The organism is Janthinobacterium sp. UMAB-56, from assembly GCF_900095265.1.
GTDB lineage: Bacteria > Pseudomonadota > Gammaproteobacteria > Burkholderiales > Burkholderiaceae_D > Janthinobacterium.
Map to the genome: position 1 here is coordinate 18321 of NZ_LT607656.1, position 115343 is coordinate 133663.

The 115343-nt window shown below is 61.8% G+C and carries 104 protein-coding genes, 2 pseudogenes and 1 riboswitch (1 of these 107 only partly in view); of the genes and pseudogenes, 64 read left to right on the forward strand and 42 right to left on the reverse strand.

What is annotated here, in order from left to right; translation table 11 throughout:
* Positions 1-363, reverse strand: a 363-nt coding sequence (locus tag K0F85_RS28760) for a sulfite exporter TauE/SafE family protein (protein WP_257572746.1), incomplete at its 3' end; no start/stop codon positions are given.
* Positions 364-488: 125 nt separating this feature from the next.
* On the opposite strand from K0F85_RS28760, the gene K0F85_RS12940 reads away from it, so the two are divergent.
* From K0F85_RS12940 to K0F85_RS12960, 5 genes are all read left to right on the forward strand, one after another.
* Positions 489-1382, forward strand: a complete 894-nt coding sequence (locus K0F85_RS12940; RefSeq protein ID WP_219116426.1) for a LysR substrate-binding domain-containing protein — start codon at positions 489-491, stop codon at positions 1380-1382.
* Between the two features lie 21 nt (positions 1383-1403).
* Positions 1404-2270, forward strand: a complete 867-nt coding sequence (locus K0F85_RS12945; protein ID WP_219116427.1) for an alpha/beta fold hydrolase — start codon at positions 1404-1406, stop codon at positions 2268-2270.
* Positions 2271-2365: 95 nt separating this feature from the next.
* Positions 2366-2557, forward strand: coding sequence for a YqaE/Pmp3 family membrane protein (locus K0F85_RS12950; protein ID WP_152253502.1), 192 nt, complete (start codon positions 2366-2368; stop codon positions 2555-2557).
* Positions 2558-2622: 65 nt separating this feature from the next.
* Positions 2623-3087, forward strand: a complete 465-nt coding sequence (locus K0F85_RS12955) for a carboxypeptidase regulatory-like domain-containing protein (RefSeq protein WP_219116428.1) — start codon at positions 2623-2625, stop codon at positions 3085-3087.
* A 32-nt stretch (positions 3088-3119) separates the two neighbouring features.
* Positions 3120-3401 (forward strand): hypothetical protein, encoded by a 282-nt coding sequence (locus tag K0F85_RS12960; RefSeq protein WP_219116429.1) that lies wholly within the window; start codon positions 3120-3122, stop codon positions 3399-3401.
* 21 nt (positions 3402-3422) lie between these two features.
* Here K0F85_RS12960 and K0F85_RS12965 read toward each other — a convergent pair whose 3' ends face one another.
* The 6 genes from K0F85_RS12965 to gatC all read right to left on the reverse strand — a co-directional run bounded on the left by K0F85_RS12965 (position 3423) and on the right by gatC (position 9854).
* Positions 3423-4460 (reverse strand): oxidoreductase, encoded by a 1038-nt coding sequence (locus tag K0F85_RS12965; protein ID WP_219116430.1) that lies wholly within the window; start codon positions 4458-4460, stop codon positions 3423-3425.
* A 97-nt stretch (positions 4461-4557) separates the two neighbouring features.
* The gene (locus tag K0F85_RS12970) at positions 4558-5805 is read right to left on the reverse strand and encodes a M56 family metallopeptidase (protein ID WP_219116431.1); all 1248 of its coding nucleotides are present in this window, start codon (positions 5803-5805) and stop codon (positions 4558-4560) included.
* Positions 5802-6185, reverse strand: coding sequence for a BlaI/MecI/CopY family transcriptional regulator (locus K0F85_RS12975; protein ID WP_219116432.1), 384 nt, complete (start codon positions 6183-6185; stop codon positions 5802-5804). Before K0F85_RS12975 ends, K0F85_RS12970 begins: the two co-directional genes overlap by 4 nt.
* A gap of 191 nt (positions 6186-6376) precedes the next feature.
* A complete protein-coding gene (gene gatB, locus K0F85_RS12980) occupies positions 6377-7852 on the reverse strand; it encodes an Asp-tRNA(Asn)/Glu-tRNA(Gln) amidotransferase subunit GatB (protein ID WP_257572768.1) in 1476 nt (491 codons plus the stop codon).
* 36 nt (positions 7853-7888) lie between these two features.
* On the reverse strand, positions 7889-9373 hold the full coding sequence (gatA, locus tag K0F85_RS12985) for an Asp-tRNA(Asn)/Glu-tRNA(Gln) amidotransferase subunit GatA (protein WP_219116434.1): 1485 nt from the start codon (positions 9371-9373) through the stop codon (positions 7889-7891).
* A 178-nt stretch (positions 9374-9551) separates the two neighbouring features.
* The gene (gene gatC / locus K0F85_RS12990; RefSeq protein ID WP_219116435.1) at positions 9552-9854 is read right to left on the reverse strand and encodes an Asp-tRNA(Asn)/Glu-tRNA(Gln) amidotransferase subunit GatC; all 303 of its coding nucleotides are present in this window, start codon (positions 9852-9854) and stop codon (positions 9552-9554) included.
* A 351-nt stretch (positions 9855-10205) separates the two neighbouring features.
* On the opposite strand from gatC, the gene K0F85_RS12995 reads away from it, so the two are divergent.
* The 6 genes from K0F85_RS12995 (at position 10206) to K0F85_RS13020 (ending at position 17123) form a co-directional block, all read left to right on the forward strand.
* Positions 10206-11249, forward strand: a complete 1044-nt coding sequence (locus K0F85_RS12995) for a rod shape-determining protein (protein WP_010393186.1) — start codon at positions 10206-10208, stop codon at positions 11247-11249.
* A 109-nt stretch (positions 11250-11358) separates the two neighbouring features.
* Positions 11359-12411, forward strand: coding sequence for a rod shape-determining protein MreC (gene mreC, locus K0F85_RS13000; RefSeq protein WP_219116436.1), 1053 nt, complete (start codon positions 11359-11361; stop codon positions 12409-12411).
* Complete coding sequence (gene mreD / locus K0F85_RS13005; protein ID WP_219116437.1) at positions 12408-12920, forward strand: rod shape-determining protein MreD; 513 nt, start codon at positions 12408-12410, stop codon at positions 12918-12920. Before mreC ends, mreD begins: the two co-directional genes overlap by 4 nt.
* Positions 12921-12932: 12 nt before the next feature.
* Positions 12933-14900, forward strand: a complete 1968-nt coding sequence (gene mrdA / locus K0F85_RS13010) for a penicillin-binding protein 2 (RefSeq protein WP_219116438.1) — start codon at positions 12933-12935, stop codon at positions 14898-14900.
* A gap of 73 nt (positions 14901-14973) precedes the next feature.
* Positions 14974-16089: a rod shape-determining protein RodA gene (rodA, locus tag K0F85_RS13015; protein ID WP_099379982.1), complete on the forward strand. Its 1116-nt coding sequence runs from the start codon at positions 14974-14976 to the stop codon at positions 16087-16089.
* Positions 16089-17123 carry a septal ring lytic transglycosylase RlpA family protein gene (locus K0F85_RS13020; protein WP_219116439.1) on the forward strand — a complete coding sequence of 345 codons (1035 nt, stop codon included), beginning with the start codon at positions 16089-16091 and terminating at the stop codon, positions 17121-17123. The genes rodA and K0F85_RS13020 overlap by 1 nt, the downstream gene beginning before the upstream one ends.
* 10 nt (positions 17124-17133) lie before the next feature.
* On the opposite strand, the gene K0F85_RS13025 is transcribed toward K0F85_RS13020, so the two are convergent.
* From K0F85_RS13025 to argS, 7 genes are read right to left on the reverse strand one after another with little or no spacing between them, the layout of a single operon-like run.
* Positions 17134-17832: an SPOR domain-containing protein gene (locus K0F85_RS13025; RefSeq protein ID WP_219116440.1), complete on the reverse strand. Its 699-nt coding sequence runs from the start codon at positions 17830-17832 to the stop codon at positions 17134-17136.
* Complete coding sequence (locus tag K0F85_RS13030) at positions 17826-18584, reverse strand: type III pantothenate kinase (protein WP_219116441.1); 759 nt, start codon at positions 18582-18584, stop codon at positions 17826-17828. Before K0F85_RS13030 ends, K0F85_RS13025 begins: the two co-directional genes overlap by 7 nt.
* 4 nt (positions 18585-18588) lie before the next feature.
* The gene (locus tag K0F85_RS13035) at positions 18589-19386 is read right to left on the reverse strand and encodes a biotin--[acetyl-CoA-carboxylase] ligase (RefSeq protein WP_219116442.1); all 798 of its coding nucleotides are present in this window, start codon (positions 19384-19386) and stop codon (positions 18589-18591) included.
* Between the two features lie 15 nt (positions 19387-19401).
* On the reverse strand, positions 19402-20184 hold the full coding sequence (locus K0F85_RS13040; protein ID WP_219116443.1) for an SDR family oxidoreductase: 783 nt from the start codon (positions 20182-20184) through the stop codon (positions 19402-19404).
* Positions 20185-20221: 37 nt separating this feature from the next.
* Positions 20222-20893, reverse strand: a complete 672-nt coding sequence (locus K0F85_RS13045) for a thiol:disulfide interchange protein DsbA/DsbL (RefSeq protein ID WP_219116444.1) — start codon at positions 20891-20893, stop codon at positions 20222-20224.
* Positions 20894-20902: 9 nt separating this feature from the next.
* Complete coding sequence (locus K0F85_RS13050) at positions 20903-21598, reverse strand: SPOR domain-containing protein (RefSeq protein ID WP_219116445.1); 696 nt, start codon at positions 21596-21598, stop codon at positions 20903-20905.
* A gap of 20 nt (positions 21599-21618) precedes the next feature.
* Positions 21619-23328, reverse strand: a complete 1710-nt coding sequence (gene argS, locus K0F85_RS13055) for an arginine--tRNA ligase (protein ID WP_219116446.1) — start codon at positions 23326-23328, stop codon at positions 21619-21621.
* A gap of 376 nt (positions 23329-23704) precedes the next feature.
* Between argS and rsmB the strand changes: the two genes are divergently transcribed.
* The 8 genes from rsmB to K0F85_RS13095 all read left to right on the forward strand — a co-directional run bounded on the left by rsmB (position 23705) and on the right by K0F85_RS13095 (position 32053).
* The gene (rsmB, locus tag K0F85_RS13060) at positions 23705-25126 is read left to right on the forward strand and encodes a 16S rRNA (cytosine(967)-C(5))-methyltransferase RsmB (RefSeq protein ID WP_219116447.1); all 1422 of its coding nucleotides are present in this window, start codon (positions 23705-23707) and stop codon (positions 25124-25126) included.
* 97 nt (positions 25127-25223) lie between these two features.
* Positions 25224-25733: a DUF4390 domain-containing protein gene (locus tag K0F85_RS13065; protein WP_257572747.1), complete on the forward strand. Its 510-nt coding sequence runs from the start codon at positions 25224-25226 to the stop codon at positions 25731-25733.
* Complete coding sequence (locus K0F85_RS13070) at positions 25733-28030, forward strand: PAS domain-containing sensor histidine kinase (protein WP_219116448.1); 2298 nt, start codon at positions 25733-25735, stop codon at positions 28028-28030. The genes K0F85_RS13065 and K0F85_RS13070 overlap by 1 nt, the downstream gene beginning before the upstream one ends.
* 98 nt (positions 28031-28128) lie before the next feature.
* Positions 28129-28848: a response regulator gene (locus tag K0F85_RS13075; RefSeq protein ID WP_219116449.1), complete on the forward strand. Its 720-nt coding sequence runs from the start codon at positions 28129-28131 to the stop codon at positions 28846-28848.
* Positions 28845-29246 (forward strand): GTPase, encoded by a 402-nt coding sequence (locus K0F85_RS13080; RefSeq protein ID WP_219116450.1) that lies wholly within the window; start codon positions 28845-28847, stop codon positions 29244-29246. The genes K0F85_RS13075 and K0F85_RS13080 overlap by 4 nt, the downstream gene beginning before the upstream one ends.
* Positions 29247-29413: 167 nt before the next feature.
* The gene (locus tag K0F85_RS13085; protein WP_219116451.1) at positions 29414-29671 is read left to right on the forward strand and encodes a DUF3567 domain-containing protein; all 258 of its coding nucleotides are present in this window, start codon (positions 29414-29416) and stop codon (positions 29669-29671) included.
* A 184-nt stretch (positions 29672-29855) separates the two neighbouring features.
* Complete coding sequence (locus K0F85_RS13090) at positions 29856-30635, forward strand: class II glutamine amidotransferase (RefSeq protein ID WP_219116452.1); 780 nt, start codon at positions 29856-29858, stop codon at positions 30633-30635.
* A 137-nt stretch (positions 30636-30772) separates the two neighbouring features.
* Entirely contained in the window at positions 30773-32053 is a 1281-nt protein-coding gene (locus tag K0F85_RS13095; protein WP_219116453.1) for an EAL and HDOD domain-containing protein, read from the forward strand.
* 112 nt (positions 32054-32165) lie between these two features.
* Here K0F85_RS13095 and K0F85_RS13100 read toward each other — a convergent pair whose 3' ends face one another.
* Both K0F85_RS13100 and metH read right to left on the reverse strand, forming a co-directional pair.
* Positions 32166-32537, reverse strand: a complete 372-nt coding sequence (locus K0F85_RS13100) for an SPW repeat protein (RefSeq protein WP_219116454.1) — start codon at positions 32535-32537, stop codon at positions 32166-32168.
* A gap of 114 nt (positions 32538-32651) precedes the next feature.
* Positions 32652-36446, reverse strand: a complete 3795-nt coding sequence (metH, locus tag K0F85_RS13105) for a methionine synthase (RefSeq protein WP_219116455.1) — start codon at positions 36444-36446, stop codon at positions 32652-32654.
* Positions 36447-37086: 640 nt separating this feature from the next.
* Here metH and K0F85_RS13110 point away from each other — a divergent pair.
* Entirely contained in the window at positions 37087-39561 is a 2475-nt protein-coding gene (locus tag K0F85_RS13110) for an IPT/TIG domain-containing protein (protein ID WP_219116456.1), read from the forward strand.
* Between the two features lie 275 nt (positions 39562-39836).
* On the opposite strand, the gene K0F85_RS13115 is transcribed toward K0F85_RS13110, so the two are convergent.
* The 3 genes from K0F85_RS13115 to def all read right to left on the reverse strand — a co-directional run bounded on the left by K0F85_RS13115 (position 39837) and on the right by def (position 41932).
* Positions 39837-40271 carry a LysR substrate-binding domain-containing protein gene (locus K0F85_RS13115; protein ID WP_257572748.1) on the reverse strand — a complete coding sequence of 145 codons (435 nt, stop codon included), beginning with the start codon at positions 40269-40271 and terminating at the stop codon, positions 39837-39839.
* Positions 40272-40326: 55 nt separating this feature from the next.
* Complete coding sequence (fmt, locus tag K0F85_RS13120) at positions 40327-41283, reverse strand: methionyl-tRNA formyltransferase (protein WP_219116457.1); 957 nt, start codon at positions 41281-41283, stop codon at positions 40327-40329.
* A 106-nt stretch (positions 41284-41389) separates the two neighbouring features.
* Positions 41390-41932 carry a peptide deformylase gene (gene def, locus K0F85_RS13125; RefSeq protein ID WP_219116458.1) on the reverse strand — a complete coding sequence of 181 codons (543 nt, stop codon included), beginning with the start codon at positions 41930-41932 and terminating at the stop codon, positions 41390-41392.
* Between the two features lie 307 nt (positions 41933-42239).
* On the opposite strand from def, the gene dprA reads away from it, so the two are divergent.
* The 3 genes from dprA (at position 42240) to K0F85_RS13140 (ending at position 46874) form a co-directional block, all read left to right on the forward strand.
* On the forward strand, positions 42240-43343 hold the full coding sequence (gene dprA, locus K0F85_RS13130) for a DNA-processing protein DprA (RefSeq protein ID WP_219116459.1): 1104 nt from the start codon (positions 42240-42242) through the stop codon (positions 43341-43343).
* A 94-nt stretch (positions 43344-43437) separates the two neighbouring features.
* A complete protein-coding gene (locus K0F85_RS13135; protein ID WP_219116460.1) occupies positions 43438-43902 on the forward strand; it encodes a DUF494 family protein in 465 nt (154 codons plus the stop codon).
* Positions 43903-44195: 293 nt separating this feature from the next.
* Entirely contained in the window at positions 44196-46874 is a 2679-nt protein-coding gene (locus K0F85_RS13140) for a DNA topoisomerase III (protein WP_219116461.1), read from the forward strand.
* 79 nt (positions 46875-46953) lie between these two features.
* Here the strand turns inward: K0F85_RS13140 and K0F85_RS13145 are convergent, their stop codons facing one another.
* From K0F85_RS13145 to K0F85_RS13155, 3 genes are all read right to left on the reverse strand, one after another.
* Complete coding sequence (locus K0F85_RS13145; RefSeq protein ID WP_219116462.1) at positions 46954-47691, reverse strand: hypothetical protein; 738 nt, start codon at positions 47689-47691, stop codon at positions 46954-46956.
* 73 nt (positions 47692-47764) lie between these two features.
* The gene (locus K0F85_RS13150) at positions 47765-49189 is read right to left on the reverse strand and encodes an alkaline phosphatase (RefSeq protein ID WP_219116463.1); all 1425 of its coding nucleotides are present in this window, start codon (positions 49187-49189) and stop codon (positions 47765-47767) included.
* Positions 49190-49218: 29 nt separating this feature from the next.
* A complete protein-coding gene (locus K0F85_RS13155) occupies positions 49219-50670 on the reverse strand; it encodes an alkaline phosphatase (protein WP_219116464.1) in 1452 nt (483 codons plus the stop codon).
* A 294-nt stretch (positions 50671-50964) separates the two neighbouring features.
* Between K0F85_RS13155 and K0F85_RS13160 the strand changes: the two genes are divergently transcribed.
* The 4 genes from K0F85_RS13160 to K0F85_RS13175 all read left to right on the forward strand — a co-directional run bounded on the left by K0F85_RS13160 (position 50965) and on the right by K0F85_RS13175 (position 54634).
* Entirely contained in the window at positions 50965-51834 is an 870-nt protein-coding gene (locus tag K0F85_RS13160) for an MBL fold metallo-hydrolase (RefSeq protein ID WP_219116465.1), read from the forward strand.
* Between the two features lie 20 nt (positions 51835-51854).
* Positions 51855-52511 (forward strand): DsbA family protein, encoded by a 657-nt coding sequence (locus tag K0F85_RS13165; protein ID WP_219116466.1) that lies wholly within the window; start codon positions 51855-51857, stop codon positions 52509-52511.
* A 93-nt stretch (positions 52512-52604) separates the two neighbouring features.
* Positions 52605-54068 carry a catalase gene (locus K0F85_RS13170; protein WP_219116467.1) on the forward strand — a complete coding sequence of 488 codons (1464 nt, stop codon included), beginning with the start codon at positions 52605-52607 and terminating at the stop codon, positions 54066-54068.
* A 170-nt stretch (positions 54069-54238) separates the two neighbouring features.
* A complete protein-coding gene (locus K0F85_RS13175; protein WP_219116468.1) occupies positions 54239-54634 on the forward strand; it encodes a hypothetical protein in 396 nt (131 codons plus the stop codon).
* A 37-nt stretch (positions 54635-54671) separates the two neighbouring features.
* On the opposite strand, the gene K0F85_RS13180 is transcribed toward K0F85_RS13175, so the two are convergent.
* From K0F85_RS13180 to K0F85_RS13195, 4 genes are all read right to left on the reverse strand, one after another.
* Positions 54672-58250: a M1 family aminopeptidase gene (locus K0F85_RS13180; protein ID WP_219116469.1), complete on the reverse strand. Its 3579-nt coding sequence runs from the start codon at positions 58248-58250 to the stop codon at positions 54672-54674.
* Between the two features lie 10 nt (positions 58251-58260).
* Positions 58261-59154: an ABC transporter ATP-binding protein gene (locus K0F85_RS13185; protein ID WP_219116470.1), complete on the reverse strand. Its 894-nt coding sequence runs from the start codon at positions 59152-59154 to the stop codon at positions 58261-58263.
* A gap of 203 nt (positions 59155-59357) precedes the next feature.
* A complete protein-coding gene (locus tag K0F85_RS13190; protein WP_219116471.1) occupies positions 59358-60554 on the reverse strand; it encodes an ABC transporter permease in 1197 nt (398 codons plus the stop codon).
* 3 nt (positions 60555-60557) lie between these two features.
* Complete coding sequence (locus tag K0F85_RS13195) at positions 60558-61337, reverse strand: ATP-binding cassette domain-containing protein (RefSeq protein WP_219116472.1); 780 nt, start codon at positions 61335-61337, stop codon at positions 60558-60560.
* A gap of 148 nt (positions 61338-61485) precedes the next feature.
* Here K0F85_RS13195 and K0F85_RS13200 point away from each other — a divergent pair, with 148 nt between their 5' ends.
* Positions 61486-61917 carry a hypothetical protein gene (locus K0F85_RS13200; RefSeq protein ID WP_219116473.1) on the forward strand — a complete coding sequence of 144 codons (432 nt, stop codon included), beginning with the start codon at positions 61486-61488 and terminating at the stop codon, positions 61915-61917.
* A gap of 85 nt (positions 61918-62002) precedes the next feature.
* Positions 62003-62647 carry a 2-polyprenyl-3-methyl-6-methoxy-1,4-benzoquinone monooxygenase gene (gene coq7, locus K0F85_RS13205; protein ID WP_219116474.1) on the forward strand — a complete coding sequence of 215 codons (645 nt, stop codon included), beginning with the start codon at positions 62003-62005 and terminating at the stop codon, positions 62645-62647.
* Between the two features lie 61 nt (positions 62648-62708).
* Here the strand turns inward: coq7 and K0F85_RS13210 are convergent, their stop codons facing one another.
* Positions 62709-63131: an OsmC family protein gene (locus K0F85_RS13210; RefSeq protein WP_219116475.1), complete on the reverse strand. Its 423-nt coding sequence runs from the start codon at positions 63129-63131 to the stop codon at positions 62709-62711.
* A gap of 225 nt (positions 63132-63356) precedes the next feature.
* Here K0F85_RS13210 and rplM point away from each other — a divergent pair, with 225 nt between their 5' ends.
* The 5 genes from rplM (at position 63357) to erpA (ending at position 66336) form a co-directional block, all read left to right on the forward strand.
* Positions 63357-63785: a 50S ribosomal protein L13 gene (gene rplM, locus K0F85_RS13215; protein WP_010393282.1), complete on the forward strand. Its 429-nt coding sequence runs from the start codon at positions 63357-63359 to the stop codon at positions 63783-63785.
* A 9-nt stretch (positions 63786-63794) separates the two neighbouring features.
* Complete coding sequence (rpsI, locus tag K0F85_RS13220) at positions 63795-64187, forward strand: 30S ribosomal protein S9 (protein ID WP_010393285.1); 393 nt, start codon at positions 63795-63797, stop codon at positions 64185-64187.
* Positions 64188-64357: 170 nt separating this feature from the next.
* Positions 64358-65395 carry an N-acetyl-gamma-glutamyl-phosphate reductase gene (argC, locus tag K0F85_RS13225; protein ID WP_219116476.1) on the forward strand — a complete coding sequence of 346 codons (1038 nt, stop codon included), beginning with the start codon at positions 64358-64360 and terminating at the stop codon, positions 65393-65395.
* Between the two features lie 90 nt (positions 65396-65485).
* The gene (locus tag K0F85_RS13230; protein WP_071079490.1) at positions 65486-65875 is read left to right on the forward strand and encodes a polymer-forming cytoskeletal protein; all 390 of its coding nucleotides are present in this window, start codon (positions 65486-65488) and stop codon (positions 65873-65875) included.
* Between the two features lie 98 nt (positions 65876-65973).
* Positions 65974-66336, forward strand: coding sequence for an iron-sulfur cluster insertion protein ErpA (gene erpA / locus K0F85_RS13235; protein WP_029496047.1), 363 nt, complete (start codon positions 65974-65976; stop codon positions 66334-66336).
* A 168-nt stretch (positions 66337-66504) separates the two neighbouring features.
* Here erpA and K0F85_RS13240 read toward each other — a convergent pair whose 3' ends face one another.
* Positions 66505-67596 (reverse strand): anhydro-N-acetylmuramic acid kinase, encoded by a 1092-nt coding sequence (locus K0F85_RS13240; RefSeq protein ID WP_219116477.1) that lies wholly within the window; start codon positions 67594-67596, stop codon positions 66505-66507.
* A 154-nt stretch (positions 67597-67750) separates the two neighbouring features.
* Entirely contained in the window at positions 67751-69118 is a 1368-nt protein-coding gene (locus tag K0F85_RS13245) for a M23 family metallopeptidase (RefSeq protein ID WP_219116478.1), read from the reverse strand.
* A 154-nt stretch (positions 69119-69272) separates the two neighbouring features.
* On the opposite strand from K0F85_RS13245, the gene tyrS reads away from it, so the two are divergent.
* From tyrS to K0F85_RS13300, 11 genes are all read left to right on the forward strand, one after another.
* Positions 69273-70538 (forward strand): tyrosine--tRNA ligase, encoded by a 1266-nt coding sequence (tyrS, locus tag K0F85_RS13250; RefSeq protein WP_219116479.1) that lies wholly within the window; start codon positions 69273-69275, stop codon positions 70536-70538.
* A complete protein-coding gene (gene dtd / locus K0F85_RS13255) occupies positions 70535-70981 on the forward strand; it encodes a D-aminoacyl-tRNA deacylase (protein WP_219116480.1) in 447 nt (148 codons plus the stop codon). The genes tyrS and dtd overlap by 4 nt, the downstream gene beginning before the upstream one ends.
* Positions 70982-71020: 39 nt before the next feature.
* Positions 71021-71659 (forward strand): YbhB/YbcL family Raf kinase inhibitor-like protein, encoded by a 639-nt coding sequence (locus K0F85_RS13260; RefSeq protein ID WP_219116481.1) that lies wholly within the window; start codon positions 71021-71023, stop codon positions 71657-71659.
* A gap of 3 nt (positions 71660-71662) precedes the next feature.
* Positions 71663-72307 (forward strand): histidine phosphatase family protein, encoded by a 645-nt coding sequence (locus K0F85_RS13265; protein WP_219116482.1) that lies wholly within the window; start codon positions 71663-71665, stop codon positions 72305-72307.
* A gap of 107 nt (positions 72308-72414) precedes the next feature.
* Positions 72415-73455 carry a tRNA dihydrouridine synthase DusB gene (dusB, locus tag K0F85_RS13270; protein WP_219116483.1) on the forward strand — a complete coding sequence of 347 codons (1041 nt, stop codon included), beginning with the start codon at positions 72415-72417 and terminating at the stop codon, positions 73453-73455.
* Between the two features lie 168 nt (positions 73456-73623).
* Entirely contained in the window at positions 73624-73857 is a 234-nt protein-coding gene (locus tag K0F85_RS13275; protein ID WP_008445162.1) for a helix-turn-helix domain-containing protein, read from the forward strand.
* 96 nt (positions 73858-73953) lie between these two features.
* Entirely contained in the window at positions 73954-75540 is a 1587-nt protein-coding gene (gene purH, locus K0F85_RS13280; protein ID WP_219116484.1) for a bifunctional phosphoribosylaminoimidazolecarboxamide formyltransferase/IMP cyclohydrolase, read from the forward strand.
* 100 nt (positions 75541-75640) lie between these two features.
* Positions 75641-76180, forward strand: a complete 540-nt coding sequence (gene ruvC / locus K0F85_RS13285; RefSeq protein ID WP_219116485.1) for a crossover junction endodeoxyribonuclease RuvC — start codon at positions 75641-75643, stop codon at positions 76178-76180.
* A 42-nt stretch (positions 76181-76222) separates the two neighbouring features.
* The gene (ruvA, locus tag K0F85_RS13290) at positions 76223-76801 is read left to right on the forward strand and encodes a Holliday junction branch migration protein RuvA (RefSeq protein ID WP_219116486.1); all 579 of its coding nucleotides are present in this window, start codon (positions 76223-76225) and stop codon (positions 76799-76801) included.
* 6 nt (positions 76802-76807) lie between these two features.
* On the forward strand, positions 76808-77863 hold the full coding sequence (ruvB, locus tag K0F85_RS13295; protein WP_219116487.1) for a Holliday junction branch migration DNA helicase RuvB: 1056 nt from the start codon (positions 76808-76810) through the stop codon (positions 77861-77863).
* A gap of 35 nt (positions 77864-77898) precedes the next feature.
* Positions 77899-78375, forward strand: coding sequence for a YaiI/YqxD family protein (locus tag K0F85_RS13300; RefSeq protein WP_219116618.1), 477 nt, complete (start codon positions 77899-77901; stop codon positions 78373-78375).
* 42 nt (positions 78376-78417) lie between these two features.
* Here K0F85_RS13300 and K0F85_RS13305 read toward each other — a convergent pair whose 3' ends face one another.
* The 4 genes from K0F85_RS13305 to K0F85_RS13320 all read right to left on the reverse strand — a co-directional run bounded on the left by K0F85_RS13305 (position 78418) and on the right by K0F85_RS13320 (position 84767).
* On the reverse strand, positions 78418-79557 hold the full coding sequence (locus K0F85_RS13305) for an OmpA family protein (protein ID WP_219116488.1): 1140 nt from the start codon (positions 79555-79557) through the stop codon (positions 78418-78420).
* 13 nt (positions 79558-79570) lie between these two features.
* On the reverse strand, positions 79571-81088 hold the full coding sequence (locus K0F85_RS13310; protein ID WP_219116489.1) for an ice-binding family protein: 1518 nt from the start codon (positions 81086-81088) through the stop codon (positions 79571-79573).
* Positions 81089-81365: 277 nt separating this feature from the next.
* A complete protein-coding gene (locus K0F85_RS13315) occupies positions 81366-81794 on the reverse strand; it encodes a DUF2147 domain-containing protein (RefSeq protein WP_374198701.1) in 429 nt (142 codons plus the stop codon).
* Between the two features lie 153 nt (positions 81795-81947).
* Positions 81948-84767, reverse strand: coding sequence for a valine--tRNA ligase (locus tag K0F85_RS13320; RefSeq protein WP_219116491.1), 2820 nt, complete (start codon positions 84765-84767; stop codon positions 81948-81950).
* A 492-nt stretch (positions 84768-85259) separates the two neighbouring features.
* On the opposite strand from K0F85_RS13320, the gene K0F85_RS13325 reads away from it, so the two are divergent.
* Entirely contained in the window at positions 85260-86324 is a 1065-nt protein-coding gene (locus K0F85_RS13325; protein WP_219116492.1) for a porin, read from the forward strand.
* Here K0F85_RS13325 and K0F85_RS13330 read toward each other — a convergent pair.
* Entirely contained in the window at positions 86321-88366 is a 2046-nt protein-coding gene (locus tag K0F85_RS13330) for a bifunctional diguanylate cyclase/phosphodiesterase (protein ID WP_219116493.1), read from the reverse strand. The two genes, K0F85_RS13325 and K0F85_RS13330, sit on opposite strands and share 4 nt — an antisense overlap.
* Before the next feature lie 237 nt (positions 88367-88603).
* Here K0F85_RS13330 and K0F85_RS13335 point away from each other — a divergent pair, with 237 nt between their 5' ends.
* The 12 genes from K0F85_RS13335 to K0F85_RS13390 all read left to right on the forward strand — a co-directional run bounded on the left by K0F85_RS13335 (position 88604) and on the right by K0F85_RS13390 (position 100363).
* Positions 88604-89344 (forward strand): Crp/Fnr family transcriptional regulator, encoded by a 741-nt coding sequence (locus K0F85_RS13335; protein ID WP_219116494.1) that lies wholly within the window; start codon positions 88604-88606, stop codon positions 89342-89344.
* 45 nt (positions 89345-89389) lie between these two features.
* Complete coding sequence (locus K0F85_RS13340; protein WP_219116495.1) at positions 89390-91633, forward strand: PAS domain-containing hybrid sensor histidine kinase/response regulator; 2244 nt, start codon at positions 89390-89392, stop codon at positions 91631-91633.
* Positions 91634-91661: 28 nt separating this feature from the next.
* The gene (locus K0F85_RS13345; RefSeq protein WP_219116496.1) at positions 91662-92468 is read left to right on the forward strand and encodes a response regulator; all 807 of its coding nucleotides are present in this window, start codon (positions 91662-91664) and stop codon (positions 92466-92468) included.
* Between the two features lie 39 nt (positions 92469-92507).
* The gene (locus tag K0F85_RS13350; protein ID WP_219116497.1) at positions 92508-92765 is read left to right on the forward strand and encodes a hypothetical protein; all 258 of its coding nucleotides are present in this window, start codon (positions 92508-92510) and stop codon (positions 92763-92765) included.
* Between the two features lie 84 nt (positions 92766-92849).
* Positions 92850-92965, forward strand: a riboswitch (TPP riboswitch).
* 79 nt (positions 92966-93044) lie between these two features.
* Complete coding sequence (gene thiC / locus K0F85_RS13355; RefSeq protein ID WP_219116498.1) at positions 93045-94958, forward strand: phosphomethylpyrimidine synthase ThiC; 1914 nt, start codon at positions 93045-93047, stop codon at positions 94956-94958.
* 20 nt (positions 94959-94978) lie between these two features.
* Positions 94979-95182, forward strand: coding sequence for a sulfur carrier protein ThiS (gene thiS / locus K0F85_RS13360; protein WP_071079564.1), 204 nt, complete (start codon positions 94979-94981; stop codon positions 95180-95182).
* 15 nt (positions 95183-95197) lie between these two features.
* On the forward strand, positions 95198-95992 hold the full coding sequence (locus K0F85_RS13365) for a thiazole synthase (protein WP_219116499.1): 795 nt from the start codon (positions 95198-95200) through the stop codon (positions 95990-95992).
* A complete protein-coding gene (locus K0F85_RS13370; protein WP_257572750.1) occupies positions 95989-96756 on the forward strand; it encodes a hydroxymethylpyrimidine/phosphomethylpyrimidine kinase in 768 nt (255 codons plus the stop codon). The genes K0F85_RS13365 and K0F85_RS13370 overlap by 4 nt, the downstream gene beginning before the upstream one ends.
* 10 nt (positions 96757-96766) lie before the next feature.
* Positions 96767-97390 (forward strand): thiamine phosphate synthase, encoded by a 624-nt coding sequence (gene thiE / locus K0F85_RS13375; RefSeq protein WP_219116500.1) that lies wholly within the window; start codon positions 96767-96769, stop codon positions 97388-97390.
* Between the two features lie 78 nt (positions 97391-97468).
* Complete coding sequence (locus K0F85_RS13380) at positions 97469-98101, forward strand: ANTAR domain-containing response regulator (protein ID WP_219116501.1); 633 nt, start codon at positions 97469-97471, stop codon at positions 98099-98101.
* A 112-nt stretch (positions 98102-98213) separates the two neighbouring features.
* A complete protein-coding gene (locus K0F85_RS13385; RefSeq protein ID WP_100875565.1) occupies positions 98214-99320 on the forward strand; it encodes an S-(hydroxymethyl)glutathione dehydrogenase/class III alcohol dehydrogenase in 1107 nt (368 codons plus the stop codon).
* A gap of 188 nt (positions 99321-99508) precedes the next feature.
* The gene (locus K0F85_RS13390) at positions 99509-100363 is read left to right on the forward strand and encodes a hypothetical protein (protein WP_219116502.1); all 855 of its coding nucleotides are present in this window, start codon (positions 99509-99511) and stop codon (positions 100361-100363) included.
* Here the strand turns inward: K0F85_RS13390 and K0F85_RS13395 are convergent.
* The gene (locus K0F85_RS13395; protein WP_219116503.1) at positions 100360-100638 is read right to left on the reverse strand and encodes a hypothetical protein; all 279 of its coding nucleotides are present in this window, start codon (positions 100636-100638) and stop codon (positions 100360-100362) included. The two genes, K0F85_RS13390 and K0F85_RS13395, sit on opposite strands and share 4 nt — an antisense overlap.
* Positions 100639-100747: 109 nt before the next feature.
* Here K0F85_RS13395 and K0F85_RS13400 point away from each other — a divergent pair, with 109 nt between their 5' ends.
* Complete coding sequence (locus K0F85_RS13400; protein WP_219116504.1) at positions 100748-103057, forward strand: UvrD-helicase domain-containing protein; 2310 nt, start codon at positions 100748-100750, stop codon at positions 103055-103057.
* Positions 103058-103152: 95 nt separating this feature from the next.
* On the opposite strand, the gene K0F85_RS13405 is transcribed toward K0F85_RS13400, so the two are convergent.
* The 3 genes from K0F85_RS13405 to K0F85_RS13415 all read right to left on the reverse strand — a co-directional run bounded on the left by K0F85_RS13405 (position 103153) and on the right by K0F85_RS13415 (position 105376).
* A complete protein-coding gene (locus tag K0F85_RS13405; RefSeq protein WP_219116505.1) occupies positions 103153-103938 on the reverse strand; it encodes a BPSS1780 family membrane protein in 786 nt (261 codons plus the stop codon).
* A gap of 2 nt (positions 103939-103940) precedes the next feature.
* Positions 103941-104897: a homoserine kinase gene (locus K0F85_RS13410; RefSeq protein ID WP_219116506.1), complete on the reverse strand. Its 957-nt coding sequence runs from the start codon at positions 104895-104897 to the stop codon at positions 103941-103943.
* Positions 104898-104980: 83 nt separating this feature from the next.
* A complete protein-coding gene (locus tag K0F85_RS13415) occupies positions 104981-105376 on the reverse strand; it encodes a hypothetical protein (RefSeq protein WP_219116507.1) in 396 nt (131 codons plus the stop codon).
* Positions 105377-105675: 299 nt separating this feature from the next.
* Between K0F85_RS13415 and polA the strand changes: the two genes are divergently transcribed.
* Entirely contained in the window at positions 105676-108438 is a 2763-nt protein-coding gene (gene polA, locus K0F85_RS13420; protein ID WP_219116508.1) for a DNA polymerase I, read from the forward strand.
* 31 nt (positions 108439-108469) lie between these two features.
* Positions 108470-109354, forward strand: a complete 885-nt coding sequence (locus tag K0F85_RS13425; RefSeq protein WP_219116509.1) for a dienelactone hydrolase family protein — start codon at positions 108470-108472, stop codon at positions 109352-109354.
* A 135-nt stretch (positions 109355-109489) separates the two neighbouring features.
* Here the strand turns inward: K0F85_RS13425 and K0F85_RS28765 are convergent, their stop codons facing one another.
* Positions 109490-109714 carry a hypothetical protein gene (locus K0F85_RS28765; RefSeq protein ID WP_257572773.1) on the reverse strand — a complete coding sequence of 75 codons (225 nt, stop codon included), beginning with the start codon at positions 109712-109714 and terminating at the stop codon, positions 109490-109492.
* Between K0F85_RS28765 and K0F85_RS13430 the strand changes: the two genes are divergently transcribed.
* Together K0F85_RS13430 and K0F85_RS13435 are read left to right on the forward strand one after the other, a co-directional pair.
* Positions 109626-110360 carry a ZIP family metal transporter gene (locus K0F85_RS13430; protein ID WP_306984581.1) on the forward strand — a complete coding sequence of 245 codons (735 nt, stop codon included), beginning with the start codon at positions 109626-109628 and terminating at the stop codon, positions 110358-110360. The two genes, K0F85_RS28765 and K0F85_RS13430, sit on opposite strands and share 89 nt — an antisense overlap.
* Positions 110361-110650: 290 nt before the next feature.
* Positions 110651-112387 (forward strand): ABC-F family ATP-binding cassette domain-containing protein, encoded by a 1737-nt coding sequence (locus K0F85_RS13435; protein ID WP_219116511.1) that lies wholly within the window; start codon positions 110651-110653, stop codon positions 112385-112387.
* A gap of 46 nt (positions 112388-112433) precedes the next feature.
* On the opposite strand, the gene K0F85_RS13440 is transcribed toward K0F85_RS13435, so the two are convergent.
* Positions 112434-113285 carry a sulfurtransferase gene (locus K0F85_RS13440; RefSeq protein ID WP_219116512.1) on the reverse strand — a complete coding sequence of 284 codons (852 nt, stop codon included), beginning with the start codon at positions 113283-113285 and terminating at the stop codon, positions 112434-112436.
* Positions 113286-113758: 473 nt separating this feature from the next.
* Here K0F85_RS13440 and K0F85_RS29215 point away from each other — a divergent pair.
* A pseudogene (locus tag K0F85_RS29215) lies at positions 113759-113878 on the forward strand (hypothetical protein); the annotation flags it as partial.
* On the opposite strand, the pseudogene K0F85_RS29220 reads toward K0F85_RS29215, so the two are convergent.
* Together K0F85_RS29220 and K0F85_RS13450 are read right to left on the reverse strand one after the other, a co-directional pair.
* Positions 113830-114222 (reverse strand): annotated as a pseudogene (locus tag K0F85_RS29220) (EamA family transporter); the annotation flags it as partial. The pseudogenes K0F85_RS29215 and K0F85_RS29220 overlap by 49 nt on opposite strands.
* Before the next feature lie 59 nt (positions 114223-114281).
* A protein-coding gene (locus tag K0F85_RS13450; RefSeq protein ID WP_219116514.1) for an aromatic ring-hydroxylating dioxygenase subunit alpha crosses the window boundary here: on the reverse strand, positions 114282-115343 show its 3' portion. Its footprint extends 39 nt past the window's final position; only the last 1062 of its 1101 coding nucleotides appear in the window; its start codon lies beyond the right edge, outside the window; its stop codon occupies positions 114282-114284.

Here is a 115343-nt window from a genome sequence, read left to right on the forward strand (position 1 = left end):
GCGCAGCTGCAGCGAGAACAATCCCGCCAGCGCATACAGCATCAGCGCCAGCCCCAGCGCGACGACGGCCCAGGTGCCGCTGTCTGTCGGCAGCACGGTGCCGCCCGCCAGGGTGCCGGCCATGACGGCGGCCAGCATGGGCCACAAACGTTGCAGCAGGGCGTGCAAGCCGGGGCCGGCCACCAGCTGCCAGACGTTCGTCACCATCGATGGCACGATCAGCAGGGCGGCCGCTTGCACGGGCGGCATGAGCAGGGTGAGCGTGCCCATGCCTACCGTCGGCAAGCCCAGTCCGACTACGCCCTTGACGAAGCCAGCGACGAGGAAGCTGGCGCCGATGGCCAGCAGAAATGACGTCTCCATCTTGTTATTCCACAGTGATTTTGTGTGAATTCTGCGCTTGCCCGTGACTTTCGCCAAGATGGATTATGTTGAGTCAGCCTAAGGCATAGACGAAGGCTGATAAGATGGCGAAAAGGAGAGCTGCCATGCGCTTTGATCTGGTCGATTTGCAGCTGTTTGTCAACGTGGTGGAAGCGGGTAGCCTGACGGCGGGCGCCGCGCGCAGCCACCTGGCGCTGGCGTCCAGCAGTGCGCGCGTGCGCGGCATGGAAGAGATGCTGGGCATGCCCTTGCTGCTGCGCGGGCGGCGCGGCGTGGAGCCGACCCCCGTGGGCCAGACCTTGTTGCATCACGCGCGCCTGGTGCTGCTGCAAATGGAGAAAATGCGCGGCGAACTCGGTGAATTTGCGCGTGGCTTGAAAGGGCAGTTGCGGCTGCTCTGCAATACGGCCGCGCTCAGCGAATTTTTGCCCGAGGCGCTAGCCGCTTTTCTCGACCGCCATCCGAACCTGACCATCGACCTGGAAGAGCGCCTCAGTTACGATATCGTCAAGGCCGTCTCGGAAGGGTTGGCCGACATGGGCATCGTCTCCGATTCGGTCGACATGCGCGGCTTGCAGACGTTTTTGTTTCGCCCCGACCGGCTGGTAGTCATCGCCGCAGCGGACGGCGTGCACCACCGTGCCCTGGGCCAGGATGGCGTCGTTGATTTTGCCAGCGTGCTGGCTCACGATTTCATCGGTCTGGCCGACGACAGCGCGATGCAGCAGTACCTGGGCATGCATGCGGCGCGCCTGGGGCGGCCGTTGAAAGTGCGCGTGCGCCTGCGCAGCTTCGATGCTGTCTGTCGCATGGTGTCCAGCGGCGTGGGCATCAGCGTGGTGCCGCTGGCCGCTGCCAGCCGCTGCCAGCAGACGATGGCGCTGCGCTGCCTGGAATTATCCGATCCCTGGTCGGTACGCAATCTGACGATCTGCGTGCGCCAGTTCAGTGAATTACCCCTGTACGCGCGCCAGTTGATTGATCATCTGAAGGCGTGACAGGGCAAGACAGGAGCAGCGATGCGTTTTTCAGAAGACAAGATGGCCAGCCTGCTGTGCAGCGATCAGGTGGAGCGTCCCATCCACATCTGGCAGCCGGAGCATCCGCGCGCCGTGATTTTGGCGATCCACGGCGGTATGGCCCATGCGGGCGATTACGTCACGCCGGCGCTGTATTTCCGCCAGCACGGCATCGCCACAGTCAGTTTCGACATGGTGGGCCACGATGGCAAGCGCAAGGTGGATATTCCCTCGTTCGAGGCTTTCCTCGACGACGAGGAACGGTTCCTCGCCTGGGTCAAGCAGACGTATCCGGGCTTGCCTATCTTTGTCATGGGCCATTCCATGGGCGGCCTGATCGCCACGCATTTGGGACTGCGGCGTTTTGCGGGCGACCCGGCCATCCGGGGCTTCATCATCTCGTCGCCGTATTACGTGAATGCGATTCCCGTGCCGAAGGTGCTGCAGATGCTGTCCGGCTGGCTGGCGCAGCGCTACCCGACGATGAAGGTACCGCTGGGTAACCTGACCATGCTGCTGACGCACGATCAGACCATCACCGCGCGCCATTTCCAGGACGAGCGCGACGGCATCCGTGCCAGTGCGGCGTCGGTGCGCTTCGCCCATGCCTTGACGTCGGCGCAGAAGGAACTGGCGGGCGGCCTGTCGGATTGGCGCTTTCCCTTGTTCGCCGTGGTGGCGGGTGACGACAAGCTGGCCAACAGCGGCGCCACGGAAAGCCTGCTGCGCAGCGTGCCCGATGGCCTGCTCGACTACCATTTTTACCCGGCCAATTACCACGAGAATTTCAATGAAGTGAACCGCGACGTGATCTTCGCCGCCATCTTGGGCTGGATGGAGAAACTGCTGGCACCCGTACCAGTTTGAGGGCCAGGTATCGTTATAATCGCCTCAAGTGAATTTACCGTCGGCGCCTGCCGGCCCGGTCCCCGCGGCACAGGGGAATACATAAGGAACGAACGATGCGCTTGCTGATTGCCCTGATATTCCCGTGGCTGACCTTTTTCACCATCGGCCGCCCCATTGCCGGCATCATTTGCCTGATCCTGCAAATCACCTTGATCGGCTGGCTGCCAGCGACGATCTGGGCCGTGTATGCACTGAGCCAGTACAAGACGGACCAGAAGATCGCCGAGGCCATGCGCCGGCGCTGATGTGGGGCTAAGCCCTGTTTAAGCTGCGCTTCCTATCTTGATTCAAGCAATATGAGGAGAGTGAGATGGCATCAAACAGACGCGGTATCCCGGGCCTGGCGGCGCTCATGCTGGCCGCCGGGCTGTTGCTGGGAAGTGCGGCGCAGGCCCAAACCGACAGCGCCTTGCCGCCAGTGCAAAAGAGCGGGGCGGTGGAGTACCTGAGCGGCGGCATCGGCCTCGATGAGTCGACGGCCATCAAGGGCGCCAGCCGGCATTGGCCCTTGAGCCTCGTATTTTCCGTGCAGGCGGCGGGCAAGGCGGAATTTGCCTCCGACGTGAAGCTGGAGATACGCGACGCGAAGGACGCCGTGGTGCTGGAAACGACGGCCAGCGGACCGTTCCTGCTGGCGAAACTGGCGCCAGGCAGCTACAGCCTGCGCGCCACCCTGGCCGGCAAGACTCTGGATCGCAAGGTGCATGTCAAGGCGGGATCGTCCGCGCGCGTGGAGCTGGTCTGGCCGGCGGGAACGAACCAGGGCCGGCCTTGATGCCGGGCGGCGGCAGGGCGCCCGAACGGGGTTTGTCGGCGCATATTCTGCCGACGTCGGCGACGATGGTCGGCGTGTGCATGACGGTGCTGTCGATCGGGCACCTGGCGCCGCGCGGCGAGATGCGCGTGGCCATCGACAAGCTGCTGGCCGTCGATGCCCTCGTCTTTCTCGTCAGCGCCGTGCTCTCCTTCATGTCGCTGCGCCCCGGCCAGTCGCGCTTGCGCCACGAATGGTGGGGTGAACTGCTGTTCATCTGCGGCCTGGCCCTGCTGGCGCTGGGCGCCGTGGTGCTGGCCTTTGTCATCAACTGACCTCGGTCAGTTGACATCGAATCAGCTGAGCGCGAGCACGCGACCTTCGGCGGCGCTTTGCAGCGCCACTTCGATCAGGCGTATCGTCGCCGCCGCATCTTCGGCTGCCACGGGCGCCGGTGCGCCGTGGCCGATGGCGTCGGCCATGCCCTGGTAAAAGTCCTGGTAGCGGCCCGCTTGCATCTCGAGGTGTTCAACATGGCCGTCCGGCTGCGTACCCAGGTGCAGCGCGCCGCGCACGGGGTCAACGCCCCAGCCGGGTTGGCCCGGCCTGCCGCCCGCCTTCAGTGCATCTTCCTGCGGGTCGAGGCCAAACTTCACGAAACTGCCCTGATCCCCATGCACGGCGAAGCGCGCCGTCGGCGCTTTTACCAGGCAACCGGCCTGCAGTACCACGCGCAAGCGGTCGTAGTACAAAACGATGTGCATGTAGTCGACGGCTTGCGCGCCATCGCGCTGCAGGGCGATATCGGCGTACAGTTTTTCCGGCTGGCCGAACAGCTGCATGGCCTGGTCCAGCATGTGCGGGCCCAGGTCGTACAGCAGGCCGCCACCGGGTGCGCCGGATTCGCGCCAGCGCTGGCGGATCTCGGGGCGGAAACGGTCGAAATGCGATTCGACGCTGGCGATGCGGCCCAGGGTGCCCTTTGCCAGCAGCGCTTTCAGGGTCAGGAAGTCGCCATCCCAGCGGCGGTTGTGATACACGCTGAGTACCAGATTGTTCTTTTTTGCCAGCGCGATCAGGGTCTGCGCTTCAAAGCTGGAAATGGTGAAAGGCTTGTCGACCACCACATGTTTGCCCGCCAGCAGGGCCGCTTGCGCCAGGCTGAAATGCGCCTCGTTGGGCGCGGCAATGACGACCAGTTCGATCGAGGCATCGGCAAACAGCTGCGCTGCTTCCGCATACACGGTGGCGCGCGGCCAATCCTTGTGCACGAGCTCCGGCTTGCTGGAGGCGACGGCCGCCAGTTCCAGGGCATCGATGGTGGACAGCACGGGAGCGTGGAAGGTGGAGCCGGCAAAGCCGTAGCCGACCAGGCCGGTCTTGATCTTGTTCATGGCGGGTTCACAGGTGCGTGGAAGAATCCATGATCATACCCGCAAGCGGGCGGCGGCAGCGCTGCAGCGATGTTGCTACGATGCCGCCGCGCTTACATTAGCGCAGGCTCCAGACGTATTGCAACTTGACGCTGGCGCTGACGGGCTTGCCGCCAGCGAGGGCCGGCTTGAAGATGCACTTGGCAATGCCGCTGCGCGCCGCCTCGTCGAGGGCAGGATGGCCGCTGCTGTTGACCACGCTTGAGCCCGATACCTTGCCGGAGGCCTCGACGTCAAAGGACATGATCACCGTGCCTTCTTCCTTCGCCTGCAGCGATGCGGCCGGGTAGACCGGTTTGCCACAGACGCCAAAGTCGATGACGGGGCGGCGCTCCAGCACGGGTGCGCTGTCGGCAGCGACGGCCTGGCCGTAGATGCCGAGGCAGGCGCCGGCCAGTGCCAGCAGCGGCACGGCCGCCTTCCAGTTCAGGGTTTGTGGTGCGGGGCGCAGCAATCGTGTGATACGTGACATAAGATCTCCTCCGTTGGCCGCCTGGGCCAGGTGGTGGGTTGAGAACTGGAGACGTTCCAGTTCCGAGAGTGCAAGAGCCAGACGCCGCGGTTCGCCCAGTTGTCTTGCTGCGAAATCATCTGCAATGTGTTCGCGTTCGAGGCGCACGCCGCGTGAAATCCACCAGACGGCAGGGTGGAAGAACAGCAGCGCCTCGATGGCGTTTTGCAGCAGGTTGACCAGATAGTCGTGGCGCCGGATGTGCGCCAGTTCGTGCGCCAGCAGCGCATCGAGCAGCTGCGGCGGCATGCCGGTGATCAGCGCTGCAGGCACCAGCACCATGGGGCGCCAGATGCCTGCCGTGAGCGGACTGGCGATGTTGTCGAGTACGCGCAGGCGCACGGGCCGCGCCACGCCGGCATCCTGCGCCATGTGCGACAGCCTTGTCTGCAGTTGTTCGTGTGTGGCGCCCGTCTTGCTGGCGCTGCGCTCTATCCACAGCATGCCCAGTGCCATGCGCATGGCCAGCACTGCAGCGCATAGGGCCCACACGCCGACGACGGCGCGTAGCAGCAGGTCCAGGTCCGGCAAGGTCGTGGGCATGAGCAGTGCGGCTGGCAGCAAGGTGCTGGAGAACATGGCACCCGTGGCATCGCCATCGGCCAGGCGCAGATACAAGCCCGTCGCCGGCCAGGCCAGGCAGGCCAGCAGGGCGCCGCAACCGACGCCATAGCGCGCTTGCGGCCGCGCATTGCGCAGCACGGCCCAGGCCAGCGCCGTGGCGCAGCCGATCAGCAAGCCTTGCCACAGGAAGTGCAGCAGGGTCCAGCCCAGCGCTGGCACGAAGCCGCTCATGACTGATCGTCCTTGAGCATTTTTTCGATCTCTGCGCGTTCGGCGCGCGACACGCCCGTGCGTAACGCCGCCAGCACCAGCGCCTTGGCCGAACCGGCAAAGGCTTTTTGCATCAGTTCCTTGAGCAGGTTGGTCTGCAGGCTGTCCTGCGCCTGCGCCGGCGCATACACGTGCGAACGCTGGCTTGCGTCGCGAATCAGCAAGCCCTTGCCGTGCATGATCTGCATCAGGCGCAGCACGGTGCCGTAGGTGATGGCCGGCTTGGTCAATGCCATCGCCTCGTGCACCTGCTTGGCCGTGGCGGCGCCCAGCGGCCACAGTGCTTGCAGCAGATCGAGTTCGGCTGCCGTCGGTTTCGGGATGTCGTGCGTCTTGGCCATGCTGTTTTCCTCTTGGCGGAATTACAATATGGCTAGATTAATCGTTGTAGACAAAAATGTATACTTAAATTTTCAGGGCACAATCAAGGCCATGTCCAGCATGGGGAAAGAACTAGACAAGCTTGTTTACGCATGGGGCGGCCAGGCGAAAAAAAAGACGCCGCAGCGTCTTTTTTTGGGGGCGTGCGGAATTATCCCGCCAGCTTGGCCTTCAGCAGTTCCGTCAGCTGGGCCGGGTCGGCCTTGCCTTTGGATGCCTTCATGGCCTGGCCGATCAGCGCGTTGATGGCCGCTTCCTTGCCGGCGCGGTACTGCTCTACCGATTTGGCGTTGGCCGCCAGCACTGCGTCGACGATGGCTTCCAGGGCGCCCGAGTCCGAAATTTGTCTCAGATCCTTGGCATCGATGATGGTATCGACCAGGTGCTCGTCGTTTGACTTCGCTTCCCACATGCCGGCGAAGACTTCTTTTGCCGCCTTGTTCGAGATCGTGCCGTCGGCGATGCGCTTGAGCATGGCGGCCAGCTGCGCGGCGGAGACGGGCGCTTCGTCCAGGTCCACGCCTTCGCGGTTCAGGGTCGACGACACGTCGCCCATCAGCCAGTTGGCGGCGGCCTTGGCGTTTTCCTTGCCGGCCTTGTCGACGACGGCGACGAAATACGTGGCCATGGCTTTCGATTGCGTCAGCACTAGCGCATCGTATTCTGGCAGCGCGTATTCGCTGATGAAGCGCGCGCGCATGGCGGCCGGCAGTTCCGGCATCGAGGCCTTGACCGTGGCTATCCACTCTGGCGAGATGACCAGCGGCGGCAAGTCAGGGTCCGGGAAATAGCGGTAATCCTGGGCGTCTTCCTTGCTGCGCATTTCGCGCGTTTCCTTGCGGTCCGGGTCGTACAAACGCGTCGCCTGCACGACCTTGCCACCTTCTTCAATCAATTCGATCTGGCGGCGCACTTCGACGTGCACGGCTTCTTCGATGAAGCGGAAGGAGTTCAGGTTCTTGATTTCGCAGCGGGTGCCGAATTCCTTCTGGCCGACGGGGCGCACGGAAACGTTGACGTCGCAGCGGAACGAGCCTTCCTGCATGTTGCCGTCGCACACGCCCAGCCACATGACCAGCGAGTGCAGGGCCTTGGCGTAGGCCACGGCTTCGGCAGCGCTGCGGATTTCCGGTTCCGAGACGATTTCCAGCAGCGGCGTGCCGGCGCGGTTCAAGTCGATGCCGCTCATGCCCGCGTAGTCTTCATGCAGCGATTTGCCGGCGTCTTCTTCCAGGTGGGCACGTGTCAGGTTGACCGTCTTGGTGACGAATTCGCCATCCTTTTCATAGCCGAAGGTCAGCGCGCCGCCGATGACGACGGGGTCTTCGAACTGGCTGATCTGGTAGCCCTTGGGCGAATCCGGATAAAAATAGTTTTTGCGCGCGAAGACCGAGTGCGGCGCGACGGTGGCGCCCACGGCCAGGCCGAAGCGGATAGCGCGGTCGACGGCCTGCTTGTTCATCACCGGCAGCACGCCCGGCAGGGCCAGGTCGACGGGGCTGGCCTGCGTGTTGGCGTCGGCGCCGTACTTGATCGGCGAACCGCTGAAAATTTTGGATTCGGTCGTGAGCTGCACGTGGTTCTCAAGACCGATGACGACTTCCCATTGCATAGTGTTCTCGCTTATTTTTGGTGGCGCCGCCTGGGCGGCGCGAATTTTTTCTTAAATGCCGGCAGGGCTGCGCGTATGCCAGTCCGTCACTTGCTGGAACTGGTGGGCGATGTTCAGCAGTTTGGCTTCGCCAAAATAATTGCCGATGATTTGCAGGCCGACAGGGCGCTTGCCATTCTTGTCTCCCGCGCCGAAACCGCAAGGGATAGCCATGCCGGGCAGGCCGGCCAGGCTGGTTGACAGCGTGTAGATGTCGGCCAGGTAGTTCGCCACCGGGTCGTCCGTCTTGTCGCCCAGGTCCCAGGCGACAGTCGGCGCGACCGGTCCCATGATTACGTCGCAGACGGCGTTCGGGCCATTCAGCACGGCGTCGAAATCCTGTGCGATCAGGCGACGGATCTTTTGCGCCTTCAGGTAGTAGGCGTCGTAGTAGCCGTGGCACAGCACATAGGTGCCGACCATGATGCGGCGCTGCACTTCCGGGCCGAAGCCCTGGGCGCGCGACTTCTTGTACATGTCCTGCAAGTCCTTGTACTCGGTGGCGCGGTGGCCGTAGCGCACGCCGTCGTAACGCGACAGGTTGGACGACGCTTCGGCCGGCGCGATCATGTAGTAGGCGGGAATCGACAGGGCGGTGTTCGGCAGCGAGATGTCGACCAGGGTGGCGCCCAGCTTTTCATATTGCGCCAGTGCGCCGCGCACGGCCGCTTCCACATCCTTGGCCAGGCCCTCGCCGAAATACTCGCGCGGCACGCCGATGCGCAAGCCTGTGAGGGGTTCATCCAGACTGCGTGAAAAATCTTCCGCCACGCCACCCTGTTCCGGCGACAGACTGGTCGAATCGCGTTCGTCGAAGCCGGCCATGGCGGTCAGCAGCAGGGCGCAGTCTTCGGCCGAGCGGGCCATCGGGCCGCCCTGGTCCAGCGACGAGGCAAAGGCAATCATGCCGAAGCGCGAGACGCGGCCATACGTCGGCTTGATGCCGGTGATGCCGCAAAACGCAGCCGGCTGGCGGATCGAGCCGCCCGTGTCGGTGCCGGTGGCCGCCGGCGTCAGGCCGGCAGCAACGGCGGCGGCGGAGCCGCCGGACGAGCCGCCCGGCACGGCGTTGTTGTCCCACGGGTTCTGCACGGCGCCGAAGGCCGAGTTTTCGTTGCCGGAACCCATGGCGAATTCATCGCAGTTGACCTTGCCCAGGGTGACCATGCCGGCCGCCTGGAATTTTTCCACCACGGTGGCGTCAAACGGGCTGGCGTAGTCGGCCAGCATTTTCGAACCGGCCGTCGTGCGCCAGCCTTTGGTGACGAACAAGTCCTTGTGCGCGATCGGCACGCCCGTCAATGGCGTTGCCGTGCCGGCGGCGATGCGCGCATCGGCTTCGGCCGCTTGCGCCAGGGTCAGGGCACGGTCGACGTGCAGGAAGGCGTTCGAGTTGTCCGCTGCGATGCGGTCGAGGAAATGCGTCGCCAGCGCAACGGCGGAAATTTCCTTGTTCTGCAAAAGCGTGGACAGCTGTTTGATGGATTTTGTATGCATGGCGGTTCTATTTTTATATATTCGGCAAGGTTGGGATTCGTGCACTGCGCCGCTCTAGCGCCTGACAGAAGCGTAGCGAGCGGAAGTGAGTTGTGGCCGAGAAGCGGAGCTGTGCTTTAGCACAGTGAGCATCGGAGGCCGCAAATCGCGCCGCGCAGTAGCTTATGTCAGGTGCTAGTTATTCGATCACTTTCGGCACCAGGTACAGGCCATCCTGGACTTTCGGCGCGACGGCCTGATAGGCGTCGCGGCGATTCGTTTCGGTGGCGATGTCCTCGCGCAGGCGCAGGGCGATATTGTCCATGTGGGCGGCCAGCGGGTGGCTCAGTGGGGCCACGCCATCGGTATTGACGGCTTGCATTTGTTCCGCCAGTGCAAAAATCTTGTTCAATTGGGCCAAAGAAGTGACGGCCTGAGCGTCGGCCATTTCGAGTTGTGCCAGGTGGGCGATGCGTTTTACGTCAGATAGTGTCAGGGACATGGCGAATGGCGCGGAGTGCCGCGCATTAGTATTAAGTTGGCGTTTTGATAAAACGCGAGTATTTACTGCTTTTTTGCTCACAAAATCCGAGAAATGCCGCGTAACTCGCGGCTGCAAGAGTCGCACTTTTCCATGGTTTTTGAGCAAATCGCATTCAAATTATAAGGTAGAATGGCGGGTTAATGCGTTGTCGGCGCTGATGGACTGCTGCCGCAGCATAGAAAAGATTGCGCAAGCGCCAAGCGAAACCCGGGAAAATCGCCGTCATGGATTTTCAGGGTGCCTGAAAGCGCCCGCTTTGAAACTCCCCATAAACAGCTTTTGCGCAGCTCGATGCGCTACAGGACACTCATGTTTGGTTTTTTACGCAGGTATATCTCCACCGATCTGGCCATTGACTTGGGCACGGCCAACACTCTTATTTATGTGCGCGGCCTCGGTATCGTCCTGGACGAGCCATCCGTCGTCGCCATCCGCCAGGAAGGCGGTCCGAATGGCAAGAAGACCATTCAGGCAGTCGGCAAGGAAGCCAAGCAGATGCTGGGCAAGGTGCCGGGCAATATCGAAGCGATTCGTCCGATGAAAGATGGTGTGATCGCCGACTTCACCGTCACCGAGCAGATGCTCAAGCAATTCATCCGCATGGTGCACGATTCGAAATTCTTCCGTCCTTCGCCGCGCATCATCATTTGCGTGCCGTGCGGTTCGACCCAGGTCGAGCGCCGCGCCATCCGCGAATCGGCACTGGGCGCCGGCGCCTCGCAAGTGTATCTGATCGAAGAGCCGATGGCAGCGGCCATCGGCGCGGGCCTGCCCGTGTCGGAAGCGACCGGTTCGATGGTGGTCGACATCGGCGGCGGCACCACCGAAGTGGGCATCATCTCGCTGGGCGGCATGGTCTACAAGGGCTCCGTGCGCGTGGGCGGCGACAAGTTCGATGAAGCCATCGTCAACTACATCCGCCGCAACTACGGCATGCTGATCGGCGAACAGACGGCCGAAGCCATCAAGAAGGCCATCGGTTCGGCTTTCCCTGGCTCGGAAGTGAAGGAAATGGAAGTCAAGGGCCGCAACCTGTCCGAAGGCATCCCGCGCTCGTTCACCATCTCCAGCAACGAGATTCTCGAAGCGCTGACCGACCCGCTGAACAACATCGTCTCGGCCGTGAAAAACGCGCTGGAACAGACACCGCCGGAACTGGGTGCCGACATCGCCGAAAAAGGCATGATGCTGACGGGCGGCGGCGCACTGTTGCGCGACCTGGACCGCCTGCTGATGGAGGAAACCGGCCTGCCGGTGCTGGTGGCCGAGGACCCGCTCACCTGCGTGGTGCGTGGTTCCGGGATGGCCCTGGAACGTATGGACAAGCTCGGCTCGATCTTCTCCTACGAATAATCTGACAGAAGGGCCGGAAACCATCTCCGGCCTTTTTTTGGTTTTGGCGCCGGCGTCTGACCGGGGCCTGCACGTTGGCGCACTGCGCCTGGCCTGATTATTGGAAGTCATGGAATACAGTCCTCCGCCACTTTTCAAACAAGGCGCCTCCGCCCGCGTCAAGATGATGGTGTTCGCCGGCATTTCTATCGCCCTGCTGCTGGTCGATTCGCGCATGCACGCGCTGACGGCCGTGCGCCAGGCAGTCGGCACCGTGCTGTATCCGGTGCAGATGGCGGCCCTGGTGCCGCGCGATGTGGCACTCGGTGTCGGCAATTACTTTTCTTCGCTGTCCGCCCTGGAAAAACAGGTGCGCGACCTGAAGCACGAACAGATCGCCTCGGCGCAGATCATGCAACAGGCGCAGCTCAACATCGTTGAAAACAAGCACTTGCGCAAGTTGATGGAAGCGCGCGAGCGCGTTCCCGTCAAGACCATGATGGCCGAAGTGCTGTACGACACGCGCGATTCGGCCGCACGCAAGATCGTGCTGGACCGGGGCATTCAGCATGGCGTTGAACTGGGCCGCCCAGTCATCGACAACCTGGGCGTGGTGGGACAAGTCACGCGCGTGTTCCCGTTCACCTCCGAAGTGACCTTGCTGACGGATGAAGAACAAGCCATTCCCGTGCAGCTGCTGCGCAATGGCGTGCGCAGCGTGGCCATTGGCCGCGGCAAGTCCGGCACCATGGAATTGCGCTTCACGGCCCCCAGCGCGGACATCCAGATCGGCGATATCGTCATTACCTCTGGCCTTGACGGCCTGTACCCGGCCGGCCTGGCAGTGGCGCGCGTGACCCTGGTCGAGCGCAATGCGCATGGCCCGTTCGGCCGCGTCGTGTGCCAGCCGCTGGCCGGTATCGAACGCAACACCCAGCTGCTCATTCTGATGACGTCACCCGAGTTTCCACCGCGCCCTCCGGCTGAAGATATCAAGACGGGCCGCAAGATCGCCGGCAAGATGGCGCCGATCAAGGACCCGGCCAAGGAGCCTGCCGCTGCGCCGGCCACCGCAACGACCGCACCGGCCGCAAAACCGCCTGCCAGCCCCGCGCCGAAGCCGGCGGCCCCTGCCGCCGCACCAGCACCTGCCGGCGTGCCACCGAAGGAGGCGACACGATGAACCGCCCGCATTACATCCTGCTGCCGGTCAGCCCCCTGTTCATCGGTTTTTCCCTGCTGTGCGCTTTTCTGCTGAATCTGCTGCCATGGGGGCAGTTTGTCGGCGTGCCCGATTTCGTCGCCCTGGTGCTGGTTTTCTGGGGCATTCATCAGCCGCGCAAGGTCGGCATCGGCGTGGCGTTCTTCATGGGCCTGATGATGGACGTGCACGACTCGACCCTGCTCGGCGAGAACGCGCTGGCGTATACCTTGTTGTCGTATTTCGCCATCATGATGCACCGCCGCGTGCTGTGGTTCCCCATCCTGACGCAGGCGCTGCACGTGCTGCCGCTGCTGCTGGTGACGCAGGCGCTGCAATTGCTGACGCGTTTGATCGTTTCCGGGCGTTTTCCCGGCTGGCTCTATTTTATCGAGAGCTTCGTCGCCGTCGCCCTGTGGCCCCTCGTCACGTGGATCTTGCTGGCACCGCAGCGCCGCGCCGTGGACCGCGACCATAACCGGCCAATCTGACGAGCGCCTGCCATGACTGAACTTAAGAACACCGAGCGTGAACTGCATTTTTTCCGCATGCGCCTGACCATCCTGGGCGCGCTCGTCTTCGTCTGCTTTTCGCTGCTGCTGGCGCGCTTCATCTGGCTGCAGGTGATCAAGCACGAGGACTACGCGACCAAGGCCGAGGACAACCGCATCGCCGTGGTGCCCATCGTGCCCACGCGCGGCCTGATCCTCGACCGTAACGGCGTGATTTTGGCGCGTAATTACTCGGCCTATACCCTGGAAATCACGCCATCGAAGCTCAGTGTCAGCCTCGATTCGGTGATCGACGACCTGTCGACGCTGGTGCAGATCGACATCAAGGACCGCCGCCGTTTCAAGAAGCTGCTGGAAGAGTCGAAGAACTTCGTCAGCGTGCCGCTGCGCACGCGCCTGACGGACGAGGAAGTGGCGCGCTTCACCGCGCAGCGCTTCCGCTTCCCTGGCGTCGAGGTGCAGGCGCGCTTGTTCCGCCAGTATCCGATGGGCGAGGTGGCATCGCACGTGGTGGGTTTCATCGGCCGCATCAACCGCAGTGAAGCCAAGGCGCTCGATGAGGGCGAGGACGCGGCCAACTACAACGGCACCGACCATATCGGCAAGGAAGGCCTGGAAAAAAGCTATGAAAAGCAGCTGCATGGCACCACCGGCTACGAAGAAGTGGAAGTGTCGGCCGGCGGGCGCGCCATGCGTACCCTGTCGCGCACGGCGCCCACCCCTGGCAATAACTTGATCCTGTCGATCGACATCGAACTGCAAAAAGTGGTCGAGGAGGCGTTCGGTGAATGGCGCGGCGCGGCCGTGGCGATCGACCCGGCCACGGGCGACATCCTCGCTTACGTGTCCAAACCCGGCTACGACCCGAATCTGTTCGTCGACGGCATCGACCAGCAAAGCTGGAACGAGCTCAATACTTCGCTGGACCGGCCGATGGTCAACCGGCCGCTGTCCGGCACCTACGCACCCGGCTCGACCTTCAAGCCCTTCATGGCGCTGGCCGCGCTGGAACTGGGCAAGCGCACGCCGAGCCAGGCGATTTCCGATCCCGGTTTCTTCATCCTCGGTGGCCACACCTTCCGCGACGACAAGGTGGGCGGCCATGGCATGGTGGACATGCACAAGTCCATCGTCGTGTCGTGCAATACCTATTACTATCAACTGGGCCGCGACATGGGCATCGATGCCATTCACGACTTCATGAAGCCGTTCGGTTTCGGCCAGTTGACGGGCATCGACCTGAATAACGAAAAGACGGGCGTGCTGCCGTCGACGGAATGGAAGCGCAAGCGCTTCAAGACGCCGCAACAGAAAAAATGGGTGGGCGGCGACACTATTTCGGTGAGTAACGGCTCTGGCTACAATTCCTACACGCCGCTGCAGATCGCCCACGCGACAGCCAACCTGGCCAACAACGGCGTGGTGATGAAACCGCATCTGGTGAAGATCATCGAAGACGCCACCACGCGCGCGCGCACCCTGACGGTGCCCAAGGAAAGCTACCGCATCGCGCTCAAGCAGGAAAATATCGACACCATCAAGCGCGCCATGGTGGGCGTGACTAGCGAGCAGGGCGGCACGGCCGCGCGCATCTTCGCCGGCGTGCAGTACACGGTGGGTGGCAAGACGGGGACGGCGCAGGTGGTGGGCATCAAGAAAAACGAGAAGTACAATGCCAAGCTGCTGGCCGAACGCCTGCGCGACAACGCCTTGTTTACGGCCTTCGCGCCGGCCGACAAGCCGCGCATCGCGATTGCCATCGTGGTGGAAAACGCGGGCTTTGGCGCCGGCGTGGCCGCGCCGATCGCGCGCAAGGCGCTCGACTACTACCTGCTGGGGAAACGCCCGAGCGACAAGGAAAAGGACACTACCAAGGTGCCCAAGGAAGATGTCGACGAAGTGCGCACCCTGGAAGAAATCACTGACGAGCAGGCTGCCCCGGCGGCACCTGCGAGGTAAAAATGAAACGTTTCTCAGTACGAGAGGCGCTCGCTGTGGCGACGCGCCAGACCCCAAGGCAATAAGGAAGCACATGCCCATTAACGAGAGGCGCTCGCTGTGGCGGCGCGCCAAACCCTATCTGGCGGTGTTCGATCCGCCGCTGATGATCATCATCCTGATGCTGCTCAGTACCAGCCTGCTGACCCTGTATTCGGCCAGCATTGGCATCCCCGGCAAGATCGAGGACCATCTGCGCAACATCCTGCTGTGCTTTTTCGTCATGTGGGTGGCGGCCAATGTCACGCCGCAGATGATGATGCGCATCGCCGTGCCCGCCTATACGGTGTCGGTGATCTTGCTGGTGGCCGTGGCGCTGTTCGGCACCATCAAGCTCGGTGCGCGGCGCTGGCTGCATATCGGCGTGATCGACATCCAGCCGTCCGAATTCCTGAAGATCGCCACGCCGCTGATGCTGGCCTGGTTCTTCCAGCACAATGCGGGCGCCCTGCGCTGGAAATCGTTCCTGATGGCGGCCGTGCTGTTGCTGGCGCCCGTCTACCTGATCGCGCGCCAGCCCGATCTTGGCACGGCACTGCTGGTGGTGGCGGCCGGCTTTACGGTCATCTTCCTGGCCGGCCTGTCGTGGAAGGTGCTGGCCGGCTTGCTGATCACCTTTGTTTCCTGCCTGCCGATCGCCTGGTCGCACTTGCATGATTATCAGCGCGACCGCGTGATGATGCTGATCGATCCGACCAAGGACCCGCTGGGCAAGGGCTTCCACATCATCCAGTCCATCATCGCCATCGGTTCCGGCGGCATGACGGGCAAGGGCTGGACACACGGCACGCAAGCCCACCTGGAGTTTGTTCCGGAACGCACGACCGATTTTATTTTTGCCGTGTATTCCGAAGAATTCGGCCTGGTCGGTAACCTGATCCTGATGCTGATGTATTTGCTGCTGGTGGGACGGGGGCTGATGATCGCCGCCAACGCCCCCAGTTTTTTCACTCGCCTGCTGGCAGGAGCGATTACTATGATTTTCTTTACTTACGCCTTCGTTAACATGGGCATGGTCAGCGGCATCGTGCCGGTGGTCGGTGTTCCCCTTCCATTCCTCAGCTATGGCGGCACCGCGCTGCTGACCCTGGGCGTGGCCACCGGTATCCTGATGAGCATTCAGCGCCACCGCAAGCTGGTGCAGACCTGATGCGCGCGCCTTTCGATACCCTCGCGATGCGCGGGCTGAGCCTGGCGGTCTTGCTGACCCTGGCCGCCTGCGGTACCACGCCGCAAAAGTCCGCATCGACCAACGTGCCGCTGCCATCCGGCGGCAAGGTCAAGGTGCCCGTGCGCCAGGACCCTACCTTGCCGGCATTGCCGGCGGCCGGCTCAGGGCGCGGCGGCTACTACAAGGACGACGGCCCGGGCGACAATCCGCCAGCCAACCTGCGCGACGTGCCCGACGCGGAAGTGCGCAACGAGCCGTATTCTACGCGCTCGAACCGCCCGTATGTCGTATTCGGCAAAACGTATACGCCGATCACCGACAACGAACCATTCACGCAGAAGGGCACGGGCACCTGGTATGGCAAGAAATTCCATGGCCAGCGCACCTCGTCGGGTGAAATCTACGATATGTACAAGATGACGGCGGCCCATCCGACCTTGCCGATTCCATCGTATGCGCGTGTGACGAGCATCGATAGCGGCGAGCAGGTGATCGTGCGCATCAACGACCGCGGTCCGTTCCACGCCACGCGCGTGATCGACGTGTCCTACACGGCGGCGCTGAAACTGGGCTTCCTTCGCAAGGGCAGTCACCAGGTGGTCGTCGAGCGGCTGCTGCCGGCCGATATCGACGCCATCCTCGCAGCCAGGGCGGCACCGAAGCCGGTGCCGTCGGTGGTGGCCAGGTCTATCGATACACCCGTGGAAACGGGCGCCGTGGTGCAGCCGGAAGTGACAGCCGTGGTTGACGCGACCGTCGCCGCGCCCGCGCCTGCCGCGCTGGCCCGCGGCTTTTATCTGCAACTTGGCGCCTATTCACGCGCCGACAATGCGGAGGCGGGCCGCGCGCAACTGGCGCCCTTTGCGCAGACGCTGGGCACGCTGGACGTGGTGCCAGCGGGTCCGTTGTTCCGTTTGTATGGCGGCCCTTTCACCAGCCGCGCCGATGCTGCGCGCGCGGCGGCCAGCTTGCCGGCGTCGGCTGGCGTCAAGCCCATCGTGATCGAACGATGAGTTGCAGCTGTCATTTACAGCTGCGCAGTTCCTGTTCCTCGAACTGCGCGGCGATGCCTGCCAGGCGCGTGCGCGTAGCCGCGTCGAGGTTGCGGAACTGGTAAGCGAACTGCTTGCTGGCGCTGTAGCGCGGCGCGACGCGGGCGCTGTGCACGCCCTGTTTGTTGAGCGATGCCAGCTGGCTTTGCGCGCTGCTTTCCGACTTGAACACGCCCAGTGAAATGCCCCAGCGCAGCGGGCTGCTTTCGTTCATGATGAAGTAATTCGTCACGCCCAGCTGCTTCAATTCGCCGGCCTTGCGGTCGGCGCCTTCCTTGCTGCCCTGCGGCGGGATGTACACCATATAGCTGGAAATCTCCTGGCCTGCCACGTTGCGGCGCGACTGGCGGTCGCCCAGGTCCAGGGCCTCCACTTGTGCTTCGAAGCGGCGTCCGTCAGCCAGCAGGAAATTGCCTACTTCCGTGCAGGCATACGATGGCGCCGCCGCCGGTATGGCCGTCGCCGGCTTCGCGCCCTCTCCGGCAGCGGGCGCCAGGGCGGGCGCTGTGGCCTGCTCCTGCGTCAGCAAGGTGAGTTTGCCCGCCTGCAGCTGGTTTTTCATGCGCGCCGGTTCGCGCGTCTCGCTACGAAAGCTGCCCAGATAACCCTGGCCGATGGCCAGCACCAGCAGGTTGACGCCGGCCAGCAGCCAGAAGACGAATTTCAGCATACGTGCTTTCCTTGTGTTCCTGTGGCCCCGGCGCGCGCGGCCGCCTGCAGGCCGATCATGACGATATTGTCCACCAGGTGCAGCGGCAGCGCCAGCGCCAGGGCCGGCGCGATGCGCGACGCGGCGCCGCCGGACAGCAGGCAGGCGCTGGCGCCGTGCATGCGCACGGCCCGTTCGATGGCGCCGGCCTGCGCCGCCAGGCAGCCGGAGAGGATGGCGTCGTCCGTGTTGTCGGCAAAGCCGGCAGGCAGCATGGCGTCGCTGGCGATTTGCGGCAGCTGCGCCGTGTTGCGCGCCAGCGAGCTGGCCATCAATCCGAGTCCCGGCAAGATCATCCCGCCGAGGAAAACGCCATCGGCCGTGATGGCGTCGATGGTGGTGGCGGTACCGCAATTGGCGATGATGACGGGCAGGCCAGGGGCCAGCGCCTGCGCGCCGATGGCGGCGGCGAAACGGTCGCAACCCAGTTGCGACGGCACGCGGTAGCCGTTCGTCAGTCCTGCCAGTTGCGGCAGCGAGACAAAGTCATGGGGTGTTACTGGCAGCATGGCGCGCAGGCGCGTGCCGATGACGCTGCCTGCCACGTTCGACAGCAGCGCCTGGTGGATGGCGAGTTTTGCCCACGGCGCGGCCAGGGTGTCGATCTGCGCATGCGTGACGGCGCCGCTGGCCAGCCAGCCGCCGGTGGGGCTGTCGGCGGCCACGAGTGCCCATTTGATGCGCGTGTTACCGGCGTCGATCAGCAGTAGCATGCGCTTACTCCCCGCTCAGGCGCAAGGACACGTCGCCGGACATGATTTCCTGCAAACCGTCATCGGTGCGCAGCAGCAGCCGGCCCAGTTGGTCCACGCCAGCCGCCACGCCTTGCTGCAGCAACTGGCCGTTGTCGAGAATCTTCACGTGCTGGTCCTGCCACGCGTGCAGCGCGTTCCAGCGCTGCGTAAATGGCGCAAAGCCCGTATCGTCGAATTCGGCCAGCACGCCTGCCAGGCGGCTGAGCAGAGCCGCCACCAGGGTATTGCGCTCCATCTGCGCCAGCCAGGGTACGGCCGAGACGCTGCGGCCGATCTGCCGTTCCAGCGCATCGGGCATCAGCAGATTGATGCCGCAGCCGATGACGGCCCACACGCCGTTGCCCTCGGGCGCCTGCTGTGTCTCGACCAGGATGCCGGCCAGTTTATGGCCATCCTTGAGCAGGTCGTTCGGCCACTTCAGTTGTACCGGCACGCCCAGCGCCGTCATGCTTTCGGCCAGCGCCACGCCGACGGCCAGCGGCAGGCCGACCAGCTGATGCAGCGGCCCCTTGAAGTGCCAGGCCAGAGAGAACATCAGGCTGGCGTCCGCCTGCGACACCCACGGCCGCCCGGCACGTCCGCGTCCGGCCGTCTGCTGGCCGGCGATGCGCAGGGTGGGGCCGGCCAGGGTGGCGCAGCGCGCCAGCAGGTCGGCGTTGGTCGATCCCGTTTCGTCGACCACTTCGATGGCCACGTGGGAAGCGCCGGTGGCGCAATGGGCGGCAATGGCCGCGCTGTTCAGGTCGGAGTGCTTCGTCATGGGGTGAGTAAGTTTTTACTGGCTGTCGCCGGATGCCTTGCTGCGCGCCTTGTGCGGCGCGTTGGCGAAGGCCAGGTCGTAGACGGCATTGGGCAGCGCGCGCAGCAGCTTGGCGACGACGCCCATCTGCCACGGGATCACGCGATAGCTGTCGCCGTCGGCGATGGCGCGCGCGGCGCGCACGGCGAATTTTTCGGCCGGCATCAGGAAGGGCATGCGGTAGGCGTTGTGGCGCGTCATCGGCGTGTCGATGTAGCCGGGCGTGATGGTGACGACCTTGACGCCTGCCGGTTTGAGCTCCAGGCGCAGCGATTCGCAGTAGCTGATGACGGCCGCCTTCGAGGCGCTGTAGGCTTCGGCGCCGGGCAGGCCACGGATGCCGGCCACGCTGCCAATGCCCACCAGACGTCCGTTGCCCTGGCTTTTCATGGCGGCGATGAAGGGGGCGAAGGTGGCGACGGTGGCCGTGACGTTGATGGCGATGAGGCGCGCGAAGGCGTCGAGATCTTCCGCGTGTTCGCTCAGGGTGCCGTAGGACACGCCGGCGCTGGCGATGACGACATCGATGCGCCCGGCCTGGGCGATAAAGTGATCTGCGGCGCTTTTCAGGGCGGCGTGGTCGCACACGTCGACGGCGTAGGCGCGGTGGCGTTCAGGGTGGGGCAGGGAGGCGATCAATTGCTGCAGGGTGTCGCCGCGGCGCGCCAGCAAGCCCAGTTGGGCACCCTGACGCGCGTACTGCAGCGCCAGGGCGGCACCCAGTCCGCTGGACGCGCCCGTGATGAAAACGCGTTGCATCAGGCGATGTCCGGGCACGCCAGGGGAGTGGTCATGCTTATTTCTTTTCCGCTTTGGCTTTCGCGACCAGCACGTCCATCACGCTCAAAGCCTGGGCGTTCAGCTGTTCTTCGTTCTTGGCCGACTTGCTGCCTTGATCGGCCTGCGAAGGCGAGGTGATGTAGCGGCCATCGATGGCGATCATGGGCCAGAACGTTACTTTATAGTCCTGCATCATGGCGTCCGCGCGGCGCACGCGGGCCGAGATGCCCATCGAACGGTAGGTGTCGATGAATTTCTGACGGTCCACGCCCTGCTTGGCGACGAAGTCGAAGACGGCATCGTCGGTGTTCAGGCGCATGCGTTCCACGTGCATGGCGTGGAAGACGCTCGTGTGCAGCTTGTCGAGCAGGCCCATGGCTTGCAGCGTGAAGAACAGCCGCTGCTGCGGCGCCACGCTGTCATCGCGCGATACGTGCACGCGCTTGAAGACGATGTTGTCGCCCTGTTTCTTGACCCAGGCCGCCAGTTGCGGTTCAAGCACGTTGCAATGCGGGCAGTAATAGGCGAAGAATTCCGTCACTTCGATTTTCTTGCCCGATTCCGTCGCCTGCGGCGTGGCCAGGGTTTCGTATTCGACGCCATTCTTCGGCTCGGCCGGCGAGGCCGATGCGCCCATGGCGAAGGTGCACAGTGCGGCGGCGAACAGGATTTTCTTCAGAAAACGCATGCTGATTCCTTATTTTTGGTTGCGGACGACGGCGACATCGATGCCGTTTTCAGACAGTTTGGTGCGCGCGCGGTTCATCGCTTCGAGCTGGTTGAACGGCCCGATGCGCACGCGGTGCAGCACGCCGGCGTCGGTGCTGCGGTCGCTGATGGCAGCTTCGAAGCCGAGCAGCGCCAGTTTGCCGCGCGTGCTTTCGGCGTCCGACATGTCATGGAAGGCGCCGGCCTGCAGATAATAAATCCATTTGTCGCTGGCTGCATCGGCCTTGGCCTCTTTCACGTCGGCCTTGGCTTGCGGCGCGGGCGCGGCGGCCGGCGTTTTCGGCGCCGGCTTGTCCTTCAATGTACCGATCAATTCCTGCAGCGCATCCGGCGGCGGTGCCTTCGGCTGCTGCGCGGCTGGCTGCGCCGGCGTGACGATCTCGCGCGGCTCCTTGGAAAAGTCGCGCGCCGCTTCCTTGGCAGCTTCCTTGTTGCCGTACATCGGCTTGTTCGGGTCGGCGATCTGGCCGGCGGTCGGTTCGGCCGATTTGCCGGCCTTGCCCGATTTGTCGGTGAAGGGCGAAGCGCCCTTGGTGATCACCAGGGCGACCACCACGGCGATGCCCAGGCCGATGACCAGGCCGATGATGATGCCGACCAGGGTGTTGCCCTGCTGGCGCCGGGTCGAAGAGAAGCGGGAAGCGCGGGGGGAAGCGTGACTCATTGACGGTTTGACCTTCACGATTACATTTTGTTTGGCGCGGACACGCCGATCAGTGCCAGGCCGTTGCGCAATACCTGGCGCGCGGCGATGACGAGGGCCAGGCGGGCCATCTTGACGGCTTCGTCCTCGACCAGCACTTTCTCGGCGAAGTAGAAGCTGTGCAGATTGGCGGCCAGGTCGCGCAGGTAGAAGGCGACTTGGTGCGGACCCAGTTCGGCTTGTGCGCGCGCCAGCATTTCCGGGTAGGCGGCCAGGGTCGCCAGCAGGGTCGCTTCGGTCGGTGCCGTCAGGGGAGACAAGTCAACGCCGGCGACCGCGCTTGCATCGCCACCCCAGTTTTCCAGGATGCGGCAGATGCGCGCATGCGCGTACTGCACGTAATAGACCGGGTTTTCATCGGTGGTTTTCAGCGCCACGTCGACGTCGAAGACGAATTCCGTGTCGGCCTTGCGCGAGATCAGGAAGAAGCGCACGGCGTCGCGGCCCTTGGCAATGTCGCCGCCGCCCGACCATTCGATCAGGTCGCGCACGGTCACGTAGGAGCCGGCGCGCTTCGAGATTTTCACTTCTTCGCCGTCCTTCATGACGGTGACCATCTTGTGCAGCACGTAGTCTGGGTAGCCTTGCGGGATGCCCATGTCGACCGCCTGCAGGCCGGCGCGCACGCGCGCGATGGTGCCGTGGTGGTCGCTGCCCTGGATATTGATGGCCTGCACGAAGCCGCGCTGCCATTTCACGAGGTGATAGGCCACGTCCGGCACGAAATACGTGTAGCCGCCGTCGGTCTTGCGCATGACGCGGTCCTTGTCGTCGCCGAAGTCGGTGGTGCGCAGCCACAGCGCGCCATCCTGCTCGTAGGTGTGGCCCGCCTTGATCAAGGTTTCGACCGCGCTATTGACCTTGCCGTCTGCATACAGCGACGATTCCAGGTAGTAATTGTCGAACTTCACGCCGAAGGCCTGCAAGTCGATATCCTGCTCGTTGCGCAGGTAGGTGACGGCGAACGGGCGGATCGAATCGATGTCGTCGATGTTGCCATTGGCCGTCGCTGGCAAGCCGTCGCTGGCCGAGACGGTCTTGCCGGCCTTGAAGTCGTTGGCGATATCGGCGATGTAGTCGCCGTTGTAAGCCGGTTCTGGCCATTCGGCGTCGCCCGGCTTGAAGCCGCGCGCGCGCGCCTGCACGGAATTGGCAAGGGTCTGGATCTGCACGCCTGCATCGTTATAGTAGAACTCGCGCGTCACTGCATAGCCTTGCGCGTCGAACAGCGAGGACAGGGCGTCACCCAGGGCCGCCTGGCGCCCGTGGCCCACGTGCAGCGGGCCGGTCGGGTTGGCGGAGACGAATTCCAGGATGACTTGCTTGCCTGCGCCAGCCGTGCTGCGGCCATAGCTGTCGGCCTCGCTCAGGATGGTTTTCACCACGGCTTGCTTGGCGGCGGCGGATACGCGCACGTTGATGAAGCCGGGTCCGGCGATTTCCACTGCCTCGACCAGGCCCTTGCCGGCAGGATTGGCCAGCACGGCTGTGACGATCGTTTGCGCCAGCTCGCGCGGATTTTGTTTCAGCTGCTTGGCCAGTTGCATGGCGATATTGCAGGCGACGTCGCCATGCGATGCGTCGCGTGGTCGCTCGAGCACCACGGTAGGCTCAAGCGAAGTGCCGGCCAAGACGGGAGCGAGGGCGGCCTGGAACAGGGCGATGATTTCTTGTTTCTGTTGGGCGAGCATGAGCAGGATGGCGGTGGAACCGCGTTAAGAATGAATAGAATGAATCAAAAAGCAAAACGGACGGCAAGTACCCAAGCCGCCCAGACTGCGTTAATTATACTGGTTTGCTGCCGGGAACAATACGCTAGCCGGCAGTGTCCCCGTGCTGGCGCGTTTCGCGATATTATCAGGACAGCATGTCCATGTTGGTGCACGAAAACATCAACCTGGCGCATTCTGCTTGTATATATGCAGTTTTTTTCCGCAATTTACATTTATCAGTGCAATCGCTTGGGCCAGAGGGCGCCACAAACGCTACAATCGACCCTTTATTGATGACGCGCGGCCCCGCCTTTGCCACCATGCAGCCCGCCGCGCGCAGCCACACCGGATAATTATGAACAAGCGCCCCACGCTGAAATTGAAAACCAAGCCGGCGCCAGGCCAGGCTCCTGCAGCACCGAAGTTGCGTCCCAGCTACCATCCCGACCTGAAACCGGTCTTGCAGCCAGGTTTCCAACCCGATTTGCGCGCCGATTCGCTGGCGTTTTGCCTGCTGGGCGCGGCCAATGCCGTAGCGCAAGTGCGTACGGGCACGGCCCTGCCGCAGGCGCTGGCCAAGGTGTTTACGCAATCAAACGCCAGTGCGCAGGCGCGCGGCGCCATCCAGGATATTTCTTACCGCACCATGCGCCAGCTGGGCCGCAGCGAAACCCTGGTCGGCCTGATGACGTCGAAGGCGCCCGAGCCGCCGATGCTCGCAGCGTTGCTGTGTTGTGCGCTGTCCTTGATGTCCGCCGAGCCGGGCGAGCAGCCGTACGAAGAATTCACGGTGGTCGACCAGGCCGTCACGGTCGCGACATCGCACCCTGACCTGGCGCACGCCAAGGGCATGGTGAATGCCGTCTTGCGGCGTTTCTTGCGCGAGCGCAAGTCCTTGCTGGAGGCGGCCCTGCAGCAGCCTTTGGCACAATGGAATTATCCGCAGTGGTGGATCGACTCGCTGCGCCTGGCTTATCCCCGCGACTGGCAAGCCATTCTGACGGCCGGCAATGCCGTGCCGCCATTGACCTTGCGCGTGAATCGCCGCAAGAGCACGGTCGAAGCCTACCTGGCCGTGCTGGCCGAGGCGGGCATTGCCGCGCGCCAGGTGGGACCGTTCGCCGTGCGTCTGGACAAGCCGATCGGCGTGGCGCTGATCCCCGGCTTCGAACAGGGCGTCGTCTCCGTGCAAGATGCTGGCGCGCAATTGGCCGCGCCTCTGCTCGATTTGCAGGATGGCATGCGCGTGCTGGATGCCTGTGCGGCGCCCGGCGGCAAGACTTGCCACATCCTCGAGCTGGCCGACGTGCAAGTGACGGCCATCGATGCGGACGCCAAGCGCCTGCCGCGCATCGCGGAAAACCTCGAGCGCCTGGGCCTGGACGCCACGCTGAAGGCGCAGGATGCGCAATCGAGCGCCTGGTGGGACGGCCAGCAGTACGACCGCATCCTGGCCGACGTGCCGTGCACGGCCTCGGGCATCGTGCGCCGCCATCCCGACATCCGCTGGTTGCGCCGCAAGGGCGATGCGTTCCAACTTGCAACACTTTCGTCCAAAATTCTGGACAACCTGTGGCAGATGCTGCGCCCCGATGGTAAATTGCTGTTCGTGACCTGTTCATTGTGGCCGCAAGAGTCCGAGGCACAGGCGGCGGCATTTGCGGTGCGTAATAATGCGACCCGATTGACAGCGCCTGGCCAGCTGTTGCCGACTGGCAGCGTGGAGCAGGACCACGACGGTTTGTTCTATGCGCTATTCCAAAAAAATGCGGCTTGAGCGATTCGTCGAACCTTTTCCTACGGACACTACTGGCACACTTGTGACAACACGACTCTTCCGACTCCTGGCCCTGCTGCTGATGCTGGCATGTACCATGCCACGCGCGCATGCCGCCGATATCGTCGAGATCACCCGTGCCTACATCGAGTCGAACGAAGAAGGCTACAAGCTGGCCGCCAGTTATTCGTTTGATCTTAATCATGACCTGGACGATGCCGTGCAGCATGGCGTGCCGCTGTATTTCACGACGGAGATCGAACTGACCCGGCCACGCTGGTACTGGTTCGATGAAAAAGCCATCGTGGCGCGCCAGACCAGCCGTTTGTATTACAACGTGCTGACGCGGCAATACCATGTATCCGTTGGCGGCAGCGTGCAGCAAAGTTTCCCCACGCTCGACGATGCGCTGTTCCTGATCCGGCGGCCCAGCCGCTGGCTGGTGGCGCCGCGCGGCGCGCTGAAAGTGGGGCAGACGTATAACGTGACCTTGCGCATGGGCATGGACCGCGACTACCTGCCCAAGCCGATACAGGTCAATGCCTTCAATAACAGCGACTGGCGCCTGGCTTCGAATAAAAAAACCTTCTTGTATACGGCGGAGTAGTGAGTCAAGCATTGCGCTATCTGCTGGTGGTGGGCGGCGGCATTGTCAGTATCCTGCTGTTCCTGCTGGCGTCGGCTTCCGACAATTCCGGTTTTTTCGACCGCTATTACACCTGGCTGCTGGGCCTGAACGCTGCCGTGGCCGTGGCCCTGCTGGCGCTGGTGGGCATTTCCCTCGGGCGCCTGTACGCGCGCTACAAGAGCGGCAAGTTCGGCTCCAAGCTGATGACACGTTTGGTGATGCTGTTCGCCGCCGTCGGCATCCTGCCTGGGCTGGTGATTTTCCTTGTCTCTGTGCAATTCGTTTCCCACTCCATCGAATCGTGGTTCAACGTCAAGATCGAAGCGGCGCTGGAATCGGGCATTGAGCTTGGCCGTGCCGGCCTCGACGCGGCCCTGGTCGAACTGGACCACCGGGGTCACAAGGCCGTCGATGAGCTGGGCGCCGACCCGGTGGCCGGTCCGGCCGTGCTGACGAGTTTGCTACGCGTGGAGGGCATGCAAAATGTCATGCTCGTCAGCGGCGACGGCGTGTTGCTGGCCGGCGCCGGGCCGCACAGCGTGGCCGACTTGCCGACGCCGGCCATGCTGGTGAAGGCCGCCACGCCGGACGGCTATGCCTCCGCCGAAGGGGGCCAGGAGTTGCACGACGAGGGCACGGAGTCGGGTGGCGGCGGCTTCCGCGCCGGCACGCCGGCATCGCCGGAAACGGCGCCCAGCCTGCGCCTGCGGGTGCTGGTGGCCGTGCCGGGTCCCTCCGTCTCGCCCCGCTACCTGCAATTGCTGCAAGCGGTGCCGCCCAAGCTGGCGACGAATGGCGAGGTGCTGCGCGCCGCCTACAGCGAATACAAGGAGCGTTTCGTCGCGCGCGTGGGATTGCGCAAGATGTATATGGAAATCCTCACCTTGACCTTGCTGCTGGCCATTTTCGGCGCCATCGGCAGCGCTTTCCTGATCGCGGGCAATCTGGCCCAGCCCTTGCTGCTGCTGGCCGAAGGCACGCGCGCCGTGGCCGAGGGCGACCTGTCGCCGCGCCCCATCGTCGCCACCAAGGATGAGCTGGGTACTTTGACGCAGTCGTTCAACATCATGACGCGCCAGTTGCTCGATGCGCGCACGGCCGTCGAAAGCAACCGCGCCGCGCTGCAAAACGCCAAGGCCCACCTGGAATCGGTGCTGGCGAACATGTCGGCCGGCGTGATGGTGCTCGACGGTGATTTCAAGCTGGTGACCTGCAATGAATCGGTCGAGCGCATCTTGCAGCATTCGGGCATGAGCATGGTCGGCCAGCCGCTGGCAAATATTGCCGGGATGGAGGAATTCGGCGGCGCCATCATCAGCGCCTTCACGGCGCAAAGCGCGCAGTCGGCGTCGGGCCGCAACCAGCAGCGCCTGCACTGGCAGCGCCAGATCGAGATTCCGCGCCGCCTGGGCAGCAGTGCTGACGAGCATGACATCACCTTGCTGGCGCGCGGTTCGCGTCTGCCGCTGGAGTCCGGCAGCGGCTACATCGTCGTGTTCGATGATATTTCCGACGTCATTTCCGCGCAGCGCTCGATCGCCTGGGGCGAGGTGGCGCGCCGCCTGGCGCATGAAATCAAGAACCCGCTCACGCCCATCCAGCTGTCGGCCGAGCGCCTGCAGATGAAGCTTGAAGGCAAGCTGGAGCAACCCGATGCCGACCTGCTCAGCCGCGCCACCACCACCATCGTCAAGCAGGTCGATGCGATGAAGCGCATGGTCGATGACTTCCGCGACTACGCGCGCACGCCGCCGGCCGTGCTCACGCCACTGCGCTTGAACGAGCTGATCGAAGAGATCCTGAACCTGTACCTGCGCGGCGATGACGGCGACATCATCCACCCGCAGCTGGCACCGAATCTGCCGATGGTGATGGGCGATCCGACGCAGTTGCGCCAGGTCATACATAACTTATTGCAGAACGCGCAGGACGCCATGGCGGACTTGCCGCCGGAATCGCCGCATCCGCGGATTGACGTAAGGACGGAAGCAATTCATTATCGCAGTGCGGACGGCGGCGTGAATATCGCCGTGCGGCTGGCCATCAGCGACAATGGCCCCGGTTTCGCGCCAAAAATCCTGGCGCGCGCCTTTGAACCCTACGTCACGTCGAAGGCGCGCGGCACGGGCCTGGGCCTGGCGATGGTCAAGAAAATTATCGATGAACACGGCGGACGCATCGATATCGAGAACCGGGTCGACGGCAATGGCGCTTCGGTTGTCATTTTGCTGTTAAAGTTAGCTCCCGACGCTCCGTCCCAGGAATTCCTGGCGTGAGGGTCTGGTTTAGTATTTAAAACACTAATAAAATCATAGCTGTCCGCCGTGTGCATCTTGTGCGCGACGGCCGGCGAAATGAGGAAGGCAAGACACGAATGGCAAACATACTCGTAGTGGATGATGAAATGGGTATCCGTGAGTTGCTCTCGGAAATTCTGGGCGACGAAGGACATGCTATCCAGCTGGCCGAAAATGCGCAGCAGGCGCGTGAAGCGCGTGCCGCCGGTGCGCCGGATCTGGTATTGCTGGATATCTGGATGCCCGACACAGATGGCGTTACCTTGCTCAAGGAATGGCAGCGCGACGGCTTGCTGACCATGCCGGTGATCATGATGTCTGGCCACGCCACCATCGATACGGCGGTCGAGGCGACGCGTATCGGAGCCATGAACTTCCTGGAAAAGCCGATTGCCCTGCAAAAACTGCTGAAGGCGGTACAGCAAGGCTTGACGCGGGCACAGGAAACCGTGCGCGCGACTAGTGTGGCGCCGCGTCCCGTGGCACCCGTGGTGGCCGAGGAAAGCAGCCATCCCGTCCCCAGCTTTAGCGGCAGCGCACCGCAACAGTTGATGGTACGCCCAGGCATCGCCGTACCGGCGGTGGCCGAAGGCCATGGCTACAACCTGTCGTTCGACTTGCCCCTGCGTGAAGCGCGCGACGCGTTCGAGCGCATGTATTTCGAACACCACCTGGGACGCGAAGGCGGCAGCATGACCCGTGTGGCGGAAAAAACGGGCCTCGAGCGCACCCATTTGTACCGCAAGCTGAAACAGCTGGGCGTCGAACCGGGCAAGCTGGCCAAGAAAAACCTGTGACGGCAGCCGTGCGGCGTCCGACGCCGCTGACCCTGGTCAGCGGTGGACGCGCCGCCGAGCGCGAGGCGGCCATCGCGCAAGCCTTGCCGCCTGGTCAGTTGGCCGCCGTGATTCTCGAGGGCCTTGCTGACGGCAATGCCATCCTGGCCGACCTGGCCGAGCAAGTTTCCCCTTCTCCACCATTTCCATTGCAACTGTTGCGCATCGCGCCCGGTTGCCTGTGCTGCAGCGGCAATCTCGTATTGCGTGTAACATTGAATCGTCTGCTGCGCCATCCACCCGCACACTTGTTCATCAGCCTGGCCGACGCCTCGCACATCGAACAATTGCGCACCTGGCTCACCGCCAGTCCCTATGATGCCCTGCTGGCGCTGCAAGCAGACATAGTGGTTGCCTGAACTTGGTTTCCTGAGTCTTTTTCTGAGTCTATTACGCAGTCGCAGTTTGCATCTCGTTACAACTCTGTTGCCCGCAGGGTGGCATGGCCGCTTGAAATGGCGCCGTGTGAACCCCACCTCTGTTCTGACACCGCAGGAGCTTCTCCTGCTTGAGCGAAGGATGCAAAATGAACCTGATCTATAACAGCGAACAATACAGCGTCGTGGAATTCGGCGTCGACGTCGACCTGGAAGCCCTGCGCTTTGGCGGCTATGAGATCGTCGACAAGGGCGGCAAGCGCGAGACGTTCATTGCCGGAGTCCTTGCCCAGCATTTCCGCCGCGACGTCACGGAACTGATCGCCAGCGAACCCAGCATGGAAGAGATCGATGAATTTTTGGGCAGCTACGATTCCCTCATGAGCCATCCAGTCCTGTTGCACTAATTAGAAAGAACCTTAACAGAACCGTAGCGAGCGGCAGTGAGTTGCGGCCGAGAAGCGGAGCTGTGCGAATGCACGGGGCCGCCGAGGCAGTGAGCATCGGAGGCTGCAAATCGCGCCGCGCAGTAGGTTATGTTAGGGTTCTAGGTATGGTATGGTGGCCGGCTTACCCCGCTGCAAACAGATCATGTGCCAACTTCTCGGAATGAATTGCAATGTCCCTACGGACATTGTCTTTAGTTTTACCGGCTTCGCCATGCGCGGCGGCCATACCGATACCCACCATGACGGCTGGGGCATCGCCTTTTTCGAGGGCGCAGGCGTGCGCCATTTCGTCGACCACCAGGCGGCCATCGCCTCGCCCGTGGCCGAGTTGATCAAACGCTACCCCATCAAGTCGCGCAATGTCATCGCGCATATCCGCAAGGCTACGCAAGGCCAGGTGGCGCTGGAAAACTGCCACCCCTTCGTGCGCGAACTGTGGGGCCGCTACTGGGTCTTTGCCCACAATGGCGATTTGAAGGAATTCCACCCCGTGCTGACGGGCAGTTACCGCCCCGTTGGCTGCACCGACAGTGAGCTGGCGTTCTGCTACTTGCTGCAGGAATTGCACGCGCGCTTTGGCGATGCGCCGCCGGCGTTGCCGCAACTGCATGCCGCCCTGGCGCAGTTGTTGCCCGGCATCGCGGCCCACGGCACTTTCAACATGATGCTGTCGAGCGGCGAGGCGCTGTTTGCCCATTGCTCGACCAGCTTGCACTATCTGGTGCGACAACATCCGTTTCCAACTGCTAAACTCTCCGATGAAGACCTGAGCGTGGACTTTTCCCAGGTGACGACGCCCCAGGACCGCGTGGCCGTGATCGTTACCCAGCCGCTGACGACGAATGAGCAATGGACGGCGTTTGCGCCGGGTGAATTGAAATTATTTGTCGACGGGATGGTGCAAGACACGCCATTGGCCTAATTTGTTGACGACAATACGCTGGATTGCTGCCAAAATATCCACAGCGCGGGCGGATTTCAGCTAAAGTATTGTCAATAGTGAACCTTGATGCGGGCGCGGCGCGGCCGGCGTCACTCGACGTGATTGATGAAGAGTTAATGATCGATATTTCCAGCAACGACATCACCCCGAAACCCTTGCGCGTGCGCGAGTTCTATCTGGGGCGACAGCCTATTCTTGACCGTAATCAAGCCCTGTTTGGCTATGAGTTGCTATTCCGCAACGCCCCGGTCGGCCCCGCCAACATTACCAGCGACCTGTCCGCCACGGCGTCCGTCATCGCCCACGCGTCCCAACTGGGCATGGAAAAGGTCATCGGTGACGCGCTCGGTTTCGTCAACGTCGATGCCGACGTGATCATGAGCGATATATTCGTGTTCCTGCCGCGCGAAAAAGTCGTGCTGGAAATCGTCGAATCGATGCCTGTCACGCCGGAAGTGCGCGCGCGCATTAGCGAGCTGGTGGGCCATGGCTTCACCTTCGCGCTGGAAAACGTCGTGTCCGACACGGCGCAAGTACAGGCGCTGCTGCCGCTGGTGGAATACGTCAAGATGGACATGAGCACGGTCGACCCGAAAGTGCTGGCGGCTCTGGCGCCCCGTTTCAAGCAGGAAAACAAGAAACTGGTGGCGGAAAAAGTCGAGACGCGCGAAGAATTCAAGTCGGGCCTGGACCTGGGCTTCGATTACTTCCAGGGTTATTATTTTGCCAAGCCGGCCATCATGACGGGCAAGAAGCTGTCGCCGTCGCAACTGGCCGTCATGGAACTGATGACACTGGTGACGTCCGACGCCGACAATATGGATATCGAGCGCGCCATCAAGCGCGACGTGTCGCTGGCCCTGAATTTGCTGCGCCTGGTCAATACGCCTGCCGTGGGCGCGCGCCAGCGCATCGATTCGCTGAGCCAGGCCGTGACCGTGCTGGGCCGCCGCCAGTTGCAGCGCTGGCTGCAAATCATGCTGTATGCGGAGCCAAGCAAACGCGGCCATAGCATGACGCCCTTGCTGATGCTGGCCACCACGCGCGGCCGCCTGCTGGAGCTGCTGGCGCATAAACTGCGTCCGAACCATGCCCATTCGGCCGATATCGCCTTTACGGTCGGCATCATGTCGCTGATGGATACCCTGTTCGGCGTGCCGATGTCGGAAATCCTCAGCCAGATCGAAGTGATCGATGAAGTGGCCGAAGCGCTGTTGTCGCGCGAGGGTTTCTACGGCGACCTGCTGCGCCTGGCCGAATGCATCGAGCGCATCGAAGACATGGAAGGCGAGATCGTGCCAACCTTGCGCGACCTGGCCATGTCGCCGGACGACCTGGTGGAGCTGGAAATGGCCGCGTATGAATGGAGTGATAACGTTGTAAGGTATGCGCTGTAGGTCGGATTAGCGCGGCCGTCAGGCCACGCGTAAGCCGACAACATTGTTGCCGCGTTCTTCAAAAACCCTGCACGGCGCCGCCGCGGCAGGGTTTTTTTACGCCGCTACGCCGCTACGCCGCGACGCCGAGCCAGTGCCTGTGCAGCTCGGGATCGGTGCGCAATTCCCACAGGGCCAGCACGACGACGGCGATGCCGACGAGCAGCTCGTTCCACATGGCGATGCGCTGTTCGGCCAGGCGCAGTACCCACGGCGCGGCGGCAACCCAGACGCCCACCAGCAGGTTGACGGCGACGGCCCAGAAATACGTCTTGTACAGGTCGAAGGCGGCCAGGATGGCGATCACCAGGCCCGAGACAAAGGCATTGAGCCTCTGTGGCGAGCCTGCGGGATAGGAAAGCGCCCAAGGCGAGACGAGCAGCCACAGGCCCAGCAACAGGATCACTTGATCTTGCCAGCGTTTCAGTTTGAAATTGCTTGCCATATATCCTCCTTAGCCAGTTAGGGAACGGGCCGGAGCGGGCATGCAGCATGCCGGCCGGCATACTGCGTTAGTGTGCTGCGGCGCGCGAAAAGTTCCGCGCGCCTTTTTACTCTGCTATGACAGGTTGGGAGACAGCCAGCGTTCCACGTCCTCGATGTTGGCGCCACGGCGCTTGGCCATGTCTTCCACCTGGTCCATGCCGACCTTGCCGACGACGAAGTATTTCGACGCCGGGTGGGCAAAATAGAAGCCGGACACGGCCGCGCCGGGGAACATGGCATACGATTCCGTCAGCTGCATGCCGATTTCCTCGGCCTGCATGACTTCGAACATCTCTTTCTTGACGGTATGCTCGGGGCAGGCGGGGTAGCCGGGCGCGGGGCGGATGCCCACGTATTTTTCGCCGATCATGTCGTCATTGCTCAAGTGCTCTTCCGGCACATAGCCCCACAAATCCTTGCGCACGCGTTCGTGCAAGTACTCGGCGAAGGCCTCGGCCAGGCGGTCCGCCAGGGATTTCAACATGATGGACGAGTAATCGTCGTGTGCATCTTCGAAGCGCTTTTCGTACTTTTCGATGCCCAGGCCGGACGTGACGGCAAACATGCCGATGTAATCCTTTACGCCCGATGCCTTCGGCGCAATGAAGTCGGCCAGGCACTGGTTCGGGCGCTGCACGCCGTCGACCACGGGTTTGACACCTTGCTGGCGCATGCCGTAGTAGGTGAACGCCACGGTGCTGCGCGTATCGTCCGTGTACACCTCGATATCGTCGTCATTGACGCTGTTGGCCGGCAGCAAGGATACGACGCCATTGGCCGTCAGCCAGCGCCCGTCGATGAGTTTTTTCAGCAAGGCCTGGCCTTCTGCGTAAACCTTGGTGGCCGCATCACCCACCACTTCATCTGTCAAAATGGCGGGGAAGGGGCCAGCCAGGTCCCAGGTCTGGAAGAACGGGCCCCAGTCGATATAGTTGGCCAGGGTCGCCAGGTCGACATTCTTGAATACGCGGCGGCCGATGAACTTCGGTTTCACGGGCGTGCAGGGGCCGTCGAAGGGCACGATCATCCGGTTGGCGCGCGCTTGCGCCAGCGGCAGGATGGGCAGGGCCTTCTTGTTGGCATGCTGCTCGCGGATGCGGGCGTAATCAAGTTCGATGTCTTCCACGTACTTGTCGCGCTGTTCCGGCGTCAGCAACGATTGCGCCACCGAGACGGAACGCGAAGCGTCCGGCACATAGATCACGGGGCCGTCGTAATTGTGGGCGATTTTCACCGCCGTGTGGGCTCGGCTGGTGGTGGCGCCGCCGATCAGGAGGGGAATCTTGAGCATGCGGAAGTGCTCGTCGCGCTGCATTTCCTTGGCGACATACGCCATTTCTTCCAGCGACGGCGTGATCAGGCCCGACAGGCCGATGATATCCGCGTTTTCCACCTTGGCGCGCGCGAGGATTTCCGAGCATGGCACCATCACGCCCATGTTCACGACTTCGAAGTTATTGCATTGCAGCACCACCGTGACGATATTCTTGCCGATGTCATGCACGTCGCCTTTCACTGTCGCCATGATGATCTTGCCCTTCGGCTTGGCGACGATGCCCGTGCGTTTTTCTTCCAGCAGCTTTTCTTCTTCGATATACGGAATCAAATGGGCCACGGCTTGCTTCATCACGCGCGCCGATTTCACCACTTGCGGCAGGAACATCTTGCCTTGGCCAAACAGGTCGCCAACCACATCCATGCCGGCCATCAACGGGCCCTCGATCACGTGGATGGGACGTCCGCCATTGTGCAGCAGTTCCTGGCGCGCTTCTTCCGTGTCTTCCACGATGAATTGCGTGATGCCGTGCACCAGCGCGTGCGACAGACGCGCTTGTACGGTACCTTCGCGCCAGGCGAGGGTTTGCGCCTCGGCCTTGCCGCCCGCCTTCAGGGTGCCGGCAAATTCGATCATGCGCTCGGTCGAGTCTTCGCGGCGGTTCAGCACCACGTCTTCCACGCGCTCGCGCAATTCCGGGTCCAGGTTGTCGTACACGCCGACCATGCCGGCGTTGACGATGCCCATGGTCATGCCGGCTTTGATGGCGTGGTACAGGAAGACGGTATGGATGGCTTCGCGGGCGGGATCGTTGCCGCGGAAACTGAAGGACACATTCGACACGCCGCCCGAAATCTTCGCGTACGGCAAGTTTTCCTTGATCCAGCGCGTGGCATTGATGAAGTCGACGGCGTAATTGTTGTGCTCTTCGATGCCGGTGGCGACGGCAAAGATGTTCGGATCGAAAATGATGTCTTCCGGCGGGAAGTCCAGCGCATCGATCAACAGGTGATACGCGCGCGCGCAGATCTCGATCTTGCGCTCGAAGGTGTCGGCCTGGCCTTTTTCATCGAAAGCCATGACGATCACGGCAGCGCCATAGCGGCGGCACAGTTTCGCCTGGCGCAGGAATTCTTCCTCGCCTTCCTTCATGGAAATCGAGTTGACGATAGCCTTGCCCTGCACACATTTCAGGCCCGCTTCGATGACCGACCATTTCGACGAGTCGACCATGATGGGCACGCGCGAAATATCGGGTTCCGAGGCGATCAGGTTTAAAAAGCGCGTCATGGCGGCCAGCGAATCGAGCATCGCTTCATCCATGTTGATGTCGATCACTTGCGCGCCGTTTTCCACTTGCTGGCGGGCCACTGACAGCGCCTCGTCGTATTGCTCGTTGAGAATCATGCGCGCGAACGCCTTCGAGCCCGTGACGTTGGTACGCTCGCCCACGTTGACGAACAGCGATTCGTCGTTGACGACGAACGGTTCCAGGCCCGCCAGGCGCAGGTCGTGCGATGGGGCCGGCACGGTGCGCGGCGTGTTCTTCGACAGCAATTCGCCAATGGCGGCGATGTGCTCGGGCGTGGTGCCACAGCAGCCGCCGGCCATGTTCAAAAAGCCCGCGTCGGCAAATTCGCGCAGCAGGGCGGACGTGTCGGCTGGCAACTCGTCGAAACCCGTGTCGCTCATGGGATTGGGCAAGCCCGCGTTCGGGTAGATACACACGTAGGTGTCGGCGATCTTGGCCAGCTCTTCCGCGTACGGGCGCATCAGGGCGGCGCCCAGCGCGCAGTTCAGGCCGATGGTCAGCGGTTTCGCATGGCGCACGGAATTCCAGAAGGCGGGCACGGTCTGGCCCGACAAAATGCGTCCCGAGGCGTCCGTGACGGTGCCGGAAATCATCAAGGGCAGGCGCACGACGTCAGGATTTTGTTCGTAGAACAGGTCGATGGCGTACAGGGCCGCCTTGCAGTTCAAGGTATCGAAAATGGTTTCCACCAGCAGCACGTCGGCGCCGCCTTCCACCAGGCCCTGCGTCTGCTGCAGGTAGGCTGCCACCAGTTGGTCAAAGGTGACGTTGCGCGCGGCCGGGTCGTTGACGTCGGGCGAGATCGATGCCGTCTTCGGCGTGGGACCCAGGGCGCCGGCAACGAAGCGCGGCTTGTCCGGGGTGGAATACTTGTCGCAGGCGGCGCGCGCCAGCTTGGCCGCCTGGACGTTCATTTCATAGGCCAGGTGGGCCATGTGGTAATCGTCCTGCGCGATCGTCGTGGCGCCGAAGGTATTCGTCTCGATCAGATCGGCACCCGCCGCCAGGTAGCGTTCGTGGATTTCCTGGATGATGTGCGGCTGCGTCAGGGTCAGCAGCTCATTGTTGCCCTTGACGAACAGTTCACGCGCGCCGCTGTCGGCCGGTGCAGCGAAATCGATGAAGCGGCCGGCCGGACCGCCACGGTACGCTACTTCGTCGAGCTTGTATTGCTGGATGATCGTGCCCATGGCGCCGTCGAGGATCATGATCCGCTGCGCCAGAATGGCGCGCAAGGTGGCTTCGGTCGGGGACATGGCGGGGATCACGGTATCGTTCATTTCATGCTTTCAATAGGCAAACGGGCGGCGGCGCGGTGACAGGACTTGACGAGGCGGTTGCGGGTCAGCCTGATCAGCGGACGGAGCGTGCCGGCCGGGTAAGGCAGGCAGAAGGTGGCAATCGCCTGATTTCACCGGGTCTAAAATTATACGGCATCAGGCTGCTTTGGTTTTAAGCAAAAGCGGTCGTTCACCCCACGGCAGGCCTACTTGCAACACATCGCCTTCCGCCACGCCGGCTTTTAAAAATGACATTCCTGAAAATCTTACTCAAAACGTTAATTCTTCCGCCAAAGTTGGCAGGAAATTACGGTGTCTAGGCTGTGGAAAAATTTCCACATTATTTTTACCTTGTCAGCCTATTTTTAATGAATTGAATGGCAATGGCTGCAAAGGAAAATAAATTTGATTTTAGTCGATGCAGAGTGAGGGAAATAATGCTCAAAATAAACTTTGCCAAGCAGATATTTTAACTATTATCAAAACCAATTGAATCAAAAGCATTAATAGTTGTCTTTGGGAATCGAATTAACTCATAATGTTGGTTCTCCGAAATTAAATTCTCACTAAAAGTCACCAATATGTCACATCTCTCTCGTGCACTCTGCGGCACAGCGCTGCATCAAGAAGGTAGCCAGCCATGAAAAACCATCTGCTTGTAGCATTGTTTCTCATGCTGGGCCTGTCCGCCTGTGGCGGCGGTGGCGGTGGTGCTGGCGACACCGTGGTGGCGACCACTTCGGGTACGCCCGTGCTGATTCCTGCCGTGACGGCCGTCTCGGCAGCGAATGTTGCAGTGGGTGGCAGCCTGGTGCTGACGGGCACGAATCTGAGCCGCGTGACCGCCTACCAGGTGGCAGGCGTGACGGTTGCCAGCAGCGCGGCCAGCGACACCAGCGTGACCCTGGCCATGCCTGGCGTGCCCGTCACGGGTGCCTTGAGCCTGGTCAGCGCCAGCGGCACGGCGGCCACCAGCTATAACGTCAATGTCTATCTGCCATTGAGCGTGGGCAGCGTCGCGCCGGCGACGGGCGGTGTCGGTTCCAGCGTGACGATTACGGGCGGCGGCATGGGCGCCGTGACGGCGGTGCAGTTTGGCAATGGTGCGGCGGCAACGCCACAAAGCCAGACAAGCAGCAGCGTGACGGTAGTAGTGCCTGCGGGCGCGGCGACCGGTGCGCTGACGGTGCGCGGCCCCTACAACGATGTGCTCAGCAGCGACACGTACACGGTCTTGGCGAGCGTGGCGGTGACGTCGATCACCTCGGCCGTCAGCGGCGCGACCTTGTCGGTGACGGTGCAGGGCAGCAATCTCGATCAGGTCAGCTCGGCTTCGGTAGGCAATACCCCTGCGACCATCGTCAGCGCCAGTGCCAGCCAGTTGCTGCTGTCCGCGCCGGCCTCGGCGACGGGCAACGTGATGCTGTCGGCCGCTTCGCGCATCGCCGTGAATGCGGGCACGGTGTCGGCTTTTACGCTGGGCAGCATTGATTTCGCGCAAGTACTGAACTTGAATGCCAGCGACGCGGCCTTGCGCCTGACGCGCGGCAAGCCGGCCGCCGTGCGCGTGTCCGTACTGGCCACGCAGGCGGGCCAGGCCAGCCCTGCCGTGACCTTGCTGGCGACCGCCGCCAATGGCAGCAACCTGGGCAGTATCGCCATGAGCGGCCCATCGGTCTTGCCGACGACGAAGAGCGATTACAGCTTCAGCGGCAATTTCAATGCCGTCCTGCCGTCCAGCTGGATCTTGCCCGGCGTGCGCGTGCGCGTGACGGCCGTGGGCAATGACGGCGTGCAAGTGAGCCAGGAAGCGGCGCCCGTGGTGGCCAGTCTGGCCAGAATTCGTTTGGTGCTCGTGCCCTTGAGTACCGATGATGGCGTGGCGCAATTGCCTGACGCTGAGCTGATCCGTGCTGCGCTGCTGCGCGTGTATCCGTATGCGACGGAAAACATCAGCATCAGCACGCGCGCGGCACTGAGCATGCCAGGCAGCAGCACGGCCGACAGCTGGTGGAGCGATACCCTGGGCAAGCTGGAAAGCAAGCGCGCCATGGAAGACAGCGGCGCCTATTATTATGGTTTCGTGCCGAAAATGTCCTCCACCCGCGCTGCCGGCCTGGCCTATATCAACCAGCGCAGCAGCGGCAACGACTTTACCTCGGCCATCGGCCTGGACGCCAGGTTCAACAGCATCGCATCGGTCGATCCATTCGGCAATGGCTGGCCTGAGTGGTTGACCACGCTTGTGCATGAGCTGGGTCACAACCATTCCTTGCAGCACGTTGCCTGCGGCGGCCCGTCTGGCGCGGCCACCGACTACCCGTATGCGGATGGCAATCTGGGCCCGCAGCCCCTGTATAACAGCGACTATGCAGGCAACATCGGCCAGTTGAGCAAGGCAGTCTATGGCAGCACGCCGATGAAGGACGTGATGAGCTATTGCAGCGGCGCCTGGTTCTCCGACTACAGCTATGCGCGGGTGCAGCAATTCCTGGAAAAACGCAGCACGCAGGTGACGGGCAGCAATGTGCTGGCCGCCAGCCTGTCCGTGGCCGAGAACGGCTATCTGACCATTTCCGGTCGCATCACGCCAAACGGCGTGGCCTTGCGCCCGGCTGTTGCCTCGTCCACACGCGTGGGCGCAGCGGCCAGCGGCAGCGGCCAGGCTTACACCCTGCGGGTCCTGACGGCGTCGGGAGCTACTATCGACTTGCCCTTTGATGCCGTGTCCGTGGCCGACCATGGCGGCAGCGCCATGAGTCACTTCCGCGTCAGCTTCGCCAACCCGGGCGATATCAGCGACGTGGTCGTATTGTCAAATGGTAAGCCATTGAGCAAGCTGGAGCGCTCGGCGCGCCGCAGCAAGGCCGCCAACGATGGCAGCTTTGAGGTGACGCAGAGCGGCGGCAAGCTGGCGCTGGTCTGGGATGGGCAGGCGGAGCCATATGCGGCCGTGCTGCACGTGGCCGCCGATGGCCGCAAGACGCTGGTCGCCAGCGGCTTGACGGGTGGAAATGCCAGCCTCGACGTGAGCGCCTTGCCGGCCGGCGGCCGCTTTGAGGTCAGCCTGTCGTCCTCCATGGGCGCGCGCCTGATGAAGGTGCAGCGCCGCTAGGCAAGGGTTTCGGATGCAAAAAGGGCTTGCCGCGGCAAGCCCTTTTTTATGTGCGCAGGCATTGGTGCAGAAACTGCACAGATCCTGTGTCGGGCGGGGGCTGCTATTGTCACCGTCGCCTGCCTGGAATGGGACTCTATCCACTTGCGTAGCATCCCATGCCCATCCTGAACCTGCGTTTGTCCACCGCGCCCGATGCGCGCCAGGTGGCCTGGGACTATGGCGGCTTGACGCAGCGGTTCCGCGCCGTGCGCAAGGCGCTGCAGCAGCCGTGATCAGTCCCAGCGGCAATTCTCGTAGCGCCGGACGGCAAAATCGGCGAAGGCCCTGACCTTGGGCGACAGCTGGCGAATCAATTGTGCTGCGCCAGTTCTTGCGACGTGGCCGGATGGCCATGGCGGGCCAGGCAGGCGGGCGAGGCGCAGTGCCACGCCGAAGCCATCGTCGATCAGACCGACGACGCGGTCGTTGCAGACGAGGTTGATGTGGATGTGCGGGTAGAGGCGGCTGAAGTCGTGCAGCCAGGAGGCCAGTTCCAGGGTGCCAAAGGCCATCGGCGCATTGATGCGCAGCTTGCCGGACGGCTGCGCCTGGTGCCTGGCGACGGCGCGGTCGGCCGCATCGAGCGCGTCGGGAATGTCGCGGCTGGCCAGATAGTATTCCTGGCCGGCGGCCGTCAGGGCGAAGCGGCGCGTCGTGCGATGGAGCAACTGGGCGCCCAGCTGGTCCAGGGGGCGCTTGCTGCCGGGCTAGTGGGAGTGAGAATTAAACGAAGCGCTTGCCTTCAAGGGGGAATCCCTTGATGAATTCGGCTGCAGGAAGGCGCTTGCCGCCCGGTTTTTGCAGTTCCGTCAGGCGCAGGGAACCATCGCCGCAGGCCACCACGATGCCGTGCTGGGCGTCGGCCGCCAGCACCTGGCCCGGCGCTTCCTTGCTGTCCGCTTCGAGTACCTCGGCGGCCCAGATCTTGATGGTGGTGCCATCAACCTGGCCACAGGCGCCGGGAAACGGATTGAAGGCGCGGATTTTGAGGCCCAGTTCCAGCGCCGGCAGGCTGAAATCGAGCGCCGCTTCTTCCTTGGCGATCTTTGCCGCGTAGCTGACGCCCGCTTCCGGCTGAGGCACGGCTTCGAGCGGCTGCTGCTGCATCTTGCGTAGTGTCTCGACGATCATCTTGCCACCCAGGGTGGCCAGCTTGTCGTGCAGGGTGGCGGTGGAATCGCCCGCTTCGATGGGCGTGCGCTCGATGGCCAGCATGGGGCCCGTATCGAGGCCTTCTTCCATCTGCATGATGGTCACGCCTGTTTCATCGTCACCGGCTTCGATGGCGCGGTGGATGGGCGCTGCGCCACGCCAGCGCGGCAGCAATGAACCGTGGATATTGATGCAGGGTTTGAGGTCGAGCGTGCTGCGCGGCAAAATCAAGCCGTAGGCCGCCACCACCATCACGTCGTAGTCCGTTGCCAGCAGGCGTTCGTGGGCCGCTGTTGCCTCGGCGGCGCGCTGCGGGTCCTTGCTGTCCATGCGCAGCGACAAGGGCTGCAGCACCTCGATGCCGTGCTGCAGTGCATATTGCTTGACGGCCGAGGCGTGCATCTGCATGCCGCGTCCGGCCGGGCGGTCGGGCTGGGTCAGTACCAGCGCAATCTCGAAGCCCGCTTCGTGCAAGTCTTTCAGGGCCGTGGCGGCGAATTCAGGCGTGCCTGCGAAGATCACTTTCATATGCTTCCTTGACGTGAGGTGCGCAGGCCTGCGCCGGAGGCGCCAGGCTGGCATGGTGTGACGGTCAGTCTATCAGCAGTTTTGAAAAGCAGCTGATATGGTGTGCTTAGAAACGGCGATTTTGCGCGCGCAAGCTCGCTTCGCGCTCGAGACCACGGACTTCCTTGATCATCTTGGTCTTGATACGGTTGCGTTTGAGTGGCGACAGGTATTCGACGAATACCTTGCCCAGCAGATGATCCATCTCATGCTGGATGCAGACGGCCAGCAAGCCATCGGCTTCCAGCTCGAACTGCTTGCCATGGCGGTCCAGGGAGCGCACCTTGATGCGGGCCGGACGCTCGACGCCATCGTAGACGCCAGGCACGGACAAGCAGCCTTCATCGTAGACCTGCTTTTCTTCGCTGGCCCAGGTGATTTCCGGGTTGATGAACACTTGCAGCTGGTTTTTCTCTTCGGTGGTGTCGATCACCATCATCTGGATATGCTCGTCCACTTGCGACGCGGCCAGGCCGACGCCTGGGGCCTCGTACATGGTTTCGGCCATGTCGTCGATCAGGGTTTGCAGGCGCGCGTCAAATTCGGTGACAGGCTTGGCGATCGTGTGCAGGCGCGGATCGGGGTAACGCAGGATATTTAATATGGACATACGGATTCGACTGGTTAAGGTGGGCGCCGGTGCGCCTGATTATTCATGCCTGGGCCATGCGGACGATGGCAGGGCTATTTTATGTTGGGTACGCTACGCTTGGGCACCTATGGCGCAACGGCGCGGCAGATGCGTTTGCCAGTGCGTCGATTAGTCTGATGCAAAGGGAAATTTTATCACAGACGCCCATGTTCCTGTGCGTGACGGGCCGTTTTGCACGGCCATTGCATGCTTCCTTGCGCGCGTCGGTATCGCCTGCGCGCCATCGCGCCTAACATGGGATGGCACAGTACACAGTGAGGTTGTCATGCATGCAATTACCACGACGGCAGACACGGCGACGGAACTGGCAGGCTGGCTGCGCCTGCAGCATTTGCCCGGCGTAGGGCCGGTGGCGGCGCGCGCCTTGCTGGCCCGCTTCGGCTTGCCGCCGCACATTTTCGCCACGCCGTTCGAGGCCTTGCGCGAAGTGGTGTCGGCCAGCGTGGCGCGCGCCATTATGCAGCCGCCCAAGCCGCTGGCCAACAGCCAGCTGGACCTTACCCTGCAGTGGCTGCAGCGGCCCGGCAATGCCGTGCTGACCCTGGCCGATGCCGCATATCCGCCCCTGCTACTGGAAATCGCCGATCCGCCGCTCTTGTTATATGTGCGGGGGCGGGCGGAACTGCTGTCGCGTCCCGGCCTGGCCATCATCGGCAGCCGCAATGCCAGTGCGCAAGGCATGCAGAATGCGGCCGCTTTCGCACAAGCGCTCAGCATGGCGGGCTTGAGCATCATTTCCGGGCTGGCGCTGGGCATCGACACGCACGCGCACGAGGGCGGCTTGCGCGGCGCGGGCGCCACCATCGCCGTGATCGGCACGGGCGCCGATCTGGTGTATCCACGCCGCAACCTTGCGCTGGCGCAAAGAATCGCCGAGCAAGGCTGCATCGTCAGCGAGTATGCGCTGGGCTTGCCGGCCATGCCCGGTAACTTTCCACGTCGCAACCGCTTGATCAGCGGCCTGGCGCGCGGCGTGCTGGTGATCGAGGCGGCCGCGCAATCGGGTTCCCTGATCACGGCGCGCCTGGCCGGCGAGCAGGGGCGCGACGTGTATGCCTTGCCCGGCTCCATCCATTCGACCTTGGCCAAGGGTTGCCATGCGCTCATCAAGCAGGGCGCCAAGCTGGTCGAGTCGGCCGACGACGTGCTGCAGGAGCTGCAATGGCTGGGTGGCGCGCCCATGCTGCCGCCCGTGGTGGAAGACGAGACGCCGCTGCTGGCCGCGCTGGGCCACGATCCTCTCGATGCCGATACCCTGGCCGCGCGCAGCGGCCTGGCCATGGGCACGCTGATGGGCGAATTGCTGGCGCTGGAGCTGGCGGGCCGGGTGGGGCGCTTGCCGGGAGGACTGTTTCAACGCTGCAAATGACAGCTTGTCACTTGTGTGGCGGCCTTGCCGCACGGGGGCGCTTTGTCCGTGCACACCCTTGTGTCGCAGCGAACTTAGCTGATAGAGTAGAGCCATGTTCGATATCCTGGTGTACCTCTACGAGACTTACTATCGCCCCGATGCCTGCCCCGAGCCGGCAGTCCTGGCGCGCAAACTGTCGGCCGTCGGTTTCGACGACGTGGAGATTTCCGAAGCGCTCGTCTGGCTGACGGATTTGAACGCCATGGCCGGCGTCGAGCAAATTCTGACGGCCAGTTCCACGGGCACGCGCTTCTACGTGCAGCAGGAAAGCGAGGTGCTGGGCGCGGCCGCCATCGGTTTCATCCAGTTCCTGGAAAGCGCCAAGGTGCTCTCGCCGCTGCAGCGCGAAATCGTCATCGAACGGGCGCTGGCGCTCGACGAGGCCCCCGTTTCGCTGGGCAAGCTGAAAGTCATCGTGCTGATGCTGCTGTGGAGCCAGGGCAAGGAACCGGATGCCCTGATGTTCGACGACTTATTTGTCGACGATGAAGACCTGCCTCCCCGCCTGCTACACTAATATAGAGCGCTGGCTGGCTGCCACTGCAGCCGTTGGCCCGATCCTGGCGCCGCTGCCGCGCCATCCCCTTTAATATGTACTGCACCCGCGCGCACGCTAGCCCAATGTGTTTGCGCCTGCGCATTCTTGCTTGCAGATAACTTGCCGAATTCTTCAATAGGCGCTTATCATTGGCCGCTTGACAAGACCACAAGTCACCAGGCCTTGCGCAGACAAAAGCGTCGGCGCCTGGCAATGCACTGTATGATGCGCATGCTGAAACTATCCTAGAGCATTTTTCGAGACTAAAAAATATGACAAAAACCCTCATCATCGCCGAGAAGCCTTCTGTCGCGAACGATATCGCGAAGACGCTTGGCGGCTTCACCAAGCACGATGAGTACTTTGAATCGGATGAATACGTCCTGTCGTCGGCGGTTGGCCACTTGCTGGAGATTGCCGTACCGGAAGAATTCGACGTGAAGCGCGGCAAATGGAGTTTCGCGCACTTGCCGATGATTCCACCGTATTTCGCGCTGAACCCGATCGCCAAGACGGAAGCGCGCCTCAAAGTATTAAACAAGCTGATCAAACGTAAAGATGTAAGCACCCTCATTAACGCATGCGATGCGGGGCGCGAAGGCGAGCTGATTTTCCGCCTCATCGCGCAAAACGCGAAAGCCAAGCAACCGGTCAAGCGCCTGTGGCTGCAGTCGATGACGCCGGGCGCCATCCGCGACGGTTTCTCGCACCTGCGCAGCGACGAAGAAATGCTGCCGCTGGCGGATGCGGCCCGCTGCCGCTCGGAAGCCGATTGGTTGATCGGTATCAATGGCACGCGTGCCATGACGGCCTTTAATTCGAAAGAGGGCGGTTTTTATTTGACCACCGTCGGCCGCGTGCAAACGCCAACTTTGTCCATCGTGGTCGAACGCGAAGACAAGATCAAGAAATTCGTGCCGCGCGACTTCTGGGAAGTGCGCGCCGAATTCGTCTGCGCGGCCGGTATCTATGAAGGCCGCTGGCTCGACACGAAGTTCAAGAAGGACGAGAACGATCCCGAGAAGCGCGCCGAGCGCCTGTGGAGCAAGACGGCTGCCGACTCGATCGCCACCGCCTGCCGCGGCCGTCAAGGCATCGTCACGGAAGAATCGAAGCCGACCACCTCGATGGCGCCTGGCCTGTTCGACCTGACCAGCTTGCAGCGCGAAGCAAACTCGCGTTTCGGCTTCTCGGCCAAGAACACCCTGGGCCTGGCCCAGGCGCTGTACGAAAAGCACAAGGTGCTGACGTATCCGCGTACCGATTCGCGCCACTTGCCGGAAGACTACATGCCGACCGTGCTGCAGGCGCTGGAAACGGTCAAGGACAACAGCAACTACCACCAGTTTGCCAAGCAGATCATCGACAAGGGCTGGGTCAAGCCGAACAAGCGCATCTTCGACAATACCAAGATCTCGGATCACTTCGCGATCATCCCGACGACGATCGCGCCGAAAAACCTGTCCGAGCCGGAACAGAAGTTGTACGACCTCGTCACGCGCCGCTTCATGGCCGTGTTCTTCCCGCCTGCGGAATTCCAGGTCACCACGCGCTACACGGAAGTGTCCGGCCATCAGTTCAAGACTGAAGGCAAGGTCATGACCAATCCGGGCTGGCTGGCCATCTACGGCAAGGAAGCGTCGACGGACGCCGACAAGGAAAGCAATGGCAACGGCAACCTGGTGCCAGTCGCCAAGGGCGAGAACGTGCAGACGGAAAGCGTCAACGCCAACGGCCTGGTCACCAAGCCGCCTGCGCGCTTCACGGAGGCGACCTTGCTGTCGGCCATGGAAGGCGCTGGCAAGCTGATCGACGACGACGAGCTGCGCGATGCGATGGCCGGCAAGGGCCTCGGCACGCCAGCCACACGCGCGGCCACCATCGAGGGCTTGCTGACGGAGCGCTATTTGATCCGCGAAGGCCGCGAATTGATTCCGACGGCCAAGGCGTCGCAGCTGATGACTTTGCTCAAGGGCCTGGGCGTCAATGAATTGACGGCGCCAGAGTTGACGGGCGAGTGGGAATACAAGCTGTCGCAGATGGAAAAAGGCAAGATTTCGCGCGAAGAATTCATGCGTGAAATTGCGCAGATGACGCAAATCATCGTCAAGCGCGCCAAGGAATACGACAACGACACGATTCCCGGCGACTACGCCACCCTGGCAACGCCATGCCCGAATTGTGGCGGCGTGGTGAAGGAAAACTATCGCCGTTTCGCCTGCACCAAGTGCGAATTCTCGATGAGCAAGACGCCGGGTTCGCGCCAGTTCGAAATCGCCGAAGTGGAGCAATTGCTGAAGGAGCGCACCATCGGCCCGCTGCAAGGCTTCCGCTCGAAGATGGGGCGTCCGTTCGCCGCCATCTTGCGCATCGTGCGCGATGAAGAGATCAAGAATTCCAAGCTGGAATTCGATTTCGGCCAGAACGACGAGAGCGAAGATGGCGAAGGCGTCGACTTCACGGGCCAGACGCCCGTCGGCCCTTGCCCCAAGTGCAACGCCGGCGTGTATGAAATGGGCCTGGCCTATGTGTGCGAGCACAGCGTGGCCAAGCCGAAGACCTGCGATTTCCGCAGCGGACGCATCATCTTGCAGCAGGAAATCTTGCCGGAACAAATGGCGAAACTGCTCAACGATGGCAAGACGGACTTGTTGCCGGGCTTTGTTTCGCAGCGTACCCGTCGCCCGTTCAAGGCCTTCCTCGTGCGCGGCAAGGATGGCAAGGTGAGCTTCGAGTTTGAAGAGCGCAAGGCCAAGCCGGGCGCCAAGACGGTAGCCAAGACGAAGGCGGCAGCGACCGAGGTCGAAGGAGAAGAGGGCGCGGCGCCGGCGAAGAAAACGGCCGTCAAGAAAGCGGCAGCCGTCAAAAAGGCGCCGGTCAAGAAGGCGACGGCCGTGAAAAAGCCGGCCGCCAAGAAGGCGCCGGCGAAGAAAGCGGCAGCGGCGGAGTAGTCCGGCGCCAAGCAGAAAAAAGCCAGGGATCGCTCCCTGGCTTTTTTACATCCGATGTGACCGGGTGCTAGCCTGGTGCTTAGTCCAGGTAGTCGGAATACTCGCGCTGTGCGTAGTTCTGCAGGTTGGCCCACGGTTGCGCCTTGCTGACGCTCGGCTGCAGCTTGACGTCGACCCGGCGATAGAAGGTATTGGCGCGGTCGCCGCTTTCGATAATCAAGGGAATCTGCTTTTGCTCATCCCACAAGATGCGCTGGAACACGCCCTTCTTTTCCACTTCGCGCCAGCGTGCGCCCGTCACGTTCGATGCCTGTTTCGATAAAGGCATGGCGGCCACCAGCTTCGGGTCCAGCAGATAAAAACTGTTTTCCCAGGAACCGTCGAAATTGACGTTTTCGTACTCGGCCTTGGGAATCGACACGACGATCTTGTCATGTGCGTCGATGTATTCCACGCGCACGGTATTTTTTTCCAGCGTCACATGGCGGGGAATCAGCACGGGATTGAAGTGTTTGTGTTCATGCTGCGTGGCCGCTGTCGAGGTTTTCAACGCGACCTTCTTGTTCTCGCCATGGCTGTGGCCAGCATGCGCGTCCGTCGATGGCGCCAGCACGCGCTCGACCCACACGTGGCCGGGGCGGCGCAGCATCTTTTCTTCGTAGCGGCTCTCGCGCGTCACGCCTTCCGGCGTCAGCACGCGGCTGTAATAGGTGATGCCCAGGTCCAGGTCGACGGGCGCGGGAGGCGTGGCAGGAGCGGCCTGGGCGCTGGCGGCAAAGCCGGCGGCCAGGAGGATGGCGATCAGGGACGATTTCATGGTGTTGCCTTTACGTGCAGAGGGGCGGAGGGCATTGCCGTCCGCCCCGGTGGGGTTACCGCGTTGATGTGGATCAGAAGCCGAAGGCCGCCTTCAGCAAGTCAAACACCTTGGTGTTGTCCAGGGTGCCCTTGAAGGTCTTGGCGCCGGCGCCCGTGGCCAGCAGCTTGACGTCGCCGCCGCCGTGGGTTTCACTGGCCAGGCGCACGCCTGTTTCTTGCAGGTAGTTGTCTTTCAGGGCCGTGGCACTGTCGACGTTGCTGCGCAGGTCAGGGCGATTCGGGCCATTGCCGAACACCAGGGTGGTGTAGGTATTGCCATCGGCATCCTTGCTTGGCTGGTTATCCTTGTAGCCGCGATTGATGTCGAGGATAGGATTGCCACGCTTGCCATAACCGTTGAAGGCCAGCGTGTGGTCATGGTCGGCCGTGACGACGATCAGGGTATTTTCCAGCTTCGGATCGGTTTCCTTGATCTTGCCGATGGCAGCCTTGATGGCGTCGTCGAAAGCGATGGTATCGGTCAGCGCGCGCTTGGCGTTGATACCGTGCAAGGCGTGGTCGATGCGGCCGCCTTCGACCATCAGGAAGTAGCCGTTCGCATTTTTCGACAGCAAGTCGATGGCTTTCAGCGTCATTTCCGACAGGCTAGGCTGGGTCGCGCCTTCGCCCAGTGGCGGCGTGGCCGTGCGGTCCAGTTCATATTGCAGGTGGCTGCGGGTGCTGTACAGGCCGATGAACTTCTTGCCGCTCGGCGCTGCCGCCATTTCATCTTTCGTCGCGGCCACGGTGTAGCCCTTGGCGGCAAATTCCGTCAGCAGGTTGCGGCCATCGGCGCGGCCATACTTGTTGCTTGCCGACCAAGGCGTGAAGTGGTTGCGGCCGCCACCCATCAGCACGTCGACGCCATCGCCCAGGGCCGCGTTGTAGCCCGCGCCGCCTGGCGCCGTTTGCGCGGCGATCGCGTATTGCGCATTGCGGTTGCAGATGTGCGAGAAAGTCGTCGCCGGCGTGGCGTGGGTCAGTTCCGTGGTGGTGATGGCACCCACGGCCTTGCCCTTGGCTTTCGCCAGTTCCAGGATGGTCGGCACGCTCTTGCCGCCGGCCGGGCAGTTGTCCACGCCCAGGTTGCCGTTGGCGTCGCGGCCCGGTTCCGTGGCGACGGTGTCCTGCGCCATCGAGATGACTTCATTGTTCATCTTGACGCCGGTCATGTAGGCAGCCATCGATGGTGCGCTGTCCGTCGTTTGCGCATCGTTCGAGAACGTCTTGATGCGCGCCGTGCGCTCCAGCGTGTCCATGGTCAGGCTGCCATCTTCCTTGTACTGGTAGATGCGCGCCGCCGTCACGACGGAGGGGCCCATGCCGTCGCCGAGGAAGAAGATGACGTTCTTGGCGTCGGCGGCGTAGGCGCTGGCAACGCTGGCGGCCACGAGCGTGGTCAGCAAGGAGAGTTTCAGGGCCGATTTCAGTGCGGCGGGTTTCGATGCAAGTTTCATGTGCTTGTCCAGTTCTTGTCTCTTGTGGATTACAGACCGCCGGCGGTCTTGACCAGGCCGAATACTTTGGTGTTGTCGATGGTGCCCAGGAAGGTTTCCGAACCCTTGCCGATGGCGCCCAGGAAGACGTCGGTGCCGCCATGGGTTTCATTGCCGGCCGTGGTGCGGATTACCGCTTCCTGGTGGTAGGTGTTGGCGCTGGTGACGGTTTCATCGAGGCTGGCCATGGCAGCGCGACTCGATTGGGTACGGTTTTCGCCATTGCCGAAGCCGATGATCGAATACGGTGCGCCGTCCAGGTCTTTCTCGACCGCGCCGGTGACGTAGTTCTTCACCACGCCCAGCACGCCAGGGTTGCCTGCAGCCGTCTTGCCCGTGCGCTTGGCGTAGCCGTTCAGCACCAGGGTGTGGTCATGGTCGGCCGTGACGACGATCAGGGTATTGGCCAGGGTCGGATCGGTCAGCTTGGCTTTCTCGATGGCGGCCTTGATGGCGTTATCGAACGCGACGGTATCTTGCAGCGCTTTCTTGGCCGTGGTTTCGTGCAGTGCATGGTCGATGCGACCGCCTTCGACCATCAGGAAATAACCCTTCTTGTTCTTGGCCAGGACGTCCATGGCCTTGGTGGTCATTTCCGCCAGGCTAGGTTCCTTGGCTGCATCGCGGTCCAGGTCATAGCTCATGTGGCTGGAAGTGAACACGCCGAACAGGCGGTCCGTCTTGGCCGCATCGACGGCCTTGAAGTCGGCGCCCGTGTTGGCCACCGTGTAGCTCTTCGCTTTCAGTTCGGCCAGCAGGTCGCGGCCGTCGGAACGCTTGCCGCCATCCTTGAACGGTTTGAAGAATTGCGCGCCGCCACCGAGGACCACGTCCAGGCCGGTGGTGCCCAGCGCGCTGTTGTAACCCGTGCCGCCTGGTACCAGGGCCGCAGCGATATCGTTTTCCAGGTCGCGGTGGCAGATGTGCGCATAGGTCGTGGCCGGCGTGGCGTGCGTCACGCGCGCCGTGCTGACGACGCCAGCGGCAAAGCCCTTGGCCTTGGCCAGTTCCAGCAAGGTGGTGGCGGGCGTGCCGTTGCCGGTGCCGCATTTGTTGACCAGTTTGTTGCCGTTCGCATCCGTGCCCGGATCGATGGCGACCGTGTTGGCCGACATCGAGATGACTTCATTGTTCATCTTCACGCCGGTCATGTAGGCGGCCATCGATGGCGCGCTGTCCGTCACTTGCGCGTCGTTCGAGAACGTTTTGACGAAGGCCGTTTCCGGCAGCGTGTCCATGGTCAGCGCACCCTCTTCGCCCACCGAGTAGATGCGTGCGGCCGTCATGGTGGTCAGGCCCATGCCATCGCCGAGGAAGAAGATGACGTTTTTCGGTGGTGCTTCGGGCGCCACGTCTTCTTTTTTGGCGTCGCTGCCGCAGGCGGCCAGCATCAGGGTGATGGCGACGCTGCAGCCAGCGACGGAAATTTTTCTGCGTGTCATGTGGTTCATCCGGCTAGGTTTGAAAGAGCTAGCAAGATAACAATCCAATGTGACACCCTCATGACGCTGTGACATGTTTTGCGACGGCGCCATGCCTTTGCCGGTGGTGTGGCTTTCGCGCACGTCCTCGCTGGAAAAATACACCGTGGCGTGCTTGCCGGCGTTTGATGGCAGCGATGATTCCATCAAGGATTGCATCGAATCAAGCAACAAACTATTGCGCTTTATCGGGTTTTTCTACCGAATAAAGCAACGTAAGATGCAGTCATTCCAATCATTTTGTGAAGGCACATCATGTTCTCCAAATCTATCAGCAGCGTTCTTGTCTCCACCCTGTTTGCCGCCGGCGCCGCCTCGGCCGCCGCCAGCGCCCCCTTGACCCTGGAAGTATTCAATCCGGGCGAAGCGGCTATTTTCCCGGTCGCTTCCGTGCTGGTCGCTGGCAAGCATGACGCCGTGCTGATCGATGCGCAGTTTTCGCGCGCGGAAGCGCAAAAGCTGGTGGAGAAGATCCGCGCCAGCGGCAAGAAACTGACGACCGTCTATATCAGCCACAGCGATCCCGATTTTTACTTTGGCCTCGACGTGATCAAGGCTGCTTTCCCGCAGGCGAAAATCGTCGCCACTTCGGCAACCGTCGCGGAAATCCGCCGCAAGGCTGACGCCAAGGTCGCCTACTGGGGCCCGATCCTGAAAGATAATGCGCCGCACAGCATCGTCATTCCCGAAGCGTTGAAGGGCAAGCGCATCACCCTGGAAGGCCAGTCGCTGGACATCGCCGGCCCGACGCCAGCGCGCACCTATGTGTGGATTCCGTCGATCAAGGCCGTCGTCGGCGGCGTGGTGCTGTTTGGCAACTTGCACGTCTGGACGGCCGATACGCAAAGCCTGCAATCGCGCCAGGACTGGCTCAAGACACTGGACGGCATCGCCGCCCTGAAACCTGTCACTGTCGTGCCCGGCCACTTCAAGGTCGGTTCCAGCATGACGCCGGACAGCATCGCTTTTACGCGCGACTATCTGGTGACGTTTGAAGCGGAGACGGCCAAGGCCGCCAATTCAGCGGCCCTGATCGAAGCCATGAAAACGCGCTATCCGAAGCTGGGCCTCGATGGCGCCCTGGAGACGAGCGCCAAGGTGGCCAAAGGTGAAATGCAATGGTAAGCGGCAACAGGCAGGTCGCCATGCCCACACTGCACTACATTTTCGACCCGCTGTGCGGCTGGTGCTACGGCGCCGCGCCGCTGGTCGAGGCGGCGCGCGCCGTGCCCGGCCTGGCGGTGGCGTTTCACGGCGGCGGCATGATGACGGGCAGCAATCGCCGCCAGATCACGCCTGAATGGCGCGGCTATGTGCTGCCGCATGACCGGCGCATCGAGCAATTGTCCGGCCAGCCCTTCGGCGACGCCTACGTGAATGGCTTGCTGAACGATACCACGGCCATGATGGATTCCGAACCGCCGATCACGGCCATCCTGGCCGCGCAAGCATTGGCTGGCAAGGGCCTGGACATGCTGCAGCGCGTGCAGCGCGCCCATTACGTGGACGGCTTGCGCATTGCCGACCTGCCCGTGCTGCTGGCGCTGGCGCAAGAACTGGACATGGATGGGGCGGCATTCCAGGCCGGGTATGCGCGGCAGGCGGGCGTTGCGACGCAGCAGCACATCGATGCCAGCCGTGCCTTGCTGGCGCAGGTGGGCGGGCAGGGCTTTCCCACGTTCGTGCTCGACGATGGCAACGGCAAGCTGTCCGTGATCGATATCGGCGGCTTCCTGGGCCAGCCGGCGAAGTTGCAGGCACAGCTGGGTGGCGTGTGCGATGCCCGTGGTTGCGCATTGTAAATATCTATCGACTCGATAAAATCAATTGTCTTTTCCTTTGTTGTTGACCTCGTTACACTAGTACCATCAGTCAACAACGAAGGAAAAGCAGCCATGAGCCAACAGCCGCCACTCAGTACCGCTTCGGGCATTCCCGTCGCCGACAACCAGAATTCCATCAGCGCCGGCCCCCGTGGCCCCTTGCTGTTGCAAGACTTTCACCTGATCGAAAAACTCCAGCATTTCAATCGCGAGCGTATCCCTGAGCGCGTGGTGCACGCAAAAGGCTCTGGCGCCTATGGCACTTTTACCGTCACGCACGACATCTCGCCTTACACCAAGGCCAGGCTGTTCAGTGAAGTGGGCAAGCAGACGGCGACCTTCGCCCGTTTCTCCACCGTGGGGGGCGAACGCGGCAGTGCCGATACTGAACGCGACCCGCGCGGCTTCGCCGTGCGCTTCTATACGGAAGAAGGCAATTGGGATTTGGTCGGCAACAATACGCCGATGTTCTTCATCAAGGACCCGATCAAGTTTCCCGATTTTATCCACACGCAAAAACGCGATCCGCAAAGCAATCTGAAATCGGCCGAAATGATGTTCGACTTCTGGAGCCATGCGCCAGAAAGCCTGCACCAGGTCACCATGCTGTTCTCGGACCGCGGCACGCCGGATGGCTACCGCCACATGGATGGCTTCGGCAGCCATACGTATAGCTTGATCAATGCCGATGGCCAGCGCGTGTACGTGAAATGGCATTTCAAGACACGCCAGGGCATCAAGAATTTGCCTGCCGCAGAAGCGGGCCGCCTGGCCGGTGCCGATCCCGACTACGCCCAGCGCGACCTGTTCGGCGCGATCGAACGCGGCGATTTCCCGCAGTGGGAAGTCAAGCTGCAGGTGGCGACGCAGGAGCAATTGGATGCATGGGAACAGCGCACGGGCTGGAACCCGTTCGACCTGACGAAAGTGTGGCCGCATGCCGACTTCCCGCTGCTGCCTGTGGGTATTTTTGAGCTGAACCGCAACCCCGACAATTACCACGCGGAAGTCGAACAGGCGGCGTTTTCGCCGGCCAACGCCGTGCCGGGCATGGGCTATTCGCCGGACAAGATGCTGCAAGGCCGCTTGTTCGCCTACCACGACGCCCAACTGTACCGGGTCGGCACCAACCACCAGCACTTGCCCGTGAATGCGGCCCGCTGTCCCTTCCATCACCAGCAGCGCGACGGTGGCATGGCCATCAACAATGGCGGTGCGGCGCCCAACTATGCGAACGTGTCGGCGGCAGGCAGCGCGCCGCAGGGGCTGGGCCACGGCGAGGGCGCACTGGCGCTCGATGGCGGCGCGGCGCGCTACGACGGGCGCGGCATGGAAGATGACTTTACGCAGGCCGGCAATCTGTTCCGCCTGATGTCCGACCAGGCGAAGCAGAACCTGTTCGACAACCTGGCGGGTCCCTTGAGCCAGGTGCGGCCGGAAACCCTGCAGCGTCAGCTGAGCCACTTCGACCGGGCCGATGCCGCGTATGGCGCCGGTGTGAGGGCCGCCCTGCAGGCGCGTGGCGTGACCCTGTAAGCGTGTATCGCAGGCGGAACAGCCTAGTTCCGCCTGTTGTTGATACAGCACAAATTAGAGCTTGATACTAAATATTGCCGTATGGACATATTTGCCGCCCATGCGTAGACTTGTCGGTCTGATGATCGCGCCGTCGTCCTGACGGCGTCCTGACTAGAAAGTCTTGCAATATGAATATGGCGAAGCTGTCGGTGCATGGGGACGACCCCACGCTCAAATCCATCCTCGAAGTCTTGCCCACCGATCCGGAACGGCAATGGCGCAAGGGCGAGGCGAAGGGCGCGAGTCGCGTGCATCTCGACTCCGGCTTCGAAGTGCTGATCGCGCAGGCAGCCAAATCGCAAGTGTTGCCCTCGCGCATACGCAGCTACCTGGCTGAATGCCGCTCGCGCGGCGTCACGTTCAGCATGCCGCGCATCGTGGCCGAACTGCAACTGGAATTGAATGGCGACGATACGCTCGATGCGCCGCTCGACCTCTCCCTGGCTGACATGCAGCACTTGACGGAAATGGGCATCAGCCTGAGCTTGGTGACGCGTTCCGCCGTGGCGCTGATGAGCGCCTGACACCTATGGCCACCTGCCCGGGGTGGCCATTTTTTTGTCATGGTTCGGCGATATCGACGGTGACCATATTGTCGTCAGGCTTGCGGTCGATCAGCTTGTTGTCGGGATCGATGCCCGCCTTGCCGGGCCGGCTGCTGACGATGACGGTATAGCTCGCTTCGCGCGCCGTCATGCGCAGGCGTTCGCGCAGCAGCGGATGGCCATTCGCGTCGTCGACGCCGATCTCTATCCAATCGTGCAGGGGCGCGTCGTGTTCCTCGCCCTGTTCGCCGGCCGTCAATTTGCTCGCCTGTACCTTGAGGCTGACGGCGTATTTTCCATCGCTGCGTTTCGTGGCCGTGGCCGACAGGGCGCGGTTGTCGAACAGCACGATTTTCTCGAACAAGTCGTCGATCAGGTAAGCCTGCTCGGGCGGCGTGACCAGGCGCAAGCCCTGGACCAGGGCCGTCACGCTGGCATACGGCGGGCCTTTCTGGCCATGAGTCTTGAGCAGCTCGCGCAGCACGCCGTTGACCTTGTCTTCACCGATGATGTCTTGCAGCAAGTACATGGCCAGGCTGCCCTTGTGGTAGTGGATGTAGGCCTGGTTTTCATTCTCGGCCAGCGGCAATTCCTTCTTGCGCTCTTCGCTGCGTCCCATCAGGTATTGATTCAGGTCATAGCGCAGGAAGCGGCGCATCTTCGCCGGTCCTGCGGTTTTTTTCATCACCATCAGGGCCGAATATTCGGCCAGGGTTTCGCTGAGCACGGTCGCGCCGCGCGTGTTGCCGCCCACCAATTGATGCGCCCACCACTGGTGCGCCACTTCATGCGCCGTGACGTAGAACGGATAATCGATGTCCTTTGGATTCTTGTCGTCCACCCTGGCGATGAAGCCCAGCCCTTCCGAGTATGGAATCGTGTTCGGGAATGCTTGCGCAAACGTGGCGTAGCGGGGGAACTCGACGATGCGCAGCACCTTGTGCTGGTAGGGGCCGAAGTTCTTCGTGTAGTAATCGAGCGCTTCCTTGCTGCCGCGCACGAAACGCTCAAGGTTGTATTCATGGCCAGGATGGTAATACACGTCGATGGCCACGTCTTGCCAGCGTTCGTGCCTGACGGCGTAGCGGGCCGACTGGAACGCATAAAAATTCAGGATCGGCTGCTCCATCGTGTAATGGAAGTAATGGCGGCCCTTGGCGATCCAGTCGTTGTCCAGCATGCCCGGCGCGATGGCCGTCTGGCCATCGATGGTGCTGACGGTGGCGTCAAAGTTGATGCGGTCGGCGTCGTTGCTGACGTAATTGTCGGCCAGTCCCCGTGCATCGTCGCGCGGCAAGGCCCGTTCGCGCGCAGGCAAGCCGTGTTTCTTGCGGTCGCGCGGGTCCGTCAATTCCTGGCGTGGCTGGTAGCCGATGTGCGGCAGCACGCTATTCGTGAAGAAGGTGCCGTTGGCGACCACGGGCGTGTCCTGGCCCAGGCCGAAGATGCCGCGCGGCGCATAGCGGACGTCGAAATCGAGGCCCAGGGTGGCGCCCGGCGCCAGCGGCGCGGCCAGGCGGTAGCTGTAAAAACCCAGCTTGCCGTCATCGAGGCCGGGATGCACGCGCGCATCAAAACGCAGCCGCATGGTGGAAGTGGGGTCTTGCTGCACAAAAATGTGGCTGATCGGCAGGCTGGTCTTGTTTTGCAGCAGATAGCGGCCCGTGATGGTGACGCTGCGCTGCGCCGGGTAGATGGCCACGTCGAGTTTCACGTCGGTGATTCTCGGCTGCGGCGTGGCGGCAAACTTGCGGTACTGGCGCTCGACACTGGCGCGGTCTGCATCGCGGGCAAATTCGGACTTGTAATCGTTGGCCACATGAAAGACGTAGAACAGCACGGCGCCGGCACCGAGGAAAATCAGGGCGCCGCCGGCAAAGCTGGCCAGTACGCCTTGCGTCAGGCCGTGTCGCGCCAGGCGCAGGCGGATGCGCCAGCTGTCCTGCGCGCCGCGCGGCCAGAACAGCAGCGACAGCACCGTCAGCATGACGGCCGCGCCGCTCCAGTACAGCAAGTACCAGCGCTCGCGCAACAGATAGTGGCCGGCGCCGTTCATGGCCGAATACACGAAGTCCGGCGTGTTGCCGTACAGCAGCAGCGGGTCGCCCAGGCCCAGCGAGGAAAAGCTGATGCTGGCGATGTGGTACAGAATCATGGCGAAATACGCCAGGTACTTGTGATTGATCAACACCTGCAAAAAGATGGCGAGTACGGCGACCAGCGCATAGGAAGGCAGGTGCGACAGGAACAGCGATTCCACGTACAGACCGGGGTCCAGGCGGTAATAGCCCTTGAAGACCTGGATCGACATGCCGCACAGCATGATGACCAGGCTCAGCAAGGCTTGCAGGCCGACCAGCGCAAACAGCTTCGACAGCAAGGGCAGCCAGTTCGGCACGGGCAGGGCGTCGAGCATCAGATGGGTGCCTGCCTCGCGTTCGCGCCACACCAGCTCGCCCGCATAAAAGGTGGTAATGATCAGCATGAACAGGGCGAACGAGGCGCTGACCATGTCCAGCACTTTTTCCGTCACCGGATAGGTATTCGTGCCATAGAGGGAGCCCATGTCCAGCGCGCCCGCATACATGGTCAGCACGCCGGCCAGCACGATGACGACAAAATAGATGTTCTTGATGGTTTCGCGCAAGTTCAGCCAGCTCATCTTGACGAGCAGGGCGGCCAGGTTGCGCTGCGCGAAGTCCGGTGTTTCCTGCGTGGACAGCGAGGCGTTCGACAGGCGTAGCGGGACGTCGCCCTCGCTGCGGCGCTTGCTGGTGCCCGCGTCCGTGGTGGCGTGAAACTGGAAGCGCCAGTAGCCGAGCAGCAAGGCCACCAGGGCGAAGCCGGACCAGATGGCCCGGTTCAGCAGGTACACGCCTTCCAAAGTCACCAGGCGCGTGTTGCGCTCGGCATTCGGCCAGTATTCCGTCAGGCGTATCAGCGCCGTGGTACCGAAGGGGTCGATCAGGGCGGCCAGGGTCTTGTAGTCGAGGTCGCGCGCCAGCGACGGGGCCACCAGGTAGCCGATCAGCATGACCACCGAGCTGATGTACACAGGCAGCATGCGCCGCGTCAGGGCCGCGATGACGAAGAAAATGGCGCCGAAGATGAACAGGTTCGGCAGCAGGGTAAACACATACGGCATCAGGTAGGCCAGCGCGCGTTGCGGTCCCAGCCGTTCCGGATCGATGCCGGGCAGCCAGGCGCCCAGCCAGGCACCGATCACGATGCTGGAAAACACCACGGCCAGCACCAGATAGGCGCCGAGGAAGCGGCCAAATACATACTGGTATTTTTTGATCGGCGCGCTGAAGAAGAAATGCTGCATGCCGTATTCGAAATCCTGCTGCACCGAGCGGCCCATCATGGCGGCCACCACCACGGCGCCGAAGCAGCCCAGCAGGCTGCACGTAAAGGCCAGCGAGCGCGGTGCGTTGATCAGGAACTTGCCGCCGAAACTGATGCTCGCTTCCTTGAAGACGCCGCCGGCGGCAGCCATCCACAGCATGGCCAGCGCCAAAAACATGGCGAAATACACCCAGGTGGACAGCAGCTTGAGCCGCTGTCGCGCTTCAAAGCGGGCGATGGCAAACATGGCCGTCCCCTCAGTCGCACTGCGGGGCGACGCGGTGGCGCCCCGCAATGGTGGCGAAATACAGGTCTTCCAGGTCGCCGATGGCTTCCTCGAAGCCATCGCCCGGGTCGTCGTCGCTGTAGACGTGGATCAGGGTGCGGCCTGACAGCAGGCGCGTGGAAATGACGGCGTGGCGCTGCTGGAAGCTGGCCAGTTCCTTCTTCTCGACAAAGCGCGCCCAGATCTTGCAGCTGACCTCGTCGATGAGTTCCTGGGTCTTGCCGCACAGCAGCAAATGGCCCTTGTTGATGATGGCCATGTTGGCGCACAGGTCGGCCACGTCGGAGACGATGTGGGTCGACAGGATTACCGTCTTGTCTTCGCCTATGTCGGACAGCAGATTATGGAAGCGCACGCGCTCCTGCGGGTCGAGGCCGGCCGTCGGCTCGTCGACGATGATCAGTTTCGGGTCGCCCAGCAGGGCTTGCGCGATGCCGAAGCGCTGGCGCATGCCGCCGGAAAAACCGCCCAGGCGCTGGTGGCGCACGTCGAACAGATTGGTTTGCTGCAACAGGCCATCGACGACCTCGCGCCGGCGCGCCCGCTGCGACAGTCCTTTCAAGGTGGCGAAGTGGTCAAGCAGCTCGTAGGCAGTCACTTTCGGGTACAGGCCGAAGTCTTGCGGCAGGTAGCCCAGCATGCGCCGGATCTCGTCCTTGTCGTCGAGCACGTCGTAGTCGCCGAAGAAGATGGAGCCGGAATCGCATTCCTGCAAGGTGGCCAGGGTGCGCATCAGGGTCGACTTGCCGGCGCCATTCGGGCCCAGCAAGCCAAACATCCCGGGCGGTATTGTCAGCGATACCTTATCCAGCGCCACCACGCCATTCGCGTAGGTTTTCGACAATTTGCGGATCTGCAATTCCATACAACTCCTAACTCATGCGTTGCCGCCCGATGCTACAGGGCTACTCTATGCTGGCATTGTATTGAATTTAAGACGTACTGGGCAGCTGCATGCGATACACGGCATTTTCGCGTGGCCAGAGTGCAGATGGGCGGGGTGGGCGGCGCGCCCGTATTGGTCTTCTGTGGGGGCTTGTTTTGCCCCGCTGGCGCGCCGCATGACAATCAATTACGGAACAGGACCGATTCCCGGTTAAACCACCAGCGGCACAGCATCAGCAGGGCGCCGGCGATCACCGTGGTCGAGGCCAGGATGACGCCGAACATGCGGTAATCCATGGTGCCCTTGACCAGTTCCTTCATGGCCAGCGAAACGTTGGTCAGCGGCACCATGGCCCAGATCCAGTTCAGTTCGACGCCGGGCAGCATGGCCGCCACCGTGGGCAGGATGACGAACAGCATCAATGGCGTGATCATGCCGGCCGCTTCCTTGTAGCTTTTCGCATAGATCGAGATCGACAGCAGCAGCGAGGCAAAGATGGCGGCCGTCGGCACCAGCATCAGGGTCACCATGGCCAGGTCGGGCAAGCCAATGCTGCGCACCATGACGGCCATATTGCCCTCGAGCGAGCTGCCGAAGATGGCCAGCAGGGCGCCCATGCTGCCCACCATCAGCACGGCCGAGGTCATGCCGACGGTAAACAGCACGAGGAATTTGGCCAGCACGATGGCGCTGCGCGGCACGGGCGCCAGCAGCAGGGTTTCCAGGGTGCCCCGCTCCTTTTCGCCCGCGCCCAGGTCGATGGCCGGATACATGGCCGCCGTCAGGCACACCATCAGCAGCAAATAGGGCAGCATGCCGCCGACGATGGCGCCCATTTGCTCGCGCTCGTTGGCCGTCGACTGCTTGTCGAGCACGATGGGGTGCAGGGCAAAGGCCAGTTGGGCCGGGCTCAGGTTCAGGGCCGACAGCGCCCCTTCGCGCAAGCTGGCGTTATACGCCTCGACAATCTCGCGCACCCGCTGCTGGGTCACGTCGACTGTGCTGGCGCTGTTGTAATGCAAGGTGACCTTGGCTTGCTGTTGTTGTTTCAGCGCCTCTTCAAACTGGGGCGGAATGACGACGGCGAACTTGATGGTGTCGTCGCCGATGGCGCGGCGGATGTCGGCCTCGCTGGCAAGCGCTACTTCGCGCAGGTTGTGCTGCTGGGCAAAAAGCACGCTCAAGCCCGGCGAATGGTCCTTGCCAAACAGCGCGTAGCGCATTTCCGCCGTCTTGGCATTCTTGAACATATTGTTCGAGACGTAGGCGAAGCCGCCAAAGATCAGCGGCATGGCAAAGATGGGGATGAGGATGGTGAAGATCAGCGTCTTGCGGTCGCGCGTGAGTTCCAGCAACTCTTTCAAATAAATGGTCCACATGGTTCAAGCTCCCTGGTTGATGACGCTGACAAAGGCATCGTACAAGTCCGCGCTACCGCCCAGGTGGCGCAGTTCCTGGACCGTACCATGGAAGGCGGTGGTGCCGCGGTTGATGATGCAGACGCGGTCGCACAGCTTTTCCACCTCGTGCAGGTGGTGCGTGGAAAAGATCAGCGGCACGCGCAGCGCCTTGTAGCTGGCGATGAAGTCGAGCAGGATCTTGGCCGACATCACGTCCAGGCCCGTCGTCGGCTCGTCGAGGATCACCACTTGCGGCTCGTGCACGACGGTGCGGGCGATCGCGCACTTCTGTTTCATGCCCGTCGACAACTGATCGGCCCGCTTGCCGCCGTACTCCTCCATTTGCAGCAGGGAAAACAGCTCGTCGCAGCGGCGTTTCAGCTTGTCAGCCGGCATGCCATGCAGGCGGCCAAAGTATTCCACGTTCTCGCGCGCCGTCAGGCGGCCGTACAGCCCCGTCGAGCCGGACAGGAAGCCGATGCTCTGGCGCGCCGCCAAAGGCTGGCGCAGTACATCGACGCCGTTGACGAGGGCGCTGCCAGCGTCCGCTTGCAAGGCCGTCGACAGCAGGCGCAGGGTGGTGGTCTTGCCGGCGCCATTCGGACCCAGCAAGCCCAGCACCTCACCGGGGGCGCAGCTGAAACTGACGTCGCGCACGGCGTGGAACCAGCCCGCGTGTTCGCGCGGATCGCTGACGTGCACGACCTTGCCCTTGTGGGGCGGCATGCGGAAACGTTTTGCCAGGTGTTTGACCTCTATCATGTGTTTCATCCATTCAACGGTGAAGAACGAGAGTAGCATGCAAAAAATGTAACTTGCAACATGGAAATATCGTTTGGTCTATTGAAAAAAACAGCATCTTCATGCAAGCTGGCCTGGTGGGCGCCGGCGGACGGCGCGGGAGAGTGCAATGCAAACGATCGATCAGGCGATGCAGGACAAGGTACTGGCCGTGGCCCGTGCCGGCATGACCAGTGCCGAAGCCATCGGTTTCTTCCGCGTCAGCCTGGGGCTGTACTACCTGGCCGGTCTGATGACGGAGGAAACGCTCGATTTCAAGCAGATCGACGCGCAGTACAACCGTTTTATTTATCACTCGATAGGTGGCGGGCACAGCATTGCCAGCCTGCTGCAATTCATGAGCGGCGAGAAAGTCTTGCGCGTATTGCAATCCGAGCGTTTTCTCGCCGCGTTTGCCCAGCATTGCCCGGACATCCCCGTCGACAGCATCTCTTTCCTGGTTTCACTCAACCTGGGCGTGGCGAAAAGCCTGTCCGGCCTGGACGCCGTTGGGCCCGTGGTGGACTGGATCGAGCAGGAAAAAGCGCGCACAAGTCAATAAAGCCCCGTTCACCTTGCGCGCTGCGTGGGGACGGCTGGCCCTGATCGTCCTATAATTCATGTTTTCCCTTACATGAATAGCCACGATGACCGCGAACCGCCATTTTGACCCCCTGGATCGTTTGATTGTTGGCGCCGACAAGGCCCTGCGTGTCATCGCGGGCGTTGCTGCGGCCTCGCGCCCCACGCCGGCCGCGCATGCGCCCGATGCGAAACTGAGCCCGGCCGAGCAGCGCCATAGCGCCGGCTTGATGCGCGTCAACCATGTGGGCGAAGTGTGCGCGCAAGCCCTGTACAACTCGCAGGCGCGCTATGCGCACAGCCCGGCCATCCGCGCCCAGTTTGACGAAGCAGGACGCGAAGAGGAAGATCATCTGGCCTGGACGGCGCAGCGCCTGACGGAGCTGGGCTCGCGTCTGAGTCTGCTCAATCCCCTGTGGTATGCGGGCTCCTTTGCGCTCGGCACCATCGCCGCGCGCATGGGCGACGGCCGCAGCCTGGGGTTTGTCGTGGAAACGGAGCGCCAGGTGGAAGCGCACCTGGCCAGCCACTTGCAGGAATTGCCGCAGCAGGACGCCAAGTCGCGCGCCATCGTCAAGCAGATGGCCATCGATGAAGTGGAGCATGGCGCCGCCGCCCAGCGCCTGGGCGCCATCGATACCCCGGCACCCGTGAAGGCGCTGATGGGGTTGATGGGTAAAGTGATGACAAAAACGGCTTACTATATTTAGACGCAGAAAAGAGCTGGGGTCAGACCCCAGTTTTCTGCTGCATCCAAGCAAATTGTGCCGATTATTCCTCGATGATCTCGAAGGAATGCGTGATTTCCGCGGTTTTCGCCAGCATGATCGACGCCGAGCAATATTTGTCATGCGACAAGGCCACGGCTCGTTCCACGGCCGTCGGTTTCAGGGCTTTGCCCCGCACCGTGAAGTGGAAGTGGATCTTGGTAAATACTTTCGGATCGGTGTCGGCGCGCTCGGCCTTCAGGGTCACCTCGCAGCCTTTGACGTCTTCGCGTCCCCGCTTCAGGATCAGCACCACGTCATAGGCGGTGCAGCCGCCCGTGCCCAGCAAGACCATTTCCATGGGGCGTGGCGCCAGGTTGTGGCCGCCGCCATCGGGCGCGCCATCCATGCTCACCAGGTGGCCGGAACCGGTTTCTGCCCGAAAACTCATGCCCGACGGGCCATTCCAGCTGACTTTGCATTCCATCGTACTCTCCGAAAATTGTAAGCGTTTTGTATTGTAATAGAGGAATGCCTGTCCATGTGCCGCCCGCCGGCCCGCAGCCGGTCTGCATCGTGGCTTGACGCGGCAAGGCAAAGCCGCTTATACTTGTCGGCTTTCCGTTCGCTCAGGAAAAGTAAATAAGGCAGAGTCCGCACAGCAATATCCGCGGAACCACCATTTGAGCGTGTAATCTATTAGGAAGTCAACATGAAAACATTTTCCGCTAAAGGACATGAAGTCCAGCGCGATTGGTTCGTGGTTGACGCGACGGACAAAGTCCTCGGACGTGTTGCCAGCGAAGTGGCACTCCGACTGCGCGGCAAACACAAACCAGAATTTACTCCTCACGTCGATACCGGCGACTTTATCGTCGTCATCAACGCAGGCAAACTGCGTGTGACCGGTACCAAAGCTACTGAGAAAATTTACTACCGTCACTCTGGCTATCCAGGCGGCATCTACGAAACCAACTTCCAGAAAATGCAACAGCGTTTTCCAGGTCGCGCGCTTGAGAAAGCGGTCAAGGGCATGTTGCCTAAAGGCCCACTCGGCTACGCAATGATCAAGAAGCTGAAAGTGTACGCGGAAGGTTCCCATCCGCACGCTGCTCAGCAACCTAAAGCACTTGTTCTCTAAGGAACTGACATGATCGGTAATTACAATTATGGAACCGGCCGTCGCAAAAGTGCAGTGGCTCGGGTTTTTATCAAAGTTGGCACAGGCTTGATCGTTGTTAACGGCAAACCAGCAAACGAATACTTTTCGCGCGAAACTGGTCTGATGGTCATCCGTCAACCACTGGAACTGACCGGCAATGTCGAGCGTTTCGACATCAAAGTCAACGTCCATGGCGGCGGTGAGTCCGGCCAGGCTGGTGCAGTTCGTCACGGCATCACCCGCGCTCTGATCGACTACGATGCAGCGTTGAAACCGGAACTGGCGAAAGCCGGCTTCGTGACCCGCGATGCACGTGAAGTCGAGCGTAAAAAAGTTGGTCTGCGCAAAGCACGTCGCGCAAAGCAATTCTCGAAGCGTTAATTTCTACGCTACAGCACCTTCCGAGGTGCTGGTCGAAAAGCCGCTGGACTTCGGTCCCGCGGCTTTTTTGCATTTCAGCGCGATGCGCCGTTGCGCTGTAAAATACGCGGAAAACCCCTATGGGTAGTGTTTCCCCTCATCTTTATGCAATCTATACACAAGGAAAGAACATGATCAAAGTTGGCATCGTCGGCGGCACTGGATACACGGGCGTGGAATTGCTGCGCTTGCTGGCTACCCATCCAGATGTCGAGTTGGCGGCGATTACCTCGCGCAAGGAAGATGGCTTGCCCGTTGCTGACATGTATCCTTCCCTGCGCGGCCACGTGAGCCTGGCGTTTTCCTCGCCGGACAAGGCGAATCTGGAGCAGTGCGACGTGGTCTTCTTTGCCACCCCGCATGGTGTTGCCATGGCGCAAGCGCCAGCCCTGCTGGCCGCCGGCGTGAAAGTCATCGACCTGGCCGCCGACTTCCGCCTGAAAGACCAGGCCAAGTTCGAGCAGTGGTACAAGATTCCCCACACGGCGCCCGAGCTGATCGAGCAAGCCGTGTACGGCTTGCCTGAACTGAACCGCGAAGACATCAAGCAAGCCAAGCTGATCGCCAACCCTGGTTGCTACCCGACCACCATGCAACTGGGTTTTTACCCGCTGCTCAAGGCTGGCCTGGTCAACGCAGGCGGCTTGATCGCCGACTGCAAGTCGGGCGTGTCCGGCGCCGGCCGCAAGGCGGAAATCGGCATCCTGTTCTCGGAAAGCAGCGACAGCTTTAAAGCTTACGGCGTGGCCGGTCACCGCCACCTGCCGGAAACGACGGCGCAGTTGCAGCGTTTTACGGATGAGAAAGTGGCGCTGACCTTCACGCCGCACCTGGTGCCGATGATCCGTGGCATGCATTCGACCCTGTATGCGCAGCTGAACAAGGATGTCAGCAATGACGAGCTGCAAGCCTTGTTCGAAACGCAATACAAGGACGAGCCTTTCGTCGACGTGATGCCTTTCGGTTCGCATCCGGAAACGCGTTCCACGCGCGGCTCGAACATGCTGCGTCTGGCCTTGCACCGTCCCGAGGGCGGCAATACCGTCATCGTGCTGGTGGTGCAGGATAACCTGGTCAAGGGCGCATCCGGCCAGGCCGTGCAGTGCATGAACTTGATGTTTGGCTTGAAAGAAACGGCCGGTTTGCAACACATCGCCGTGATGCCGTAACGGTAGTCGCCTGTGCTTGCGCAGGTCCGGCGCCTTTTTGCCGGACCTGTGATAAATTGGACTGCCACCTACACCGACAGGATGACGTTCATGTTCGAGCGCAATGCGAAAAATCCCATCGATACCTTGATCGGCGCCTCCACGCGGATCGAAGGCGACTTGCTGTTTTGTGGCGGCCTGCGCATCGATGGCCATGTGCGCGGCAATGTCACGGGTGAACCGGGCGAGCCCACGCATGTGGTGCTGGGCGAGGCGGGGCGCATCGATGGCGAAGTGCGTTGCTCCAGCCTGGTTGTCAGCGGCGAAATCAATGGCCCCGTGTATGTGTCCGAAATGCTTGAAATCCAGCCCAAAGCCCGCATAGTAGGAGAGGTCTACTACAAGGTGCTGGAAATGCACAGCGGCGCCTTGGTGCAAGGCAAGCTCAGTCGCCACGACAGCGCCGACCCCGTGCTGCACCTGGCCGTGTCTGAAATGTGAGCAAGAACAACACCGTCCAGTCGCCTCAATGGCGGTCGCAGCGCGAGTTGCGGCAACAGTCTATAATGAGTTAATGTTTTCTAGTAGGAGTGTCCAATATGAATGCCGTCGCTGAAATGCAAGATGTGATCCCTTCACCCATTATCTTTACCGATAGCGCCGCTGAAAAAGTCGCGCAGTTGATCGAAGAAGAAGGTAATCCCGACCTGAAATTGCGCGTTTTCGTGCAGGGTGGCGGCTGTTCCGGCTTCCAGTACGGTTTCACCTTCGACGAAATCGTCAACGAAGATGACACTACCATGGTCAAGAACGGCGTCCAGCTGTTGATCGACTCCATGAGCTACCAATACCTGGTCGGCGCGGAAATCGATTACAAGGATGACCTGGAAGGCGCGCAGTTCGTGATTAAAAACCCAACGGCTACTTCTACCTGCGGTTGCGGTTCGTCTTTCTCGGTATAAGCACACCTGAGAAAACGTCCATGGCGGCGTTGCATTGCCTTGCCGTACTATTCGTACTGTCTTCGGCAATGCGCCTTGCCCTGAACGTTTTTCAGGCGCGCCGGTTGATCGGCGCAGCATAGCGGATCGGTGATCCGCTATTTGTGTTTCTGGAATAGTTGTTCCTTGTTAACGCGGATACAGCGCACCCAGCACGCGCAAACCCTGCGCACCCGTCACGGCTGGCAAATTGCCCGGCTTGCGCTGCGTAAAGCGCCAGGCCAGCCAGGCAAAAGCCAGTGCCTCGACCTGACTGGGCGCCACGCCCAGCGCCTCCGTCGATTCTACCGTCATGCCCGGCAATTGAGCGGCCAGGGCCGCCATCAGGCTGGCGTTTTGCGCGCCGCCGCCGCATACATACACCGTTTCTGCCTGCGCACCGTCGCGCAGGATGGCGCGTGCCAGGCTGGTGGCCGTCAGCTGGGTCAGCGTCGCCTGCACGTCGGCCGGCCGGGCAGCCGGATGTTGGGCCAGCTTGCCTTGCAGCCAGTCGGCATGGAACAGGTCGCGTCCCGTGCTTTTCGGCGCCGGCAAGTCAAAATAGGCTTCCTTGAGCAATTCTGCCAGCAGGGCAGGGATGGCCTGGCCCGTGGCGGCCCAGGCGCCGTTGGCGTCGTACGGCTGGCCCAGGTGCTGCATGACCCAGCCATCCATCAACGCATTGCCGGGACCCGTGTCGTAGCCCGTCACCGTACCGTCCGCGTGCAGCACGCTGATATTGCTGATGCCGCCGATATTGGCCAGTACGCGCGTGTGGCCGGGCAAATTGAAAATGGCTTGATGGAAGGCGGGCACCAGTGGCGCGCCCTGGCCGCCGGCCGCCACGTCGCGGCTGCGCAAGTCGGCGATGACGTCGATGCCCGTCAGTTCAGCCAGCAGGGCTGGGTTGTTCAGCTGGCGAGTAAAGCCCAGCTCGGGGCGGTGGCGGATAGTCTGGCCATGCGCGCCGATGGCGACGATGGCGTCCGGGCCGATGCCCGCGTTGCTCAAGAGCATGGCGACGCAGTCGGCGTAATGGCGCACCAGTTGATTGGCCGCCAGCGCTTCGCGTTCGATTTCATTCTGGCCGGCACTTTGCAGGACCATCAGGTCGGCGCGCAGCGTGGCCGGAAATGGAATGTACGCTTCGCCCAGGCTACGCGTACCCTCGTCGGAAAAATCGACCAGCGCACCGTCGACGCCATCCAGGCTGGTGCCCGACATTAAACCGATATACAGCATGGGTGTTTCCTCGGGTGCGTAAGTGATGGGCTACATTGTGCCGCATTTGTGCCGTAGGTAAAAGCGCGCGGAAGAACAAAAGCACGCGGAAAAAACAAAGGCACCGGCCATCTGCATGGGCGGTGCCTGGGTCTCCGCCCGAAGGCAGTGTTGCTTAGCGCGAAGCCAGTGCCGTGTCGTTCGGACGCAGCAAGGTGAAGCGGTGCATCATGTCAGCCGATACCATGCGGAAGCGGCCCAGCTCGGCGGCCGTCAATGGCGCCTGAGCTTGTACGTTCAGCTTGCTTGGATCTTGTGCCACGCCGCCGACGCGGAATTCATAGTGCAAATGGGCGCCCGTGGACCAGCCCGTGGTGCCGACGTAACCGATCACATCGCCCTGGCTCACTTTTTGACCTTTTTTCAGGCCCGAAGCGAAGCGGCTCATGTGGGCGTAGGCGGTGCTGTAGTTGGCCCAGTGTTTCAACACAACAACATTGCCGTAGCCATTTTGGCTGCCGACGGAATCGACCACGCCGTCGCCCGAGGCGCGAATAGGGGTGCCCGTTGCTGCAGCGAAATCGATGCCCTTGTGCGCTTTCCAGTTGCCGGAAATCGGGTGCACGCGCATGGAGAAGCCGGACGAGATGCGGGAGAATTCGAGGGGGGATTTCAGGAAGGCTTTTTTGAGGGACTTGCCGTCGAAACTGTAGTAACCGCCGCCTTGCTTGCTGGCCGGGTCTTCGAACCAAACGGACTGGTAAGTCGTGCCGCGGTTGGTGAATTCACCGGCCAGGATGCGGCCCGCTCGGACAAATTCGCCATCTTGCCAGAATGTTTCGTAGACAACATTAAACGAGTCGCCACGTTTCAGGTCGGAGCGGAAGTCGATATTGGTGGAGAACATTTCCACGATTTGCGCGGAAATCGAGTCTGGCAGGCGGGTGCCGTCCAGGCTGGAGTCGGTGGCGGCGAACAGGGTGGAAGTAATCTTGCGCGCGTGCATTTCAACGCGGCGTTCCAGTTGGGCGGCCACTTCCGTGGCCACGAACTTGTCGCCCTTGCGGGTGATCAGGATGTTCTTGACGGATTTGTCGCTGCCATCGACAAGGGTGGCGCGCATCCAGTTGAGCTCGCCGTTTTCGGACGTTTGCGCTTGCACGCGCTTGCCCGATTTCAGCAGCATCACGCCGCGCGCGATCTTGTCGGTTTTGATGAAATTGGCGGCCGCCGTATCATCCACGCCGAGACGGGTCAGCAGGGTGGCGAGGGTATCGCCAGCGCGGACTTTTTCTTCGTGGGTGAAATTCTGGTCGACCTGTTCCATCGCGGAAATTTGCGAGGCGAGATCAGGCATTTCCAGGTTCTGGGCGATGGACGTGACCGGCAAGTCGGATGCGTCGGGTGCCATGGGGGACACAGCGACTGCGCCGAAGGCGACCACGGCGAGCAGCACTGCGGACGCGCCGATTATGCGTGCCTTGCGTGTCGTCGCCAGCTGTGTGTACAGGCGTGAGCCTGTGATTTTATGTATAGGGTTCATGCAATCAGTTAAAATTTGCCCTTGAACGATTCGTGAACTAGTGCTCTTTGTTATTGTTATTTTGGTTCGTTTTCATACGGCAAGATTGATGGGATCGAGCATTATAACAAACTCCGCAAACCTACTACCATTTTGAGATCTACAGTCAAATTTTATGGAAATCAACACCACCGCATCGCCTACAAAGGCTAACGCCGCTCAGACCGCGCTTCCCCTGTCGGACAGAGTACAAGAAGCCCTCGCGATTACCAAGCGTGGCGTCGACGAACTCTTGATCGAAAGCGAATTTGCGCAAAAATTAGCCCGCTCCGAAAAAACCGGTGTTCCACTGCGCATCAAACTGGGCCTGGACCCGACGGCACCCGACTTGCATCTGGGCCACACTGTCGTGCTGAACAAGATGCGCCAGTTGCAAAACCTCGGCCATCAAGTCATTTTCCTCATCGGTGACTTCACTTCGATGATCGGCGACCCTTCGGGCCGCAACGTCACGCGCCCGCCTTTGACCCGCGAACAGATCGAGATTAACGCGATGACGTATTTCGCGCAAGCATCTTTAGTGTTGGATGCGAGCAAGACCGAAATCCGCTATAACTCCGAGTGGTGCGATCCGCTGGGCGCGCGCGGCATCATCCAGCTCGCTTCCCACTACACGGTGGCGCGCATGATCGAGCGCGACGACTTCACCAAGCGCTTCCAGGGTGGCATTCCAATTTCCGTACACGAATTCCTGTACCCGCTGATGCAGGGTTACGACTCGGTGGCCCTGAAGTCGGACCTGGAACTGGGCGGCACGGACCAGAAGTTCAACCTGCTGGTGGGTCGGGAACTGCAAAAGCAGTATGGACAGGAGCAGCAGTGTATTTTGACCATGCCGTTGCTGGAAGGTTTGGACGGCGTGGAAAAAATGTCCAAGTCGAAGAATAATTACATCGGCATCACGGAACCGGGCAACACCATGTTCGCCAAGCTGATGAGCATTTCCGACGTCATGATGTGGCGCTACTACGAGCTGCTGTCGTGGCGCTCGATCGCCGAACTGGCGCAGCTGAAGCGCGAAGTCGAGGAAGGCCGCAATCCGCGCGATGCCAAGGTTGCCCTGGCGCAAGAAATCGTCGCCCGTTTCCATTCGCAGCAGGCGGCGGAAGATGCGCTGGCCGACTTCGTCAACCGCTCGAAGGGCGGCATTCCCGACGACATTCCGGCAGTGACGCTGGCTGGCGCGCCGCTGGGCATCCCGCAATTGCTCAAGCAGGCGGGCTTGTGCCCATCGACGTCGGAAGCCATGCGCAAGATCGATCAGGGCGGCGTGCGTATCGATGGCACCGTCATCAGCGACAAGGGCTTGCAAGTGGTGGCCGGCGAATTCGTGTTGCAAGTTGGCAAGCGCAGCTTCGCGCGCGTCACCTTGACGGCATGATTGCGCTGCTGCAAAGAGTCACGCAGGCGAAAGTCGACGTTGCCGGCGCCACCATCGGCGCCATCGACGCCGGCCTGATGGTGCTCGTGTGTGCGGAGCGGGGCGATACGGAGAAGGAAGCGGACGCCCTGCTGACCAAATTGCTTGGCTATCGCGTCTTTGCTGACGAAGCGGGCAAGATGAACCGCAGCGTGACGGACGTGGCTGGCGGCTTGCTGCTGGTGCCGCAGTTTACGCTGGCGGCCGATACCAAGTCCGGCACGCGGCCGTCGTTCACGCCGGCGGCCTCGCCGCAGGACGGCTTGCGCCTGTTCACGCATTTCGTTGACCAGGCGCGCAGCCGCCGTGCAAGCGTGCAAACGGGGCAGTTCGGTGCCGACATGCAGGTGTCGCTGACCAATGACGGGCCCGTCACGTTCTGGCTGCAAGTCAGTGCCAAATGAGTGCAAAGCAATCAATATAATGATAATGGGGAGCAAGCGATGAAATTGTGGAGCGAGACGTTTCGTGATGGCGGCCTGATGCCGGCCGACTATGCGTTTGCCGAGATCGATCCGGTCAGCCGCGTGCGCCTCGCTGGCAACCGCAATCCTCATCTGGGCTGGGACGAGGTGCCCAACGGCACCGAGTCGCTGGCCCTGTTCTGCATCGACCCCGATGCGCCGCAAGACGCCAGCCTGGCCAACCGCGATGACCAGGCTCTGCCAATGACGGCGCTGCGCGGCGATTTTTATCACTGGAGCTTGCTCGACTTGCCGCCGGCGCAGCGTTCCATTGCCGCCGGGGAATTTTCCAGCGGCATCACGCCGCGCGGCAAGCCTGCCGGCACTGGGCTGCAAGTGCGCCAGGGCCTCAACGACTACACGGGCTGGTTTGCCGGCGATCCTGAGATGGCCGGCGATTATTACGGTTATGATGGCCCGTGCCCGCCGTGGAATGACGAGCGCATCCACCATTACATTTTCCGCCTGTATGCGCTCGACGTGCCGCGCCTGGCCTTGGCCGAGCGTTTTACGGGGCAGCAAGCCCATGCCGCTCTCTACGGCCACATCCTCGACGAAGCCCAGCTCGTCGTTGCCTACTCGCTCAAGCCCGAGCTGGCACTTACCCTGAAGAAATAAAGCATGAGCACCACGATTTTACTGATACGCCATGGCGAAACGGCCTGGAATGCGGGCCGCCGCCTGCAGGGTCATATCGACATCGCCCTGAATGAGGCGGGCCTGGCGCAAGCGGGGGCGCTGGGGCAGGCGCTGGCGGATGCACCGCTGGCCGCCATCATCGCCAGCGATTTGCAACGCGCGCAGCAGACGGCGCAAGCCGTCGCTGACGTGAAAGACTTGCCCGTGCAGACAGACCCCTTGCTGCGCGAGCGCTGCTATGGCGCCTTCGAAGGCTTGCTGTATGCGGACATCGCCGCGCGCTATCCGCATGAGTATGCGCAATGGCAATCGCGGCAGATCGATGCCGTGATGCCGTCGGGGGAACGCGAAGCCGAAAGTTTTCGCCAGTTTTACGCACGCGCGAATGGCGCCATCGCCCGCTGGGCCCGGCAATATGACGGCCAGACGATTGCCATCGTCGCGCACGGCGGCGTGCTCGAGTGCGCCTATCGCGAGGCGATCGGCATGGCGCTCGACAGTCCGCGCGACTTCCAGGTGAAAAATGCCAGTGTCAACCGTTTTTCGTATGCGGACGGCAAGCTGCATTTAGTGCACTGGGGAAATATCGAACATCTGAGCGCGCCCGCGATGGACGAGCTGGGCTAAGCGGCCCCATCGTCACTCTGACGCACTAATCCAAAAAAATAGTGCTTATTAAATAGGCAGGGAATCGGTTAAAATAGCAGGTTCCTCCGTCCATTCCAGGTTCTTCAGTGCAAATCGGCCCTCACATTCTGCGCAACAACGTTTTCGTCGCTCCCATGGCGGGCGTGACGGATCGGCCTTTCCGCCAGTTGTGCAAGCAGCTGGGTGCCGGCTATGCCGTGTCGGAGATGGCGGCGTCGAATCCGCGCCTGTGGGCGACGGAAAAAAGCACGCGCCGCACGGACCACGAAGGCGAAATGGAGCCGAAAGCCGTGCAGATCGCCGGTGCCGATCCGCAAGACCTGGCCGACTGCGCCAAGTTCAACGTGGACCGGGGCGCGCAGATCATCGACATCAACATGGGTTGCCCCGTGAAGAAGGTGTGCAACAGTTGGTGCGGTTCGGCCCTGTTGCAAAACGAAAGCCTGGTCGAGAAGATCTTGCACGCCGTCGTCAATGCCGTTGACGTGCCCGTCACCCTGAAATTTCGCACGGGCTGGAACCGCGAAAACAAGAATGCCCTGAAAATCGCCCGCATCGCCGAGCAGGCCGGCATACAGATGCTGACCTTGCACGGCCGCACGCGCGCCGATGGCTACAAGGGCGATGCCGAATATGAAACGATTGCTGCCGTGAAAGCATCGGTGGGCATCCCCGTGGTGGCCAATGGCGACATTACCAGCCCGGAAAAGGCCCGCTTTGTGCTCGATCAAACGGGCGCCGATGCCGTCATGATCGGCCGCGCGGCGCAGGGCAGGCCGTGGATTTGCCGCGAGATCGATCATTTTCTGCGCACTGGCACCTTGCTGCCGGCGCCCTACGTGGATGAAGTGCGTACCCTGATGGATGAGCATTTGCGCGCCCATTACGCGTTTTATGGTGAATTCCTTGGTGTGCGCACGGCGCGCAAGCACATTGGCTGGTATGTGAAAGACCTGGAAGGCGGCGAAGCGTTCCGCCAGCAAATGAATGTGCTGGAGTCGACGGATGCGCAATTGCTGGCCGTCGATCAATTTTTTGAGTCGCAATGGAAATTTGGCGAACGGTTACAATACCGCCTCTCCGAATCGAGTGAAAGTGGTCTGCTAGAAATGGCCACGGCAGCATGAGCAGATAGCAACAAGTAGGGTAAAACCGTTACCAGCAGTACAAGGGCGAGCGCCTATATAGAGCGTCATGCAATATTAATTACAACACCGAGGCAAGAGGGCAGCACGCGGACCGCATGAGCGGCGCGGCGCCGGATTGCCAGGTGTTCAGCCGGTTGAAGCATACAAATGAGCAAAGAAAGCATTCAGGAAGTCGTACAGAAAAGTCTAGAAGATTACTTCAATGACCTGGGCGAACAGCAAGCATCGAATATCTATGACATGGTCGTGCTGACCGTGGAAAAGCCCATCCTGGAAGTCGTGATGACACGCGCCGATGGCAACCAGTCGCACGCCGCGCAGATGCTGGGCATCAACCGCAATACCCTGCGCAAGAAATTGCAGGAGCACGGTTTGCTGTAATGCCGGCATGCAAGTGACGCCAAGATTTGAATCCGCCGCAGCCCGGCACCGGGCCTGCGCCATTCGCCAAGAACACTTAACCACCTAGCCACAGCCATGATCAAACAAGCTCTCCTCTCCGTTTCCGACAAGACCGGCGTTCTCGAATTCGCCCGCGCCCTGTCTGCCCTCGGCGTCAACCTCCTGTCCACCGGCGGCACCGCCAAATTGCTGGCAGACAACGGTGTTCCCGTCACGGAAGTTGCCGATTACACGGGTTTCCCGGAGATGCTCGATGGCCGTGTGAAGACCCTGCACCCGAAAGTGCATGGCGGTATCCTGGCGCGCCGCGATTTCCCAGAGCACATGGCGAAACTGGTCGAGCATGACATGCCGACCATCGACATGGTGGTGGTCAACCTGTATCCGTTCCAGGGCACGGTCGCCAAGGCCGATTGCACGCTGGAAGACGCGATCGAAAACATCGATATCGGCGGCCCGACCATGCTGCGTTCGGCAGCCAAGAACCACAAGGACGTGGTCGTCATCTGCGACCCGACCGATTACGACGCGGTACTGGCGGAAATGCGCTCGGCCGACGGCACGGCAGGCGACGTCAGCTATGACACCAAATTCATGTTGGCGAAAAAAGTCTTTGCGCACACGGCGCAATACGATGGCGCCATCACCAACTACCTGACCAGCCTGGGTCCGACGAAGGTGCACGCCGAGCGCGGCGCCTACCCGCAAATCCTCAACGTTGCCTTTGAAAAAGTGCAAGACATGCGCTACGGTGAAAACCCGCACCAGAGCGCCGCCTTCTACCGCGACCTCGTCACCACCGATGGCGCGCTGGCCAACTACCGCCAGCTGCAAGGCAAGGAATTGTCGTACAACAACATCGCCGATGCCGATGCGGCCTGGGAATGCGTGAAGAGCATGGGTGGCTTCGAGCAAAGCGCCGCCTGCGTCATCGTCAAGCACGCGAACCCATGCGGCGTAGCCCTGGGCAAGAATGCGGCCGAAGCGTATGCGCGCGCCCTGCAGACGGACCCGACCTCGGCATTCGGCGGCATCATCGCCTTCAACACGGAACTCGATGGCGCCACCGCCGGCGAAATCGCCAAGCTGTTCGTGGAAGTGCTGATCGCCCCGTCGTTCTCCGCCGAAGCGAAACAGATTCTGTCGAGCAAGCAAAACGTGCGCATGCTGGAAATCCCGCTGGGTTCCGGCGTCAACGCCATGGACTTCAAGCGCGTCGGTGGCGGTCTGCTGGTGCAATCGCCGGACGCGAAGAACGTCGGTATCGGCGACTTGCGCGTGGTCAGCAAGCTGCAGCCAACGCCGCAGCAACTGGCCGACCTGATGTTCGCCTGGAAAGTGGCGAAATTCGTCAAGTCGAACGCCATCGTCTTCTGCGGCAATAACATGACCCTGGGCGTGGGCGCTGGCCAGATGAGCCGTATCGATTCGGCCCGTATCGCTTCCATCAAGGCACAGAACGCGGGCCTGTCGCTGACCGGTTCCGTGGTGGCGTCGGATGCCTTCTTCCCCTTCCGCGACGGCCTCGACGTCGTCGTCGATGCGGGCGCGACCTGCGTCATCCACCCTGGTGGCTCCATGCGCGACCAGGAAGTGATCGATGCGGCCGATGAGCGCGGCGTGGTGATGCTCTACACGGGCACGCGTCACTTCCGCCATTGATATGGAACAGGCTGGGATTGAACATCTCAGCCAGTAGTAACTCAGCGGCAGGCCACCGGTTATTCACCGGTGCCTGCCGTATTCATTATAGAATCTGGCGATGATTATTCTTGGCATCGATCCTGGCTTGCGCACCACTGGCTTTGGGGTCATTGAAAAACACGGCAACAAGCTGCGCTATATCGCATCGGGTACCGTCAAGACCGCCTCCGAAGGCGAATTGCCGCCGCGCCTGAAGATCATCCTGCAGGGCGTGAGTGAAATCGTCGGCACCTACCAGCCCGATTGCGCGGCCATCGAAAAAGTGTTTGTCAACGTCAATCCCCAATCGACCCTGTTGCTGGGCCAGGCGCGCGGCGCAGCCATTTGCGCCCTCGTGCATGCCGATCTGTCGGTGGCCGAATACACGGCGCTGCAAGTGAAACAGGCCGTCACGGGCCATGGCAAGGCGGCCAAGGAACAGGTGCAGGAGATGGTGTCGCGGCTGCTGTCCTTGCCCGGCTTGCCCGGCACGGATGCGGCCGATGCGCTGGGCGTGGCCATTTGTCACGCCAACAGCATCGATGCACTGGCCATGCTGGGCGCGCTGGCACCGCAGTTGCAGGGCTTGCGTATGAAGCGCGGCCGTTTAGTGGGATAGCTGCATGACCCTCACATATATACACAACATTAGGAACACGCGATGATAGGCCGTCTCTCCGGTATTTTGCTTGAAAAGAATCCGCCACAATTGCTGGTCGATTGCCAGGGCGTCGGCTATGAAGTCGATGTGCCGATGAGCACGTTTTACAACTTGCCCCACGTGGGCGAAAAAGTCGTGCTGTTCACGCACCAGGCCATCCGCGAAGATGCGCACCTGCTGTTTGGTTTCGGCAATGCCGCCGAGCGCGCCGTGTTCCGCCAGTTGATCAAGATCACGGGCGTGGGCGCGCGCATGGCCTTGTCGATTCTCTCCGGGATGACGATTGCCGACCTGTCCCAAGCCATCACCCTGCAGGATTCCGGCCGCCTGGTGAAAGTACCGGGCATCGGCAAGAAAACGGCCGAGCGCCTGTTGCTGGAATTGAAGGGCAAGCTGGGTGCCGATATCGGCGCCGGCGGCGCGCATGCGGCGCCGGACGCGCAATCGGACATATTGAACGCGCTGGTGGCGCTCGGTTACTCGGACAAGGAAGCGCTGGCCGCCGTGAAAAACGTGCCGGCAGGCAGCGGCGTTTCCGATGGCATCAAACTGGCGCTGAAAGCGCTGTCGAAAGGCTGATAGGGCATGAGCATCCAGACCGACAGTTTCACGGAGCAGCGCATCATCGACGCGGCGCCCATCTCGCACAACGAAGAGGCCATCGAACGGGCTTTGCGCCCCAAGCAGCTCGACGAGTATGTGGGGCAGGAAAAGATCCGCGCCCAGCTCGAGATCTTCATCACGGCCGCGCGCCAGCGCAAGGAAGCGCTCGACCATACCTTGCTGTTCGGCCCGCCGGGCCTGGGCAAGACCACCCTGGCGCACATCATCGCGCGCGAAATGGGCGTGAATCTGCGCCAGACCTCGGGCCCCGTGCTGGAGCGTCCGGGCGACCTGGCGGCGATCCTGACGAACCTGGAAGCGAACGACGTCCTGTTCATCGATGAAATCCATCGTCTGTCGCCTGTCGTCGAGGAAATTCTGTATCCGGCCCTTGAGGATTATCAAATCGATATCATGATCGGTGAAGGTCCGGCCGCCCGTTCCGTGAAGCTCGATTTGCAACCGTTTACCCTGGTCGGCGCCACCACGCGCGCCGGCATGCTGACCAACCCGCTGCGCGACCGCTTCGGCATCGTCGCGCGGCTGGAGTTTTATAACACGGGCGAATTGACGAAGATCGTCACGCGCAGCGCGGCCTTGCTGAAAGCGCCCATCGACCCGGAAGGCGCGATTGAAATCGCCCAGCGCGCGCGTGGTACGCCGCGTATCGCCAACCGCCTGCTGCGCCGCGTGCGCGACTTCGCGGAAGTCAAAAGCAATGGCGAGATCACCAAGGTGGTGGCCGACCGTGCGCTGGCCATGCTCGACGTCGATTCCGTGGGCTTCGACGTGATGGACCGCAAGCTGCTCGAAGCCGTGCTGTTCAAGTTTGGCGGCGGTCCCGTCGGCATCGGCAATTTGGCGGCGGCCATCGGCGAAGCGGCCGATACTATTGAAGACGTGCTGGAACCTTATCTGATACAGCAAGGTTTTTTGCAGCGCACGCCACGTGGCCGTGTCGCCACACCAGCCGCCTATTTGCACTTCGGCGTCAGCGCGCCGCGCATGGGCCCCGGCGGCGAAGCGTGGGAACTGTGATGGCGGACGCCAGCCAGGGCGGACAGCCACCCGGCATGCAGATCTGGATCGACGCCGATGCCTGCCCCGTCGTCATCAAGGAAATCCTGTACCGCGTGGCCGACCGCCTGGAGTTGCCGCTCATCCTGGTAGCCAACCAGGGCTTGCGCGTGCCGCCGTCGCGTTTCATCCGCACCGTGCAAGTACCGTCCGGCGCCGACGTGGCCGACCAGGAAATCGTGCGTCTGCTCAATCCCGGCGACCTGGTCATCACGGGCGACATCCCGCTGGCCGCCGACGTGCTGACCAAGGGCGGTTTTGCGCTCAACCCGCGCGGCGAGTTTTATACGAAAGATAATATCGCCCAGCAATTGACGATGCGTGCCTTCATGGAAGAATTGCGCAGCGGCGGCGTGGATACGGGCGGCCCGGCCGCTTTCAGCCAGTCCGACCGGCAACAGTTCGCCAACAGCCTGGACCGGCATCTGAGCAAGCATCACCGCAAGCCGGCAGCGGCAGTGCGGCAGACGTAAAAAAAACCGGCGCAAGCCGGTTTTTTTATGGGCGGGGCTAACTTAGCGTGCAACTTTCCGCGTGCCCACGACTTCCACCGTCACGCGGCGGTTTTTGGCGCGCCCGGCGGCACTCGTGTTGTCGGCTACGGGCTGCGTTTCTCCCTTGCCTTCCGTGTAGACGCGGCTCGTCTCGACACCTTGCGCCACCAGGTAAGCCTTGACGGCTTCGGCGCGGCGCTGCGACAGTTTCTGGTTATAGGCGTCGGAACCGACGGCATCCGTATGACCCACGGTGACGATGACTTCGAGGTCCATGCCGGTCAATTGACCGAGTAGCTGCTCCAGTGCGGCCTTGCCTTGCGGCTTGAGCGTCGATTGATCGAAATCAAACAGCGCTTCGGAGGCAAACGACACTTTTTCCGCCACGGGTGCTGGCGCCGGTGCGGCCACGATGACGGGCGCCGGCATGGCGACGACAGGAGCGACTTCGGGCGCCGGCTGGTAGGCGGGCGTGGCACTGGCCGGGCGGCCCAGCTTATACACGAGGCTGACGGAATACAGGTCCGCATCGCCACGGTTGCCCACGGCATCGTTCAGGCGATAACGCTCGACTTCGCCGCGCAGGGCCAGCGCTTCGCTGAACTTGTATTCCAGGCCCAGGCCCAGCTTGGCATTGAGCTTGCGCTCGCTGGCATGGGTATTGGTCGAACCGAGCAGGCGGTTGCCGCTGAATTCCGTGTTGGTCTTGGTGTAGTGCATGCCAACACGGCCCAGCAAGGACAGCCGCTGCGACAGCGGCAGCTGGCCCAGCAAATCCAGGTTCACGCCGCGAAAGGCTGCTTGTCCGTTGAGCACGCCGTTGCCGCTGGTGGTCGACTTGAAATCGAACTTGCCCAGGTCAAAGTAGCCCGCTTCCACGGCGAAGTACTGGTTCAGTTGGCGGCCGACAAACAGTTTATAGCCGGTGTCGCGCTGGTCCTTGCTAAAGCCGGTGACGCTTTCGCCGTTGGCGGCCAGGCTGGCGCGCAGGCGCGGCTCGTCGATGGTGGCGCGCGACTGGCCCACGCCGGCGCCGATGTACCAGGCGCTGTTGGCCCAGTCCGGGTTGATGAAGGTGTTGTCTTGCGCCTGCGCCGCTTGCGCTGCCAGCAAGGCGCCGGCCATGACGCTCAGGGTGCCCAGTGTGTGTGCGATAGTCATTGTCATGTCCCGATTATTTGGTGATCTGGTTGTTGCGCAGGGTAACGGCGGCAGCCGTCAGCACGCGGCCATTGAGCAGGGTCGTGTTGTCGCCCACCGTGATGGCAGCCGATTGGCCCAGGATATTGCCCTTGAAGACGCTGTTCGCGGCCAGGGTCGTGGGGCCGACGGGCAGCCAGCTGACGTTGTCGGCCGTGGCGCCATTGTTCAGGGCAACGATGGCGTTGGCGGTCGAATCCAGGGTCAATGCCGTGCGAAAGATATACACGCCGGGACCGTTCAGTGTCAACGTGCCCGTGATGCTGATGGCGCCCGCATAGCAATACACGCCAGGGCCGAAGGTCTGGCCGCCCAGGTCGATGCCGCCGGCAAAGCTGACGTCGCAGGTCCGGCTATTGCCATCCGTGATCGCCGCTTGCAAATCCGTCATGGCACCGGCCAAGATGGCGCCCGACTTGTAATTGGTAAAACCAGCCGCCTGCGTCGGGTCAACCGTTTGCGAAGGCGCACCGACGTCGCCCGTGATCAGAGTAGTGCCGCCCGAATTATTCGTGATCGAGGTACCGGCCAGTACGCCGAAGGGGGCCGCGCGACCCAGAATGATCGGGTTCAGGACGGGGGGGAGGGCCACTGCCGTGACGGTCAACAGCGCGCTGCCGGACTGTCCGCCGGCCGTGGCCGTGATGCTGCTGGTGCCGACGGCGATGCCGGTGGCGACGCCTGTGTTCAGCACGCTGGCGTTGGCAACGGTGCCTGACATCCAGTTGGCGCCGCCAGTGATGATGGAGTTCGAGCTATCCGAATACGTTGCCGTGGCAATGAATTGTTGCTGGGCTCCGACAGCGATGCTGGCGGTGGCTGGCGTGACGGCGATGCTGACGATGGTGGCGGCAGGCACGGTGACGGTGGTGCTGGCTGTCTTGCCATTGAAGCTGGCGTTCATGATGCTGGTACCAAAGGCAAGCCCGGTGACCAGGCCGCCGCTGGCGACGGTGGCCGAGGCGGGCGTGACTGAGACGAAGCTGCTGCCGCTCGTGACGTTGACGCTGCTGCCATCCGAATACGTGGCGCGGACGGCCAGTTGGCGCGTTGCGGCGACGGGCACGGTGGGATTTTGCGGCGTGACGGCGATCGACAGCAAGGTCGCTGGCGTGACGGTCAGCACGGCGCTGGCGCTCTTGCCGCCGAACGCGGCAGCGATACTTGAGGTGCCGGCAGCAATGCTGGTGCTCATGCCCGTGGCGACATTGACGGTCGCGCTGGCCGGCGTGGCCGACGTCCAGGCCGCCTTGGCGCTGACGTCTTGCGTGGAACCGTCGCTATACGTGGCGATGGCCGTGAATTGCTGGCCCGCGCCGATGGCGACCGTGGCCGTGGCTGGCGTGACGGCCAGGCTGGCTAAGGTGGCAGCCGGCAAGCCGAGGATGGGATCGCGTCCCTGGTCACCGCCGCCGCAGCCGGCCAGGGCGGCCATGGCCAGCAAACCTGCCGAGACGAGCAGCGGGTTCAGATATCGTTTGAAGAGGTTCATGTGCGTTCCTTTGTGCATGGCAGTCATTGCCGGTCATCTGCGGATGAGGTCATCCGGCAGAGCCATGCCGCCCGTCGCAACAGGGCGATGGCGTCACAGGCATGCACTATTTCATTTAGGAAACTGGAGGTATGTGCGCTGGCGCGCTTAGCTTGTCTTGGGCTGGAAATCGGCTAAAAAGTGAGTAATTCGGCCTGGAAAACAACGGCCATGCGTGGAAAGCAGACGCAAAAAAGCCGGCGCAGGGCCGGCTTCGACAGGGCAGGGCGAGCGCTGTTTATTCTTCGCGCACCCACGTCTGCGAGCGGCCAAACATCGGCAAGCCGATATAGCCGCGCACTTGCAGCTTGGCGCCGCCTTCCGTCAGTTCGGCCTTGCTCTTGTAAGTCTTGCCATTGGCAGGGTCCGTGATTTCGCCGCCCGTCCATTCCTTGCCGTCATATTTCAGGCCGGACAGGATCACCAGGCCGATGATGGGTTGGTCCTTGTTGGCGCCCGTGCACTTGTCGCACTTCGGGTTTTGATCTTCATTCGGGCCACGGAACAGCTTGTCGATCTTGCCTTGCAAGACGCCATTGTTTTCCGTGATGACGACGAGTGATTTCGGCTTGCCGGTGGCGTCATCGATGGTTTTCCACGTGCCCACGGGGGTGTGGTTGTCATCGCGCGCGGCGGCGCTGCCGGCGATGGCCAGGGCCGCCATCATGATGCTTGCTGTGACGCTTGCTTTGACTATGTTATGCATTGCTGGTCTCCTATGGTTTTTTTGATCGGGTCACGAACAGTGTATATACCAAGGCAAGACCAGTAGTGCTGCGCGGCGTCACGGATGACGCCGCGCAATCCTGCCAAACTTGCCTTATGCGCTGGCTAGTTTAGCAAACTGTTCGCGCAATTTTTCAATTGTGGCCGAAAAACTGAGCAAGCGCTCGTTTTCTTGCGCAACGATGGCGGCCGGGGCGCGCGCGACGAAGCTTTCGTTGCCCAATTTGCTATTCACTTTGGCAATTTCCGCTTCGATGCGGGCGATTTCTTTGCCCAGGCGCTCGCGTTCGGCAGCCACGTCGATTTCCACTTTCAGCATCAGCTTGGTGGTGCCGACGATGGCGACGGCTGCAGGCGAGTCCGGCAGCGCATCGACGATCTGCACGTCGGCCAGCTTGCCCAGCGACTGGATGTACGGTGCGTACGAAGCCAGCGCAGCCTTTTCTGTGGCATTGCCCGCTTCGACGATCAGCGGCACGCGCACCGATGGGGAAATTTGCATTTCGCCACGCAGGTTGCGCGTCGCATCCGTCAACGCTTTCAACTGCTGCATCCACGCTTCGGCCGATTCGTCGATCTTGTCGGTGTTGGCGATCGGGTATGGCTGCATCATGATGGACACGCCCTTGGCCTCGCCCTCGGCCTTCGGCAGCTTGCCGGCCAACGGCGCAACGCTCTGCCACAGCGCTTCCGTGACAAACGGGATGATCGGATGGGCCAGGCGCAGCACCACTTCCAGCACGCGCAGCAGGGTGTGACGGGTGGCGCGTTGCTGGCCTTCCGTGCCCTGTTGCACTTGTACTTTGGCTACTTCCAGGTACCAGTCGCAATACTCGTCCCAGACGAACTTGTAGATGCTGGCGGCGATATTGTCGAAACGGAAGTCTTCGAAGCCCTTGGCGACGTCCAGTTCCGCCTTTTGCAGCAGCGAGATGATCCATTTGTCGGCTTGCGACAGGTCGGCCTCATTCGCGGTGCAATCCTTGCCTTCCGTATTCATCATGACGAAACGGGTGGCGTTCCACATCTTGTTGCAGAAGTTGCGGTAGCCTTCGCAGCGGCCCAGGTCGAAATTGATGTTGCGCCCCAGCGAGGCATAACTGGCCATGGTGAAGCGCACGGCGTCCGTACCGTAGGCCGAAATACCTTCCGGGAATTCCTTGCGCGTTGCCTTGGTGATCTTTTCCGCGTCGCGCGGGTTCATCAGGCCCGTGGTGCGCTTGACGATCAAGCCTTCCAGGTCGATGCCGTCGATCAGGTCGATCGGGTCCAGGGTGTTGCCCTTCGACTTGGACATTTTCTGTCCCGTCGAATCGCGCACCAGGCCGTGTACGTAGACGGTTTCAAACGGCACCTTGCCCGTGAAGTGCGCCGTCATCATGACCATGCGCGCGACCCAGAAGAAGATGATGTCGAAACCCGTCACCAGCACGGAGGAGGGCAGGAAAGCCTTCATGTCCGGCGTTTCTTCCGGCCAACCCATGGTCGAGAACGGCACCAGCGCCGACGAGAACCACGTGTCGAGCACGTCGTCGTCGCGCTTCAGGGGGCCGGTACTGCCGGCGGCCAGGGCTTTGGCTTGTGCCTCGGCTTCGGTCTTGGCAACGAAGATATTGCCTTTGTCGTCATACCATGCCGGGATTTGATGGCCCCACCACAGCTGGCGCGAGATGCACCAGTCCTGGATATTGTTGAGCCACTGGTTGTAGGTAGTGCTCCAGTTTTCCGGCACGAACTTGATTTCGCCATTGGCGACCTTGTCCAGCGCCGTTTCGGCGATCGATTTACCGGGGAAGAACGTGCCTTCCGGGGCCGGCTTGCTCATGGCGACGAACCACTGGTCCGTCAGCATCGGCTCGATGACGACGCCCGTGCGGTCGCCGCGCGGCACCATCAGCTTGTGCGGCTTGACTTGCTCGAGCAAGCCTTGCGCGTCCAGGTCGGCGACGATCTGCTTGCGCGCGGCGAAGCGGTCCATGCCGCGGTAGGCTGCCGGCGCGTCGTCGGTGATCTTCGCGTCCAGGGTCAGGATGACGATCTGCGCCAGTTTGTGGCGCTGGCCCACGGCGTAATCGTTCATGTCATGCGCTGGGGTAATTTTGACGCAACCGGTGCCGAATTCCTTGTCGACATATTCGTCGGCGATGATGGGGATTTCGCGGTCGGTCAGCGGGAGTTTGAGCATCTTGCCCACCAGCGCTGCGTAGCGCTCGTCCGTCGGATCGACGGCCACGGCCACGTCGCCCAGCATGGTTTCAGGACGGGTCGTGGCCACCGTCAGGAAACCGCTGCCGTCGGCCAGCGGGTACTTGATGTACCACATCGAGCCGTCTTCTTCCTCGGACACCACTTCCAGGTCGGAAACCGCCGTGCCCAGCACGGGGTCCCAGTTGACCAGGCGCTTGCCGCGGTAGATCAGGCCTTGCTCGAACAGGCGCACGAAGACGTCGGTGACGACTTTCGAGCGCGGCTCATCCATCGTGAAGTATTCGCGCTGCCAGTCGGCCGAGGCGCCCAGGCGGCGCATTTGGCCGGTGATGATGGAACCGGATTTTTCTTTCCATTCCCACACTTTTTCCACGAATTTCTCGCGCCCCAGGTCATGGCGCGAAATCTTTTGCGCATCCAGCTGGCGTTGCACGACGATTTGCGTGGCGATGCCCGCGTGGTCGGTGCCGGGAATCCAGGCCGTGTTGTGGCCCAGCATGCGGTGGTAGCGGGTCAGGCCATCCATGATGGTCTGATTGAACGCATGGCCCATGTGCAGGGTGCCGGTGACGTTCGGCGGCGGCAACTGGATGCTGAAGGAAGGTTTTCCGGCATCGAGGGTGGCGGTGAAGTAACCGCGCTGTTCCCACTCGGTGCGCCAGAATTGTTCAATGTCGGCGGGCTCGAAAGACTTGGCTAATTCCATGATTTGGCGTGTGATTGGCAAAAGGAACCATTATAGATGACACGGCATCGCCTGCAGCGTGGCCGCAGGCATTTTTCAGTGTTTTGGCGGCTTTGCGGGCCGTTTTGCCGCAACCGGATGGGTGGCTGGCGCTGCCGATGTTATAATGTCGGCCTCGGCGCCTCCTGCCCCATCTTTGCGGACGGCGCCAGCAGGCGCGGTTTTATCCAACTCTCGCCCGCATCACACGGCCAGCGCATCAGCGATGCCAGCCATCTCAGAGCGTCCCCTTCGGGCCGGGCGCCTGAGCCACGCGCACCGCCAGCGGTGCACCATTCACGGCGGAATAGCGCGCGCCATTGTCTTTACCGGCCGCGCCGCCACAGCTTAGCCAGGAATGTTGTTATCTGGCCCGTCGTCTTTCGATACGGCAATAACTACAGCGCGCTTTGTCGCCTGTGGCTATGCCATGGCCGCGCGCTTTCCCGGTTTTGCCTTTACAAGGAAACCATCATGAAGAAAATCTCGATCACCCTCGGCCTCGTGTCGAGCATCGCCAGCCTGGGCGCCATTCCCCTTGCTCACGCCCAGTCGTCCGTCGAGCCGTCTTCAGTCACCGTGTACGGCTTGATGGACGCGGCCCTGGTGCAGGAGCGCGGCATCAGCAAGCTCACCAGTGGCGTGTCGGCTGGCTCGCGCCTGGGCCTGCGTGGCACCGAGTCCCTGGGCAATGGCCTGCAAGCCGTGTTCACGCTGGAAGCGGGTCTCTTGAGCGATACGGGCCGCTCCGACCAGGCAGGCCAGTTGTTTGGCCGCCAGGCCTTTGTCGGCCTCAGCAGCCCCCTGGGCATGCTCACCGTGGGGCGCCAGTACAACCTGCAAAGCCAGGCGCTGACCGATGTGGCCGACCCCTTCGAGGGCGGCATGGCGGGCGCGTCGACCAACCTGGCCGGCTATTCGGCCACGCGCATCGACAATACCGTGCGCTACACCTCGCCGGAATGGCGCGGCCTGACGGGCACTGTCATGTTCGGTGCCGGTGAACACACGGGGATGGCGGCAGATCAACGCTCGCTGGGCCTGGCCCTGGGCTATGTCAACGGCCCCTTGACCCTGCGCCTGGCGCGCCAGAGCCGTGGCGGCGCATTCGGCAAGGCCGACGTCAACAACACCATTCTGGCCGGTAACTACAACTTCGGCGTGGCCACCGCGTTTGCCGGCTATGGCCGCAACACGGGCGATGGCAGCAGCATGTTCTTTGCGGAAAACCCGTATGGCGCAGCGCAGGCGCCGGCCCAGTCGAGCGACAGCCGCGACGCCATCGTCGGCGTGTCCGTGCCACTGGGCGCGACCACCTTGCTCGCTTCGTTCATCCACAAGGATGACCGTGACGCCGCCAACCGCGATGCGCAGCAGCTGGCCATCGGCGCCACGTATGCCTTGTCCAAGCGTAGCAAGGTGTATCTTGCCTACGCGCACATCCGCAACCGCAACGACGCCGCCTATATGGTGGGCAATGCGACGGAAGTGGGTAGCGGCAACCGCGCGCTGAACATCGGCTTGCGCCACGCGTTTTAAGCAGGCAGCATTTTCCTCTGCAGTAACAGTTCTTCGAAGGCGGCTGCGGTCAGCGGGCGGCTGAACAGGTAGCCCTGCATCTGATCGCAGCCGTGCTGGCGCAGGAAGGCCAGTTGCTGCAGCGTTTCCACGCCTTCCGCGATCACTTTCAGGCGCAAGCTGTGCGCCAGCGAAATGATGGCGCGCACGATGGCCGCGTCGTCGTCACTGTGCGTGATGTCGCTGACGAAGGTCTTGTCGATTTTCAGTACGTCGATGGGGAAGTGGCGCAGGTAGGCCAGGCTGGAATAGCCGGTGCCGAAGTCATCGATCGATAGTTGCACGCCCAGTGCCTTCAGCTTGCTCATGATGGCAGTGGCTTGCTCCACGTTATGCATGACCATGCTTTCCGTCAATTCCAGCTCAAGATGGGCTGCCTCAAGGCCCGTGTCGGCCAGCGCCTGTGCCACCGCCTGCAGCAGATTCCTTTGCTTGAATTGCCGTGCCGACAGGTTGACGGCCAGGCGCAGCGGGCCATGGCCAGCCTGTTGCCAGGCCCGCGCCTGGGCACACGCCGTGTGCAGCACCCAGTCGCCGATGGGAATGATCAAGCCCATTTCTTCGGCCAGGCTGATAAAGCTGGCAGGCGCAATACGTCCCAGTTGCGGATGTTGCCAGCGCAGCAGCGCTTCCATGCCCACCACCGCACCGCTGGAGAGATCCAGCTGTGGCTGGTATTCCAGGTGGAACTGCCCGCGTGCCAGCGCGTGGCGCAACTCGCTTTCCAGTCCCAGCCGTTCCAGGGTGCCCGCATTCATGCTCGAAGCATAGAATTGCCAGTGGCCCCGTCCCTGTTCCTTGGCGCGGTACATGGCGATGTCGGCGTGCTTGATCAAGGTGTCGGCATCCTGGCCATCGTCGGGATAGACGGCCACGCCCATGCAGCAGCTGAGAAGGAATTCGTATTCGCCCAGTTGCAGCGGCTGCGCCACGGCGTTCAGGATGCGCTGCAGGATGGCGGCGCCCGGTTCGCCATTGCCATGCTGGGGCAGCAGCAATACGAATTCGTCACCGCCCAGGCGTGCTACCGTGTCGACTTCGCGCGTGGCGTCGCGCAGGCGCTCGGCCACGTTTTTCAGCACCGTGTCGCCCGCATCGTGGCCCAGGGTATCGTTGACGAATTTAAAGCGGTCGAGGTCGATGAAAACCACCCACAGGGGCAGGCCGCTGCGCCGCGTCACGGCCATGGCCTGCTCCAGCCGTTCGCGCAGCAGCAGGCGGTTGGCCAGGCCCGTCAGGATGTCGTGCCTCGACTGGAATTGCAGTTCCTGTTCGAAGCGCATGACGGTGCTGATGTCGTATTGCGCTACGACAAAGTGGCTGACGCTGCCGTCGCCATCGTCGCGCACGGGTGCAACGAACAGCTCGCTCCAGTAGCAGCTGCCATCCTTGCTGAAATTGCGCACGATGGCCTTGCCTTCGCGCTGTTCGCGCAGGGCCGTCGTAATGGCATGCATGTCTTGCCGCCCCTCCTGGGGGCCCTGCAAGTCTTCCAGGCGCTGGCCGATGACTTCCGCGGCCGCATAGCCGGTGATGCGCTCGAAGGCGGGATTGACATACTCGATCAGGTAGCCCGGTGCGTCGGCACTGCACAGGATGATGGCATTGGCCGACACTTCGATGATGCGTTCGCGCAAACGCAGCGATTTTTCATTGTGCATGCGTGCGGCGATGTCTTCGGACAGGCGCAAATTGGCAAACTGCAGCGCCGCCGTGCGCTCGCCCGTGATGCGGGCAATCACGCTATTGCGCGACACGAGCTGAAAGACATACGCCGTCGCCAGCAGGCTAGACAACAGTCCGCCCAGCAGCACGTAAAGGGAGCCGCGATGCTTGGCGTCCAGGCTCATGCCGCTGGCGTGGTACTGCAGCAGCCTGCTGCTGTCCGCTTCGATCTGGCGCGCCGAGACATAGCACAGGGCCGTCAGGCTCAGCCCGACTGCCAGAGTGATCAGGGCCGAGATGGAAACGGAAATGGAAATGCGTTTGAAAAATGATTGCATGATGGCGTCCGGTAGTAGCGCCGGCGCCGATCCATGATCCGGCAGCCCTGGCAGTGATTGACTGTAGGATGCGCGGCGAATCAGCGTCCGTTCGCTGGCGAACAGACAAGCATGCCTGCAAGAAATATAGTCGGGCCTCGGTACAAGCAGTGTGTTACGCTGCGCAGCATGGCGACCCTCGTTCGGACGCCTTTCATCTATCCCCTAGCTGACGACTGGAAACCAGGAATTCTGCCCATGTCGAGTCCGCATGCCCAGCTGCACAACCCGAATCAAAACCATTTGCTCGCCGCCATGCTCGACGCCGATTTTGCGCGCCTGGCACCCCATCTGGAGCAAGTGTCCATGTTGCTGGGCGACGTGATTTACGATTCGGGCGACAAGTTGCAGCATGTGTACTTCCCTACCACGGCCATCGTTTCTTTGCACTACCTGCTGGAAAACGGCGGTTCGTCCGAAATTGCCGGCGTCGGCAATGAAGGTGTGGTGGGCGTGTCGCTATTCATGGGCGGCAACTCGACGCCCAGCCGCGCCGTGGTGCAGACGGGTGGCGTCGGCTATCGGCTGAAGGCGCACCTGCTGATGGAAGAATTCGACCGCGCCGGTCCCGTCATGCGCCTGCTGCTGCGCTATACGCAAGCCCTGATTACGCAAATGTCGCAGACGGCCGTGTGCAACCGCCACCATACGGTGGAGCAACAACTGTGCCGCTGGCTGTTGCTGACCATGGACCGGCTGCCGAACCGCGAGCTGACCATGACGCAGGAACTCATCGCCAACATGCTGGGCGTACGCCGCGAAGGCGTGACGGAGGCAGCCGGGCGCTTGCAGGCGCGCGGCTTCATCAGCTACCGGCGCGGACATATCTCCGTGCTGGACCGCGCCGGCCTCGAAGGCCATGTGTGCGAATGCTATGGCGTCGTCAAGAAGGAATTCGCGCGCCTGCTGTCTGACGTGCGCCAGCGCCAGGCGCACTGAACACCGCATCTACTCTCTTATCGTTGTCACAGTCCAGGCTATCTCATGCAATCTGTCGAAAAAATCCCCACCGGTGTCGCTTCGCGCTGGCCCATGGCGCTGGCGTTCTCTTTCAGTGCCATCGTGCTGCTGGCCGTCGGCGTGCTGGCCTGGCGCGCGCCATTCGAGACCGCGTGCGTCATAGACGCGCTGGTATTTCTACTGCTGATGCTGCTGGTGGCACTGTACCGGCGCACGGTATCGGCCAGCCTGCCGCGCCAGTTGCTCAAGGCGGGCGCCTTGCAGGATGCGATTTTCAATAGCGCCAATTTTTCGTGCATCGCCACCGATGCGCAGGGCGTGATCCAGATTTTCAATGTCGGCGCCGAACGCATGCTCGGTTACGCTGCCAGCGATGTGGTGGACCGGCTGACGCCGGCCGGTATTTCCGACGCACAAGAGATCGTCACCCGCGCCGCCGCCCTCAGTGCCGAGCTCGACACCGTCATCACGCCCGGCGTGGAGGCGCTCGTGTTCAAGGCCATGCGCGGCATCGAAGATATCTATGAACTGACCTATATCCGCAAGGATGGCAGCCGTTTCCCCGCCATCGTCTCCGTGACGGCACTGCGCGACGCGCAGAGCAAGGTCATCGGCTACTTGCTGATCGGCACCGACAACACGGTGCGCAAGCAGGTCGAAGCGGAACAGGCGCTGCTGGACCAGCGCTTGCGCGAACAGCAGTTCTATACACGCTCGCTGATCGAATCGAATATCGATGCGCTGATGACGACGGACCCGCGCGGTGTCATCAGCGACGTCAATCAGCAAATGGAAGCACTGACGGGTTGCACGCGCGACGAATTGATCGGCGCGCCGTGCAAGAATTATTTTACGGAACCAGAACGGGCCGAGGAAGCCATCGCGCGCGTGTTGCGTGAAGGAAAGTTGACTAACTACGAGCTGACGGCCCTGGCGCGCGACGGTACGCAGACGGTGGTGTCCTACAACGCCTCGACTTTCCACGATCGCGAGCGCAAGTTGCAGGGCGTGTTTGCCGCCGCCCGCGACGTGACGGAACGCAAGCAGTTCGAACTCGCCTTGCAAGACACGAATATCGAGATGGAAAAGGCCCGCCAGGCGGCGGAAAAGGCGAACCTGGCCAAGTCCGAGTTTCTGTCGAGCATGAGCCATGAATTGCGCACGCCGCTGAACGCCGTGCTGGGCTTTGCCCAACTGATGGCCTCCGAGACGCCGGCACCGAGTTTGCCGCAGCAGCGTTCGATCGACCAGATTCTCAAGGGCGGCTGGTATCTTTTGCGCTTGATCAATGAAATCCTCGACCTGGCCATGATCGAATCGGGCAAGGTCACCATGTCGGAAGAGGCGATGTCCTTGCTCGACGTATTGCAGGATTGCCAGGCAATGATCGCGCCGCAGGCGGAAAAACGCGGCATCCGCATGTATTTCCCCCGCTGTGGCCAGGCTTTCTATGTGCATGCCGACCGCACGCGCGTGAAACAAGTGATGATCAACCTGCTGTCAAACGCCATCAAATACAACCAGAGCGGCGGCAGCGTGAAGGTCGAGTGCCGCCGCAGCGGCGACCGCGTGCGTGCCAGCGTCACCGACAGCGGCGCCGGCTTGAATGCAGAACAGATGGCGCAGCTGTTCCAGCCATTTAACCGTCTGGGCCAGGAAAACAGCACGGAAGAGGGCACGGGCATCGGCCTGGTCGTCACCAAGCAGCTGGTCGAACTGATGGGGGGCACCATCGGCGTCGACAGCACGGTGGGCGTGGGCACTACCTTCTGGGTGGAATTCAAGGCGTCGCGCGCGCCCGAGCTGGTCATGGAGCAGGGCGAAGTGTTGCCGGTGGCGCAGGAAGACCAGGAAAGCCAGCGCACCTTGCTGTATGTGGAAGACAATCCCGCCAACCTGGCACTGGTGGAGCAATTGATCGCCCGTCGCAGCGATTTGAAGCTGCTGACGGCCATCGACGCGCACCTGGGCATCGACCTGGCGCGCACGTATCAACCGGATGTGATCTTGATGGATATCAACCTGCCCGGCATCAGCGGCTACGGCGCGCTGCATATCCTGCACGACGATCCCCTCACCAGCCACATTCCCGTGATGGCCCTGTCGGCCAACGCCATGCCGCGCGACATTGAAAAAGGCCTGGACGCAGGCTTCTTCCGCTATCTGACCAAGCCGATCAAGGTCGTCGAATTCATGGATGCGCTCGATGTCGCCCTGCACCATGCGGCCGCGCATGGCCTGGCCGACGACACTCACGCAGTACGCTAATTCAGCACTTCATTTTAGGAATACCGCCATGCTTCAAGCCACCGAGATCCTGAACGCCAGCATCCTCATCGTCGATGACCAGGAGGCCAACGTCATGCTGCTCGAACAGGTGTTGCGCAATGCAGGCTACACGCGCATCACGTCCACCATGGACCCGAAAGCCGTGCATGCGCTGCACCAACAGCACCGTTACGACCTGATCCTGCTCGACTTGCAGATGCCGGAAATGGATGGCTTCGAAGTCATGGAAGGCTTGCGCGACATCGAGGCGGGCAGCTATCTGCCCGTGCTGGTGATTACGGCTCAGCCCAGCCACAAGCTGCGCGCGCTGCAGGCCGGCGCCAAGGACTTCGTCAGCAAGCCCTTTGACCTGGTGGAAGTGAAGACGCGCATCCACAACATGCTGGAAGTGCGCCTGCTGTACCAGAAGCTGGCCGAATACAACAAGTCGCTGGAACAGATGGTGGAAGAGCGCACGGCGGAGTTGCGCGAAAGCGAAGCGCGCTTCCAGCGCTTCACGGAGCTGTCGTCCGACTGGTACTGGGAGCAGGATGCACAGGGCAATCTAACGCGCTTTTCCGGCCCCGTGGCGGAAATGCTGGGCATCGGCAGCGAGGAAGAGCCGCAGCGCTGGAACGCCACCGAGCGCGCCTTGCTCGACGCCAAAATTGCCGCACGCGAACCGTTTCTTGACTTCATCTACAGCCGCGCCAATCCCGATGGCAGCACGCAGTACCTGCAGGTCAGCGGCGAACCGATGTTCGACACGGGCAGCCGCTTCATCGGCTACCGCGGCATCGGCCTCGATGTCACGCAGCGCCATCGAAGCGCCTGATTTATACTTGCTGCTATCCATATCCACAAGGAAAGCATCATGGCAGACAAATCACAAGCCCAGTACTGGTTCCCCGCCAAGACCTATGGCTGGGGCTGGGGCATGCCCATCACCTGGCAGGGCTGGCTGGTCTTTTTGAGCGCGCTGGCGCTGTTCGCCTGCGGCGCCTTCCTGCTCCCGCCACAAGAATCGCTGGCACTGTACATCATCTATGAAGTCGTCATCGCCGGCGCGCTCGTCGGCGTGTGCTGGCTGAAGGGCGAACCGACCAGCTGGCGCTGGGGCAAGAAGAAGTAAGGCCGAAGCACAAAGACGACACTTGCAAGAAATCATCTGGCCACGCGGCGCGAACCGCGTATAATTGGCTCGCTGCCGCAAGGCGGCAAACGCTAGGGGTCCTGCCTTTCGCTGTGGAAACACAGTGCAAGCGCGGGTGAGAAATACCCTCCGAACCTGATCTGGATAATGCCAGCGAAGGGAAGCTTTAGGATGAACGCACCCCGCCTTTCCGCGTGCGCGCAGCCGAACCTCCTTAGCTGGCTCCAGGCTTAAAAATAGTCTAGCCAAGGAGCCAAAATGAACGCCAACCCGAAATTCCTCTCCGCCACCGCCACGGTCGACGAAGCCGCCATCGCGCCGCTGCCCAATTCGCGCAAGATTTACGTGCAGGGCAGCCGCCCCGATATCCGCGTGCCCATGCGCGAGATCAGCCAGTCCGACACGGAAGCGTCGTTCGGCGGCGAAAAGAATCCACCGATCTACGTCTACGATACTTCCGGCCCCTACACGGACCCGGACGTGAACATCGATATCCGCTCGGGCCTCGATACGCCGCGCCTGCCATGGATCATGGAACGTGCCGACACGGAAGAATTGCCCGGTCCGACCTCCGACTACGGCATTGCCCGCCTGGCAGACCCGAAACTGGCCGAGCTGCGTTTCAACCTGCACCGCAAGCCGCGCCGCGCCATCGCCGGCAAGAACGTCACGCAAATGCATTACGCCCGCCAGGGCATCATCACGCCTGAAATGGAATTCGTGGCGATCCGCGAAAACATGCGCCGCCAGGAGTATCTGCGCGAACTGAAAGCTTCCGGCCCCATGGGCGAGCGCCTGGCCGAGCTGATGGGCCGCCAGCATCCGGGCCAGTCGTTTGGCGCCAGCATCCCGGTTGACATCACGCCGGAATTCGTGCGCGAGGAAATCGCCCGCGGCCGTGCCATCATCCCCGCCAACATCAACCACCCGGAAGTCGAGCCGATGATTATCGGCCGCAATTTCCTGGTGAAAATCAACGCGAATATCGGCAACTCCGCCGTCACCTCGTCGATAGGCGAGGAAGTGGAGAAGATGACCTGGGCCATACGCTGGGGCGGCGACAACGTGATGGATTTGTCCACGGGTAAGCATATCCACGAAACGCGCGAATGGATCGTGCGTAACAGCCCCGTGCCCATCGGCACCGTGCCCATCTACCAGGCGCTGGAAAAGGTCAATGGCAAGGCCGAAGATCTGACGTGGGAAATTTTCCGCGACACCCTGATCGAGCAGGCCGAGCAGGGCGTCGATTACTTCACCATCCATGCCGGCGTGCTGCTGCGCTATGTGCCGATGACGGCCAAACGTTTGACGGGCATCGTTTCGCGTGGCGGCTCCATCATGGCGAAATGGTGTCTGGCGCACCACCAGGAATCGTTCCTGTACACGCATTTCGAAGACATTTGCGAGATCATGAAGGCGTATGACGTGTCGTTCTCGCTGGGCGATGGCTTGCGCCCCGGCTCGATCTACGACGCCAACGACGAGGCGCAACTGGGCGAACTGAAAACCCTGGGCGAGCTGACGCAAGTGGCCTGGAAGCACGACGTGCAAGTGATGATCGAGGGCCCCGGCCACGTGCCCATGCAGCTGATCAAGGAAAACATGGACTTGCAGCTGGAGCAGTGCGGCGAAGCGCCGTTCTATACCCTGGGACCGTTGACGACCGATATCGCCCCCGGCTACGACCACATTACCTCGGGTATAGGCGCGGCCATGATAGGCTGGTACGGCACGGCCATGCTGTGTTACGTGACGCCGAAGGAACACCTGGGCCTGCCCAACAAGGCCGATGTCAAGGACGGCATCATCACCTACAAGATCGCGGCCCATGCGGCCGACCTGGCGAAAGGCCATCCGGGCGCGCAAATCCGCGACAACGCCCTGTCGAAAGCGCGCTTCGAATTTCGCTGGGACGACCAGTTCAACATCGGCCTGGACCCGGACAAGGCGCGCGAATTCCACGATGAAACCCTGCCCAAGGATTCGGCCAAGGTGGCGCATTTCTGCTCCATGTGCGGCCCGCACTTCTGCTCCATGAAGATCACGCAGGAAGTGCGCGAATACGCGGCCGGCATGGGCATCGCGGAAGACAAGGCGCTCCAGCAGGGCATGGAAATCAAGGCCATCGAATTCATCAAGAACGGCGCCGAGCTGTACCGCAAGGTCTGAGGGAGAGCGTGATGCCTGCATTGATATCCATCACGCTCAACGGCGCACCGCACCAGGTGCCGCCGGGGCAGACACTCGACCAGCTGATCGCCGCGCTGTCGCTGGAAAACCAGGCGCTGGCGCTGGCTGTCAACCGCAACGTCGTGCCGCGCAAGGCGTGGCCGGGACAGGTCTTGCAGGTGCAAGACCAAGTGGAAATTGTCCGCGCCATCGGCGGCGGCTAGACTAAGGAAAAAGCAATGACCAGTAATAACAACGACGACCTGCTGACCATCGCAGGAAAACAGTATCAATCGCGCTTGCTGGTGGGTAGCGGCAAGTACAAGGACTTGCCGCAGACGCGCGAGGCGACGGATGCGGCCGAGGCGCAGATCATCACGGTGGCCATCCGCCGCGTGAATATCGGGCAAGATCCGAACGCGCCCAGCCTGCTCGATGTCGTGCCGCCCGACCAGTACACGATTTTGCCGAACACGGCCGGCTGCTACAACGCCAAGGATGCCGTCTACACCCTGCAACTGGCGCGCGAGCTGCTGGGCGGACGCAATCTGGTGAAACTGGAAGTGCTGGGCGATGAAAAGACCCTGTTTCCGCACATGCCGGAAACCCTGATCGCCGCCGAAGCGCTGGTCAAGGATGGCTTCGACGTGATGGTCTATTGCAGCGACGACCCCATCCAGGCGAAGATTCTGGAAGATATCGGCTGCGTGGCCGTCATGCCGCTGGCGTCACTGATCGGTTCGGGCATGGGCATCTTGAATCCGTGGAATTTGTCCCTGATCATCGACCAGGCCAAAGTGCCGGTGCTGGTGGACGCTGGCGTGGGCACGGCATCGGACGCGGCCATTGCCATGGAGCTCGGTTGCGATGGCGTGCTGATGAACACGGCCATTGCCGGCGCGCGCGACCCCGTGCGCATGGCGCATGCGATGAAGCTGGCCGTGCGGGCCGGACGTGAAGCGTTTCTGGCGGGTCGCATGCCGCGCAAATTTGCCGCCTCGCCGTCGTCGCCGATGGCGGGCCGCCTGGCGTGACGAGGCCAACGCTGCCGACCGTGCTGGTGTTTGCCGGTGTCGATCCCTCGGGCGGCGCCGGCATCGCCGCCGATATTGTGGCGATTGCGGCGCAGGGCGCGCATGCCATGCCCGTCATCACGGCACTGACGGTGCAAGACAACGACAGGGTCTTTGGCGTGGAAGCGGTGGCGCCGGAATTGCTGCGCCGGCAGGCGCAGGCGCTGATAGCCAAGATCGCTATCGATGCCGTGAAAATCGGCATTCCCGGCAGCGCCGCGAATGCGGCCGTCATTGCGCAATTGATCGCGCAATTGCGGCTGGCCCGGCCCGACTTGCCCGTGGTGCTAGACCCCGTGCTGGCCAGCGGCCATGGCGACCTGCTCAGCCGTGACGACGCCGTACTGGCGCTGTCGCCCTTGCTGCCGGTGACGACCGTGATCGTGCCGAACGGGCCGGAAACACTGGCCCTGGGCGGTGAAAAAAACTTGCTTGCGCAAGGCTGTCAGCATGTGCTGCTGACGGGCGGGCATGGCGAAGGCGAGGTGATCGTCAATCATTGGTTCGATAGCGCCGGGGGCGAACGAGAGTGGCGCTGGCCGCGCTTGTCCGGCGCCTTCCATGGCAGCGGCTGCACCTTGGCGTCCGCCATCGCGGCGCGCCTGGCGCACGGCGTGCCGATGCAAGAGGCGCTCGATGGCGCGCAAAGCTATTGCCATGCGGCCCTGGCCGGCGCGTATGCGATTGCGCCAGGCCAGCGCATGCCGCAACGATTCATTCAATAAGGAAAACATCATGCGTGGACTGTACCTGGTCACCCCGAACTGGGATGACACCGACCACTTGCTCGACGCGAGCGAACAAGCTTTGCAGGAAGGCGTGGCCTTGCTGCAATACCGCCACAAGAGCGCTGACGCGCCGCAACGGCGCGAACAGGCGGGCGCCTTGCTGGCACTGGCCCGTAAATATGGCGTGCCCTTCATTATCAACGATTTTATCGAGTTGTGCGAAGAGCTTGATGCCGATGGCGTGCACGTGGGCGGTACGGACGCTTGCGTGGCGCAGGTGCGCGCGCGCCTGGGCAGTGACAAGATCGTGGGCGCGTCCTGCTATGGCGATATGCTCTTGGCACGGACGGCCGAGGCCGCCGGCGCCAGCTATGTGGCCTTCGGCGGCTTTTATCCGTCGCTGGTGAAAAAGTATCCGGTGAGCACGCCCCTCGATATCGTGTTGCAAGCCAAGCGCGAGATTGCCTTGCCGTGCGTGGTGATCGGCGGCATGACGCCCGAGAACGCGGCGCCGCTGGTCGCGCGCGGCGCCGATATGGTGGCGGCCATCAGCAGCGTATTTGGCAAGGACTACCAGGCGGATGGGGTGGATATTGCGGTGCAGCAATTTAATCAATTGTTTGCGCTGTGAGCACGGGAACGGATGGGGAATTTGCCGAATAATCGGCATATAATAAGAACATCATTCATTTCCGAGGTCCCTTTACCCATGAGTCAGCCAGCCGCCGCGAAACGCCTTATCTTGATCGTTGACGATGACCAGATCCTGTTGGAATTCCTCGGCGAAGTCCTGCGCCATGCCGGCTACGAGACTGCCCTGGCCCATTCGGCCGAAGTGGCGCTGCAGCTGGTCGCACAGCGCGAGCCGGACCTGGCCTTGCTCGACATCCACATGCCGGGCATGTCCGGCCTGGAACTGGCCAAGCGCCTGCATGGCGAAACGGGCGTGCCTTTCATGTTCCTGTCCGGCAGCGGCGACAGCGAATCGGGCAAGCAGGCGGCCGCCTATGGCGCCGTCGGCTATGTCGTCAAACCCGTCGACGAAGGCCGTTTGATGCCCGCGTTCGAAGCGGGCCTGGCACGCGCCGATGAAATCCGCCAGCTGCGCCGTACCGAACTGAACCTGAATGCGGCCCTGGCCGCTGGCCGTGAAACGAGCCTGGCTGTTGGCTTGCTGATGGGCAAGTTCCAGACGGACCGCAATACGGCTTTCGAAGTGCTGCGCGACCACGCCCGCTCCAGTCGCCGCAAGATCAATGAAATCGCCAGCCAGCTGCTGCTGGCCGAGGAAACCCTGAACGGCTTGCATGGCGCCTTTTTGAATCGCGCGAAAATCAAGTAAGCGTTGCGCCGGCGCCGGCGTGGCACGTCGGCGCCTGCCTTGTTATGATGTGACGATACGGCGCGCTGGCGCGCCTGGTTCAACCATACATAGCACACACCACAGGACACACATGAAAACCAAAGCAGCGATTGCCTGGAAGGCGGGCGCCCCGTTGACCATCGAAGAAGTCGACCTGGCGGGCCCGCGCGAGGGCGAGGTACTGGTGGAGATCAAGGCCACCGGCATTTGCCACACGGATTACTACACCCTGTCTGGCGCCGATCCGGAAGGCATCTTCCCGTCTATCCTCGGCCATGAAGGCGCCGGCGTCGTCGTCGACGTGGGCCCTGGCGTGAAAAGCCTGAAGAAGGATGACCACGTCATCCCCCTGTACACGCCGGAATGCCGCCAGTGCAAATTCTGCCTGTCGCAAAAGACGAACTTGTGCCAGTCGATCCGCTCGACCCAGGGCCGCGGCCTGATGCCGGACGCGACCTCGCGCTTTTCCATCGACGGCAAACCCATTTTCCACTACATGGGCACGTCCACCTTCTCGAACTACATCGTCGTGCCGGAAATCGCCCTGGCGAAGATCCGCGAAGACGCGCCCTTCGATAAAGTCTGCTACATCGGCTGCGGCGTGACGACGGGCGTGGGCGCCGTGCTGTTTACGGCCAAGGTGGAAGCGGGCGCCAACGTGGTCGTGTTCGGCCTGGGCGGCATCGGTTTGAACGTGATCCAGGCGGCGAAGATGGTCGGCGCCGATAAAATCATCGGCGTGGACATCAACCCGGCGCGCCAGGCCATCGCGCGCAAGTTCGGCATGACGCATTTCGTCAACGCCAACGAAGTGGAAAACGTGGTCGACACCATCGTGCAACTGACGGACGGCGGCGCCGACTACAGTTTTGAGTGCATCGGCAACACCACCACCATGCGCCAGTCGCTCGAGTGCTGCCACAAGGGCTGGGGCCAGTCCATCATCATCGGCGTGGCGGCGGCCGGCCAGGAAATTTCCACCCGTCCGTTCCAACTGGTGACGGGGCGCGTATGGAAAGGTTCCGCCTTCGGCGGCGCGCGCGGCCGCACGGACGTGCCGAAGATCGTCGACTGGTATATGGAAGGCAAGCTCAATATCGACGATTTGATCACGCACCGTTTGAAGCTCGACGATATCAACCAGGGTTTCGACTTGATGAAGAGCGGTGAATCGATCCGCTCCGTCGTGCTGTACTGATTTCAGATACGCCGTACCACGGCGTTTTTGCGGAGGCTGCGGCCTCCGTTTTTTTCGTCCGTGATTTGCCATTCATCGCGCAAGCCTGCCGTCCAGGCCAGCGTTTGTGCAGCCTGTCGCACCGTGCTGTAGCCGTGATTCATTCGCCGCTACAGTCAACACTCCACTACATTTGCGACGAGGCAGCCATGTCCACTTCCTACCGTTTGATCCTCAGCCTGGCCGGTATCCTGCTTGGCGGCAGTGCGCTGGCCGTGCAGCCGCCCGAGCCGCCCGCGCCACCGGCCGCACCTGCCGCGCCCAGCACGCAGGTCAGCCGTTCGCTCGACAAGGGAGAAAGCTATGCGCTGGTCGATGGCAGCAGGGATAGCGAGGGCGTCATCGTCGTCGACAGCGATATTCACTCGCAGCAGGTGGAAAAGCTCAAGCGCTCGATCAAGGGACCGTTCCTGTGGTTCCGCGACCAGGGGCAGGCTTACGTGCTGCAGGATACCGCCTTGCTGGGCAAGGTGCGGGCGGCATGGCAGCCCTCGAAACAGATTAGCAAGGAGATGAGCGCGCTGGGTGATCAAATGGGCGCGCATGGCAAGGCCATGGGCGAAATGGGGCGCAAGATGAGCGCCCGTAGCCAGGCGAACGGCAGTGCGCGCGAGTCGGAGCAACTGCGGGCGCTGGGCCGCCGGCAGCAGGAACTGGGCAGCAAGCTCGGTGACGCCTCGCGCCGCCAGGCACTGGCGACGAGCGATGCGGCGCGCCGCACGGCCGAGCGCGACGTGGAACGCTTGCAGCAGCAGATGGAAGATGCGCAGGAAGAAATGGAAGAGATCAACGACCGTAACGCAGCAGTGCATGAGCGCGAGGCCGAGAAAGTGGAGCGCATGTCGCGCCAGATGGAGCAGCGCAGCAAGCCGATGGAAGCGCTGGGCAAGCAAATGGGCGACCTGGGTCGCCAGCAGGAAAAAGTCGTCAAGATCGCCGACAAGACCACGCGCCAGGTGATTGCCCAGGCGCTCAGCGAAGGCAAGGCAAAACTGGTGCGCTAGACAAGGTTCCAGGCGGCGGCCATGGCCCGGTATTGCGCCGGCAACTGCCCCCTGGCGTCGTTCTCGCTGGCATACACCTCATCCTGTACCGTGTCCCAGCGCGCAGCGCAGCTGAAACGGTAGACGCGTGCCTCGTCCTCGTAGCGGCACACGGCCAGGCCGTGGATGGCGACGGGGGCGGCGCCACCATGCGCATCGCTGACGTGGCCGAAAGGCAGCTCGGACCAGGCCCAGGCCAGTACGCGGGCGCCGTCGAGGTGAGTGGGTGGTGTCATGGGATACGGGCCGCTGTGTCGGGACGCCGATTGTAGCGCGCACAGGGAAAACTGGCGCGACCGCTGGACAAATGCACAGTATTTTTAGCCATGCCGGTATAATCACGGCATGCAAAATCTTCTTCACAACCTCAATCCCGAACAATTGGCTGCCGTCACCTTGCCGGCCCAACATGCGCTGATCCTGGCGGGCGCCGGTTCGGGCAAGACCCGCGTGCTGACCACCCGCATCGCGTGGCTGATCCAGACCCAGCAGGTATCGCCGCCCGGCATCCTGGCCGTGACCTTTACGAATAAAGCCGCCAAGGAAATGCTCACGCGCCTGTCGGCCATGTTGCCGATCAACACGCGCGGCATGTGGATAGGCACCTTCCACGGCCTGTGCAACCGCTTGCTGCGCACGCACTACCGCGACGCCGCCTTGCCGCAGACCTTCCAGATCCTCGATTCGCAGGATCAGTTGTCCGTGATCAAGCGCTTGTTGAAGGCAAACAACATCGATGATGAAAAATTCCCGCCGAAGACGGTGATGTATTTCATCAACAACGCCAAGGACCAGGGCTTGCGCGCCACGGACGTGGAAGCGTACGACGCGCACGAGCGCAAGATGGTCGAGCTGTACCAGTTGTACGACGACCAGTGCCAGCGCGAAGGCGTCGTCGATTTTGCCGAATTGCTGCTGCGCACGTACGAATTGCTGAGCCGCAACCAGCCCTTGCGCGAACACTATCAGGCGCGCTTCCGCCACATTCTCGTGGACGAGTTCCAGGATACGAATAATTTGCAATACAACTGGCTCAAGTTGCTGGCCGGCCACGGCAGCCGCGATGGCGGCGCCCTGTTTGCCGTAGGCGACGATGACCAGAGCATTTACGCGTTTCGCGGCGCCAACGTGGGCAACATGAGCGCCTTCGAACATGAGTTCCAGGTGCAGAACTTGATCAAGCTCGAGCAGAACTACCGCTCGCACGGCCATATCCTCGACAGCGCCAACGTGTTGATCGCCAACAATAGCAAGCGCCTGGGCAAGAATCTGCGCACGGACGCGGGCCATGGCGAGCAGGTGCGCGTGTATGAAGCCAGTTCCGACTTGCAGGAAGCGCAGTGGATCATCGAAGAAGCAAAAAGCCTGATCGCCGATGGCGCTTCGCGCAGTGAAATCGCCATCCTGTACCGCTCGAACGCGCAGTCGCGCGTGATCGAACATGCGTTGTTCTCTGCCGCGATTCCCTATCACGTGTATGGCGGTCAGCGCTACTTCCAGCGCGCCGAGGTCAAGCACGCGATTGCTTATTTGCAATTGATGGACAATCCGCATAACGATTCCGCCTTCTTGCGCGTGGTCAATTTCCCCACGCGGGGCATCGGCATGCGCTCGATCGAGCAATTGCAGGCCGCGTCAGAACAGTACGGCATTTCACTGTACGCGTCCGTGCCGTATGTGGCAGGCAAGGCGGGCAGCGTGCTGGCCGGCTTCGTGAAACTGGTCGAAGGCGTGCGTTTCGAAACGCAGCAATTGTCGCTGCCGGAAATGGTGCGCGTGGTGCTCGAAGCGAGTACCTTGCTGCAACACTACCAGAATGAAAAGGAAGGCGCCGACCGCATCGAGAATCTGGAGCAGATGGTCAGCGCGGCCAGCCAGTTCGTTTCCGAAGAAGGTTTTGGCCAGGCAGCACCGGCCCATCTGGGCCCAAGCGCCCAGGCGCAGTCGGGCGTGCCCGTCGTCAACCAGGATGGCATCGAAATTCTGGATGCCGATGCGCCGCTGCCGGCCGTGATGTCGCCGCTCTCCGCATTTTTATCGCATGCCTCGCTGGAAGCCGGCGATAACCAGGCGCAGGCGGGCCAGGATGCGCTGCAAATGATGACGGTGCACTCGGCCAAGGGCCTGGAATTCGACAACGTCTTCATTACCGGGCTGGAAGAGGGCCTGTTCCCGCACGAAAGCAGTTCGAAGGAAGACAATGGCGTGGAAGAGGAACGCCGGCTGATGTACGTGGCGATTACGCGCGCGCGCAAGCGGCTGTATATGAGCTTCTCGCAGACGCGCATGCTGCATGGCCAGACGCGCTACAACATGAAGTCGCGCTTCTTTGACGAGTTGCCGGAAGAATCGCTGAAATGGCTGTCGCCGAAGGTGCAGGCGAACTGGTTCGGCAACCGCAAGTCGGCCTGGGATGAGGCGCCCCGCGTGGCCAGCCTGGGTTCGGACAATGCGATTGCACAAAAGATCGCGCAAAAAGCCACGGGCGGCGGCTGGCGCATCGGTGAATCGGTGGCGCACGCCAAGTTCGGTGAAGGCGTGATCGTCAATATCGAAGGCGGCGGCGGGAATGCGCGCGCGCAGATCAATTTTGGACAGCACGGCATGAAGGTGTTGGACCTGGGAATTGCGAAACTGGAACGGCTGGGACGCTAAGTTAGCTGAGTGAATGCCGTAAATGCCGGGGTCAGACCCCCGGTCATGTTGGCGCCAAGCATTGCGTTAGCGGTGTTGAGGGTCTGACCCCAGCTTTAATTTTTGTCCAGCGACACCGTCTTGCTGGCATCGACGGGCACGCCGAAGATCTGGCGGTAGGCGGCATAGAACGAGCAATGCATGATGATGGTCAAGATCATCGACAGCGGCATCATCAGCTGCATCATCAGCGGCGTGCGGCCAAAGATGACGGCCAGCAACTGGCTGGTGACGACGCTGATGGCGAACCAGGTGGCGGCGAAGACGATGAAGGCCGACAGCGAGCGCCAGACGGCGAAAAAGCTGAAGAACAGCGCCTTGCCCAGCCCGGTTTGTTTCCAGTAAATCAGCGGTGCGGCAAAGCAGAAGGCCATGGCGGCCGGCACGTACAGCACGATGGCCAGCAAGATGCCCAGGCCCAGGCGCGATTCCGGGATGGCAGTGCGCGCCGCTTCTTCCGTCAGTTGTCCGGTGACCAGTTGCCACAGCAAGCCGTCGTCCACCAGGGTCGACGCGCCGATGGCGATAATGGCCATGAGGATGTACAGCACGCCCAGGCCCAACAGGGACGGAAAGGCTGGCTTGCGGAAGCCCGAGATCAGCAGGCTGGGCAAGACGCGCTTGCCCTGGTCGATATGCAGGCAGCCTTGTACGAAGGCCACGGAGAACACCGGCACCAGGATGACCGGCAGCAATTGGCCGAGCACGGGCACGATGCTGACGGCCAGCATGCAGAACATATAGCCGAGGAACAGCATCGACATGCCGCCAGGTTGCTTGCGAAACAGGGCGAAGCCTTGTTTCACCCATTGCCAACCTGTACTTGCAGGTAATTTTTCCATGTTTAAAACAGTTCCGGAGCAGGTGTGGCGATACGTTCGCGCAGAATGCGTTCGAAATGTGCCGGATCGTGCGGGGTCAGCATTTCCGCTTCGCGCGGCTGGTAATAATCGTACAGGCGCGACAGCCAGAAGCGCAGCGCGGCGGCGCGCAGCATCGGCTGCCATGCCGTCTGTTCTTCGTGCGTAAACGGGCGCACGGCCTGGTAGGCGTCGAGCAGGGCGCGCACGCGCACCGTGTCGAGCACGCCTGTGGCCAGGTCTACGCACCAGTCGTTGACGGTGACGGCCACGTCGTACAGCCAGGTGTCGCAGCCGGCAAAGTAAAAGTCGAAAAAGCCCGTCAGGCGCTCGCCGTCAAACATGACGTTGTTGCGGAACAAGTCGGCATGCACGGGACCGCGCGGAATGGCCTTGTAGGTATCGCAGGAGGCAAAGGCGTCCTGGAAATGGATTTCCGCGCGCAGCAAATGCGCCTTGGCATCATCGAGGTGGTGCAAGACCAGCGGCGTGGTGCTGTTCCACCAGTCCAGGCCCCGCAAATTGGGCTGCTGCAGGGGGAAGTCCTGCGCCGCCAGGTGCATCTTTGCCAGCATGGCGCCGACAGCCGCACAATGGACGGCTTGCGGCGCCATCTGCGAGTTGCCGTCGAGTTTGCTGACGATGGCGGCCGGCTTGCCTTGCAGGGCCGTTACCAGTTGGCCATCGGCATTGGCGATCGGCGCGGGCACCAGCACGCCCCGGTCCGCCAAATGGCGCATCAGTTGCAAATAGAATGGCAATTGCTCGAAGCTGAGGTTTTCAAAGATCGTCAGCACATACTCGCCGCGCTCCGTGCTCAGGAAGAAATTGCTGTTTTCGATGCCGGACGCGATGCCCTTGAGCGCCAGAGGTTTGCCGAGTGGGAACTGCGTGATCCACTGGCCGATATCGTCCAGGTGTAGCGCGGTAAAAACTGCCATGGGAAAGAGAGGAATGGTCTAAAAGGTCAAAAAAAGCCGGCTGCCCCGCAGGTGGCCGGGGCAGGGCAGAAGAGAGTGGCTGCTTACTTCGCTGCTGGGGGCGGTGCCGGGGCGTCTGCGGCCTCTTCATCGCGTTGTTTCTGTTTCTTCTTGCCCAGGTCGAATTCCAGCACTTTCCATTGCGGGCCGCGCAGGGCGCCGCTGTGGGCCTGGTCGCCGCCGGCGGCCGGCTTCATGTAATAGGTGCTGCCGCCGCTCGTGACTTTCACTTCGGACGTCACGCCCGCTTCGCGCTTTTCGGTAATCTGCTGCTTGGCGGCGGCCGGTGTCACGGTGATGGGCGCTTCACCCATTTCCTCGATGCGTTCCAATTGTGGCGGCGCGTCGCTCGGTTTGGCCGGCGTCTGGGCGCTGGCAAGGGCCGAACATGCCAACAGAGGCAGGGCGAGGAATGTCCAGAGTGTCGAGGTACGCATCATGATGGGTTCGCTTCCATGTGTGGGCTGCAGCGTATGCAGTGGGGTAATGCCGTCAATTTATCTATAAGGCATTGTAACAAACTGGTAGGCAATGCTGCTTGATACGGCTGATTAAATGCGCGGAAGTGGGCCATGGCCGTCAGCCAGGCGGCCAGGCGGGGTGCCAGCCGTGCCAAACTGCGCAAAAAACGGTGGCCGCGTCCCCGGTGGCGCGGGCTGAAACTCTGCGATAATTGGGCGATATTCCACCCGCCCGCCGCTCCCAGGGCTGGCGCGGCTCACCTTATTTTATTGGCATTATGCAAAACACCCTGCTGTTAGTCGACGGTTCCAGTTACCTCTATCGTGCTTTCCATGCGCTGCCCGACCTGCGCAGTCCGGACGGCTATCCCACGGGCGCCATGCACGGCATGGTCAACATGCTGCGCCGCCTGCGCGCCGATTACCCGGCCGCCTATATCGCCTGCGTGTTCGATGCCAAAGGTAAAACTTTCCGCGATGACATGTATCCCGAGTACAAGGCCACGCGCGCCTCGATGCCGGACGACCTGCGCCTGCAGATCGAACCGATACACGAAGCCGTGCGCGCCATGGGCTGGCCTATCTTGATGGTCGACGGCGTGGAAGCCGATGACGTGATCGGCACCCTGGCCGTGCAGGCGGCCGGCGCCGGCATGAACGTGGTGGTGTCGACGGGCGACAAGGATCTGGCGCAACTGGTCAACAGCCAGGTGACCCTGATCAACACCATGAGCAATGAAAAGCTCGACGAAGCGGCCGTGCTGGCCAAGTTCGGCGTACCGCCGAACCGCATCATCGATTATCTGTCGCTGATTGGCGATACGGTCGACAACGTACCGGGGGTATCGAAATGCGGCCCGAAGACGGCCGTCAAGTGGCTGACCTTGTACGACAGTCTGGAAGGCGTCATGCAAAACGCGGCCCAGGTGGGCGGCGCCGTGGGTGAGAACCTGCGCACGGCCTTGCCATGGCTGCCGCAGGCGCGCGCCCTGATCACAGTCAAGACCGATTGCGATCTGTCTGGCCACATGACGACGATCGCCGACTCGCTGGTGGCGAAACACGAAGACAAGGAAGCGCTGCTGGCCTTCTTCAACCGCTATGGCTTCAAGGCCTTGCTGCGCGAACTGGGCGCCACGCCGCCGCCGATGTCGCCTGTCGGGCCGGCGGCGGCAGCCGGTGGCGCCGCCACCAATACCACGGGCGACATGTTTGCCGATGCCGCGCCTAAGGTGGAAGCCGTGTATGAAACCGTGCTGACGGACGAGCAGCTCGATACATGGCTGGCCCTGATCGATGCGGCGCCCTTGACGGCCGTCGATACGGAAACCACGTCGCTGGAACCGATGACGGCGCAGATGGTCGGCATTTCCCTGTCGGTCGCCGAACACGCCGCCTGCTACATCCCGCTGGCCCACGATTACGCAGGTGCGCCCGAGCAATTGACGCGCGAACATGTGCTGGCCAAATTGCGCCCGTGGCTGGAAGACGCCAGCAAGCCCAAGCTGGGGCAGAACCTGAAATATGACAGCCACATCTTCGCCAACCATGGCGTGACGTTGCGCGGCATCGCCCACGATACCCTGCTCGAATCGTATGTGTTCGAATCGCACAAGAAGCACGACATGGACAGCCTGGCCCTGCGCCACCTGAATTACACGACGATCCCCTTCGAGGATGTGTGCGGCAAGGGCGCCAAGCAGATCACCTTCAATCAAGTGGAAGTGGAGCAGGCGGCGAAATATGCGGCCGAGGATGCGGACGTGACCTTGCGCTTGCACAATGCCATGTGGGGCAATGTGGCGAACGATGACAAGCTGACCTTCATTTATGAAAAGATCGAGTTGCCGACGGCCGTGGTCTTGCAAAAGATCGAGCGCAACGGCGTGCTGATCGATGACGCATTGCTCAATATCCAGTCGGCCGAGCTGGCCGTGAAGATTCTGGAGCTGGAAAAGAAAGCGTATGAACTAGCCGAGCAGCCGTTCAATCTGGGCTCGCCCAAGCAGATCGGCGAAATCTTCTTTGAAAAGTTGAAGCTGCCGGTGGTGAAGAAAACGCCGACGGGCGCGCCCTCGACGGATGAAGAAGTGCTGCAAAAGCTGGCCGAGGATTATCCGCTGCCCAAAGTGCTGCTCGAATACCGTGGCATGGCCAAGCTGAAATCGACCTACACGGACAAGTTGCCGAAGATGATCAACGTCAACACGGGCCGCGTGCACACGAACTATGCGCAAGCCGTGGCCGTGACGGGGCGCTTGGCGTCGAACGACCCGAACTTGCAGAATATTCCCATCCGCAGCGCGGAAGGGCGGCGCATCCGCGAAGCCTTTATTGCGCCGCCGGGCAGCCACATCGTCTCGGCCGACTATTCGCAGATCGAATTGCGCATCATGGCGCATATCTCGGGCGATGAAGCCATGCTGCGGGCGTTTGCCGACGGCATCGACATTCACCGCGCCACGGCGGCCGAAATCTTCGGTGTGCCGGCCGGGGAAGTGCAAAGCGAACAGCGCCGCTACGCCAAGGTCATCAACTTCGGTTTGATTTACGGCATGAGCGCCTTCGGCCTGGCCGGTAACCTGGGCGTGGACCGCACGGCCGCGCAAAGTTATATCGACCGTTACTTTGCGCGTTTTTCTGGCGTGAAACAGTACATGGAAGATACGCGCCAGCAAGCCAAGGCACGTGGCTACGTGGAAACCGTGTTCGGCCGCCGTTTGTGGCTGCCGGAAATTAATTCGCCGAACGGCCCGCGCCGCCAGGGCGCGGAACGGGCGGCGATCAACGCACCGATGCAAGGCACGGCCGCCGACCTGATCAAGCTGGCCATGATCGCCGTGCAAGGCTGGCTGGAAACGGATGGCTTGCAGACGAAGATGATCATGCAGGTGCACGATGAACTGGTGCTGGAAGTGCCCGACGCCGAGCTTGAATTGGTCAAGCGCAAGCTGCCGGAACTGATGGCCGGCGTGGCCGCGCTGAAAGTACCGCTGACGGCCGAGGTGGGTATCGGTAAAAATTGGGACGAAGCGCACTAATCTATAAACGCAACATTTTCAGGAGAAACGCATGAGCGACATGATCACCGATTGTGAAAGTTTGCTGGGCCAGAGCAGCTTGTCCGGGCCGGATGGCCGGCGTGGTTTCCTGAAGGTGGCGCTGGGGACGGGCTTTGCCGTGGCCGTGCTGCCCGTGGCGGCGCAAGACGTCATCAAGACCGATTCCGCCGGGCTCGTCACGGCCACCGTTTCCGTCATGGTCGATGGCCAGGCCGTGCCCGTGTATGCGGCCCAGCCGGAAGGCAGGACGGGCTTGCCCGTGGTCTTGGTCATTTCCGAAATCTTTGGCGTGCACGAGCACATCGCCGACATGGCGCGCCGCTTCGCCAAGCAGGGCTATCTGGCGCTGGCGCCCGATCTGTTCGTACGCCAGGGTGACCCGACCAAGGTGGCCAGCATTCCCGAACTCATGAAAGGCATCATCGCCAAGACGCCGGACGCGCAAGTGATGGCGGACCTCGATGCTGTCGTTGCGTGGGCGAAACAGAATGGCGCCGACACGCGCCGCCTGGGCATCACGGGCTTTTGCTGGGGCGGCCGCATCACCTGGCTGTACGCGGCGCACAATCCTGCCGTCAGGGCGGGCGTGGCCTGGTATGGCCGCCTGGTTGGCGAAGCGAACCCTTTGCAGCCGAGCAACCCCATCGATATCGCCGCCACCTTGAAGGTCCCCGTGCTGGGCCTATATGGCGGCAAGGATACGGGCATCACGCAGGAATCGATCGGCAAAATGAAAGGCGCACTGGCCAAGGGCGGCAACAAGTCGGAATTTGTCGTCTACCCCGATGCGGGCCACGCCTTCAACGCCGATTACCGCCCCAGTTATGTGGCGGCCGATGCGAAAGACGGCTATGCGCGCTGCCTGGCCTGGTTCAAGAGCCACGGCGTGGCGTGATGCCGCGCCAGAAAAATACCGTATTTTCCAGAAGTTGACGCGAGAGGCGCAGCGGGCTGTAAAATGCCCGGCGCATCGCCAATGCAGTACAATTGCATCTTCATCGCGCTACGCTGCCGCCAAACGCGCAAAAAATTAAACAATAGATAACAACGCATTCATCAGGCCAGACGCCAGCATCGCGGGCGCCAGTGACCCGGCGCCATTTTGAGGTAAGAAAATCATCGATCCCGTCCTTATATCCATTTTGCTCGCGACCACGATCGCGGGCGTGTTCAGCATTACTGCGGCGGCGATCTTTTCGTTTGCATTCTTGTCCAAGGTGGTCGAGCGCATGGTCAGCTTGTCGGTCGGCATCATGCTGTCGACCTCCCTGCTGCACGCCTTGCCCGAAGCGTTCGAATCGCAAGCCGACCCGCGCAGCCTGTTCGCCACCCTGCTGGCGGGTTTGCTGGCCTTTTTCATGCTGGAAAAATTCGCCATCCTGCGCCATTCGCACCACCACGAAGGCGACGGCCACCACCACGCGCACGGCCACGACAAGCATGAGGCAGGCAAGGCCGGCTGGATGATTTTAGTGGGCGACGGCATGCACAATTTTACGGACGGCATCCTGATCGCCGCCGCCTTCCTGGCCGACCCGAAACTGGGTCTGGTGACGGGCCTGGCCATCATCGCGCATGAAATCCCGCAGGAAATCGGCGACTTCATCGTGCTGCTCAATGCCGGTTTTTCGCGCCTGCGCGCGTATATTTTCAATCTGCTGTGCAGTCTGATGGCGGTGGCCGGCGGCTTGCTTGGCTATTTCACCCTGGATCGCGCCAGCAACCTGATTCCTTATGTGCTGGTGTTCGCCTCGTCCGGCTTCATCTACATCGCCCTGTCCGACCTGATGCCGCAGATGCAGCGCCGCTCCACTATGCGCGAAACCATTCCGCAAGTGCTGCTCATCGGACTGGGCGTGTGCATCGTGCTGTTCCTGACGCACAAGCGCCACGGCGCTTGAGGCGCCGTTTTGCCGGCGCAGTGCTAGCTATGCTATATTGCCTTTTTGACTAATTTGAACAGAAAGGAGGAAAATATAATGGAAGACAACTTGTTGCTCGCTTTGTGGCGCGCACGCTCTTTAAGTGCATTTGCCAGCTCTTGCCCACGTTCTATCGCGCTGCGATAACCTGGCCAGAGCAAAGCCACCCTCCTCAATAGAGTTTTTCTCTAGAGTCCTTTCTCGGCTCACGGTTTTCGTTAGCGCTCCTGTTAACGCGGATGCTTGCATCCCGAACAAAGACAAGAGCCATGACTACCCTTATCTCTACCCAAGCTTTACAGCTCGATACCCACGACGGTTTCCTCTTCAACGAACTCGCCTTTACCTTGCGCCAGGGCGACCGCATCGGCCTGATCGGCCACAATGGCTGCGGCAAATCCACCTTGCTGGGCCTGCTCAGCGGCACACGGGAAGCCACGTCCGGCATCATCCATGTTGCCCGTGCCTGCCGCTTGCAGCACGTGGAGCAGCACTTGCCGGCCGAACTGGCCAACCTCAGCCTGTATGAGGCCTTGCTGGCGCCCGTGCTGGAACAGCCCGAACTGCATTGGCGGGTCGACAGCCTGCTGGCAGAACTGGGTTTCGACCTCGATACGGCGCAAGTGCCCGTGCATTCGCTGTCCGGTGGCCAGCACACGCGGCTACTGCTGGGACGCGCCCTGCTGCAGGAACCGAACGTACTGCTGCTGGACGAACCGAGCAATCATCTGGACTTGCCATCGCTGCTGTGGCTGGAGCAATTCCTGTTGAGATGGCGCGGCGCCTTCATCCTCGTCTCGCATGACCAGCGCCTGCTCGACAACGTGGCCACGCGTAGCTGGATCTTGCGCGATAGCCGCCTGTACGATTTCGATCTGCCCTGCGGCCCGGCATTGGCGGCGCTGGCCGAGGCCGACATTGCCGCTGTCGCCAGGCATGCGGCCGAACAGAAGGAAATCGACCGCCTGTCTGCCAGCAGTGCCCGCCTGGCCCTGTGGGGCCGCACCTATGACAACGAAGACCTGGCGCGCAAGGCGAAGACCATGCAGCGGCGCATCGACAAGTTGAAGGATGCGCAATCGTTCGTCAGCGATGGCGCGCCCTGGCGTCTGAGCTTGCGCGGCAAGGCGCTGGCGGCCGACCAGTTGCTGGCGCTCGATGGGCTCGATGTGCGCGCCGTGCCCGCTTCCCCGCTGCTGTTCCGGGTCGATCAGCTGTGGCTGAAACCGGGCGAGCGGGTCGCCTTGCTGGGCGCCAACGGCAGTGGCAAATCGTCCCTGCTGCGCCTGTGCTGGCAAGCGATACAGGCGCAAGATGAGCGCAGCGACTTGCGCTACCACCGCGCCGCCAATATCGGCTATTACGACCAGTCGCTCAGGCAGCTGGCCGACGAGGCCGATTTGTCCGACGCCCTGTACCCGTTTGCCGTGCAGAACGAGGCTGCGCGCAGCCAGGTGGCGCGCAAGCAAGCCTTGATCTCGGCCGGTTTCCCATATGTGCGCCATGGGCAGACGGTGGCCACCCTGAGCGGCGGCGAGCGGGCGCGGCTGCTGTTCCTGGGGCTGTCGCTGGCAAGCTATCACCTGTTGCTGTTGGACGAGCCCGGCAACCACCTGGATATGCAGGGCAAGGAGGAACTGGGGCAAGCCCTGCGCGGCTTTGACGGGGGCTGCCTGCTGGTGTCGCACGACCGCGACCTGATCGAGACGGCCTGCAACCGTTTTTGGGTGGTGGCAGATGGCCGGCTGGAAGAGTGGCCGGATGCGGCCAGCGCGTATGCACGGCTGAGCGCGGAAGATAGGCAGACGCCGCTGGCGCGCGTCGAAACGGCTGCGCTTGCGCCGGCGCAAACCGACGTTGATGTTCAGCTGGAACGCTTGTGCGAACTGGAACAGTTGCTGGCAGAAGACCTGGCGAGAAAGCCGCGCCACCAGAAGCCGGCCAGCCAGCAGGCGTGGCGGGCTGAGCTGGAACGGCTGAATCAAGCGCTGGGGATAACGTCGTAGTTATCCACTGGCAAGAAAGTGGCGGACCGGATGGTCCGCCACTATTTTAGTTGCCCGTCGCTACCGGCCGCGCCGGATCGGCGCACCACTCGCTCCACGAGCCCGGGTACAGGGCCGCGCCAGGCAAGGCTGCCACTTCCAGTGCCAGCAAGTTGTGGCAAGCCGTCACGCCGGAGCCGCATTGCATGACGGCCGCTTGCGGTGCATCAAACAGCGCGCCGAAATCGCGTCGCAATGCTTCCGCGCTCTTGAAGCGGCCGTCCGCCTGCAAATTATCCTTGAAGAAGCGGTTTTTCGCGCCCGGGATATGGCCGCCCACGGGGTCGATGGTTTCGTTTTCACCGCGATAACGGTCGGGGGCGCGCGCGTCGATGACGGTCAACGCTTGCGTTTCCAGGTTGCCAACGACGTCCTGCACGCTGACCGTGCGCGTCAGGCTGGTTTTTTCCGTGAGCGTGCCGGCAGGGCGGGGGGCAACTGGCGTGACCAGCGGCAAGCCTTGCGCCTGCCACGCAGCCAGGCCGCCGTCGAGCACGGCAACGGCCGGATGGCCAACCCAGCGCAGCAACCACCACAGGCGCGCGGCGAACATGCCGCCCTGGCCGTCATAGGCGACCACTTGCGTGTCGTCATTGATGCCCCAGCCGCGCAGGGTGGCCAGCAGGACATTGCGTTCTGGCAGGGGATGGCGTCCGGTAAATTGGGGCCCGCGTGCCGTCTTCGGGCCGGACAGGGCCGTGTCGATATCGGCGAACTGCGCGTTCTGGATATGGCCGGCGGCAAAGGCGTCGCTGCCGGCGGTAGGGTTGAGCAAGTCGTGACGGCAATCGAGGATGACCCAGTGGCTGTCATTCAGATGGCTGGCCAGTTCGCTGGGCTGGATCAAGGTGGTGTACATCAGGAACGCTCCTTTACACTTCGCTGGCGATAGGATCCGTGCGCGCTATCGCCGCGCCACGGGCCGTGTTGCGGGTATTGTAATAGGTTGCCGCGATGCCGGAGGCAAGGATGATGCCAATGCCGGCCCAGCCGTGCCAGTCGAACAGGTCGCCGAAGATCACCACGCCCCAGAAGCTGGAAAAGACGATGCCCGTGTATTGCAGATTGGCAACCACGAGGGTCTTGCCCAGGCGATAGGCGCGCGTCATGGCCATCTGCGCCATGGTGGCGCACAGGCCGATGGCGGCCAGCAAGCCGATGCCGTAGCCGCTCGTGTGCGCGTGCCAGACGACGGGGCCGCCGCCGGCGCTGGCCACGTGGCCGATCACGCCGGCGAGAAAATTGACGACCGAGAAATAAAACACGACCCGGTATTCGGGTTCGCCCAGCAAGCCCAGCTTGCGCACCTGCAAGTAGGCGAGGGCCGACAGCATGCCGGAAATCAAGGCTGTGATGGCGCCGCCCACCTGGTCCGTCTCGAACACGGGTTGCAGCAGCAGGGTCACGCCGACAAAGCTCATGGCAATGGCAGCGACCAGCGGCCATTCGACTTGCTGCGTCGCTTTCCACCAGCCGCCCGCCAGTAAAATCACGGCAATCCAGATGGGCGCCATGTAATTGAGCGTCATGGCCGTGGCCAGCGGCAGGATGGCGATGGCATAAAACCACAGCCACAGGGCGATCACCCCCACCACGCCGCGCCACAGATGCTGGCCCGGCATCGTGGTTTTAAAACTGCCGCCCTGGTACAAAATCGTGCAGCTCATGACGGTCATGCCGATGATGCCGCGGTACATGACGATTTCGGAGGTCGAATACATATCCGACGCCAGTTTCACGCACACGCCCATGATGGCGAACATAAAGCTGGCAAACAGCATCCATAGAGATTGCATTTGATTCCTGAAAAACGCGGGGATAAAAAAAGGGCCGCGCAATGCGGCCCTTCTACTGATTACAGTTCGATATTGTTACGGTACCACTCGTGAAAGTGCTGCATGCCATCTTCCATCGGCGATTGGTAAGGACCCACTTCGTTCACGCCGCGCGCCATCAGGACTTTGCGGCCGGCATCCATGCGCTGGGCGATTTCATCGTCCTCGACGCAGGTTTCCATGTAAGCAGCCCGTTCGGCCTCGACGAAGTCGCGTTCGAACAACACAATTTCCTCTGGGTAATAAAACTCGACCACGTTGCGCGTCTTTTGCGGACCATCGGGCCACAGGGTCGAGACGACCAGCACGTGCGGATACCATTCGACCATGATGTTCGGATACAGGGTCAGCCAGATAGCGCCATACGGCGGCGCTTCGCCGCCACGGAATTGCAGCACCTGCTCCTGCCATTTTTTATAGGCGGGCGAACCGGCCTGTTGCAAGCCGCGGTGTACGCCCACCGTTTGCACGCTGTAATCCTTGCCGAATTCCCAGCGCAGGTCGTCGCAGCTGACAAAGCTGCCCAGGCCCGGGTGGAACGGTTCCACGTGATAATCCTCGAGGTAGACTTCGATGAAGGTCTTCCAGTTGTAGTCGCACTCGTGGATTTCCACGTGGTCGAACATATAGCCGGAAAAATCGAGGTCTTTCGAGACGGACAAATCTTTCAATTTTTCCATCACGTTGTAGCCATTTTGCTCGAACAGCAAGCCATTCCAGCTTTGCAGCGGCGTTTTCGACAGGTTCAGGCACGGCGTTTCGGGGAAATGCGGCGCGCCGATCAGTTCTCCCTTGAGGTCGTAGGTCCAGCGGTGCAGCGGGCAGACGATATGGTTCGCATTGCCGCGGCCATTGAACATCAGCGCCTGCCGGTGGCGGCACACATTGGACAGCACTTCGATGCCATTGGCGTTGCGCACGAGCATGCGCCCTTCGTTCTCAGACGCCAGGGTCGCAAAATCGCCGGTTTCCGGCACCATCAGCGCATGCCCGACATAGCGCGGGCCGGCTTGGAACAATTGCTGCATTTCACGCTGCAACAGCGTTTCGTCAAAATAGACGTGGACCGGAAGTTGCGCGTT

Bases quoted from the DNA above. Each gene is read 5' to 3' on its own strand.
- K0F85_RS13145 (WP_219116462.1), bottom strand. From the start codon at position 47,691: ATGAAATCGTCCCTGATCGCCATCCTCCTGGCCGCCGGCTTTGCCGCC.
- K0F85_RS13110 (WP_219116456.1), top strand. From the start codon at position 37,087: ATGAAAAACCATCTGCTTGTAGCATTGTTTCTCATGCTGGGCCTGTCC.
- rodA (WP_099379982.1), top strand. From the start codon at position 14,974: ATGCCCATTAACGAGAGGCGCTCGCTGTGGCGGCGCGCCAAACCCTAT.
- K0F85_RS13410 (WP_219116506.1), bottom strand. From the start codon at position 104,897: ATGGCAGTTTTTACCGCGCTACACCTGGACGATATCGGCCAGTGGATC.
- K0F85_RS13275 (WP_008445162.1), top strand. From the start codon at position 73,624: ATGAGCAAAGAAAGCATTCAGGAAGTCGTACAGAAAAGTCTAGAAGAT.
- mrdA (WP_219116438.1), top strand. From the start codon at position 12,933: ATGACTGAACTTAAGAACACCGAGCGTGAACTGCATTTTTTCCGCATG.
- def (WP_219116458.1), bottom strand. From the start codon at position 41,932: ATGTCCATATTAAATATCCTGCGTTACCCCGATCCGCGCCTGCACACG.
- K0F85_RS28765 (WP_257572773.1), bottom strand. From the start codon at position 109,714: ATGATGCCGACCGACAAGCTGACCATGCGCTCGACCACCTTGGACAAG.
- K0F85_RS13200 (WP_219116473.1), top strand. From the start codon at position 61,486: ATGCAAACGATCGATCAGGCGATGCAGGACAAGGTACTGGCCGTGGCC.
- dtd (WP_219116480.1), top strand. From the start codon at position 70,535: ATGATTGCGCTGCTGCAAAGAGTCACGCAGGCGAAAGTCGACGTTGCC.
- gatC (WP_219116435.1), bottom strand. From the start codon at position 9,854: ATGTCCCTGACACTATCTGACGTAAAACGCATCGCCCACCTGGCACAA.
- mreD (WP_219116437.1), top strand. From the start codon at position 12,408: ATGAACCGCCCGCATTACATCCTGCTGCCGGTCAGCCCCCTGTTCATC.
- polA (WP_219116508.1), top strand. From the start codon at position 105,676: ATGCAAAACACCCTGCTGTTAGTCGACGGTTCCAGTTACCTCTATCGT.
- ruvA (WP_219116486.1), top strand. From the start codon at position 76,223: ATGATAGGCCGTCTCTCCGGTATTTTGCTTGAAAAGAATCCGCCACAA.
- dprA (WP_219116459.1), top strand. From the start codon at position 42,240: ATGCATGCAATTACCACGACGGCAGACACGGCGACGGAACTGGCAGGC.
- K0F85_RS13185 (WP_219116470.1), bottom strand. From the start codon at position 59,154: ATGGAATTGCAGATCCGCAAATTGTCGAAAACCTACGCGAATGGCGTG.
- K0F85_RS13100 (WP_219116454.1), bottom strand. From the start codon at position 32,537: ATGGCAAGCAATTTCAAACTGAAACGCTGGCAAGATCAAGTGATCCTG.
- K0F85_RS13425 (WP_219116509.1), top strand. From the start codon at position 108,470: ATGAGCGACATGATCACCGATTGTGAAAGTTTGCTGGGCCAGAGCAGC.
- K0F85_RS13020 (WP_219116439.1), top strand. From the start codon at position 16,089: ATGCGCGCGCCTTTCGATACCCTCGCGATGCGCGGGCTGAGCCTGGCG.
- K0F85_RS13025 (WP_219116440.1), bottom strand. From the start codon at position 17,832: ATGCTGAAATTCGTCTTCTGGCTGCTGGCCGGCGTCAACCTGCTGGTG.
- K0F85_RS13240 (WP_219116477.1), bottom strand. From the start codon at position 67,596: ATGCTGTATATCGGTTTAATGTCGGGCACCAGCCTGGATGGCGTCGAC.
- K0F85_RS13195 (WP_219116472.1), bottom strand. From the start codon at position 61,337: ATGATAGAGGTCAAACACCTGGCAAAACGTTTCCGCATGCCGCCCCAC.
- K0F85_RS12945 (WP_219116427.1), top strand. From the start codon at position 1,404: ATGCGTTTTTCAGAAGACAAGATGGCCAGCCTGCTGTGCAGCGATCAG.
- K0F85_RS12965 (WP_219116430.1), bottom strand. From the start codon at position 4,460: ATGAACAAGATCAAGACCGGCCTGGTCGGCTACGGCTTTGCCGGCTCC.
- thiE (WP_219116500.1), top strand. From the start codon at position 96,767: ATGCGTGGACTGTACCTGGTCACCCCGAACTGGGATGACACCGACCAC.
- ruvC (WP_219116485.1), top strand. From the start codon at position 75,641: ATGATTATTCTTGGCATCGATCCTGGCTTGCGCACCACTGGCTTTGGG.
- K0F85_RS12995 (WP_010393186.1), top strand. From the start codon at position 10,206: ATGTTTGGTTTTTTACGCAGGTATATCTCCACCGATCTGGCCATTGAC.
- K0F85_RS13385 (WP_100875565.1), top strand. From the start codon at position 98,214: ATGAAAACCAAAGCAGCGATTGCCTGGAAGGCGGGCGCCCCGTTGACC.
- K0F85_RS13135 (WP_219116460.1), top strand. From the start codon at position 43,438: ATGTTCGATATCCTGGTGTACCTCTACGAGACTTACTATCGCCCCGAT.
- K0F85_RS13140 (WP_219116461.1), top strand. From the start codon at position 44,196: ATGACAAAAACCCTCATCATCGCCGAGAAGCCTTCTGTCGCGAACGAT.
- K0F85_RS13035 (WP_219116442.1), bottom strand. From the start codon at position 19,386: ATGACGAAGCACTCCGACCTGAACAGCGCGGCCATTGCCGCCCATTGC.
- K0F85_RS13245 (WP_219116478.1), bottom strand. From the start codon at position 69,118: ATGAACCCTATACATAAAATCACAGGCTCACGCCTGTACACACAGCTG.
- K0F85_RS13400 (WP_219116504.1), top strand. From the start codon at position 100,748: ATGCAAAATCTTCTTCACAACCTCAATCCCGAACAATTGGCTGCCGTC.
- coq7 (WP_219116474.1), top strand. From the start codon at position 62,003: ATGACCGCGAACCGCCATTTTGACCCCCTGGATCGTTTGATTGTTGGC.
- rpsI (WP_010393285.1), top strand. From the start codon at position 63,795: ATGATCGGTAATTACAATTATGGAACCGGCCGTCGCAAAAGTGCAGTG.
- K0F85_RS13265 (WP_219116482.1), top strand. From the start codon at position 71,663: ATGAGCACCACGATTTTACTGATACGCCATGGCGAAACGGCCTGGAAT.
- K0F85_RS13345 (WP_219116496.1), top strand. From the start codon at position 91,662: ATGCTTCAAGCCACCGAGATCCTGAACGCCAGCATCCTCATCGTCGAT.
- K0F85_RS13210 (WP_219116475.1), bottom strand. From the start codon at position 63,131: ATGGAATGCAAAGTCAGCTGGAATGGCCCGTCGGGCATGAGTTTTCGG.
- K0F85_RS13340 (WP_219116495.1), top strand. From the start codon at position 89,390: ATGCAATCTGTCGAAAAAATCCCCACCGGTGTCGCTTCGCGCTGGCCC.
- erpA (WP_029496047.1), top strand. From the start codon at position 65,974: ATGAATGCCGTCGCTGAAATGCAAGATGTGATCCCTTCACCCATTATC.
- argC (WP_219116476.1), top strand. From the start codon at position 64,358: ATGATCAAAGTTGGCATCGTCGGCGGCACTGGATACACGGGCGTGGAA.
- purH (WP_219116484.1), top strand. From the start codon at position 73,954: ATGATCAAACAAGCTCTCCTCTCCGTTTCCGACAAGACCGGCGTTCTC.
- K0F85_RS12955 (WP_219116428.1), top strand. From the start codon at position 2,623: ATGGCATCAAACAGACGCGGTATCCCGGGCCTGGCGGCGCTCATGCTG.
- mreC (WP_219116436.1), top strand. From the start codon at position 11,359: ATGGAATACAGTCCTCCGCCACTTTTCAAACAAGGCGCCTCCGCCCGC.
- K0F85_RS13335 (WP_219116494.1), top strand. From the start codon at position 88,604: ATGTCGAGTCCGCATGCCCAGCTGCACAACCCGAATCAAAACCATTTG.
- K0F85_RS12970 (WP_219116431.1), bottom strand. From the start codon at position 5,805: ATGAGCGGCTTCGTGCCAGCGCTGGGCTGGACCCTGCTGCACTTCCTG.
- rsmB (WP_219116447.1), top strand. From the start codon at position 23,705: ATGAACAAGCGCCCCACGCTGAAATTGAAAACCAAGCCGGCGCCAGGC.
- K0F85_RS12950 (WP_152253502.1), top strand. From the start codon at position 2,366: ATGCGCTTGCTGATTGCCCTGATATTCCCGTGGCTGACCTTTTTCACC.
- metH (WP_219116455.1), bottom strand. From the start codon at position 36,446: ATGAACGATACCGTGATCCCCGCCATGTCCCCGACCGAAGCCACCTTG.
- K0F85_RS13090 (WP_219116452.1), top strand. From the start codon at position 29,856: ATGTGCCAACTTCTCGGAATGAATTGCAATGTCCCTACGGACATTGTC.
- K0F85_RS13415 (WP_219116507.1), bottom strand. From the start codon at position 105,376: ATGATGCGTACCTCGACACTCTGGACATTCCTCGCCCTGCCTCTGTTG.
- K0F85_RS13435 (WP_219116511.1), top strand. From the start codon at position 110,651: ATGACTACCCTTATCTCTACCCAAGCTTTACAGCTCGATACCCACGAC.
- K0F85_RS13230 (WP_071079490.1), top strand. From the start codon at position 65,486: ATGTTCGAGCGCAATGCGAAAAATCCCATCGATACCTTGATCGGCGCC.
- K0F85_RS13330 (WP_219116493.1), bottom strand. From the start codon at position 88,366: ATGCAATCATTTTTCAAACGCATTTCCATTTCCGTTTCCATCTCGGCC.
- K0F85_RS13095 (WP_219116453.1), top strand. From the start codon at position 30,773: ATGATCGATATTTCCAGCAACGACATCACCCCGAAACCCTTGCGCGTG.
- ruvB (WP_219116487.1), top strand. From the start codon at position 76,808: ATGAGCATCCAGACCGACAGTTTCACGGAGCAGCGCATCATCGACGCG.
- K0F85_RS13180 (WP_219116469.1), bottom strand. From the start codon at position 58,250: ATGTTTGCCATCGCCCGCTTTGAAGCGCGACAGCGGCTCAAGCTGCTG.
- K0F85_RS13365 (WP_219116499.1), top strand. From the start codon at position 95,198: ATGACCAGTAATAACAACGACGACCTGCTGACCATCGCAGGAAAACAG.
- K0F85_RS13390 (WP_219116502.1), top strand. From the start codon at position 99,509: ATGTCCACTTCCTACCGTTTGATCCTCAGCCTGGCCGGTATCCTGCTT.
- K0F85_RS13160 (WP_219116465.1), top strand. From the start codon at position 50,965: ATGTTCTCCAAATCTATCAGCAGCGTTCTTGTCTCCACCCTGTTTGCC.
- K0F85_RS13395 (WP_219116503.1), bottom strand. From the start codon at position 100,638: ATGACACCACCCACTCACCTCGACGGCGCCCGCGTACTGGCCTGGGCC.
- fmt (WP_219116457.1), bottom strand. From the start codon at position 41,283: ATGAAAGTGATCTTCGCAGGCACGCCTGAATTCGCCGCCACGGCCCTG.
- K0F85_RS13440 (WP_219116512.1), bottom strand. From the start codon at position 113,285: ATGTACACCACCTTGATCCAGCCCAGCGAACTGGCCAGCCATCTGAAT.
- K0F85_RS13170 (WP_219116467.1), top strand. From the start codon at position 52,605: ATGAGCCAACAGCCGCCACTCAGTACCGCTTCGGGCATTCCCGTCGCC.
- K0F85_RS12940 (WP_219116426.1), top strand. From the start codon at position 489: ATGCGCTTTGATCTGGTCGATTTGCAGCTGTTTGTCAACGTGGTGGAA.
- K0F85_RS13310 (WP_219116489.1), bottom strand. From the start codon at position 81,088: ATGAACCTCTTCAAACGATATCTGAACCCGCTGCTCGTCTCGGCAGGT.
- K0F85_RS13075 (WP_219116449.1), top strand. From the start codon at position 28,129: ATGGCAAACATACTCGTAGTGGATGATGAAATGGGTATCCGTGAGTTG.
- K0F85_RS13190 (WP_219116471.1), bottom strand. From the start codon at position 60,554: ATGTGGACCATTTATTTGAAAGAGTTGCTGGAACTCACGCGCGACCGC.
- K0F85_RS13085 (WP_219116451.1), top strand. From the start codon at position 29,414: ATGAACCTGATCTATAACAGCGAACAATACAGCGTCGTGGAATTCGGC.
- gatA (WP_219116434.1), bottom strand. From the start codon at position 9,373: ATGCATACAAAATCCATCAAACAGCTGTCCACGCTTTTGCAGAACAAG.
- K0F85_RS13405 (WP_219116505.1), bottom strand. From the start codon at position 103,938: ATGGAAAAATTACCTGCAAGTACAGGTTGGCAATGGGTGAAACAAGGC.
- argS (WP_219116446.1), bottom strand. From the start codon at position 23,328: ATGCTCGCCCAACAGAAACAAGAAATCATCGCCCTGTTCCAGGCCGCC.
- K0F85_RS13380 (WP_219116501.1), top strand. From the start codon at position 97,469: ATGAGTCAGCCAGCCGCCGCGAAACGCCTTATCTTGATCGTTGACGAT.
- K0F85_RS13045 (WP_219116444.1), bottom strand. From the start codon at position 20,893: ATGCGTTTTCTGAAGAAAATCCTGTTCGCCGCCGCACTGTGCACCTTC.
- K0F85_RS13165 (WP_219116466.1), top strand. From the start codon at position 51,855: ATGCCCACACTGCACTACATTTTCGACCCGCTGTGCGGCTGGTGCTAC.
- K0F85_RS13315 (WP_374198701.1), bottom strand. From the start codon at position 81,794: ATGATGGCGGCCCTGGCCATCGCCGGCAGCGCCGCCGCGCGCGATGAC.
- K0F85_RS13320 (WP_219116491.1), bottom strand. From the start codon at position 84,767: ATGGAATTAGCCAAGTCTTTCGAGCCCGCCGACATTGAACAATTCTGG.
- K0F85_RS13050 (WP_219116445.1), bottom strand. From the start codon at position 21,598: ATGAGTCACGCTTCCCCCCGCGCTTCCCGCTTCTCTTCGACCCGGCGC.
- rplM (WP_010393282.1), top strand. From the start codon at position 63,357: ATGAAAACATTTTCCGCTAAAGGACATGAAGTCCAGCGCGATTGGTTC.
- thiC (WP_219116498.1), top strand. From the start codon at position 93,045: ATGAACGCCAACCCGAAATTCCTCTCCGCCACCGCCACGGTCGACGAA.
- K0F85_RS13150 (WP_219116463.1), bottom strand. From the start codon at position 49,189: ATGAAACTTGCATCGAAACCCGCCGCACTGAAATCGGCCCTGAAACTC.
- tyrS (WP_219116479.1), top strand. From the start codon at position 69,273: ATGGAAATCAACACCACCGCATCGCCTACAAAGGCTAACGCCGCTCAG.
- K0F85_RS13300 (WP_219116618.1), top strand. From the start codon at position 77,899: ATGCAGATCTGGATCGACGCCGATGCCTGCCCCGTCGTCATCAAGGAA.
- K0F85_RS13260 (WP_219116481.1), top strand. From the start codon at position 71,021: ATGAAATTGTGGAGCGAGACGTTTCGTGATGGCGGCCTGATGCCGGCC.
- K0F85_RS13325 (WP_219116492.1), top strand. From the start codon at position 85,260: ATGAAGAAAATCTCGATCACCCTCGGCCTCGTGTCGAGCATCGCCAGC.
- K0F85_RS12975 (WP_219116432.1), bottom strand. From the start codon at position 6,185: ATGGCCAAGACGCACGACATCCCGAAACCGACGGCAGCCGAACTCGAT.
- K0F85_RS13030 (WP_219116441.1), bottom strand. From the start codon at position 18,584: ATGCTACTGCTGATCGACGCCGGTAACACGCGCATCAAATGGGCACTC.
- K0F85_RS13175 (WP_219116468.1), top strand. From the start codon at position 54,239: ATGAATATGGCGAAGCTGTCGGTGCATGGGGACGACCCCACGCTCAAA.
- K0F85_RS13155 (WP_219116464.1), bottom strand. From the start codon at position 50,670: ATGACACGCAGAAAAATTTCCGTCGCTGGCTGCAGCGTCGCCATCACC.
- K0F85_RS13040 (WP_219116443.1), bottom strand. From the start codon at position 20,184: ATGCAACGCGTTTTCATCACGGGCGCGTCCAGCGGACTGGGTGCCGCC.
- K0F85_RS13350 (WP_219116497.1), top strand. From the start codon at position 92,508: ATGGCAGACAAATCACAAGCCCAGTACTGGTTCCCCGCCAAGACCTAT.
- K0F85_RS13305 (WP_219116488.1), bottom strand. From the start codon at position 79,557: ATGACTATCGCACACACACTGGGCACCCTGAGCGTCATGGCCGGCGCC.
- K0F85_RS13065 (WP_257572747.1), top strand. From the start codon at position 25,224: ATGCCACGCGCGCATGCCGCCGATATCGTCGAGATCACCCGTGCCTAC.